Here is a 115,343-nt window from a genome sequence, read left to right on the forward strand (position 1 = left end):
TTGCTTTGACCCAGCCGCTGGAAATGAAAAACCGCAAACTGGGTGCAGTTATTTTCGGTCTGGAAGGTGTCCTGATTCCAATGCCAGAGCTAGAGCAGCATTATGAGATGCCAGCCGAGGAACAACGCGAACCAGCATTGGTCGGTGCCGGGGCAGAACATCGTGATTATGAAGCGGAAGATGAGAGCAAGAATCCGAATACAGGACCAACCGGCAAATGGTTTGATCAGGCAGTCAAACGCAACAAGCAAGCGGCACAGGATGCCTCTGACAAAGCGGACAAGGAAGAGGAGCAGCATCAACAGCAAGTCGCCGCCGCCGCGCAAAAGCAAGCAGCGCTTGCAGATGACCAAAACAAAAAGTCATCGGCGAAAGCCCAAGAGGAAGTGGTCGCTCAGCCGAATGCTGATAGCGATTCATCTGATACAGCCGATCAGCAACATACCAATAACCAGTCCGCAGCAGACAGCAAGCCAGCCGATACAAACCGTTCTGGCAATAAACGCAGCAAAGGCAAAGCTGCGGATAAAACGACCGCAGCTCGTCCAGCAGCGAATGGCGATCAGGAAGACCAAGACAAACAACGTCTGAAAAAAGCGACAGCCGACGATCCATCCGAAAGCAGCGATACAACCACAGCATCCTCTGCTTCATCGGATGATGGCAAAACACCTAGCACCGCAGCCGCGTCTGCATTAGGCGATGGGGAAGATACCGTGCTGGATACCGGTCATGCACCAGCGACTCAAACCGAGCCTGCACTACCTATCGACGAGATGAGCGAACAGGAGCTACATCGCGAATTCCTGCTGCCGGGTGTGGAAAGTCTGCTGGCTCAGCTACGTGAGCAAAATGTCAAAGTGCTGCTTGCCACTGACCGCCCGGATGCGCGTCAGATTATGGAGCGCCTCGGCATGGATCACTATTTTGCCTCAATCATTCAAGCACAGGATATTACACATCCGAAGCCAGATCCAGAGAGCTTCGTACTTGCCGCAGAATCGGTAGACGTACATCCGTATCACTGTATGGTTGTCGAGGACTCCCCAGATTGCCTGCAATCTGTTCGTCAAGCGGGAATGAAGACTATCGGCGTCAGCTTGCACCATATTATGGATCACGCTCACTTTACCGTTGCCAGTCTGGAGCATTTGAATGCTGAAACGATGGAACGGTGGATGGAGATTCCTTAATACTTCTCGGCTTACACAAGACAAGACGAAGCGATCAAGCCAGCTACAATGAACATGGATATGGATAGACTGCATATAACTTTATCGTCTATCTCAACATCCATACAAATGGATAAATGAACAAAGCACCTCCGGCTTCCTGCTTGATACAGGAAACCAGAGGTGCTTTTTGTCTATGTCAATTTGTTTAGGTCTACCACATATAAAAAGCGCCTATGTCACAATACACAGTGAACATAGACGCTTTACATGATACAACTTACATGAACAATCCGCGTGGTGCCAGCTAACGAAGCCGTATGAATGACTTCCTTTCAGATCCAATCGCGTTTGCGGAAGGTGAAGAACATGGTCAGACCGAGCACGATCATAATACCGATGACCATCGGATAACCGAACGGCCATTTCAGCTCTGGCATATTTTCAAAGTTCATTCCGTAAATGCCCGTAATGACCGTGAGCGGCATGAATATCGTCGTAATGGCGGTAAATACGCGCATGATTTCGTTCGCACGGTTGGCGATACTCGATTGGTATGCCTCACGTAAGTTGCCCATCAGATCGCGGAATGTATCAAACATCTCGGATACTTTCACGGCATTCTCGTACACGTCGCTAAAATATTTTTGCAGCTGATCGTCGATCAGACGCAAATCTTTTTTGTTGAGCGTGTTGATTACTTCACGCTGCGGACCCAGTACGCGTTTGAGCCATAGGATCTCGCCGCGCAGACCGATGATTTCATTCAGATGCGACTTTTTCGTATTCATCAGAATGCTTTCTTCCAGCCGTTCAATCTGGTCTTCAATCCGATCACCGACGGTGAAGTAGTTGTCCACCACCAGATCGACCAGCAGATACATGAACTTATCTGGACGACTAACTTCCTCTTCCCACAAAATTGGTTTGAGGGTGCGCAGCTCGCTGATTTTCTGCTTGGTCACAGTAATGATAAAATGCCGTCCCAAGAAAATGTTTAGTGCGCGCAGGAAAATCTCTTCATCGTCAAACCGAATACTGTTCACGACGATAAAGTAGTGATTTTCGTAGATTTCGATTTTTGGACGCTGCTCCTCATCGCCCATCATGTCCTCAACCGCTAGATCATGCAGCATAAAGAGCGGCTGAAGCAGGATCAGATCATCAAGACCAGCGTCTATCCAGTAGAAGCCTTCCTCCGGTGCAACCAGTGTTTCATTAATATCATCAACCAGCGTGAAATTGCCGGCGTTTACGTGCCGAATTTTCATAGTATGCTCTACTCCTTTTTCATATAAATGAGCAGGAAAGAGACGGCAATTGTACACACTTATTTAAAGCTTCGCTATAATCTGAAAATTACATTTTCAACATGGCGCGCTCCTCCGGTATCCTATTGTCGTTTTCTTCCTGCGATTGAGTGGACTCCTCTTGCCAGCTACTCCTCGGGTCGCCTTCCATCTTGAAATTCACCTCTTTGAAATAAATTGAATAACGCCATGTTTTGCGAAAAACATGAAAATGCGCCAAATACTTGTTAAGTATACCGTGGTGACAGCAGGCTTTCAAGCTTAAATCATTCAGCCACCGTATAAGTTGTATATCGGCAGAACTTACCCTTGACGATAGGTATAACGATGGTATACGATATCGTATATCCAATCCGGTGATGGTTCATAACGAACATCCCATATTGGACCTATTAACAGCACATCTTTTGTTTTTACCCCATAATCAAATACAGCGAATCTTATCAAGAGCAGGCGGAGGGACTAGCCCTATGAAGCCCGGCAACCGGCAGTCATATACTGTACGGTGCTAATTCTAGCAGAGATACAGGTACATCCTACGATGAAGTATCTGGTATCTGCTGACAGATGAGAGAGGCGCTATATAGACGCATCTTTTGCGGATATGACCTTTCTCAGTATGTTTTTGGAGAAAGGTCTTTTTGCGTTACACATCGCAACTCTCCTTCCATCATGCGGGCAGCTGCTCGGCTGTATTATCCACACATTTCAAGGAGTGAATCAATATGCCAATCAAAATCCCAGACAGTTTACCGGCGAAAGAGATCCTTTCCGGGGAAAATATTTTCGTGATGGATGAATCGCGCGCGTACCAGCAGGACATTCGTCCGCTGCGTATCGCTTTGCTGAATCTCATGCCAACGAAGGAGACGACCGAGACGCAACTGCTACGATTGCTGAGTAACAGTCCGCTGCAAGTGGACATTTATCTGCTGCATACGCGTTCCCATATCTCCAAGAACACATCGGCTGAATATCTGAATACCTTTTACAAAACGTTTCCTGAAGTCAAGCATTTGCGCTTTGACGGTCTGATCGTAACAGGTGCGCCTGTAGAGACGATGGATTTTGAAGATGTGAATTATTGGGAAGAGATTCAGGAGATTTTTGAATGGAGCAAATCGAACGTCACCTCGACCATGCACATTTGTTGGGCATCACAGGCGGGCTTGTACCATCACTTCGGCGTACCAAAAGTCGATCTGCCGGAGAAATGCTTTGGCGTATTCCCGCATACGCTCAACAAAAACAATGTGCCGCTGCTGAGAGGGTTTGACGAATTATATTTTGCCCCGCATTCTCGTCATACCGAAGTGCGGCGTGAAGATATTGAAAACGTACCAGAGCTAGAAATTCTGTCCGAGTCGGAAGAAGCTGGTATCTATATCGTAGCGACCAAAGACGGCAAGCAAATCTTCGTCACCGGTCATTCCGAATACGATCCGCTTTCCTTGAAATGGGAATACGATCGCGACATCGCACGCGGTATGGACATCGCCGTTCCGAAGAATTACTATCCCAACGACGATCCAACTCGTACACCGCCGTCCATCTGGCGCGCACATGCGAACTTGCTATTTTCTAACTGGCTCAACTATTACGTATACCAAGAGACACCATACGATCTGGAAGCGGAAAAAGCCGAAATTGGTCTATATTCCATTTAATATGGAGACAAACGGAAACCATTCATCCAATCGGAGTTTGCATCAGGAACTGGAAGAAGCATGCTCAATAGGGCATATCCGCAACTATAAGGTGGATGCTGCAGAAGATGTTATTCGAGCCATTGAGAGTATCTATGTGGACGGCGCACCTCGCGCATGGTGGCTCAGACTACAACATGTGGTGCATAAACAGCATTCAGACAATGATCAGTGGTATGTGGATATTAAGCGTATTGTTCGTCAATACTGTGCTTCTGACATATTGGCAAATCAGAAACTGTTGTTTGTTGTTGATGAAGATAATGAGAGACATCATGTTTATGCTTTGACATTGGATGAAATCATACATGTTATCGCGGAATGCCGCTTTTTTGAATATTATATTTGTCCTAACGATTACGCATGGTTGCTATGCGAGAACGAACATGGAGAGTTTCTTATCTGCAAGTGTTCATGATGAGGTACTGCATGATTTGAAGAACTTATCAAATTTGAATTGGATATCTGAGGAGGAAGTAATGTATGACGGAACACAAAAAGAATGAATCTTCGCTTAGTATTGAAAGCCGGTTGGCACAGATCGGGTCGATCAACGAGCCGGTAACAGGAGCTGTGAATTTCCCTATCTACCATTCCACTGCATTCCGTCATCCAGCACTTGGACAAAGCACAGGCTTTGACTACATTCGTACGACCAACCCAACGCGTGCCGTACTGGAAGAAGCCGCAGCTGGACTGGAATCTGGCGATGCAGGCTTTGCCTGTAGCTCCGGCATGGCGGCGCTGCAAACGATCTTCGCACTGTTCGGTCAAGGTGATCATCTGATCGTCTCGCTTGATCTGTACGGCGGAACATACCGTTTGCTAGAGCGCATCCTGTCCAAATTCGGCGTGACCGCATCGTATGTAGATACAAATGATCTAGAAGCGATGGACAAAATCGTACAGGATAATACGCGTGCCGTATTTATCGAAACACCGACCAATCCGCTGATGATGATTACCGATATTGAGGCGGTAGCAACATGGGCAAAACAATATAATCTACTGACCATCGTGGATAACACACTGCTGTCGCCGTTTTTCCAGCGTCCGATTGAGCTAGGTGCTGATATTGTCGTACACAGTGCGACCAAATATCTGGGCGGACACAACGACGTTCTTGCCGGATTGATCATCACCAAAGGCAAGGAATTGTCCGATGAGATGGCATTTTTGCATAATTCCATCGGTGCAGTATTGTCCCCTAACGATTCGTATCAGCTGATGAAAGGCATGAAGACATTGGCGCTGCGCATGGAACGTCATGAATACAATGCAACAACGATTGCGAATCATCTGTTGAAGCACCCACAAATTGCCGAAGTGTTCTACCCAGCATTGCCAGATCATCCGGGGCATGAGGTGCAAAATCGTCAATCCAGCGGAAACACAGGCATTTTCTCCTTCAAAGTGAAGGATGCGCGTTATATCGAGCCGATCTTGCGTAGCATTAAGCTGATTGCATTTGCCGAAAGTCTAGGCGGTGTAGAATCACTGATGACCTATCCAGCCATTCAGACCCATGCGGACATTCCACTGGAAATCCGCGATGCGATTGGTGTAGACGATCGTCTGCTACGTTTCTCCGTTGGTATTGAACATGTAGATGATCTGATCGCTGATCTGGATCAAGCGCTGGAAGCCGCACGACTTGAAGTAGAAGGAGCGTGATTCGATATGACCCATTCCGGTAACGAACAGAACAAGAGCGGTGTTAGTCAGTTGGAGCCTAGACATGGCAGCAGTCATGCCGGGCGCGGTACAGGAAGCAAGTCATACAGAGAACGCAGTTTTGAAACGAAATTGATTCATTTTGGCGCTGAGATCGATCCGGTAACGGGTGCATCCAGTGTGCCGATTTATCAGGCATCCACCTTTCATCAGGAGGATATTCTGAATCCGCCGCAGCATGATTATAGCCGTTCCGGCAATCCAACGCGGCAGGCATTGGAAGATTATATTGCACTGCTGGAAGGCGGAGCAAGTGGATTTGCCTTTGCTTCCGGTATGGCTGCCATTTCGACCGCATTTCTGATCTTGTCCGCAGGCGATCATGTAATTGTAACCGAGGATGTGTATGGTGGTACGTATCGGTTTCTGACCACAGTGCTGAATCGGATGAATGTGGAGATTAGCTTTGTCGATATGACCAATTTGGAGCAGGTAAAAGGCGCATTGCGTCCCAATACACGTGCTGTGTATATGGAAACACCGTCCAACCCCACGCTAAAAATCACCGATATTGGTGCGGTAACCAAGTGGGCACAGGACAATCATCTGCTGACGATGCTGGATAATACGTTTATGACCCCGTATTACCAGCGTCCGATTGAGTTAGGTGTCGATATTATTCTGCATAGCGCGACTAAGTTTCTATGCGGTCACAGCGATGTGCTGGCAGGGCTTGCCGTAGCGCGTACGCCAGAGCTGGGCAAACAGCTCAAGCATCTGCAAAATGGACTTGGCACCGTACTTGGTCCACAGGATTCATGGCTGTTAATGCGCGGAATGAAGACGCTCGGCGCACGGATGGCACATACTGAAAAAAGCACTGCCATTATCGCTGATTGGCTGAACAACCGTGATGATATTCATGCCTTATATTATCCGGGGTTGAGCAGTCATCCGGGGCATACTATTCAAGCCGCGCAATCGAGCGGATTTGGCTCGGTATTATCGTTCGACGTCGGGTCTGGTGAACGTGCCAAGCAGGTACTGGATCGTGTGCAGCTTCCATTGGTAGCAGTGAGTCTGGGAGCGGTAGAAAGTATTCTGTCGTATCCGCCAACCATGTCGCACGCGGCGATGGGCGCAACGGTTCGTGCAGAGCGTGGCATTACCGACGGTCTGCTGCGTTTGTCGGTTGGACTAGAGGATGTCAACGATCTGATCGCCGATCTGGAGCAAGCACTGGCAGATTGATGGATGTATTGGCTACTGGAAGATTGTTACTCGAATAGTATGAATACAGGGCAAGATTATACAAGATTATAAATGTAGGGAAGATTATGAATGTAGAGCAGTATATAGTAGAAAGCCGGTATTCCTGTATCATACGGGAGCCGGCTTTTTAATATTTTGATATTTCATTAATAGGAATGATACGGTTTAAGCATCGCCTTTATCCCTAATCATCAGTAATAATTGCAAGCGTTATCAATATCATCTACCGTTTACATCCTCTTTCAACGGGTAATGACCATACGTAAGAAGTATCCGTGAAGCATGATGACATGTAGCCATTTTGTTTCTCAAAAAACCATCACACGGAGGACCTGACTATGACTCATAACACGTACCCTTTTGAAGATTCTGTTGTATTGATCACTGGCGCTAGCACAGGCATTGGACGTGCGGTTGCTGCTGCTTTTTTAGAAAATGGCGCGAAAGTCGTACTGGCTGCCCGCAGTGAAGATAAGCTATATGAAGTGGTCGATCGTTACAACGATGACCGCTATCTGATCGTGCCGACTGATGTGCGTGTACGCGCTCAAGTCGACACTCTGGTCGAAAAGGCAGTAGAGCGATTCGGCAAGCTGGATGTCGTGATCAGCAATGCCGGTGTCAACGTATCTGGACCGATTGAAGAGATTACAGATGAAGACTGGGAAAATATGCGCGCAACCAACATTGACGCTCAGATCTATCTAGCACGTGCAGCTACGCCGCATCTGGTCAAATCGCAAGGCTCGCTAATCGCCACCTCATCCGTATCCGGTCTTGCTGGCGATTGGCCGCACCCGGGCTACAACGCTACCAAAGGTGCAGTTAGCCTGTTCGTCCAATCACTGGCATTGCAGCTCGGTGAGAAGGGCGTGCGCGTGAACGCGATTGCTCCGGCATTTACGGTTACCGAAATGACCAAGCCGATGATCGAAGAGGGCGGGCAGGAAGTGGTCGAGAAATTCAAATCTCGCGTTACGTTGCAGCGGATCGCTGAAGCGGAAGATGTTGCACCAGCGTATCTGTTCCTTGCTAGCCCGGATGCCAAATATATTACAGGCGTGATTCTGCCAGTCGATGGCGGTACAAGCGCATCCAACGGTCAAGGCAACTCGCCACGTGAATTTGGCAATTGACGGTATCTGGTCTGCATATGTCCCAATCGCTATAGGCGAATACGATGGACAAATATGCGGAGTGCGACGTGATATAGCTACACTTAACGATTGCTTCTGAATCCATAGCTATGCAACCGCATATTCCTGAATGTTATATTTGGTCATCAATCGAATGCTACCAAGCATTTTGCGAAGCGGGTACTCCAATTTGGAGCCCGCTTCGCATTTTATATATGATGTACTATTTGAGGAACAGTATTTCCTTGCAATATTCTTATCAAAAAAACATACTACTGCCACTTCCATCCCTATTTTTAAAATGTGAAATATGTTACGATAGTACATGTCGTCATTGATATTTTAATTTTTAGATATAGGTTTGCAGACACATTGCACCACGCAGCCCTATCATCAACCTATACTCAAATTGACTTTTCGACATCAACCCCTGATGCCTGAATACACTAGGAGGCTATCATATGAATACAGTAGATCGTATTCTGGAAAAAGCACTGCAAGGCGGTCGTCTGGATGTGGAAGATACGATTGCATTATATGAATCGGATCAGATTGAAAAAATGGGTCATGTTGCGAATCAGATCATGATGCGCCACAATCCCGATCCAATTACGACGTTTGTGATCGGTCGTAACGTCAACTACACCAACGTATGTGACGTGTATTGCCGTTTCTGTGCTTTTTACCGTCGTCCGGGTTCGCCGGAAGGCTACGTACTGCCGGATGAAACGATCCTGCAAAAAATTCAGGAAACCGAGGATGTAGGCGGTACTGAGATTCTAATGCAGGGCGGGGTCAATCCTGATCTGCCATTCGAGTACTACCTGAATATTCTGCGTAAAATTAAACAGCATTTCCCGAATATCACCATGCACTCTTTCTCCCCAGCGGAGATTATGAAAATGCAAAAACTGTCTGGGCTGTCGATGGAAGATACGATTCGTGCGATTCACGAAGCGGGTCTGGATTCGCTACCGGGTGGTGGCGGTGAGATTCTGGATGACCGTACCCGCCGTAAAATTAGCCGTCTCAAAGGCTCATGGCGCGACTGGATGGACGTGATGCAAACCGCACACAAAGTCGGTATGAATACCACTGCAACGATGGTAATCGGTTTTGGTGAATCGTTTGAAGAACGTGCACTGCATATGTTGCGTGTGCGTGAAGCGCAAGATGAATGTATCCGTAACGGCTATGATTCGGAAGGCTTCTTGGCATTTATCTCTTGGACATTCCAGCCAGATAACACCAACATGAAAGCCGAAAAACAAACGCCAGAACAATACCTGAAAAATGTAGCGATCAGCCGCATTTTCTTGGATAATATCAAGCATTTCCAATCGTCTTGGGTAACAATGGGACCAGAAGTCGGCAAAATGTCGCTGCAATATGGCTGTGATGACTTCGGCAGTACGATGATGGAAGAAAACGTCGTATCTGCTGCTGGTACGACTCACAAGGTCAACATTGAGCAAACACTGGATATTATCCGTGCTGCTGGTAAAATCCCAGCTCAACGCGATACCAAGTACAATATCCTGCAAGTGTTTGATGACGAGAACCAAAAAGTCCAACGTGACTTCATTATGCAAAACTAAGACGCGTATCTGCGGAATAGAATCGTATTAGTAATCAGCAAAAAGCTCTATCGTTTCTCTATATGAGGGACGATAGAGCTTTTTTTGATGAAGGATTCCCTTTAATACGTGAATCTTGTTGCTTCCAACTCGCTTGCAATTCATGCTTCAAATGAATATTCACGCTCTACTTTGCATATTTTCAGCGAATAACCGGCGTACCATTGTTCTTTCCCTTTATGCTGGGCGACTTGATGCGTAGGGTTATCCTTCCAGTGACGAATGGATTCCAGATCGCGCCAGTATGAGATTGTGAGACCAGCGCCGTCGGCATCGCGATAGCTTTCCACACCAAGAAAACCGGGCTGACGGGCAGCTAGATCCACCATCACATCGGACATTTGCCCGTACCCGCGATCTCCTTCTGTGCGCTGGCTAGTGAAGATCACAGCGTAATAGGGTGTTGGTTGCTCTTCCAGTGGTACATACATAGATGATACTCCTTTCGATTTTGCGGGGTTGCCTGCATATGATACATTAGATTATAACGATGAATATGGGATGAGAAAAATGAATGTTTGGATAAGAAAAGTGAATTTTTTTCATGTAAGATAGGAGGGTGATTATGAGTCTCCAACGATATCGAATCTTGCAAAAAGTAGTACATACCGGAAGTCTTGCAATTGCGGCGAGCGAACTGCAATTGACACCTTCCGCTGTCAGTCATGCGTTGACGTCGTTGGAGCAGGAGATGGGATTCAGATTACTGCTTCGCAAACGCGATCAGGTGCAACTGACTGCCGAAGGCGAACTGGCATGGCAGCATATCCGCACCATTTTGCACGAACAGCAGCTATTGATGCAAAAGGTAGACAGCTTGCACAAACTGGAAACGGGGGTGCTGCGCCTAGGTACTTTTTCCAGCGTGTCGATGCGTTGGCTGCCACATCTGTTGGATGAGTATCACCGACTGTATCCGCAGGTAACCATTCAGCTACGAGACGGTGCGTATAATGAGATCACCGACTGGATTGCCGCAGGAGAGATTGAACTAGGATTTATCAGCGAGACGCATACAGCAGGCTTGCCGTTTCAATTGCTGCATGAAGACGAGCTATTTTGTCTGCTACCTGATGGGCATCCACTGGCGAAGGAGTCAGAGCTTCATCCAGAACAGCTTCGTCAGGAGCGCTGGATTTTGCCTGTGTCGGGTTGTGATACTGGTGTGCGCAGCTTTATAGCGGAATGTGATTGGAAACCGTATATTGCATATGAACTGGAAGATGATCATAGTATGATGGCGATGGTGCGACAAGGGCATGGCATTACCATTTTGCCGGAATTGATTATGAAAGAGTCCGACCGACAAGGCATGCAGCTGGTCAGATTATCCGGTCGTCCTTGTCGTCGCATAGGCTTGACTGCTCTAAATCTCCATGACCTATCGCCCGCCGCTCGTCGTTTTGCACAATGTGTTACAGAGATTCTCGGTCATCATGCACCAAGCATGAATGAGAAACTGACTGACTATACCAGATTTGATGAAGGAGCTGACGATGATGAAACTGATGTTTATTTCTGATATTCACGGTTCACTGCACTGGCTGAATAAAGTGCTGGACAAAGTCCAAGAGGAGCAGCCAGATCAATTGATTTTGCTAGGGGATTATATGTATCATGGACCACGTAATCCGCTGCCGGATGGTTATGATCCCGCTGGTGTCGCTGAAGCGCTCAACCAGTATAAAAGTCAAATTATCGGTATTCGTGGCAACTGTGATTCTGAAGTGGATCAGATGCTACTGCAATTCCCAATGATGGGCGATGATGTTCAATTGTATGGAAACGGTCGACGTATCTATGTAACACATGGTCACGGCTATAGCATCGACAAGCTGCCACAGCTGAATGTAGGCGATGTATTTATGCAAGGGCATACGCATGTACCAGTTGCTGATGTAAAAGAGGGCATTTACGTTCTCAACCCCGGCTCCATATCATTGCCCAAAGAAAACTACGCCAATTCCTATGGCATTCTGCAAAACGACATCTTTACCGTCAAAGACTTTGACAATCAAACTATCAAATCCATCGCATTGACATAATATGTAGTCTGATGATGTCGTCATGGGATACTATCCATCTATGTATCCCAAATGTCAGCAGGTAGCATTACGACAGAAGCGAAATGTAAATCAGATCGGCTACAAATGCTTGACGCCGCCAGTGCACACTTTTATAATGATTGAAGCAACGATTTGATCGCAGTAGCGTATCAATCGAGAGCATAATGCAACCCTATATCCATGCAATGACAAAGACAACAGCACCATGACGGTCCCGTTCAGAGAGGGGAAAATTCTTCACGCTGCAATTTCCTCCGGTTGACGATGGCTGCTTACCCCTTTCGAGCAATGATGTTGAACCCGGCACGTCTATGTTAGACGCATACAGCCGTCAGTAAGCATGATCGGTTCATCCCCGTTAATAGATGTTCAATGAAGGATTCTGTCCAGCCTGCAATGTTACCCATTGCTCTACATGCCGGTGCAGAATTGAATCAGGGTGGAACCACGTGTGTACATAACGCTCGTCCCTTTACCGGGACGGGCGTTTTTTGCTGTTTATAAATCAGGCTGAATCACGATAGCCCGAACGGTGTACCACTATGCAATGCTGTCATTCATGAGCGGCATTCAGTAGCATCCCATTTTGTATCCAGAGAGGAAGATTGACTATGGCAATCGAAATTAAACTGCCTGACGGTTCGGTCCGTCAGTACGAAGAAGGCAATAACATCGGCGATGTCGCCAATTCCATCAGCAAAAGTCTGTTCAAAAACGCCGTAGCTGGCAAACTGGACGGCATCGTAGTCGATCTGAACACACCACTGCATAACGGCGCACTGGTTGAGATCGTAACCGCAGATAGCGCAGACGGTTTGGAAGTCATCCGTCACAGTACCGCTCACTTGACTGCACAAGCAGTCAAACGCCTGTTTGGCGCCAAAGAAGTGAAGCTGGGCGTCGGTCCTGTGATCGAAGACGGTTTCTACTACGATATGGATCTGGAGCATTCACTGAACCCGGAAGATCTGCAAAAGATCGAAAAGGAAATGGAACGCATCGTGAACGAAAATCTGCCAATTACACGCCGAGAAGTAAGTCGCGCCGAAGCGCTGAACATTTTCGGTGAATTGGAAGATCCTTACAAAATCGAGCTGATCGAAGCGCTGCCGGAAGACAGCATCATTACGATCTATGATCAAGGCGAATTTTTCGATCTGTGCCGTGGACCGCACGTACCATCCACAGGCAAACTGAAAATTTTCAAATTGCTGAGCGTAGCTGGTGCATACTGGCGCGGCGACAGCAAAAACAAAATGCTGCAACGCATCTACGGTACAGCATTTAACAAAAAAGCCGAGCTGGAACAGCATCTGCATTTCCTCGAAGAAGCGAAGAAACGCGATCATCGTAAGCTGGGTAAAGAGCTGGGCATGTTCACCTTCTCCAATCTGGTTGGTCAAGGTCTGCCGATCTGGCTGCCAAACGGTGCAAAGCTGCGCCGTACATTGGAGCGTTATATCGTCGATCTGGAAGAAAGATTGGGCTACAGCCACGTCTACACACCAGTACTTGGTAACGTAGAACTGTACAAAACATCCGGTCACTGGGAGCACTACCAAGAAGATATGTTCCCAGTTATGAGCATGGACAACGAAGAACTCGTCCTGCGTCCAATGAACTGTCCGCACCATATGATGGTGTATAAGAGTGATCTGCGAAGCTATCGTGATCTGCCGATCCGTATCGCTGAGCTAGGCATGATGCACCGTTACGAAATGTCCGGCGCATTGACTGGTCTGCACCGTGTACGCGCAATGACCTTGAACGACGCGCATCTGTTCGTTCGTCCAGATCAGATCAAGGATGAGTTTGCTCGTGTGATTCAATTGGTACAACAAGTATACAAAGACTTCGGCATTAGTGATTACCGCTTCCGTCTGTCGTACCGCGATCCACAGGATACTGAGAAATATTTCCCGAACGACGAAATGTGGGAAATGTCCCAGCGTATGCTGCGTGAAGTTGTTGAAGATCTGGACCTGCCATTCTTCGAAGCTGAAGGCGAAGCAGCATTCTACGGTCCGAAGCTGGACGTACAAATCCGTACCGCACTGGGCAAAGAAGAAACACTGTCCACTGTACAGCTGGACTTCCTGCTGCCAGAGCGCTTTGAACTGGAATACATCGGTGACGATGGTCAGAAGCACCGTCCGGTCGTTATTCACCGCGGCGTTATTAGTACGATGGAACGCTTCACTGCCTTCCTGCTGGAAAACTTTGCGGGCTCCCTGCCACTGTGGCTGTCCCCAGTTCAAGCAAAAGTTATTCCGGTATCGACTGCATTTGAAGAGTATGCACGTAAAGTCGAAGACCAGCTGCGCCTGAGCGGTGTAACCGTGGAAGCCGATCTGCGCAACGAAAAATTGGGCTACAAAATCCGTGAAGCCCAACTGGAGAAAATTCCGTACATGTTCGTTGTCGGTGAAAATGAAATGAACGCAAACAGCGTTTCCGTACGTAAGCGTGGCGAAGGCGACATCGGTGCTATGCCGCTCGATGAAGTAGCCAAGCTGCTGAGCCAACAAATCGCAGACCGTACCATTTTCTAAATCGTTACGTTATTGCTGTTCATTTCTTCTATAATAAAAGCATCGATCATTGTGATCGGTGCTTTTTGCTTTCCATACATAATCTATGCACCATACTATGTCTGTACGCTACATGCTATACATGGAACTCGGTCTGTAGACCGAGATGAGGTTCCGCCTATTGCCGCTATGCAGAGAGTCATTATTTTTTTACACTTGGAGTATGAATACAGCGTTAAGCGCACCGGTATGAATACAAACGAAAGTAATAGGCAACAAGAAAGCGAGGGTTTCATATGAATCGTCATATGTTCCGCAAAACGTTCTGGGGATTGACGCTGATTGGATTAGGTTTGGTCTTTCTGCTGGATCGACTGGATATTATCAATTGGGGCGTACGAGATGCACTGTTCCTGCTCTGGCCACTCTTTTTGCTAGAGATCGGCTTGAATGAGCTACTGTTTAAATGTAAAAAGGATGTCGGTGGCTGGATTATGACGATACTGGGGATTTATTTCCTCGGTCGCAATCTGGATTGGTTTGACTATTCGTTTGGCGATCTGATTCGCTTGATGATTCCGCTGGGATTTGTGTTTTTCGGCTTCCGTATGCTGACAGGCAAAGGTCGTTCCGATCATAAGCGCAGAAAGCATGACGGAGAGCAAGGAAATCTCTATACCGATCAGCCAGCACAACCTTTCCATGCCAGCCCACCACCGCCACCAGCACCTTCCTCATTAGATGATCTGTTTAACGAAAAGCTGGGACGCCAAGAAGGTACATCCACCTCGCAATCATCTGCTAATCATCATGAAGCGGCAGATGCACCATCTCAGCAAGGCTTTGCTGAGAAAAAAGGTCCTAATCTGCGCAAGGATGAACCGTCTTTTGAGCGAGGTTTTCATGAGCCGCTGCATCATGAAAACGTGCATAATCAACAATCGCAGCAAGAACATCCGCCTGGCTGGGGACATGTGAATCCGCAGGATTGGAGACAGCATAAGCAGGATTTCAAAGATCATATGCGTCGTATGAAGCAAGAGAAGCAATGGCATGCAGAGCAATGGAAGCAGCAGCACAAGCATGGGCATCATGCGGGAGATCGTTTTCACCATCGCTATCAGCAACAGGCATATGGTGGCGATGTCGAGAATCGCTCCAATTTTATCGGTGATGTGCATATCGGCAAAGATTATTTTGAACTGAAGCCGCTTAACATTTCCCATTTTATTGGCGACACGATGCTTGATCTGACCAAAGCACAAATTCCGTACGGTGTGACCAAGATCAATGTGTCTGCTTTTATCGGTGATGTCAAAGTATTTATTCCGAGCGGTGTAGAAGTCAGTTTCAAGGCGCAGGGCAATTCGTTTATCGGTAATATGGATATTATGAATCGCAGCATTGATGGCATGATGAATCAATTGAGCGGTGAGACAGGTGAAGACGAATCGACAGGTAAGAGGGTTGAAATCGCGGTAAGTGTATTTATCGGCGATATCCGAATTAACCGGGTGGGATAAAATGACGATGCGGACAAAATGGTTTAAAAATATCAAATGGGAGCTTATTGGCTTCTTCGGTACAGTAGGTGTCTTGACCACACTTACTATCTATATTGCGCTAAGCCGAGATTATCATCTGCTCGTTATGCCAGACAATTGGTATCTGTATTTTATCGGTCTGATCGCGATCTCGCTGATTGCCGGCTATGTTGCCGGTCAGCGGGTACAGCGGCGGATTGATAATGTGCATTTACAGATGACCCAAGTGGCAAAAGGCAATTTTGGTGCTCGACTGGGGCATATCGAGGATGAATCGTTTAACCGTGTGCATGAGGAATTTAACGAAATGATGAGCACGGTAGAACGCAAAATGCGCATCCTACAGCAGCTTGGCGAGCGCGAGGTTATGGAGCGTACGCGTGAAACCGAGCAGGCGGTGCTCGAAGAACGTCGCCGCATGGCGCGCGATCTACACGATTCAGTCAGCCAGCAGCTATTTGCGATTCATATGTCCGCATCGTCGCTGCCTAAGGTGCTGGAGCGCAATGAGCAGCAGGCAAAACTGGTGATGGATCAGCTGATCCAAATGTCGCAGTTAGCACAAAAGCAAATGCGTGCGCTGATTACCCAGCTGCGTCCGATGGAGCTGGAAGATCGCTCGTTGACCGAGGCGCTAGAGACATGGTTTCCCGATTATTGCCGTCACAACGGCTTGAAGGGGATTCAGGATATTGAGCTTATGGGAGAATTGACTGAGGCCAAAGAGCGTCAGCTTTTTCTCATTATTCAAGAGGCACTGGCGAATATCGTCAAACATGCGGACGCTTCGATTGTGAGCCTATCCTTACAGGAGGAGCGTCATCATGTATCATTACATATTAGCGATGATGGTCGCGGCTTTGAAATGGGACTGCATAAGCAGGGTTCCTATGGTTTGACAATTATGGCGGAACGGGCGGAGAAGCTGGGCGGACAAGCCGAGATTATCAGCAAGCCGGGAGCGGGAACGACGATCCGTATTCACATCCCGACATTTGAACATAAGAACAGGGGAGCGGATGAGCGTGGACAAGATCAAAATATTGCTGGCGGATGACCATGATATGGTACGTATGGGATTGAAGACGTATCTCATGCTGGATGATCGGTTTGAGGTAATTGCCGAAGCGTCGGATGGACAACAGGTTATTCAGCTGTTAGAGCAAGGAATGGACGGAGTCATGCCCGATTTGATTTTGATGGATATGATGATGCCAGTCATGAACGGAGTCGAGGCAACCCGTCATTTGATACGCCAATATCCCTATTTGAAAATAGTGATTCTGACCAGCTTTCTAGAAGACGAAATGGTCGTCGAGGCGATTGAGGCGGGAGCAGTCAGTTATATTTTAAAAACGGTTTCTGCGGAAGAATTGATCTATGCCCTACAAGGAGCCAGTCGCGGTATGCCTGTTATGACGGGCGATATTTCGCAAGCCTTGACGCGTGGGCTTCGTCAGCGCAGCACCAATCAGGAGGAATCATCCGATCTGACCGCACGTGAGCGCGAAGTATTGATGCTGATTGCTGAGGGGCTGAGCAACAAGGAGATCGCTGAAGAACTGCATATTAGTATCAAAACGGTCAAAACGCATGTTAGCAATCTGCTTATGAAATGCGAGCTGGAAGATCGTACACAGCTGGCGATTTTTGCGCATCGCAAAGGTTGGGTTACGCAATATTAAGCTATATTTCATACGAAAATGGCTTGTACATCTCATTCATATGACGTTCATAATCCATCAAACCGCTGATACTGGCGGTTTTTTGCTGTTTTTGCATACTTATTTTGGCAAGCTGGCGAGGATTTATTTTCTTTTTAATTGATTTTAATGTGAAGTTAAGGTTAATAAGCGAATATAACAATGTACCAAATGAGACGTAACCCGATACACAGGCATTGCACTCATATCATGGGAATCTGGGAGGTTTTCTTCATGGAAGATAAGAACAAAAATCAGTTTAATAACGGCCAGAACGATGCAGGCCAAAACAATCATACAGCAAACCCTGCTTCAAACGAACCGACTAGCGAGCAATCGCACTACTATTCATACGGTCCTTTTCAATCGCTCAACAAAGACAACAACAATGAGCAATCGTCAACCTCATCCGATCATCAGGTAGAAGTGACGCCTCCTGCTCCAGTTCGTCCCATTTACAGCGCGGACTCCAACAATGCGATGCAAAGCAACTCGCAGAATGATCATCTCAACAATCTGCAAAATACCGGCAACGGCAATGGCGGATACAACGGATATAACGGTAATGGATATGGTGGCAATGACGGAAACAACCGCAAACCTCAATTCCAGTACAACAAACCAAAAAGCCCTGTCAAAACAGTGATCGCTTCCGTACTTGCCGGCATGATCCTAATGACTGGTGGGATGTATGGTGCAGATCGTGCGAACCTGTTTACAGGCGGTGAAGCTGCTGCAACCACAACAGGCACAGCATCTACAACGAACGCGACACCAACAGAAAGCAACACCGTAACACAGGCAGCATTACCTGCTGGATCAGCGGATGTGGCGGACGTAGTAAAAACAGCAAGTCCAGCTGTTGTCAAAATCGAAACGTACACCAATTCCAGCTCCGGTGGCGGAAGCAGCAGCAACCCGAATTATAGCGATCCGATGTACCGATTCTTCTTCGGTGATCAGTTCGGTGGCGGTGACAGCGGCTCTGGTGGTTCAGGTTCCGGCAATGGCGGCGGTAGCGGCAGTGGTTCATCCGGCGGCTTGACTCCGCTCGGCATTGGCTCCGGTTTTATTTTCGATAAAAGCGGCTATATTCTGACCAATGCTCACGTAGTGGGCGATGCCAGTACCATTCAAGTCACACTGGAAGATAACAAAACACCGTATGAAGCCAAACTGATGGGCAAAAGCACAGATCTTGACCTGGCTGTACTGAAAATTGAGCCAACCGAAGGTCAAACCGATTTCCCTTACATTTCTTTGGGCAACTCGGATAATGTAGCCATCGGTAGCTGGTTGGTAGCTATTGGTAACCCACAGGGCTTTGACCACACAGTCACAGCAGGTGTACTGAGTGCGAAAGAGCGTAGTATTACCGCTTCTGACGCTTCCAACGGCGAATCGACCAAATATCAGCATCTGCTGCAAACTGATGCTTCGATTAACCCAGGTAACTCTGGTGGTCCGCTGCTGAATATGCAAGGACAAGTGATCGGGATCAATACTGCGGTAAGTGAAGATGCCCAAGGTATCGGCTTTGCGATTCCGTCCAACGAGGTTGCGAAAGTCGTAGATAACCTGAAAAATGGGAAAGAAATTCCGGCAACTCCGGTTCCATTTATCGGCGCATCTCTGATGACGCTGACACCGGAAATTTCCAAACAGCTGGGTATCGATACAACGAGCGGTTCGGTTGTAACCGAAGTGCTGTACAGATCTCCTGCTTACCAGGCTGACCTGCGCTCGTACGATGTCATTACTGGTATCAATGGTACTACCTATACCAATAGCCAAGATTTGATCGCCGCAATTCAAAAACTAAAAGTCGGCGATAATGCAACACTGAACATCATCCGTGATGGCAAGAAAATGGACCTGAAAGTAGCAATCGGTGATCGCAATCAATACGAGAAAACCGTAGGCACTTCCGGTACAGAGAGCAATCAATAATCGCAAGCGCGATTTTATATAGCAAACAGGCGGAAGGGGTATCCTTTCCGCCTTTTGTATGGGCAGCACATATAGTGTATTTTTGAATTCATTGTTACAATAAGACTAATAATCACATTACAGAACGACGATCAAAGGAGAAGCTGCCATGAGACCTACCATTCTAATTATTGATGACGATGAAAAAATTATTTCCATGCTCCGCCGAGGGCTGGCATTTGAAGGATATGAAGTATTGACCGCTTCGAATGGAGCGGAAGGATTAAGTAAAATGCTTGAAAATGATCCTGCGCTAATGGTGCTGGATGTGATGATGCCACAAGTGGATGGCTTTGAAGTATGCCGCCGTGTGCGCGAAGCAGGCATTTCTGTGCCGATTTTGATGTTGACCGCTAAGGATGAGGTGGAGAATCGGGTCAAAGGGCTTGATGCTGGCGCAGACGATTATCTGGTGAAGCCGTTTGCCTTGGAGGAGCTGCTAGCACGCGTACGGGCGCTTCTGCGCCGTAAACCGGATGCAGATAGCTCTAACAGTAACCGATTGAGCTTTGAGGATCTGACGCTGGATGCGGATGCGCGCGAAGTGACACGCGACGGCAACCGACTAGAACTGACTGCCAAGGAATTTGAACTGCTGCATCTGTTTATGCAAAATCCGAAGCGTGTGCTTTCGCGTGACCTGATCATGGACAAAATCTGGGGCTATGATTATAGCGGCGAATCCAATGTGCTTGAAGTGTATATTGCGATGCTGCGCCAAAAAACGGAAGAACATGGCGGCAAACGCCTGATTCAAACGATCCGTGGTGCCGGTTACATTCTGCGAAACAACACCTAAGGAAAGGACGGACAGTATGTCAATACGCTTGCGACTGACAGTATGGTATTCCGGCATATTAGCGGTAACATTGATGCTGTTCAGTGTAGCCATTTACGCCTTTGTCTATTTTAATACGTATCAAGACCTGCGTGACCGTTTGCTCGATCAGGCGACTCATACGGAGATCTTGCCTGTACCTGTCGATAGTACGCGTGTACAATTGTGGATTTCGCAGGAAGATCACAATCGTTTAACGGAAGCAGGGTTTCGTGTCAAGCTAGGCAATTATACAGATTCGTCTTTGGAACTTAGCGATACGGGTTCTTTTTTTAAATCGCCGCCTGTGAATAAAATTCCTATTGAGCCTCAACAAGTTCAATATAAAAGCCGTACTTATCTCGTATACTATTCGCCTATTCTGAATCTGGATCAAGCGATTAGCGGACCCAAAAATCAAATATTGGGTGTGCGTATTGTTGCGACTGATATGACCGATTCTCAGCAACTCTTTGGCGATTTGCGTGTCACGTTGATTGTCGGCTCGCTGGCGACGCTCTTTATTGCGTTTACGCTCGGCTTATTCTTGGCGCGCAAATCCATGGCACCGATTGGTAAAGTCATCAAGGCTGCCAACCAGATTCAGGACGGAAAAGACCTTAGCGTGCGTATTGATTACGACGGCCCTGCGGATGAGATCGGTCAACTGATCAGTACAGTGAACGGGATGTTTGGACGGACGGAAGTCTTTTACAAAGAACTTGCCGAAGCCTACACCGCTCAGCGTCGTTTTGTATCGGACGCGTCTCATGAGCTGCGGACACCGCTAACAACGATTCGTGGGAATGTGGATCTGCTGCAAAAAGCATGGAACAAAAAGCCAGACGAAGCTCCGCATCTGGATGAAGCGATGCTAAAAGAGCTGTCAATGGAAGCGATCAATGACATTTCTGACGAAGCCAAACGGATGAGTCGTCTCGTGAATGATATGCTGTCGCTTGCACGCGCTGATGCTGGACAAACGATCATGAAGGATGCATTGCCTGCAGGTGAATTGCTGGAGGAAGTGGTACGCCGAGCACAGTTTATTCCACACCGCGCCGACTGGCAGCCAGACGTTTCGCCACAGCTGCATGAGTACTTTGTGTATGGCAACAAAGATTATTTACAGCAAATGCTGTTTATCTTTATTGAAAATGCGTTTAAATATACGCCGGAAGGTATCGTTACGTTGGATACCGTTTTGTATCCAGATCAGATCGGTATTCGGATTAGCGATAGCGGAATTGGTATGGATCAGGAAGAAGTGCCGCATATCTTTGAACGCTTCTATCGGGCGGATGAATCGCGTGGTGTAACGCCGGGTACAGGATTGGGGCTGTCTATCGCCAAATGGATTATCGATGCTCATGAAGGCTCTGTAGAGGTAGTTACCGCCAAAGGCAAAGGAACGACCTTTGTCATCTGGCTACCGCTAGCTGCGGTACCGGTAGAGAGCGAGATTCTGGCGGAGAAATTACCAGATGGTGAAGAAATATTGGAAATGAAGCCAGATCGCGATACGCGTAAACCAAGCCGTCGTGATGCGAAAAAGAAATCGGAAAAACAAGCGGAAAAGAACGGAAAAGGCGACAATAAGTCTGATTATCCTTTTTCTCTTTAAATTCCCTTGTATGGCATGACGAACCATCTAGGAACAGATAAGAAGGCATCTACATCATGGCACAGCTGACATTCGGATAATCGTACGTTCCGAAACGTCGGCTGTGCCTTTCCTGTCACCGCCTCAATAAGGTATAATGAAATTGTTGTTGCTCTATTGCGAGCAAACCCCAGAAAGCAGGTGTTAAGCCCATCATGGAAATCGTAAAAATTGCGCCACGCGGATACTGTTACGGTGTCGTTGACGCTATGGTGATTGCACAGCAGGCCGCACAGAACCCGGATCTGCCGCGACCGATTTATATACTTGGCATGATTGTCCACAATAGTCATGTGACCAAAGCTTTTGAAGATCAAGGTATCGTAACACTGGATGGACCGAATCGTCTGGATATTCTCGATCAGGTAGATAGCGGAACGATCATTTTCACCGCTCACGGCGTATCGCCAGAAGTTCGCCGAGTGGCACGGGAAAAAGGGCTCACTACAGTAGACGCAACCTGCCCTGATGTAACCCGCACTCATGACCTAATTCGTGAGAAAACAGCGGAAGGCTATCATGTTATCTATATCGGTAAAAGGAATCACCCTGAGCCGGAAGGTGCCATCGGCGTTGCACCAGACTATGTGCATCTGATCGAAAAGGAAGAGGAAATCGACGGACTGGAAGTGGATGCACAGCGCATTCTGATTACCAACCAGACGACGATGAGTCAGTGGGACATCCGTAAGATTATGGAGCGTTTGCAGGAGAAGTTCCCGCATGCTGAAGTGCATAACGAGATTTGCTTGGCTACTCAGGTTCGTCAGGAAGCGGTCGCTGAGCAAGCTGGACAGGCTGAGCTAGTTATTGTAGTTGGTGATCCACGCAGTAATAACTCGAACCGTCTGGCTCAAGTATCGGAGCAAATCGCTGGTGTTACGGCTTATCGAATCTCTGATATTACAGAGCTGAAACGGGAATGGTTAATCGGTAAATCCAGAGTTGCCGTTACAGCAGGTGCATCCACCCCAACACCAATTACCAAAGAAGTGATCGGGTATCTGGAAAAGTATGATAACGACGATGCTTCCACTTGGGAGATCGTTCGTACTGTGAACCCAAACCGTCTGCTGCCGCCAGCACGCGAGAAAAAAGGCAGAACAACCAATCAGCCGGTTCGCCGTTAAACAGCGCTCACAGGCAGTTGAACACAAGCGTATAGACGATTGAACACGAATGGAAAGATGGATCATAGATCATAAGTCCAAATTCCCTCAATCGTATATAGTCCAAGAACCGTGCTCTTCCCTATTGGGTGAGACACGGTTCTTTTTGTTGTATGTCTATATGTTACGTTGGATGATCTACCTATGGTGTTGCATTTTCGTCACAACTAGAATCATTGACATGAACAAGTAAAAGCTGTATATTTACTTTAGTGATTAAAAGCTTAAAAGCGTGTAAGCTAAAAAGCACAAAATCGTTAAAGTGAATGCGAACGATTCATTTGCATGAATGCTATAGTACGAAGCGTAATCCATGATCTGTATTAACAATCGTAATGTTCAAAACTATACAATCCCACAGGAGAGGAAGATTTATTATGATTATCCATGTATCTAAACAAACATCGCAGGAGCAATTGAACCAGATTGTAGAACTGATACAACAAGAAGGCGTGCAGGCGAATGTGTCACATGCGGCGGATCGTATCGTTGTTGGTATGATCGGCTCGGTGAAACCAGCGCTGGTTGAACGTTTGCAACAGATGAGTGGTGTACAGTCAGTGAACAAAGTGTCCAAATCCTACAAGCTTGCTAGCCGTGAATTTCATCCTGAAAATACAGTCATTCGTATCGGCGATGTGACTATCGGTGGTGGAGAGTTGGTCGTGATGGGTGGTCCTTGTGCAGTAGAATCGCCACAGCAAATTGACGAAATCGCTCGTCTGGTTAAAGCCGCAGGCGGTCAGGTGCTGCGCGGTGGTGCATTTAAACCACGTACTGGGCCATACAGCTTCCAAGGCGTAGGTGTGGAAGGTCTCATTATGATGGCAGAAGCAGGCAAAAAGCATGGTCTACTGACTATCACCGAGGTGATGACACCAGAGTATGTTGATATTTGTGCGGAATACGCAGATATTTTACAGGTGGGTACGCGCAATATGCAGAACTTTGATCTGCTGCGTAAGCTAGGTGAGATTCGTAAGCCAGTCTTGCTGAAACGCGGATTTAGCGCAACCTATGACGAGCTGCTGAATGCTGCGGAATACATTCTGGCAGGCGGTAATCCCGATGTAATGCTGTGCGAGCGCGGTATTCGTACATTTGAATCGTACACCCGTAATACGCTCGATCTGTCAGCCATTCCCGTGCTACAACAGCTGAGTCATCTACCGGTCATTTCCGATCCAAGTCATGGTACAGGTCGCCGTGAGCTGGTAGAACCGATGACGCGTGCCTCGGTAGCAGCAGGTGCAGACGGTCTGATTATCGAAATGCACACAGATCCAGACAACTCTATGACCGGCGATGGCGTTCAATCGCTGTTCCCAGATCAATTTGCCAATTTGCTGCGTCAGCTGGAACAACTGTCTCCAATCATTGGCAAAAGCTTCAATACGCCAAAAGCACCAGCAGCAGCTTTTGCAACTTCTGTGCAGTCTTAACATCAGGATGCTAAATAAGCATACTCATCGTTTCTAGAACGATAACTAACACGCATATTGATTAGGAAAAGGGCATGGCATTGGATAGGGGCTATCCTTGCGGGTAGGCATGTTATTCTTGCCCATGAGTGTAGTAGACGTGCCATGCTTGCAGGTATATAGGCTGCTCTTGTAGATATGTAAGCAATCAATATAAATAGCCAAAGCCGAAGAGAGTGCATCATTTTCGGCTTTTTGGTGTGCATTGGAATCTTATGATTGGGGGGGAGCTTCACATATCGAATTCTTGTAAAAAAGGCGGATGTGAATAGAAAGCCAGATGTCTATAAGTGGATGGACAATGAGCATATAAAAGAGGAATGTAAGAGCGATTTCTGCTCCCATTACGCCCTTTTACAACAAGTGCAAAAAAATAGACATTAATCACAAATCGTGAGAACAAAAAGACCGCCAGATCAAGGGATGGCGGTCTTTTTGTTGTGTCCATCGATGTCTCAAAATAGCAATGTAAGCTGTTTCATAATGAGTGTATATAGATGCTCGACTTGTAGTTTGCGCATGAAAGGAGTAATATGCCTTTTAAATATATTGCTGGTTTGACGCTTTAAAGCGGTTGATACATACCATCAGTAGTCAGGATATTGTAATCGCCGATTGACGAGTATAATTCTTTTTTGGTAAGCTAAGAAGTGTAAGCATATCTTACATTTCAGCCAGAAATATATTACATGGCTATTGACGATGTTAGGTTTAAGGTTTTATAATGACGACAGAAAAAAAACGAGAAAATGAACATTGAACCTTAGAAAAAGTTGTAATGTTCGGAAATTTGGGGAGGAAAGTACAAATGCCGGTAGAAAATGTATTGAAGCTCGCACAGGAAAACAATATTGAGTGGTTCGATTTCCGTTTCGTAGATTTGTCGGGACGTGCACACCATATTTCACTGCCATCTAGCGAAGTTGATGAGGATACTTTTGTGAATGGTGTAGCGTTTGACGGTTCTTCTATTCCAGGCTTCCGCGGTATTGAAGAGTCCGATATGGTTATGATGCCGGATCCTGAATCTGTATTTATCGATCCGTTTACCGCTCATCCGACAATCAACGTAATGTGCAACATCTACACACCAGATGGCGAGCGCTATGAGCGTGACCCACGCGGTATCGCCGAGAAAGCAGAAGAATTCCTGCAATCCAGCGGTGTAGGTACAGCGGCATTTTTCGCTCCTGAATCCGAATTTTTCATCTTTGACGATGTTCGTTACCAAAGCGATATCAACGTATCCGCTTATTCCGTAGATTCCAACGAAGGTTTCTGGAATACGAACCGTAAAGAAGAAGGCGGCAACCTTGGTTTCAAAATCCGCAAAAAAGGCGGTTATGTACCAGTTGCTCCTGTTGACTCTCAGCAAGATATCCGCAGCGAAATGTGTCGCCTGCTGGAAGAAGCTGGTCTGAAAATCGAGCGCCATCACCACGAAGTAGCAACAGCTGGCCAAGCGGAAATCAACTTCCGTTTCGATACACTGAAATTCACAGCAGATAACCTGCTGAAATACAAATACATCGTGCACAACACAGCACAACAATACGGCAAGACAGCAACATTCATGCCGAAACCACTGTTTGGTGATAACGGTAGCGGTATGCACGTTCACCAATCCATCTTCAATGGCGACGAGCCGTTGTTCTATGAAAAAGGTGGCTATGCTAACCTGAGCGAAATGGCACTGCATTACATCGGCGGTATCCTGTACCATGCACCTGCTCTGATCGCACTGACAAACCCAAGCACCAACTCGTTCAAACGTCTGGTTCCTGGTTACGAAGCACCGGTTAACCTCGTATTCTCCAAAGGTAACCGTTCTGCTGCGGTACGTATCCCAGTAGCTGCTGTAACACCTAAAGGCTGTCGTATCGAGTTCCGCACACCGGACTCCACTGCTAACCCTTACCTGGCGTTCTCCGCTATGCTGATGGCTGGTCTGGACGGCATCAAAAACAAACGTGATCCTCGCGAACTGGGCTATGGTCCTTTCGACAAAAACATCTACGAGCTGTCCGATGCGGACAAAGAAGGTATCCGCAGCGTACCAGCTTCCCTGGAGGAAGCGCTGGATGAGCTGGAGAAAAACCATGAGTTCCTGACCGAAGGCGACGTATTTACTAAAGACTTTATCGCTAACTACATCGCGTTCAAACGTGCTGAAGCCAAAGACGTAGCGATCCGTGTACATCCGCACGAATTCAGCCTGTACTACGATTGCTAATAGGCATCCAGCCTAAGTATGAAGATGTACATGGCATATGCGCCGACCCAATCCTCCGGAATATCTCTTCCGGGGGATTTTTTAAATGATATGAACAAACGGAGCGGAGCCTGTTATCAACAGAGGTATTGTGTCAAAGCGTTTATTGATAAGGTATAAATACAGCGGAATAGCAATTGGAGCTGTATTAGGGTTTGTTCGGAAATAGGCACGATTTTAAAAAAATGTGTTATACGCTGTTCGGACAAGCTTCACAGAATACAATGACAAAAGACACTTGCCCGGTTTGGCAATTGCTGATATTATAGCGATAATTACCATAAACCTGACATCACTACATTACAGGGTTAAAGATGGCAGGCGTTATCTGAAAGGGTGGAGAAAGAGATGACCAAGAGAGCATACAATTTCAATGCAGGTCCTGCAGCGTTGCCGCTGGAGGTACTGGAACGCGCCCAGAAACAGTTTGTAGACTATGAAGGTACAGGAATGTCCATTATGGAAATGTCGCACCGTGGAGCTGTCTACGAGGGCGTACATAACGAAGCAGAGCAGCGTCTGTTGTCTCTGTTTGGCAACCCGAAGGGTTACAAAGTATTATTCCTGCAAGGTGGAGCAAGCACGCAATTTGCAATGCTGCCGATGAACCTTTTGACGGAAGGGAAAGTAGGTAGCTATGTAGATACTGGTAGCTGGGCAAGCAAAGCGATCAGTGAAGCCAAGTTGATCGGTGAAACGCAAGTTGCTGCTTCCAGCAAAGCGGACAACTATATGAAAATACCTGCTTTTGATACCTTTGATATTCCAGAGAATGCTGCTTACGTGCATATTACCTCCAACGAAACGATTGGTGGGGTGCAGTTTTATGAGTTTCCAGATACGGGCGATGTGCCATTGATTGTAGATATGTCTAGTGATATTCTGAGTCGTCCGCTAGATATTAGTCAGTTTGGTATGATCTATGCAGGTGCTCAGAAGAATCTGGGTCCATCCGGCGTAACGGTTGTCATTGCTCGTGAGGAGCTGATTAACGAGTCGCCATCGCATATTCCGACCATTTTCCGTTATAGCACGCATGCGAGCAACGGCTCTCTGTACAATACGCCGCCATCGTTTGCGATCTATATGGTCAATGAAGTATTGAAATGGATTGAAGAGAAGGGCGGTCTGGAAGGCATCGCTACTCTGAATGAGCAAAAGGCTACGCTGATTTACGATGCGATCGATAACAGCAATGGCTTCTACAAAGGAGCTGCTGATTTTTCGAGTCGCTCCCTGATGAATGTTACTTTTAGGCTGCAAACGGAAGAACTGGAAAAAGCCTTTGTTAAGGCATCCGAGGCTGCCGGTATGATCGGTTTGAAAGGTCATCGTAGCGTGGGCGGTCTGCGTGCTTCCATTTATAATGCTGTTCCTTACGAAAGCTGTCAGGCATTGGTCGATTTTATGAAAGAATTCCAGAAAAATCACGGTTAAGTGAGCAACTTTCGCAACTAAATTGCGTTAAAAAGGTAAAGCCTTCCCCGTTGGGAAGGCTTTTTTTAAAAATATTCAACTATTTTTTGTCAGAAGCTGTCGCAATTTACCGAAATCGGTTATAATCAAAAAGTACTATATAAAAGGTGGATACAGAACTATGGCACTACACATCGTACTCGTGGAACCAGAGATACCAGGAAATACCGGCAATATTGCTAGAACATGCGCAGCTACGGGAATTCACCTGCATCTTGTACACCCGTTGGGCTTCAAAACAGATGATGCAACGCTGAAAAGAGCAGGATTGGATTACTGGCATGCAGTCAATATTGAGCACCACGATTCATTTGAAGAGGTTCAAAAGTCCTACTCAGGTCATCGTTTCTTTTATGCCACGACAAAGGCTAAAAACAGATACTCTGATTTTACATTTCAGGATGGCGATTTTTTCGTGTTTGGTAAAGAAACCAAAGGCTTACCGCCCGAGCTGATTGCGGCGAATCCCGATACAGCCATAAGAATGCCAATGACTGGTGATGTGCGTTCGCTAAACTTATCGAACTCCGCAGCCGTTATTGTTTATGAGGCGCTTCGGCAGCTGGATTTTCCCGGTCTCGATTAAAGGGTAGTCGGTGAGAAAAACTTGGTTTCTAAAAGAAGGAAGCGAAATTAGTAAAAGTTAGCAGGATTCAACAAGTAAGCGGAGAATATATGTGGAGAGTGGAATAGAGAATATATAGCTGATATTCCAAATTTTATGATCCTATATTCTTCCTTCACTTGGGTGAGCACATATATCGTGCTCCAGTATCAATAATTAGAGAGGTGTTAATTGTATGAAACCGGCAGGCGTTGTACGTAAAGTTGATCAATTGGGAAGAATCGTGTTACCTAAGTCTCTGCGTAAAAGATACCAAATGAACGAGGGTGACCCGGTCGAAATTCTGGTACAGGGCGATCATATTATTTTGGAAAGATATCGTCCGAAATGTGTATTTTGTGGCTCAATGGAAGAAGTAAGTGAATTCAAAGATCGCTACATTTGTGCTCAATGTGTAACAGAAATGAACCTGATTCCTAAAAATGCCTAATTCATTTAATGAGTAACATGTTTTGAATGTTTGAACCAAGTCGGCATATGCAAACCATGATCCATATACAAAGACGATGAGCAGATTATATGCTCATCGTCTTTTTTTACAGCCAACTATTGAATGGGCAGTGATCAAAGGAATAGATTTCCATGCTTCTCTGTGTCATGCTTATTTGAAGAACAGGAAATTAGTTGCCACCGGACGCAGATTGCCGTCGGAGGGATGATTGACGACGCGTCCGTTCAAGATCAGCGAGGTGGAGCCGCCGCCGTCTAGGTTATACGCATCGACAACGCCCATTTTGTACAGCTTATCCTGTAATTCCTTGAGCGTAGCGCCAGAGCTGCCATTTTCGTTGTAGCCGTCGGCAGCGATGATGATCAGTTGGTCGTCTTTGTATTTGCCGATCACGGTACGAGGAGCGCGTAACGGCGTTTTTTGCCATTTGTCAGGGATCGCGACCTTTTTCCCGTTTTTGATCAATACAGGGACAAAGGAAGCGCCAAACGACGGGCTGAGCGCATCCAGATTTGCTTGACTGTTGAATTTGCCACCGATCAGCTGACCAGAGCGATTCAGACCTACGAAAAACAGGTCCTTGAATGTCGCCTGAAAGCCGTTAAGATATTTGCCATCCAGCACGGTTGTACTGAGCGGATAGCGTTTACCACCGGAATCGGCAAATCCGCCTGCATTAATACCAGCGATAGCGCCATAGCGCTGCACCGCAGTCATCGTGGTTTCTGCACCGCCGAAAGTGTCTTTGCCTAGGGTCATTTTCATCGCACCCGGGTCCAGTAGCTTGATCTTCATCGCGTACGCCTTGTAGGAGCCGGGATTCAGTCGGAACAGCTCAATATGAATCCGGTCGCTGTTCACACGCTCAGCAGCGGCGCCCAGCTTGGATGTAATGCGCTTGTTGTAGATTTGCTCTGGCTTGGCAGCTTGTGTGGATGCAGACTGTACGATGGACGACATGGTGGCGGTTGTCTGATTATACAGACGCGTTGTTTTTTCAATCGACGCCGATGTTTGCGCCGCTACCTGTTCCGCTTGATCCAATCCATTCATAATAGAGGTAGATTGATTCGTCAGTGTGGTTTGCGGCTTATACGTATCCAAATCTAGCGATACAGTCAGCTGCTTCGGTTGCAGCAGCATGACGATCAACAGCCCGATAAAAGGAGCGAGTGCCAGCAGGAAGAAACGATTAACAGTTTTGACACGCATCGTCATTTGAGCAACTCCATTTTCTTTTGCAAAGTATTCAATTGCTTTTGTACTTCATTTAACTGAGTGTACAGCTTGTTGCTGTTGTCGGTTTTGCTGCTGGCATTATCTTTGGTAAAGGTCAGCAGTTCATTGAACGAGTCGACTTTGCTTTGCAGCTCGTTCATTTCTTTGGACATACCATTCAGTCGAGTTTCGTAATCGGTTTGCAGCGCCGCAATCTGGCGTTCCGTATCCGCCTTGATGGCTGTAATCATCTGCTGTTTTACATGATTGCTATATAGGTAGGCAGCGGCAGCGCCGATGGCTATAATCAATATCCAGAACAACAAAAACCATTTGGCAGAGGACCCTTTGGAGGTCTGTATACGTGATGTCACACGCTGGCTAGACTCTGCTTTTGAATCCATAAGTATCACCTCGGTACATACAATAGTTTGAAGAATATCGTCCATTTTAACATGGCGAACAGGGAGCGTCCATTTCCGCGAATGGGCTGAGTAGGTTCTGAAAATGTACTAGTGTTGTCCTTGCAAAATAGCACATATGATTTTGCCAAGGAATGCACGTTGGCAGTGGAGCGGCATAGTGTTGGAGCGTCAAAGGCGAGCAGACGCGAATAGTTTCGCATCTATTTTACCCATTTTGGCAACCTATATCTAGAAGGGCATAAACGATGATAGGAGAGGAAGCGATGCTGCGGCTATAACGTCCGTATCGTCGGAAGGTAGGATGGTAGCAGACAATGGGAAGGCATGTTTTGACCGTTTTAAATGAAGAAAAGAAAAAGATAGGATTAAAAATAGTCTTCACGTAGCCGATAGTAACTATACAGTCCCAACGAGGATCAATGCTTGAAGCAGGGAGGAAGTGCTCCGATGAATAGTACCTGGAAGGTTATCATTATTGATAATCATCCCGCATTAATGCTGGGAACCAAATTGATACTGGAAGAGACCAACAATCTGAGTGTTGTCGGTACGGCAAGCTCAGTCAAAGAAGGGCTCAAATTGGCTACGCGTGTCAAACCGCATTTGATTTTGCTGGATGATTCGCTGCCGGAAGGTAATGCAGAATTATATTTGCGTCAGATCAAGCGTAGTAATGAGCAGAGCCATGTGATTGTATTGACCGGAGATAACAATCTATCGCTGTTTGCCGGATTGATGAGTATGGGCGCAAGCGGTGTATTGTCCAAAGAATCGTCGCCTGCCCAATTGCTGCATCTGATCAGCGGTTTGCGTCAAGGGTTAACAGTAATTCCGTTGTCATGGCTCAGTCAGGGCGTTGTGCCTGTACCTGCCCAAATACCGACCGATGGTTATTTTGAATTGTCTCCACTGGAACATAACATCATGACACAGATTACACAGGGGTTTACCTACGACAAGATCGCTGAGACGATCCGTGTAAGTCGGCGATCTGTGGATAATTATTTACGCAAAATTTATGACAAGCTTGGCGTTGGCAGCCGTGCGCAGGCGATTGAAAAATATACGCTGTACTCGCATACTGCTTCATTCAAAGGAGCGCTGGAGAGTCATCCCAGTGTCGCAACCGTGGAATCGGGCGTAACGCTTGATAATGTAACTCCACTTTCACCCGCCGCTGCCGCAAAAAAGGTTGCCCTCGATTCAAGTTCAGGTGTATGATCTTGAAAAAGCATCGTACAGGAGGCTGGAACGGTGAAGTTTTCATTTGCATCCAGGGTTGGCAAAATGCCGCCATTTTCAGTCAGACCGGCTGCGGACAATCAGCGTCGCGAATCTTGGATTTCGCTTGCGGAAGAGCTGCCGGCTGAAGAGTTGTTCCCGCTTTCCCAACTAGGTGAAGCGGCAGGGGCGGTATTTTCGGCAGGTCCGCTTGATTTGCAGTACGGAGATGTAGCCGGTTCGCCTGAATTGCGGGAATGGCTGCACACCCGCTGGCAAAAGGATCAAAAGCTGGTTGTCGATCCTTCTCATATTTTGCTTACGTCCGGTAGCCAGCAGACGATTGATTTGCTGGTGCGTATTTATGTAAATAGTGGTGATGTGGTGCTGATTGAATCACCTGCGCCACCGGGTTGTTTGCAGGTGCTACATTTGCAAGGGGCAAAGGTAGTGCACGTGAATTGTGATGCCGACGGTATGCTGCCGGAGCATCTGGAGCAATTGATTGCTACCCATCAACCTAAGCTGCTGTTTGTATCGCCCAACTTCGGCAATCCGACCGGACGTGCATGGAGTCTAGAGCGTCGTCGTCAGGTGCTGGAGCTTTGCCGCCAGCATGAGCTGCTGGTTGCAGAGGATGATGCGTATGGTGATCTGCATTTTGGATCGGAGCAGGTGCGTTCGTTCCGTCGTCGCTATCCCAGTTTATTTCAGCTGGATCGCGAGCAGGATGGGAATCATGTGCTGTATATCGGTTCATTCAGCAAAACGATTGTACCGGCGCTACGCATCGGCTGGGCAGCCGGTGATCCACAGCTGATTGAGGTGCTGTCGGCAGCCAAGCAGACGGCAGACTGGCAATCCAGTACGATGAACCAAGCGATTCTGCTGCGGTTGCTGCAATCACAGCGTTTTGACTGGGACAGCCATATTACGATGCTGAATCGGGAGTATGAGATTCGGCTCAAGCTGATGCTGGAATTGCTAAAACGTCCGAACTGGCGCGGTACGGAAGTCGAGATGCCGGTTGGTGGGATGTTTTTGTGGGCGCGTTTGCCGGATGGACTGGATGGAGAGGAATTGCTAAGTCGTGCATTGGCAAGAGGGGTATCCTTTTTGCCGGGTCAACGCTGTTATGCGGATGGACAGGGCAGCAGCAATATCCGCTTGAACTTTAGCCATCCGGGGCGTGAGGAATTGCTGCTAGGCATGAATCTGATCTCAGAAGAGATTGCTGAACTGCGAAGCCGCTGATCCGTTACAATGGATGCGAATAAGCCCTGTTTTGTATGGAGCAGGGCTGACAGCAGGCGGGTTATACATAGACATACAACGAAGAAGAAACAGGAATGACGTGGATGAAGAACTGTTCACGTCATTCCTGTTTCTCTTTTGCCGGATGTTATATTGGTTGGGATGATACTAGGAGGAATATGGCTGGTACAGCACAGGCTTGTATATTACAGCTGCCCAAAGCGCTGAATAATGTGCTCATAATCGCGCAACGCTTGCTTACCGGATGCAGTGAGGCGGTATTGTCCGCGTGCGATACGTTCAAACCAACCATAGTAATTTTGCTGCATAATGGATGCCGCCAGCGGTACGCCGCTCGATTGACGCAAGGTGGCGGGGGAGATGGCTTCCTGATCGCCGAGTGCATGAGCGACGCGCAGCGCCTTTTCACGGTACGCGGTAATGAGTGGAACACCGGTGCTGCCGCCGAGGTTGTAGTCACCACTGCGCTCTGCGAGTTCTTTGGCAAGGCGCGCGCGTTTGCTGCCTTTGCGTGGAGATGATATGGGTGCATTACTCCGCACAGGCGTGCACAGAACCTCGACGAGTGGGCTTTTTGTTTGGTAAAAGGTAACGGTGATCAGACCGAGCTGTAGACGCTGACAGAGCTGAATCAGCTCGCTCCAGCGCTGGTTGTGTGCTCCCTTTTTGGCGCGATTGCGTTCGACGGCGACGTATACATTGCTGCTGAGCGTTTGCCGCTCCAATCCTTGCAGGATTAAGGCGAGATTGAAGGTCTTTTTGATCTCGATAATGAGCGGTTCGGGATCGCTCTGATGCGTGCCGACCAGATCGCAATGCCGGACTTCGCTTTTAATATCGTAGCCCTGAAGGGCGAAAAAGTGCTTGATGGGAAGATACAATTCGCTTTCTTTTTGAACAGCCATAATGGAACAATCCCCTTTTGCCGTATGAATACATATGCCGATCGTAGCGGTGCTTACAATCCGCTCCATGAGGTGTGTGAACCATGGGATTTTATTATAAGACAAGTACAACAAAGAACCCAAATTTTTTTTGATAAAAAAAACAGAACTTCTTTGACATTTCCATACAACGGTGTATAATGGGAATAGTGCGAATAATTTTATGGAATAAGGTGATTACTCATGAAAAAAGAAGGACATCCTAAATTTCAACAGGCTATTTTCCTGGATCCAAGCTGTGGATATAAATTCCTGAGCGGAACAACTAAACATTCCAGCGAAACAATGGAATGGGAAGATGGCAACACTTACCCTGTAATTCGTGTGGATACTAGCTCTGCTTCCCACCCGTTCTACACTGGTAAACAAAGAAACGCAGACGTGGGTGGCCGCGTAGACAAGTTCAACAAAAAATACGGCTTGAAATAAGACCGATTTCTTGTGAACCTCTCTTCACAACCACGCTGGTTGTGAACCGTCATAAAAAGCGTACCGTGATATCTTCGGATAGAAGCGGTACGCTTTTTTTGTTGTGGATCAGTAAATATAGTGGGATAGTGCAATTTCTGCACTGAACTGTATATGGCAGTATGCTCCGTTTCCCTTGTCTGTTTACCCATATGGCGCGCGTCATGATGGTCTTTCCACGTTTTCGTTCGTAAACAGCATGTACATAACCATCTGCGTATCATTAAAAATAGTAGGCTCTTTTTGCAAAAGTTTATACTGCGTTTACATTAACCACACACTGCATACAAACATGGCAGATATACTGTTCAGGAAACGGTTGAACCTATATTGCATGTAAAGCAGAATGACCGATATTATGTTGATTCTGCGGAGCATGGTGAAAACAGGTGGAGTTGAATATCATGATGGAACTTACGATTCTTGGCGGCGCGGGCGAGCATGGACGATCCAGTTATCTGCTGAGGCGGGAAGACCGTTATTTGCTGCTTGATTGCGGGATGGAACTGCAACAGGAGCATGATGTTCCTGCCCAAATGACGTATATGTTATCACGAACACAGGCTGTCTTTTTGTCACACGCGCATGAGGATCACAGTTCCGGTTTGCCGCTATTGGAGCAGTATGGATATACGGGCGATATTTGGACAACACGGGCTACGCTCAAGCAATTGCCTGTTTGCCTTCGTATCCATGAGGAGCATCGGAATCAGCAGCAATATGCAATTGCTGATCAGGTGTCAGAGGAGTGGTCATATCCTACTGTTAACGAAATGGCAGGTGCAGTAGCGTATGGGAATGACGATCAGCGATTGGTCTACGGCGATGGTGAGCGAAAGCCGCTATCCTCTTTACAATTCCGCTATCTGGAAGATGTCGCAACACCGGGAGAATGGACGTGGTTACGCCCCGAATTGCAAGTGTGCTGGGGGCGTGCGGGTCATTTGCCGGGTTCAATCTGGGTTGCGGTCAACTGGTATGGCAAAACGATCTTTTATACCGGTGATTATAGTGCCGAATCGCGGCTGCTGGAAGTGGATCGTCCGCTGCATCATTCGCGTATCATCTCGCGTGCGCATCCATCGCCCGGGCAAATTCCAGATCTGGATCTGGCGATTGTGGATGCGGCATATGGAGTAGATACAGATCGGCAGGGAAACAAGTTGTCTCAGCTAAGCCGGTATATGAAGGAAACGCTGAAGCGCGGTGGGACGGTTCTGCTACCCGTGCCATTGTATGGACGCGGACAGGAATTGATACTATGGGCGCGTGAGCAGTTTGCCCAGATTCCGATTCTGGTCGAGCAGGATTTGCTGGAAGCGCTAGAGCTATTCGCAGCCGAGCCACGCTGGTTGCGTAGCGATGGGGCAGAGCGAATACGGCAGCTATTGAATCATCCACTGCTATATCGGCTGACGGATGAGCATTCACGCGAGGAACTGTTTCGTCAGCATCCAAGCTCGATTTTGTTTACCGATGACGGGATGCTACAATCGCTTAAGGCACAGCAGCATTATACTCGTATTGCGACGAGTGCGGATAATCGGGTGATTTTTACCGGTGATCTGGCGCATGGCTCATTCGGACGATTGCTGCTGATGGATATGGAGCATCGTGGCTGTCAGATTCATCATGTGCGCTATAAGGTGCATCAGGGACTGCCAGATGTTAGGCAAATGCTACTCGACCTGAAAAGCCCCCGTACTTTGCTTGTACATGCGACTCGTCCGCGTACCGATGGACTGGCACTACGGCTAGAGCAGGAAGGCTTTCAGCAGGTGCATTCGCTGCAACCAGAAGATCAGTTATATTTTTAGACAAATGAAATAGTAGATGAATCGAGAGTAGACAGTGGAGAGAAACACGAGATACCTTGAAGCGTACAGCATGGCATGAGATGCAGCTGTACGCTTTTTGGCATGGGGTTGAATAGAAAATGGGAATGAGAATGAGGCAATGCTTACGGAAGGGGAACACAAGCTGAATGAATGGAAGTAGTAGATGTGGAGCAAGAGCGAGCAGATTATTTATACATGTTCTGTTGATTCATGATAGTGGTTCAGACATTCGGCAAAGCGGTGGATAAGACCGGAATAGTGGCGCTCCTTGTTATAGGCGTAGTACAAATATCGGCGCAGCTTCTGGTCAGGCAGTGTACGCATATGTAATCGTCCAGCGCGGACTTCTTCTTCGACTGCCATGCGCGATAGGAATGCAGCATAGCCACCTAGCATGACAGCGCGCTTGATCGCTTCGGCGGAATCAAGCTCTACATAATGATGTGGCTGCAGTCCGGTATCCTGCATCCAGCGGTCGCTCATTTGGCGTGTGCTGGAATCGCTACTGTGTAGGACTAGACGGCTGCTTTGCAGCTTGTCGATATGTAAGGTTGGTTCGAATGCTAGCGGATGATCTGGAGCGAAGATAACGACTAGCTGATCCTCACCGATCAGCCCTTTTACAAGTGCAGGATGCTCAAAGGGCTCAGTTAACATAATACCGAGATCGATCTCATGATTGATCAGCATATCACGGGTGACGGGCGATGTTTTGACGGCGATGGATACCTGCACACCGGGATGGCTGCTGCTAAAGCGATGGATGATGTCGGGCAGCAGATATGTTGCGGGGACATAGCTGGCACCAATGCGCAGCTGACCGCGCTCCAATGCGCCGAATTCCTGCACGATACGCTTGGATTCGGCGGCGAGTGCGTTGATTTTGACCGCATAGTGAAGCAGGGCTTTGCCCGGTTCACGCAGCATAATTTTACCACCGCGCGATTCAAACAAGGTAACGCCCATTTCTTTTTCTAGACTTTTCATATGGAAAGTGACGGTGGGCTGTTTCAGTCCCAATTCGTCGGCGACGGCAGTGATTTTCTGGTGACGGTTGAGTAGCTCCACAATTTGTAGCTTGATTAGATTCATCGGTGTACTCCTTTTCTCGGTACGAATTTCGTTAACCATTTCGATGTGGATATTGGTACAGCTGGATCAGGCAAGGGGCAAGCCCAGTAGACGAAACATCTACAGGATGGTAATCGAGATGAAACTAGTAGACGCATCATCTACAGGATAGTAGAAAAGATGAAGCTGGTAGCCGCATCATCTATGGGCTAGTAAACAAGATCAAGCTCAGTAGATCAAACACCTGTATAGAAAGATGCTTACTCTTGCGACAAGTGGTTCTTTTTTCAATCTAGCATAGATTTATTCGATGACTGTCAAAATGCAGCATAGTAAAAATTGATATTTCGTTTACATTCCCCGCATACGATGCACAAATTCACCTTTTATACTAAGGTCAGTTCTAGAAAGGCAATGGCTTGTATTGTTGAACGTTGCGAAGAAATAACATCCAATACGCCGAATCCAGCGTACCATCTGATCTGCATAAGGTGGTAGCGATACATACACGAGGGATGCACGATAGACGGAAAGGAGCACAACCCATGACTGAAATTACATTGCGCGGCGTCAGTAAAAGCTATGACGGCGTGCAGGCGTTGAATCCGGTGGATATGATCATCCCCGCTGGGAAATTTACTACATTGCTGGGGCCATCGGGCTGCGGCAAAACAACACTGCTACGATTGATCGCGGGACTGGAAACGCCAGATGGAGGTGAGATTCTGGTGGATGGACAGCCGGTATTCTCAGCTGCTGGTAAAGTGAATCTACCTCCTCATCGCCGTCAATTTGGTATGGTGTTTCAGGAATTTGCACTGTGGCCGCATCTGACGGTGTATGAAAATGTCGCCTTCAGTCTGAAAGCAAGCGGGCAAAAACGCAATATCCGCGAAAAGGTACAGCATGCACTGGAGCAGGTACGATTGACTGGTATGGAGCAGCGGCATCCGCATCAGCTGTCTGGCGGTCAGCAGCAGCGGGTCGCTTTTGCAAGGGCAATTGTGATGCAGCCGGGATTGATCTTATTTGATGAGCCGCTTAGTGCGCTGGATGCGTTGCTGCGTGACGATATGCGCAATGAGCTAATGAATCTGGTGCGAGAGCTGGGAATGACGGCGCTGTATGTGACGCATGACCAGACGGAGGCAATGTACATGTCGGACGAGATCATGGTGATGCAGTCAGGTCGTGTGCTGCAACATGGAACAGCGGAGCACATTTACCAAAAACCGCAGCATCCTTTTGTAGCGCGATTCATCGGTCGTTCCAACTGGCTAGAGCCGGAGCAAACGCTATTTCGCCCTGAGCATGGACGCTGGGCGCCGACAGGCGATAGTCATGAACAGGTCTATACGGTGATGGTGCAACGGGTCAGCTATATGGGTGACCGTTATGAGATTGAGGTAGATGCCGGTGAAGGAAGAATATGGACGGCGTATCATCAGGAGCGGATGATGGTCGGTGAATTGGCGCAGCTGCATATTGCAGAACAGCATATTCATCGGATACAGGATACGGCGGATGCTTCGTCCGCAATCTCGTCCATGAAAGACGTGCGCTTGTCTAGTAAGCAGCATATTTCCTAAACCATCCTATGGCAGTAACACAGCGAACCGATATTGAACAATCCAATGACAAGAAAGTGGAGCAATCTTCAAACAACCAAACGGCTTCATAACCAATCATTCAGTAATCGAGCAACCTATCTTATCAGTAACAATCAGCATAACTGGAATACCAAGTCTATCTATCCCAATGGGATCAACTCAGGAGGAATCAACGTATGAACTGGAATACCATGTGGAAAACAACAAGTATGCTCGCCATCACAACGATGCTCGGAACTGCATTGGCAGGCTGTGGTAATACGGCCAATACAACTACCAATGCGGCAGGTGGAGCAGCCAGCAGCAGTAACAATACGCTCGTCGTGTATAGTGCTGGACCAGAAGGGTTAGCGAAAAAGATCGAAGCAGGCTTTGAAGCGAAAACAGGCATTCAGGTTGAAATGTTCCAAGGCACAACCGGTAAAATTCTATCTCGCATGGAAGCGGAAAAATCCAAGCCTGTCGTCGACGTCGTTGTTCTCGCGTCCTTGCCTTCGATGCAGTCTATGAGCAAAGACGGGCTGACGCTGCCGTATCCAGAAGCCGCCAATCATGACAAGCTGGTCAAAGACTGGTCGGATGCGGACGGTAATTACTTCGGCTATAGCGCTTCTGCGCTCGGCATCGTTTACAACACCAAGCAGGTACAAACACCGCCCAAATCGTGGCAAGAGCTAGCAACTTCGCAATGGAAAGATAAAGTGAACATTCCTGATCCATCCCTGTCCGGTTCGGCGCTAGACTTCATTACTGGTTATCTGAGCGCTAACGGCGACAGCGGCTGGTCGCTGTTTGAGCAATACAAGCAAAATGGCGTCGCGATGGCTGGTGCCAATCAGGAAGCGCTTGATCCGGTCATTACAGGTGCCAAGGATGTAGTAGCGGCAGGCGTCGATTATATGGCATACAAAGCCAAAGCAGACGGCGAACCAGTCGATATTGTGTATCCGTCTGAAGGAACCGTCATCAGCCCGCGTCCAGCGGCGATTATCAAGACGACGCAGCATGAGCAGCAGGCGAAACAGTTTATTGATTACCTGCTGTCGGATGAAGCGCAGAAGATGGTTGCCGATGCATATCTGCTACCGGGACGTACCGATGTGAAGGCGGAGAATCGCGCCAATCTGTCCGAGATTCCGACGTATCCAGTGAAATGGGATTGGATGGACGAGCATGATGCTGAGGTGACGACACGTTTTACAGAGTTGTATAAATAAACAGGCTTTTGCTTAACAATAAAGGAGATAGCTCCATGACACATACTTCAGGGTATTGGTTTCAACGATGGAGTACGGTGGCAGCCTTTGTGCTGCTATCCGTGCTGATTGTTTGTCCGTTGCTGCTTATTTTCCGTACGGCAGTGGATCAGGATGGACAGTTGGATTGGCTGGCACCGTGGCGGATCATTACGAGCAGCAGTCTGGGCACGGTGATGTTCAACTCGCTATGGCTAGGTGTGCTGGTTATTGTATTAACGACGTTGTTGGCATTGCCGTTAGCATGGATTATGGCGCGCTCTGCACTGGGACGGATGCGCTGGCTGGATGTGGTGCTGCTGATTCCATTTATGACACCGCCGTATATCGGCTCAATGGGCTGGATGCTGTTTATGCAGAAAAATGGCTATATGGAGCAGCTGTTGCCGAATTCGGGTGCATGGACGCCTGCCTTTTTCAGTCTGGGTGGAATGGTGCTGATTATGAGTCTGCATCTGTTTCCCTTTTTATATTTGATTCTGCGTAATACGCTGCTACAAATTAGCGGTAGTACAGAGGAAGCGGCTGCCATTCATGGTGGTTCACCGGGGTATCGGTTTCGCCGGATTATTTTGCCGCTGCTGGTATCCAGCTATGTGATGGGGGCACTGTTGATCTTTGTCAAAACGATTGCTGAGTTCGGTACGCCTGCTACATTCGGACGACGGATTGGGTATTATGTGATGACCTCCGAAATTCATACCTACATATCTAGCTGGCCCATTGATTTTGGCAAAGCAACGGCGCTGGCATCGCTGCTGCTGAGTGCATGTCTGGTCATGTGGTATATCCAGAGCCTGCTCAGCAGTCGGTATTCGTATCGGTTGACCGGAGGCAAAGGCAGTCGCCGCAGCGGTTATCGTCTGAGCGGCTGGAAAGGTATAATAAGCTGGATGTATATTATCATGCTGCTCGTGCTGTCGATTGGGATTCCATATTTCTCGGTAATCACTGCCTCGCTACTAAAGCTACGCGGTGTCGGCATCGCAGCAGGCAACTGGACATTGTCGCATTATGCAGAGCTGCTACAGCCGGGTTCGGATAGCTTGCAGGCGCTGGTCAACAGCTTTACGCTATCGCTGGCAGCGTCTACGATTGCAGTGGTGATCGGTACATTCCTTGCACTCAAGGTGGATCGTAGCCGCCGTATCTCACAAAAGTGGATCGATCTGTTCAGCCTGATGCCGAATACGGTTCCCGGCATTGTGATTGTGGTCGGTTTGATTCTATTTTGGAACTCATCATGGATGCCGATTCCGCTGTACAATACATACGGGATGGTCGTGCTGACGTATGTGATTTTGTTTTTACCGTATACAGTGCAGTATGTCAAAGCGAATTATGGACAGATTGATTCGATTCTGCTGCAAGCCGGAGCGATGTCCGGTGGTCGTCCGATGTATGTATTCCGTCGTATCCTGCTGCCACTACTCGTACCGGGTATTATCGCTGGGTGGATGATGACATTTACTATTTCCAATCGTGAGCTGGTCGCGTCTTTGCTTATTCTCCCGCCGTCGATGCAGACGTCCGCCACGTATATTTTTGCCCAATTTGAACAGGGAGCGGTGTCGATGGGGATGGCAATGGCTGTTGTGTCGGTTGGCATCACGACGATCCTGCTCTTAATCTTGAATGCACTGCCTGTCGCTGGTGGCAAACAGCCTTGACGCTGGTATGCAGCTAACGATACTGGGCGGTGCGGGAGAACACGGTCGATCCAGCTATCTGCTCACTGCGGGGCAGGAGCATATCTTACTCGATTACGGTGTGAAAAAAGAAGACGGCGGACATTATCCGCTAGTGGATAATATGGAGCAAATGATCGCTGGATTACAGACGGTATTTCTATCACATGCTCATGAGGATCACTGTATCGCATTGCCGATTCTGTATCGACATGGGTATACCGGCGACGTATGGACGACGCGCGCGACGGTGCAGCAGTTGCCGTCTTATTTTCAAGCATGGAAACAGTATACCGATCAGCGACATGTGCAGCGACCATATGACGACGAGGATGAGCAAGCGATTCGGTATCGTTATATAGAGGATACGATGGAGCCCGGACAGTGGGGAGAATTGATGCCGGGAATGCAGGTGTGCTGGGGGCGTTCTGGTCATTTGCCCGGTTCGATCTGGCTGACGATTGGGTGGAAGGGGAAATATATATTCTTTTCCGGCGATTATACAGCAGAGTCACAGCTACTCCGTGCAGATCGCCCGATGTGTGTACCATATCCATCCCCTGTAGCGATCAGCTCTGTATCTACGTTAGCCATACAGTCCAAGCCGGCGATACAGTCTAAGGATAGTTATCTGATGCCTGATCTAGATTTGGCGATTATGGATGCGGCGTATGGCGATGATCCCGAGCGTCAGAGTGAGAAGCTGCATCTTTTGAAATCCCATATCGATGCAACGCTGAATCAAGGCGGTTCGGTATTGTTGCCTGTTCCTCTCTATGGTCGTGGACAAGAGCTGATGCTGTGGGTATATGAGCAATATCCACATGTAGCATTGCTGGTGGAAGCAACGCTACTACAAGGATTGAAGCAGCTACAATATAATTATGACTGGCTACATGATGGAGCGGTACAGCGTGTGCAGCAGATGCTACATAGTCGGCATCTTATGCTCATGTACGATGAACCATCCGCAGATATGTTGTATGCAGAGTATAGCGATCAGGGCAAAATCATTTTCACCCCAGATGGCATGCTGCAATCACCTATCGCGCGTCAGCATTATGAGCGGCTGTGTAGAGATGGACGGAACAAGGTTATTTTTACCGGGCATCTGGCAAAAGGATCATATGGGCAAAAGCTGCTAAACGAGGCGCATTTAGGTTCAAGTAATGTCCAGATGGAGCGAATCGGCTACAAGGTGCATCAGGGGTTGCCAGATGTGGAGCAAATGCTGCATGATCTACATGCTCCGCCGACTGTACTGGTTCATGCGCCGCAGCACCTAACGGATCGGCTGGCATTATATTTGCGACAACAGGGATTTGAGCAGGTGCATTCGCTATCGCCAGCGGATCAGTTGGAGTTTTAGTGAGTAATGAGACAATGTTCGGCGAATGTAAATATAATATATGAGCAGCATCCGTTATGCCTTGATGGCAAGCGGGTGTTTTTTTGTGCATTCATGGTTCTTCATCGAATAATTCATGATCGCCATATAGAGATTCTGTATAAAATTGACCGTCTGCCATAGAAAGGTTGATTCCCCGCTAATGCCCGTTTTATACACTAAACAGGTCAACAGCAATACCATTTCAACCAATAAGGGGAGATTGAACAGATGAACCTAGGAACGGGAAGCTGGAAAAAAGCAGTGGCAGTATGGATGAGTGGAACGATGCTGGCAGGAGCGTTTATCATGGTGCAGCCAGAGCATACGTATGCTGCTGCCAATCTGACACCAACGTATGAAGTGAAGTTTGTACTCGATCAGGATGTACTGAATGGGGATTACACACCGACAGCTGCATTGACTAGCGCATTTGCCCTGCCGTCCAAGCCACAAAAGATCGCGGTCGAGTATTTTGATACCAATGATCAGAAACTGAACGGCGAAGGTTGGAATGTTCGTTTGCGCAAAAAAGAAGACAAATCCAAATACGAAATCACCTACAAAAAGCGCTATGCTATCACCAACGGCGATATTGACGCTGCCTTGACTCAAGCAAACAAAGAAGGCTTTGACGCCAATGATACCAATTATGAGGCAGAAGTAGATTGGGGCTACGGTAAACAAACACTGAGTCTGTCCAACGACAAAGACAGCAAAACAACCGATACGGGCGCTGTATTGCCTTCGCAGAGCAAAGCGCTGGAACTGGTGCTGGATAAGCTGCCCGGTAAATTACAAAATTGGAAATCCTCCAATTGGGGCAAGGATCAGCTGAAAAACTCTCGCGCCTACGGCCCGGTTATTGCCAGCAAATATGAAGGCAGCTGGAACGGTGTAGATATTGATGTGGAAGTATGGCCCGTACGCAATGCCAGCGGTACAGGTACGGAGCCAGTAACCGAAATTTCGTTCAAAGCAGATTCGTATAGCGAAGCTAGCGTTAATCGTCAGCAATTGCTGAATGATTTGCAAGCGAAGGGCTGGTTGTTGCCGCAGGATTCCCTGAAAACACAGCTTGTACTGGATCGTTATTGAGAAAGGGATCCTATAACCAAATAAAATGATCAAAAAAGAAGTGCGCCGCAGAGACGCACTTCTTTTTGTGATGAATATAGTCAAGGGTAGTCTGTCTAACATGTTACCGACATTCCAGTTCATTCCAACTCTCCTGCCGGTAAGCTTGGTATACTTGCTTCTGTCGAATCTTGTTGCTACAGTGTTGCTACAAAATCAATACCCGCCGCGCTGCATATTGCTCATCGATGCAAAGAATGCTGCGCCAAAAATCGCGAAGAAAATGATGTACAGCACGATCCAGATCGCTGCCCACAGCAATGCTGCTTTGGCATAGTTCGATTTGGAGAGCGGTGTGCTGCTGCCGAATGCCCATACGAACAGCATAACGAGGTTGACGATCGGAATCGCCAGCAGTAGCAAGGTGATCATCCAATCCTTGACACTCAGTACACCAGCACGCGGATTGTAGCCGCCCGGTGGATAGTTGGAATCTGGAGGATAGTTCGGATTTTGTCCGGGTGTGAAGTCCGGATTTGGTTTGTTAAAATCCAATGTGTTGTTCCCCTTTCAAATATATGTAATTGGTGTGAAGCCTGTAAAAGCCCACGCTATCTTATACCCAGACACCAAGCTAACAACGCATGTATATGTAAAATGTTAAATTGGAACTATATTGTATACCAGATTTTCGTAAACACGCACGTTATACATACCACTAATACCACGTTAATAACAATGGAAGAGGAAATAAAAAGGGATGTTTAGCAAGCAGAAGACATTCCTGCTCAATTTCATTCTTGGGGTGAAATGATGCTTCTATGATAAAGGGAAACGCAAAACGGGGTGATTTATCATCCTGTCTTGAAATGGATAAAGAAATACGATACGCTATACATATAGATAAAACCGAGTTAAACGATCAGAATTAAATAAAATGCTATCATTTTTATGTACAAAGCTATTGCAAGTTACTAAAAGTATCTTTATAATGAGATTTATTCAAAGGTTAGCTTGCGAAACTTTCAAAAACATCTTTCATGGTTAATGAAATAGAATCATGATGATATTCACTAGCTATCGTAATGAACAATCGAATAGAGATCTTCGGGGTAAGGTGAAATTCCTAACCGGCGGTAAATGTTGACGATGTCGACAGCAGCCCGCGACTCACTGTTCCATTTGGAGCAGTTGACTGATCTGGTGCAATTCCAGAGCCGACGGTAAAGTCCGGATGGGAGAAGATCAACACATAAACCTGTACGGGTGTGTTTGTCGATGCGTTGCATGGGCATACCATATCCACATGTTTATTTGATCAGCCCCTGAATGTCGGTTCCCGATGCTCAGGGGCTTTCCGTATTAGATCGCCTATTCAAATTCTAATCATACTAAGGAGTTTGAATCATGGAAAATGTCAACTATCGGTTTCAATCGGCTACTGAAACGAAGCAGCGTCATGTCAAAAGCGGCTTCTGGCTCGTCTTTATCGGGGCAGCACTATGGGGTGTCGATCCGCTGTTCCGCATTATTTTGCTGGAGTCATTCACATCTACTCAGATCGTTCTGTTGGAGCATCTGGTAGCATTCCTCGCCGCCGCTCCGATTTTGTGGATTAACCGTCACGAGCTGCGCGGTCTAAAATGGCAGCATGTCGGCGCTCTGCTGTTCCTGTCATGGGGTGGCTCGGCGATTGCCACTGTCCTGTTCACAATGGGCTTATCGCATGGTGATCTGAACGCCGTCTTATTATTGCAAAAGCTGCAACCATTATTCGCTATCATTCTGGCGCGTCTACTGCTCAAAGAAACATTGCCACGCGGCTTCGGCTGGCTATTCATTCTGGCACTGGGCGGTACGTACCTGCTGACATTTGGCTTTGCCATTCCAATCGGTCATTTCAATGATTTTGCACAAGTTGGTTCCCTGCTCGCACTCGGCGCTGCTGCATTATGGGGCGGCTCTACTGTGATGGGTCGTCTCATGGTCGGCAAAATGAAATACGAAACCGTCACATCGCTGCGCTTCATCTTAGCAATTCCATTGCTGCTGGTCCTGACCCTGAACGAAAATGCAGCTTGGAGCCTGCCCGCAGGTGCGATTCCCGTCCTGCTCGTGATTGTAAACTTGGTCGGTCAAGCCCTATTACCGGGACTGCTCAGCCTGCTCATGTATTACAAAGGTCTGTCTACAACCAAAGCATCCGTAGCAACTTTGGCAGAACTCAGCTTCCCAATGGTCGGCGTCCTCATCAACTGGATCGTCTACCACCAAGTCGTCACATGGTCCCAACTGCTAGGCTTCATCCTAATCTGGGGCGTCCTATTCGCCATCTCCAAACAACAACAACCAACCCAAGCCAAAGACCCCGTTCCCGCAACATCATAAAGCAATCCCATAACCATAACCATCCTTTCCACACAAAAAGCTGCACACCCCCAACCGGGTTCGTGCAGCTTTTTTACTATATTCACATACATTTAAGATCTTGAACTTAATAGATTAAAGCTTAGTAATGATACACTGTAACCCCTAAGAGTTAAATTTTAGTTTCAATACTTTAGGCTAACGAAATTTGGCTTTTTGATGATTAGTAGGAATAGATTGTTGTTACAGGGGAAGTATATCTAGAATAGGTCAAGACCTCAAGATCTCGACCCACCCCTGCTACCCCAACCCAACGATTTTAATTCCGTGCCGCTCCAACCTCCATATTAAATTGCAAGCACGGAACGGAGGAAAGGAAATAAGGGAAAAGGACGACTTTGGAGGGGCGGGAATCTGCATTCCTTCCAATTCCAAAGATTCCCGCGGCTCCACCGGAGTCCGTTCCCTTATTCCTTTCCGCAGTGGTCTAAGCTTCAAAGCAATAGTCAAAAAAGCCCCCTCGCAGGAATTAAAACTCACCCCAAAAATTAAAATCGACTCACATCAAAAAAATCAATTTCCCCATATCCATTCCCTTTGCTAAACCGAACGGTATGATTCCCCGCACTCAACTGTAACAGCTGCGTGGATAATCCCCAGTTTTCCCAACCTTTATTCGTAATGAAGAAGTCCGTTGCCGCACCGCCATCCACGGACAAACGCAGGGTTGACCAGTCCAGCCCACTTGTACCGTTAGCTGTGCGTGCAGAGAGCAGATATGTGCCACTGGTTGGTACTGTAATCGTGTACTGTGCGTAGCTGTCCGCAAGGTCAATATGTCCAGCTTTGGAGCCGCCAGAGCCAGTAGGGCTGGCTGAAGCATACGCACCGCCGCCAAAGGTAGCACTTTCGCCTTCATACCGTGTGCGCTGTGGTTCGCCGCTCGGTAAAGCGATCGGTTGATTAGGGGCGACCGGCTTGCCAAAGGATGGCGTTCCATCGGCTAGCCATTGAAAAGGCTGCGCCCGTACTTCGCGATTCCAGCCCGCTCCGTCATATTTAGCAGAATGGTAAATGATCCAGCTTTCCTTGCCATCTGGCGAAGTCGTAAATGAAGCATGACCCGGACCAAAGATTCCATTGCCAGAAGAGAAGACCGGCTGATTGCGTTTGCTCCACGAAGCGGTATTGAGCAGATCGGCGGTAGTGTTGGCAGTGATCAGACCGAGTGAATAGTCATTGGTCCAACTGCCGCTAGCGGAGTAGAGCAGATTGATCGTATTGCCGCGAATAACCACTTGTGGACCCTCGTTGACGGTCGGCTGATGATTCGTTTCCCATGCGTATTGCGGATGACTGATTTCTACACGCTGGGAGCTGATTGTCCACGGATTGCTCAGCTTGGCGATATACAGTCGTTGGCTAACATTGTCACTGCCCTCCCAGCCGGACCAGATTGTGTACAGCTGACTACCCACTTGAAAGACAGTGCCGTCGATTGCCCAGCGATTGGTGGAATCGGTTAGCTGTCCCCGGTTGATCCAGTTGCCCTGCATCGGATCGGCAGATGTGTTTTGCAGCACATACATACGGTGATTGGCATTGTCGCCATCATCCTGTGCGTAGTAGATGTACCATGCTCCATTTAGATAATGAATTTCCGGTGCCCAGACGCCCTGACCTGTAACTGGAATTTCGCGTTTTTGTCCAGCATCGACGCCAGTGATGGTTGGCGATTTCCAGATGGTCACGTTATTGCCCGTCGTTTTGGTAAAATAATAAAACCCATCGGTATGCCGGTACATCCACGGGTCCGCGCCATCCTGTACAATAACGGGGTAAAACTGATTCGTCACGCTTGCTGCATGGGCATCGCTATTCAACTGTGGCAAACCCATACTGCCTATTAACAGAAATCCGCACAGCAACATCAGCAAACCTCCTTTTCTTATCCGTCGGTATGATTTACGATAAAATGCGTGCATAGATCAGACTCCCTTCGCGATTTTGTAAAACGCTTACATGTAGACTGTACAGCAGCGGAGAGGGCGGAAACAGGACATAATTTTGGAACGATGGACAATCTCTTGGACATTTGCAAAGAACGGGCGTCAACGCGTTTGGATGTCTATACTTTGCGGCTATGATTCGTATATGGTAGGGGATAAGAAGAGTGCTTTTTGGAAAGGCGAATTGAACAGTCAAGGCTACAGCTGTGTAGCTGGATCATATGTGTCTAATAATGGATGCTTGTGCACAATAGTTTGATCACAGGGGTGAAGCAGGATGGAATCGCCGAAAATGAATACACAGGAACACAGTGTCAACGATCTGCATCGGGATCATCCTAAAATCAAATGGATTCGCGCCGCGGTTGTACTCCTGCTGCTAGCGCTGATTGCTGGTGGGATTAGTCTCCTGCAATCGGTGCGCCGAGATGCTGTGCCGATTGGCGGGGATGTACAGCAGCCAGCGATCGGTGATGCGGCGGAGCCAATACAGATCACCTTTTGGACGCCGTTTAGCGGCGGAGATATTTCGTTTATGAATGAGCTGGTTCGTCAATATAACGAGCAGAATACCGATCATATTATCGTCAATATGAAAAACAACAAGCTAGACGATTATTATACGAAGCTGTCCACCTCGATTGTAACGGAGGAAGCACCGGATGTGGCGATCCTACACGCGTCGATGTATGCGCAGTATATCAATGCAGGTTTTATTAGCAACATCGACGGATGGATGGCAGCACAGCAGGTGGATTGGTCTACTTTTAACCAAGGTGTGCTATCCAAAACGATGAAAAACGGTCGTCATTATGGATTGCCGCTGGATACGCATTTTAGCGTGTTATATTACAACAAAAAATGGCTTGCAGAAGCCGGATTGTACCGGGATGGTAAGGTGCTGCTGCAACCGGGCGAACAGGGCTTTATGGATTTTCTGCAAACGCTACAGCGTCATGTGCCGAAGGATGTCGCGCCACTCGCCGTACCGAATGTACGCATTGATTCGCTCTGGTTATGGTGGTCGCTATACGCCCAGATGAAGGACGGGGGCAAGCTGTATACGGCGGACGGACATGCTGCCGGTGTCAATATGCCAGCGGCGCGGCGCTCATTGGAGTTGGTTGCTTCCATGTATGATCGTCGTCTGATTCCACCGGATATTAACAATGCGACCAGTCAATTTGCCAATGGGCATGCGGCGCTGCTGTTTCTCGGTGTGTGGTCGGTCGGTTCGTTGGAGGAAGTGAAAGGGTTGGATTTTGGAGTGATGCCCTTTCCGCAAATTTATGATCATCCGGGTTCGTGGGGAGACGGGCATACGCTCGCTTTTCCTGCACATGCGACGGCTGATCCGCGCAAGCAGGAGGCGGCAGTGAAGTTCGCTGACTGGCTCACGTCGCATGGAGCAGGTTGGGGTAAGGCAGGGCATGTACCTGCGGTCAAGTCACAAGCGCAGTCGGATGCGTATCTATCGCTGCCTTATCGGCGTGAATATGTACAGGGTGCGGAGGAAGTGGAATTTTTCCCAGAGCATCGCCGACAGAGTGAGGTTAGTGATGCACTGGTGAACGAACTGGAAAAGATCTGGTACGGCAGACAGACGGTGGATCAGATGCTGAATCGGCTGGAGCCGCTGATCAACCAGATCGTGAGGGAATAGATGATGAAATTATGGATAACAGGTGTTGTAGCACGCTGGAAAAATATGCGGCTGGTGCATCGGCTCATTTTGATGAATACGGCGCTCATCTCAATTCCGCTTATCATTTCGTCATGGATTAGTAGTGTTGGCTATTCCAATTCGATGCAGGATAATGTGGGACGGTATCAGGCAGATGTGGTGCGTGAATTTAGCGCTAATCTGGATGCGTTCACAAATGAGATGGTGCTGCTATCGGTGATGCCGTATCAATCGCCGGACTTGCTGGATTATTTGGAAAAGGGAGCTGCCAATGGTGGTACTGGGGATCGCTATGCAGATCGGCAACTGCTGGAAAGCTTCGTGCGTCGTATCCTCGTAAATGGTCGAGTCGATGTGATTGGCGTCTCGCTGCTGGCAGATCATGCGGCATCGTATGTGGAGCTGCCGGACAGCCCGGGACGTTTTGGTGAAGCAACGGATGTAGATCGGGTGCTGCCGCAAGGAGCCGAGATTTCGGGTAAAGGGTATTTTGCCGCTCCGCATGAATTGGTATCGGACAATGGCTCGTCGTACGAGGTGTTTTCGATGATTCGGCAGCTACGCAGTCTGGACAATGGCAGTGTGCTAGGGACGTTGGTCATCGACGTACCTGCTGATTCACTTGTACAGCGTATTCGTAAGCTGGAAAGCTCGCGCTCGTCATCTTTTGCCTTGCTTGATCAGAATGGCGGATTTGTATATCGCAGCGGCTCCTTTGCTCTATCGCATGATACGGTGTCCGCCTATCGCGGAGAAGGAACCTTTACATTGGACAATCACGGCAGCCCGGTGCTGCTGACGTATCAGACGTCACCGATTACGGGCTGGACGGTGTTGCAGGCAGTGCCATTGTCGGTCTTGCTGCATGATGCGAATCAGATCAATCGGCAGATTCTATTGCTGGGTGGGGTTGGTCTGTTGTTGTCGGTGCTGCTGTCGATCATCCATTCCATGCGGATTACCCGCCCATTAAGTCGATTACAGCAAACGATGAAGCTGGTAGAGCGCGGGCAATTCAATGTATCGCTGCCTGTACAGCAGCTGGATGAGATTGGGCATGTGAGCCGAGCGTTCAATATGATGGTATCGCGGCTTGGTCGCTTAACCTCAAGACTGGTGGAAACGGAAATTCGGGAAAAGAATGCTCGTATTGCTTCTCTACAAAGTCAGATCAATCCGCATTTTCTGTACAATACGCTTGGTTCCATCAGTATGCACGCCGAGTTGGCGGATCATCGGGAAATTGTTCATATGACTGGTCATTTGAGTGCGCTGCTGCGATATAGTATCGGCGGCGATCAGACCGAGGTGACGGTGAAGCAGGAGCTGGAGCATGTGTGTGGTTATTTAGCGATTCAGCATATCCGATATGACGAGCGACTGAGTTATAGCATCCAAGCGGAGGATGCGTTGCTGGATTGTCCCATTATTCGGCTGACGCTACAGCCGCTAGTAGAGAATGCGATTGTACATGGCTTAGAGCGCGGGCGAGGTGAGGTACAGATAGCTATTACCGTGCAGCCTGATCCACAGGGCGTATGTATTGCCGTTTGTGATAATGGACCGGGAATGGAGCCGGAGCAAATGGAAGCCCAATTGCAGCGTATGAATGAAGGGCAGCTGCCAGAGGGACCGGGGGGTCATGGGCTGGTCAATGTACATCGGCGTATTGTGCTAAAGTATGGCTCTGCCTACGGTATTCGACTTCGTCATCGGGAAAGTGGGGGACTGGAGGTGCGGGTGCTTTTACCAGAAGCTGCATCGTCTGACAACACAGCATCAGTCGGAGCGTTATCGGATGGTACCACATTCGTATCAACCAAAGCATCATCTACGTCATGTGTTACGTCGGCATCCTCTTAGCCATTGGCTGTGATAGCTGTAACAGCTGTGTATCAACTCTATCTAATCGTTTTCTAACATGCCTGCCCTAATACTAGATGTCGATCTACAATGTACTACACCATAGCGGGATGAATATAGATGCAGATTGCATGAGGATAAGAAAGAAAGATGGGACTATACGAGAGCAATAGGACGAAGGGAGAGAGTGGAGAATATGTCCAAGCATCAAGTGCTGGTTGTGGATGATGAATTGATTTTTCGCAAAGGATTGACACATGTGATTAACGGCTTCGATCTGGACTGGGAAGTATGCGGCGAAGCGAAGGATGGCTTGGAGGCGCTGGAAATGATTCGTCATCTACAGCCTCAGCTGATCATTACCGATATTCGTATGCCGCAAATGGACGGTGTACAGCTACAGGCGGCGGTGGCAGATCAATATCCGGGTATTAGCTGTATCGTGCTGAGCGGATATGATGATTTTGAATATGCGCGTAGTTCGATTCGCAGTGGTGCGCGGGATTATTTACTCAAGCCCGTGCAAAAGGATGAGCTACAAGCGGCGCTGTTGCGGGTGAGTGAGGAATTGGCAGATCGTGCTGCGGAGCAGGCTGCTGAGGATATGAGTGAGCAGCATTTGCGTGTACAGCTGTTGTCTGGGCTGGTGCATGGACATATGGCGTATGATGCGGCAGAGCTGCTGGAGGATGCGGGCTTGTCGTTTACAGCAGGAAAAGGCATATATTGTTTAATTGCCCAGCTGGATCGCGGCTCGATTGCGGAGCAGCGGTATCATCAAAATGATCCTGAGCTGTTTTTGCTGTATATTCAGCAGTTTATGCGAGAGGTTGTATTAGAGGAGCTGCATGGATACACCTTTATGGAGCAGGGCAAGGTGGTTGCGCTTGTGCAGATGGATATGGGAGCAGTAAGTGAAGCTCAATTGACGACGCTGTGTGATCGACTGGTTCGTACGATCCGGCGTGTATCCAAATTGACGATTACGATCGGCATCGGTCGCGGTGCTGCTGAGCTAGAAGGGGTTCCTCGTTCCTATCGGGAAGCCGAGGTGGCATTGTTGTATCGACTGACTGCAGGCGGGGATCGGGTGCTATCGTATCAGTCGCAGGCTACGGCAGACGAGCAGGAGCATCCGGTGCGTTTGCCCTCTGCTGACCGACATACATTGGAGCAATTGCTCGGACGTACGCATGAACATGAGCTGCATGAGCAGGTACAGCAGCTAGTCGAGCGTCTTTGTCATCAGCTACGCCGACCAGAAATGATCCAGCAGCAGGTATGTAGAATCATTATGGAGAGCTATGAGATTGCGCTGGATTATGGAGTGGCAGAGTCTTGGTTGAATGATAGCGATATTGGCATTGTATTGCAGCAGGTGCTGACGATCAATGACCGTCGCGAGCTGGCGGATTATTGCAGCCGTCGTCTGCATGAGCTGTATATGCTGCTGCGTGGGCGCGAGAATCAGGCAACTCATGCGGTAGATCGAGCCGTACAGTATATGGAGCAGCATTATGCTGAGCATATTACATTGGGACTGATGGCAGAGCAGGTGTACCTAAATGCCTCGTATCTGAGCAGCCTATTCAAAAGCCGATTGGGACAATCCTTTGTCGAGGTGCTGACAGGAATTCGTATCCGTGAAGCTGCACGCCGATTGGCACAGAGCGATGAGAAGGTCGTCAGTATCGCCGTCGCAACGGGCTTCGTCAACATCCGGCATTTTAACCGTGTATTCAAGACGGAGATGGAAGTAACGCCGAAGCAGTACCGTGACCGAATGCGCAGCTTCGCCAGCCCGCATGAAGAAAAAGGGGGAAGTCGAAGTGTATAACGATACCGTGCTGTAGCGCGGTTCCAAATATATGTCCATACAATCGAAAGAAGCGTCATGGTGGGCAGCCTGCCTGTCGGATAAGATGTGAAATGTAAGCGTTATCTCAAGAGCGCCAGACGCCTACCTAGGCAAGCGCGATAACGAACTGTATTCACATTAACGACAGGGAGGCTTTTTGTATGAATAGTAAACTAACGATTCGCACGGCGTTCTTACTGCTTGCGGCTATGCTGGTATTATCTGCGTGTGCAGGCGGTACACAGCCGTCAGGCAGCACTGAAGGCGGACAGAGCGGTGGCAAAACATCGATTACCTTCTGGACTCCATTTAGCGGTGGTGATGGTGAATTTATGACCGCTATGATTGAGAAATTCAATGCCGAGAATCAAAATATTCATGTGGAGCAATTGAGTAACCGGGCAGAGGATTATTACACCAAGCTGCAAACCTCACTTGCATCGGATCAGGCACCGGATTTGGCAGTTCTGCACTCCTCGCGTATGCCGCAATTTGTACCTGCTGGATATGTGAATGAACTGGACGGATTGGCTTCAGCAGCAGGGGTGAAATGGGACGATTTTAATCCAACGATTCTAGATTCCACCATTTACGACAGCAAGCATTATTCGATTCCGCTGGATACGCACGCGATCGTCATGTACTACAACAAAAAGTACTTAGAGCAGGCAGGCGTATTGAAGGATGGACAGCCGGACTTCGATAAGTCGCCAGAAGGCTTCACCGAATTTCTAACCAAAATTAAGGATGCCGTGCCATCCGATGTAGCACCACTGGCTCAGCCGAACACGAAGATTGACTCGTACTGGATGTTCTGGGGCTTTTACAATCAGTTGAACGATGGCGGCAAATTCTATAATGCGGATGGCAAAGCTGAGCTGAACAATCCGCAGGCACTGGAAGCGCTGAATTATGTGAATAGTCTCTATACATCCAAGCTGATTCCGCCGAATATCAACGATGCGGTCAAGCTATTCCAAGATCAGAAGGCAGCGGTTGTCATTACTGGCGTATGGAGTACGGGTGCATTTGAGAATATTAAGGATCTAGACTTTGGCGTGGTGCCATTCCCGCAAATCTATGATCAACCGGCAACATGGGGCGATTCTCACACCCTTGTACTGCCGAAGCATAGCAAAGAAGACAGCGCTAAGCAGCAAGCGGCACTCACCTTCGCCAACTGGCTTGCCGAGCATGGGGACATGTGGGCAAAAGCAGGTCATATCCCAAGTGTTACGCGTGTCGTAGATTCTCAGGAATTCAAGGATATGCCGTATCGCAGTGACTATGCCGCTTCTGCCGATTTCGTCAAATACTGGCCACGCAATGCCAAACAGGGTCAAGTCAACGACAATGTGGTCAAGGAATTCGAGAAAATGATGGCTGGACAGCAGGATGCTGCAACCACGCTAGAAAAATCCGATATCTCCACCGACAAAATCGTTGGCAAATAACCGAGAAGTCTTGGATTCAACGAAAGGAGCATACTCATGGACGTCAAACCGTTAACCAGCAAGCGCAATATCAGTCTAGGCACACGCGGGTTATCACGCCAAGGCTGGGTCACCGGTATCCTGATGGTGCTGCCGTATACGATCTTTTTCCTGCTATTCTCCTTGTTTCCGATTCTATACGGATTGCGGGTTAGCTTTTACGATTGGTCGCTGCTGGGTGACCGTACCTTTATCGGCTTGAGCAATTACGTGACGATTCTACAGGATGAGGAATTTCTAGGGAATCTGCGCAATACCGTCTTGTTTACACTGGTCAGCGTGCCGCTCGTGAGCGGCATCGGCTTGCTGCTGGCTGTACTGGTGCATCAGATTCGGCGCGGGCAGGCATTCTTTCGATCAGCGGTATTTATGCCCTATGTGCTGTCCGTATCGGTTATCTCTAGCATCTGGGTGATCTTTTTGCAGCCGTATAGCGGATTGTTCAATCGCATGCTGCATGCGCTCGGATTGATCAATAGTGAGATTTTCTGGTTATCTGATCCGCTGCTAGCGTGGGCGTCGATTGTAATGTCGACCGTATGGTGGACGGTAGGCTTTGTGTTTGTATTATTTCTGGCAGGCTTGCAGGATATTCCGGCGGCGTATTATGAAGCTGGCGAGATTGAGGGCGCGAATCGTTGGCAGGCATTTTGGTATATTACCTTTCCATCGCTATCACGCATTACGATTCTGGTCATTGTGCTGCAAACAATCGCCTCGTTCAAAATCTTCGGTCAATCCAAGCTCATTACCGGCGGTGGTCCGGCAGGTGCGACGAAGACAGTCGTCTTTTCCATTTATGAGAATGGATTTCAGACATTTCAAATGGGCTACGCATCAGCGATTGCATTCGTACTCATGATTGTCATTATGGTGATCTCACTGCTGCAGACATTGATTCTGCGCAGATACCAGTAAAGGGGGGCATGAGATGACAACGATGGATCGTGCATATGTCGTGGTGAGTCGGATTGTGGCGGTACTGCTGGCGCTATTCTTCCTACTGCCAATTGTCTGGATGCTAGTGCTGTCGCTTACACCGGAGGGACAGGATCTATTCTCTGGCAATGTCCAGTTTTCCTTTGCCAATTATGAAAAGGTACTGAGTCAAGCGCCGATCTTTGGCTGGATGGGCAACAGTCTGATCGTATCGGTGATTACGACCACGCTCGTGCTGCTGTTCTCATCGCTAGCGGCGTATGCGTTCTCGCGGATTTCGTTTCCCGGCAGCAAATGGCTGTTTCTTCTGTTTCTGTCCGGTATGATGATTCCGGGCGAAGCGACGCTGATTCCGCTATATCTGTTTATGCGTGATCTGGGACTGCTCGGTACGCGCACCTCGCTGATCTTGCCAGCGATTGCAGGGCCGATGGGGATCTTTATTATGAAGCAATTTTTCGACGGATTGCCGAAGGATTTGGAAGAAGCAGCACGGATGGATGGCGCAGGCTTTTTCAAAATTTGGTATCGTATCTTCCTGCCGCTGTCGCGTCCGGCACTGGCAGCGCTAGGTATCTTTACCTTTATCGGCTCGTGGAATGATTATGTCTGGCCGCTAATCTCCATTTCGGATAAAGCATTTATGACGATTACACTTGGTCTGCCGATGTTCCAAAGCTCGTATGTGCAGCAGTATGCGCTGCCGATGACAGCCAACGCACTTGCCGCCATTCCGGTACTAATCGTGTTCCTGCTGTTCCAAAAGCAGATTATTAAAGGGATTGCGTTTACCGGCGGCAAGGAAGGCTGAAGCAGAGGAATATGTGAAATGTTCGCAGGTGGAGCCGACAAAGATGCAAAATCTCCATATACCGTTGGGCATCATGCAGCTTGAACTACATTTCAACAGATACTATCAACCATCGCTTTATATCGCTCAGACATATGGAATGATTCTGTTATTCATATTGCTTAGATGGGAAACGTATATCGTATTCGAAGGAGGAACTTCATCCAATGAAATATTTACAACATCCAACCGCACACAATGACCGCGACCAACGTCTGCCACGACCGGAATATCCGCGTCCGCAGCTGGTGCGGGAGGATTGGATCAATTTGAACGGAACATGGGCATTTGCTTTTGACGATGAACGACGAGGGGATGCCGAGGGCTGGCATACGGGCGGGCAAGATGCCTTTGACCGTAGCATCGAAGTGCCGTTTGCCTTTCAAAGTGAATTGAGCGGTATTGGGGAGACTGGGTTTCACGATCTGGTTTGGTATCGTCGTACCTTGGAACTGCCGACGAACTGGACGGACAAGCATGTCATTATTCATTTTGGGGCAGTTGATTATGCAGCTACCGTTTGGATTAACGGTCAATGGGCGGCAGCGCATGAAGGCGGACATACGCCGTTTCAGGCGGATATTACAGCGCTACTGCAAAAGGAAGGCACGAACGAAATCGTGGTGCGTTGTGAGGATTTTAGCCGTGATGTGACGCTGCCGCGCGGCAAGCAGTATTGGCTGGAAGACTCAGCAAGCATCTTTTACACTCGGACGACCGGCATCTGGCAAAGTGTATGGCTGGAAGCGGTAGAGCCATACCATTTGCAGCGACTGCGCCTGACCCCGGATATTGATCGCAACGAGATTCGGATCGGGCTGACCTATACGTCGGAAACGGGACGCGCGCTACATAACGGTTCCTTTCAGGTGCGATTAACGGTAGATTTTGATGGCAAAAATATGACGACCGACGAGTTTGCCTTGCATGGTGTGGAGCAGTTCCGCGCTATCGGGCTGAATGATTTTAATGATCATACGCAAGGACGTTGGTGGAGCGCTGATCGACCGAATCTGTATGATTTGCGTGTGGAGCTGTTGCACGATGGTAAAGTCGTGGATACAGTGGACAGCTACTTCGGCATGCGCAAAGTATCGATTGATAACAGTCGGTTTTATCTGAATAATCGCTCTGAATTTTTGCGACTGGTACTGGATCAGGGATATTTTCCAGATGGGATTTTGACCCCGCCATCGGATGAAGCTATATTGCGAGATATTGAGTTGACGCAGCAGATGGGCTTCAACGGCGTACGCAAGCATCAGAAGACCGAGGACCCGCGCTTCCTATATTGGTGTGATGTAAAAGGATTAATGGTATGGGGCGAAGCTGCGAATGCGTACGATTATTCCGAGCAGTATGTGAATCGCTTTACCCGCGAGTGGCAGGAGATCGTCGAGCGCGATTATAATCATCCATCTGTGATCGTTTGGGTTCCACTCAATGAGAGTTGGGGCATTCCGAATGCGTTGGTGGATCAGCGGCAGCAGCAGCATGGGCTGGCGATGTATCATTTGACCCGTTCACTAGATGAGATGCGTCCGGTCATTTACAACGATGGCTGGGAAATGATGAAAACTGACATCGTGGCGATTCATGATTATGCGTGGGAAGAACAGGTGCTGGAAGAACGGTACGCTGATGTGGAAACTGCTGTCAACGCAACGCCGGGCAACCGCCATATCTTCGTCGGTGGTGCCGAATACGAAGGTCAGCCGATTATGATTACCGAATTTGGCGGCATCGCTTATCAGAAAGGCGAGCAGGAAGGCTGGGGATATTCCGGTGCAGAGACTGATGACGATTATCTGAAACGGCTGCAAGCTGTCATTCGTCCGCTGTACGGCTCGCCGATTGTGCGCGGATTCTGTTATACCCAGTTGACGGATGTGGAGCAGGAGATTAACGGCTTGTTGACCTACGATCGTCAGCCCAAAGTTCCGCTGGAGCAGATTCGGCGGATTGTACTGAATCAAGGATAGAATGTGTAATGATGCGAGAATGATTATGCAAACTTAGACTGAATGAATACCAATTGATTGATTTTGTACCTAACAAAGAACCTGAATGTGTATAGAGGAATGTATATCTTTTGCCATGAATACACGCATAAACAAGTGATGGTTATGCAGTGATTCTGATGGGGAGAAGTATGCAATCTGTATACCATTTCAGGTTCTTTTTGCATGTACAAAGCTATACAATAAAATAATACCTGTCTATTTTACATAAAAAAGGGAACCGTTTGGCGTTGTGCTCAGTCTACATAGAGAAGGCTCAAAGAGAGAAAGAAGGAAGGGGATATTGTGAACGATAGGGAGCTGTTTGAAACGTACCGAGAATCGGTCTATCGGTATTGTTTGTATATGACCGGCAATGCTGCTGATGCTGAGGATATGTGTCAGGAGGTATTTATCAAGGCATTGCTGGCGAAGCGAGATCATATTGCGCATGAAAAGGCATGGTTACTGCGCATTGCCGCTAACGAATGCCATACTCAATTTACTCGGCGCAATAACAGGAAGCGGCGGGAGCAAAAAGCCTTTACGTTGCATCTGCCACTGCTGTCCGGCAAATCGGTGGAAAAGCAGATTGAGCAGGGGGAGACGGTAGACGAATTTACAGCACTGCTTAATCGCTTGGCGGTACCGCTGCGTGAAGTGCTGCTGCTGTATTATATGGGCGAATGCAGTACGACCGAGACGGCGGAGATTTTGAATGTTCCAGTAGGTACGGTCAAATCCAGACTCCATCGTGCGCTGAAAAAGCTGCGCAAATATTCGACCCATTTCACCGACGATCCTCAGAAAGGAAGTGACATTCATGCCAAAATGGGATGAGCAGACGATCAAACGGCATCTCGATAAGGAGCCGGAGCATACGCCAGATTATGAAGCGATGTGGAGCCGTATCCAATGGGAAGCGGACAATCGTCGCTCTGGTTGGAGTCGAGATGATGAGCCGGAGATGAAGCTTGTGGAATCGCGCAAACGTAGTAAGAGAATAGCTATTGTCGCTCTGAGTGCAGTCGCGGCGGTCAGTATTGGTGTATGGAACTGGCAGTATCCGGGGCAATCTGTAGGAATCCCTGCTTCGATCCCAGTGCAGGCATCCACTAGTTCTCCTATTTCATTAAAAGCGATCCCGGATATTGCCCAACCTATTCACACGCAGGTATTGCAACAAGGGGTAGGTCTCTCTATTCAGCAAGCTCAATTGCATTTCGATAGTGACATTGGTAATCGTGCAACGTTTCAGTTGCAGTTAGCTGGGGTCGATCCGCTCGACTTTACATTTGCCACGTTTGCCAAAGCATCGATCATTGATATGCAAACGAACAAAGCCACGTATAGTAGCCTAATGGGATTTCAAAAGGATCAAGATGTAACGACAGACGAACAATTTCAATTAAGTCGCTCAGTCACACAAGCAGATCAGCAAAGTTATGTGATCAAGCTTCAAGACCTATATTTGATTCAACGTAAGCATACAGCGCTTCCGGCGAACATTCAATTGAACAAGAAATATGATGTGCAAGCAGGTCAATTATGGTCGCTCTCTTTTCAGAAGTATGAATGGTCCAACGATAATAAAAAGCTAACTGTTCGATATACCTCAGATAAAGATATGACTCATATCCCAGAGGTTACCATCGCATTGCAAGGATATACTAACATCGGTAACTATCTGAGACTCCAAGATAGCCTAGAGAATCAATCGATTTCGAAATCAATGCAGATGGGCAACAATGGTAAACGCATCGTACAGGAGTTTGAGTTCAAGCAACCATTAACCCAGAAGGAACGCGATAGTGTTCGTTTGTATTTTGATTATGGCTTGCTGACTCAACAAATAAAAGGAACATGGCGCATTCCATTTACCGTCCATTCAGAGTGACTGAACAAGGGACGCTGAGCATGCTTCAGCGACAATATGCAACTTTTTCCACATTAGCGAAGTCTAATCCTATGGACTTCAAAAATATGGAAAGGAAGATGGATATTGAAAAAGATAAACATGCTCTGGATCATTCCTGCATTGGCGATGGTGATTGGATTTCTACCTGCCTTGCCTGCACAAGCACAAGCAGCAACCACATTAACCATCATTACACCAACTGGAGAAAAGCTGGACGGCGGTACCTTACTCATCACCAAAGGAAAGCTCATGCTTCCGCTGCGTCAGCTTGCTAAAGCTACCAACTCTCAATTTCACGTAGCTTCTAATGGCAAAGTCACACTAGCACCATGGGCAGGCGAGGTGTATACCTTCAAGCTTGGTCAAGGAGAATACAAGTTTAATCAGCAACAGGGAACTTCACAGATGTCTGCCCCTGTACAGAAGATGAATGGGCAAGTCTATATTCCCGCAGCTTTTATTCAATATTTAGGCTACAACTATACTTATAACAAGCCAACATTGACGATTCAATTGCCATTGAGTGCGAAGCAACGACAGATTTTGTACAAGGGTGATTTGGCAGCGGCACGCGAACTGATCACGAGTGGGGGGCTACCGATCCCTATCCCGGGGAATCATAGTTTGCGACAGCCATTACAAGTCAAATCTGACGGGGAAAGTCTGGATCGTGAATATTTATTCCCAGAGGGGGAAGCGCTGCGTTTTTATTATGTGTATGGAGATACGATTTCCTTTGTCGAATTTAAAAATGACTTCCCCGTTATTACATGGCAGGCGCATGGATTAAGTGCCGCTACAGGCGACTTTCACACGATGAATGATCTGCTTACATTTCAATTAAAGGATAAATGGGGCAATATTCCACTAAAGAATCAGAACTTTTTATATTATATAAACGGTGGTTGGGGAGATAGCAATTTGAGGGAATCGGGTATTCTTCATGCCGATAATAGCTTTCATCGAACAGGCAGAGTATATATCGTAGGCGGCGGAATTTCCGATCAATCAGGTACGATTTCGTATACGTTACCAAATGAAAAACGAACGGATGCCCGCTCCTACTAAGCAATCCCATTAGAAACAACGATAAGTATGGCCACAAATATCATAGCGTGAAACCAAACCAACCGCCCTTCGCAATACATTGCCGAAGGGCGGTTGGTTTCAGTTGAGCGCTTTTTTATCACATCGGATTGTTCTCAGAGGTATCGTGTTTCCATCGACCGAAAAAGGCTTGTAGCTGTTCTGCCAATAGCGCTGGTTGCTCCAACGAAGCAAAGTGCCCGCCACGAGCCGCATGTTCCCAATACACAATAGGCTACACACGCTCTGCCCACTCTCTTGGCGGCATAGGCAGTTCTTTCGGGAATAATGTCACACCCGTAGGCACAGTAACACCCTCACCCTCAGCAAAACGCAATGGATAAAATGAATATCCAATTCATCAATAGTAGTCGTAAACTGCGGAAAGCTATTTAGCCACTGTTCTTGCTTACGCCAGTCATATTCGTTCACCCAATACTCCACTAAACGCTGCATAAAATGAAGATCAGCACCTAAGGACCACGGGTCACCATGAAACGTAGACGGCCATTTGGTACGTAGTAATCTGTCCTTCAGATCATCGATTTGGTGCTGAGCAATATCAATAGTAAAAGGCTGCCTTCCCAAACACGTCCTTCAATAGAATTGAAATACTTTGCTGAGACGTACACTGCACATGTTTCCAAGGTGTTATGACAGCATAAACATATTTACCATCGTATGATATGCCCAAATAAGAAGCGCATCAAATCACGATCAGGAAAGATACGCAAGGAAGGGAACAAGGAATGCTAGTTATCCATTCACTCTGACAAAAATGGAACCGGTTCTAAATGAAGTTGTCTTGCGTGGCGATGTGCCGTATACTGTCAAAGTTATACGTTATCTAGCATGAAGAATCTGCACAAGTACGTGCATAGTGAACCATTGGCAAAGGAGGGATGTGTATGCGGCAGGAGGATCGTCATTCCCCAGCTGCCAAGCGGCGCGAACGGAGCCGACATATGCAGGAGTTGGCGACCCAATTGATTGAACAGTCCGGCGGCTTGCCTAATGTGCAGGAAGTACTGCACTGCACGACCCGTATTCGTCTGCGACTACATCGTCCTGAATTGGCGAATCATTCCGCTCTTGCCGAGATTCCAGAGGTACACAATGTATGTCAGGTCGGCACACAGTTGCAAATGATTGTAGGACCAGAGCTGACGTTTCGACTGCATCGGCAGATTGAGCGCCAAATGCAGCATATGTCTGATCCGTTGCTGGCTGGTGGCACTCAGACGAATATACAGAACGAACAGAATGAAGCCCAACAAACGATACAGCAACCGAACATGCTGGAGCAAACAGAGCAGATGGGACAGACGCCACTGCGTCATCCACAACGTATGGCAGAGCAATTACTGTCTGCATCCGATGAACCGTTTGTAACTGAACAGTCGCCCTTTGCGTCAATCGCTACTTCTGATCAAACAATCGAGAAGTCGCCTTCTGCCAGACGTTCGCTGACTACGCGTATAGTGGATGCGGTATCGTTCTTTTCCGACATTATCGTACCAATGATTCCTATCTTTGTGGCAGCAGGTATATTGCTTGGACTGGTTAGTCTGCTGCAATTCCTCGGCTGGGCGTCAGTGGATACACTTTGGTTCCGGCTGCTGCAATTGCTGACCGGCTCGATTTTTCAGATTATTAGCGTGATGTTTGGCTATTATGCTGCCAAACGCTTTGGCGGTACGCCTGTATTGGGAGCCGTATTGGGCATGTTGATGTCTAGACCTGAGATTGTTGGCAGTAACGGTATGCCGCCATCGGTTATTTCGTCATTTGGTCTAGTAGCACTGCCGCAGTTCAGTTATCAGGGGACTGCGATTCCAGTTATCGTGGCTGCCATGTTGATGGCGATGCTGGAAATTCGCTTGCGCCGCGTCATTCCCAATTCTGTGCATGTACTAGTCATTCCGGTATTATCGCTGCTTGGCGGAAGCATTCTGGCACTGTTCGTGATCGGTCCGCTCTCTGGCTGGCTCGGTCATTGGTGTGCTGCATTGCTGAAGCATCTATACGCATACGGTGGCACTTGGTTTGGACTGGTGCTGGGCGGGGCGTATAGCAGTATTGTGCTGACAGGGCTGCATCAGAGCTTGCAGGCGATTGAAGCAGGCTTAATCTCCAATCCAGATATTGCAGTAAATTTTCTGCTACCGATCTGGTCAATGGCAAATGTGGCGCAGGGTGGTGCTGGACTAGCGGTATATTTGCGCACTCGCGACTCTATGCTGCGTAAGGCGGCACTGCCTGGTGCATTGATTGCCTTTCTCGGCATTACGGAACCGGTAGCGCTTGGCGTCAATCTAAAGCTGGTGCGTCCGTTTATTGCAGCGGCGGCTGGCGGTGCGGTCGGTGGTGCTTATATCGGCTGGCATCATGTCGTTGCCAGCTCCTTCGGCTTGACGGGGATTCCGATGCTGGCATTTATTATTCCGTTTGGCTGGTCCAATTTTATTCATTATATGACCGGTTTTGTGCTGGCGACAGGTACGGCATTTGTGCTGACCTTGCTGCTGGGCAGAAGCGGGCATTCATCATAAGGTATTGTGGAGGTGGATGACATGAAAATCAAAAAGATTCTGAACAACAACGCTGTCATCGTCGACGATCAAGGACAGGAGAAAATTGTAATGGGCGGCGGCATATCGTTTGAAAAAGGTAAAAACGATGTCGTTGATCCTAGTCGCATTGAGAAAGTATTCATTTTGGAGGATCAGGAGCGGTACGGCTATTTGCAGGAAATGCTGCAAAAGCTGCCGGAAGAGGAAATCGCCGTGTCGGAGCATATTATTTCCTATGCCGAGCGAGAGCTGCATGTATCCTTTAATGAGCATATTCATATTGCGCTGACTGATCATCTGTCGCATGCGCTGGAGCGGTTGCGCAGTGGCATGATCATTCATAATACCCTGCTGGAGGAAATACGGATTCTGTATCCAGCAGAATTCCGTATTGGCTTATATGCTCGCGAGCTCATCGCTACTCGGCTACAGGTTGATATTCCAGAGGATGAAGTCGGTTATATCGCTATGCACATTCATACGGCTGTGATGAATGCAGGCTCTGGTGCCACTTCCTCTGGTCTGGCATCGCTCATTCGCGATATGGTGGAAGATATTGAATACGTGCTGAATCAACCGTTAGATCGCAAATCAGCAGCTTATGAGCGCTTGATCAGCCAATTGAAAAGTATACTGCAATCCTCGGTCGACGGTCATCCTGCTGCGGAGTTGGATGAGGAGATCATCGTCATCGCCCGCGACAAGTATGCGAATTGGTATGAGCATGTGCAGGAGATGACAGATCATGCAGAGGATGAATATGGATATACTTGCACCGATAGTCAGCGTGTGTTGATCGCCATTGAGCTGCAACGTTTACAGGAGAGGTTAGGTCATCCAGCCCGTTGACACCCTCTAAGAATAAAGATGCTGACGATAAAAATGGACGAATTTGGCTCAAATCAAGTGTGATCAACAACATATATTACTGGCGACACAGTTCTATATACCTGTCATATGGTCTAAGTAGAACTATCCATTTTCCAATCTACTCTGGATAAAAAGTAGCAAAATTGTAACTTTTAAAAACAATTTGTAACCTTTGAAACTGTGAAAATATAACTAAAAATAATGAATATATATGAAAATTTGCAAGAAAAGTCGTTTGTATCTTATTGCTAAATTGGTTCATTTTCTCTATAGTCCTCTCATGAATAAGCGGTATAGAATAGGTGTCAGCAACAGCATATCCGGGTGTGTTACTGGTAAAGCAGGCAAGACCTAAAAAACTCCGACTGGGGGATTTCTACGTCGTATGACGTGGTATCCAGTTAGGGATTTTTAGGTCTTTTTGTGTTTTCTGGTCCTCCGGCATTCCATATTTCGAAAGGGAGTTAGAATAATGAACATGAATCAATGGTACAAAAAGGCGGCAGCCGTTACTGTGGCGGCAGCGCTGCTGGCAGGCGGCACAACGACATTTGCCAGTGGCAATGGGCAGGATTACAAAGGCGGTTCGCATACACGTCCGACACATCCTGTGCCGGAAAACCCAACTCTTCCATCGGTGATTGACGATACATATGGCTTCTCGCATATCACCCGTTTTGATGCACTGAAAATTCCTAAGCAGCAACAGCAATCGCAATTCCAAGTCCCTGCATTCAATAAGGACGAGATTCGCAATATCCCATCCGCAGTGGGTAAGGATGCTAACGGCAATACGATTAATCTGGACGTATGGGATACATGGCCGCTGCAAAATGCAGATGGTACGGTTGCCAACTACAATGGCTATGAGATCGTATTCGGTCTAGCTGGCGATCCGAAAGTATCGTCCGACACATTCATCTATCTATTTTATAAAAAAGCAGATGACCAATCGCTGGATGCTTGGAAAAATGCAGGTCGTGTCTTCAAAGACACGGACAAGCTCGTGCCAAATGACTGGATTCTTAATCATCAATCCGAAGAATGGTCTGGATCGGCAACGATGACTAAGGATGGCAAGGTACGCCTGTTCTACACGAACCGTCATCCGTGGGATGCAGATCAAGGTTTCTACGGCAAACAGACGCTTACAACCGCACAGGTGAATGTATCCCAGCCGAGCGACGGTACACTGAAAGTGGACGGCGTAGAGGATTTCAAATCGATCTTCGATGGCGATGGCAAGATGTACCAGACAGTCAATCAGGCATTCAGCGCTGGTGATTACTCCGATAACCATACGCTGCGTGACCCGCACTATGTCGAGGACAACGGTCACAAGTATCTTGTATTTGAAGCCAATACTGGTTCCGAGACAGGCTATCAGGGCGACGAGATGTTTTACAATAAAGCGTACTATGGCGGCAGTGACGCGTTCTTCAATAGTGAACGTGAGAAGCTGTTGAACAGCCCCAACAAAGATTATATGGCTATCGCCAACGGAGCGCTCGGCATTATCGAACTGAATGATGATTATTCGCTGAAAAGAGTGATGAAGCCGCTCATCGCATCTAACACTGTAACGGATGAGATCGAACGCGCCAACATTTTCAAAATGAATGGTAAATGGTATCTGTTCACCGATACACGCGGTGCCAAAATGTTCCTTGACGGTGTCGATGCAGAAGACATTTACATGCTCGGCTATGTGTCCAATTCGATCGATGGTCCGTACAAGCCGCTAAATGACAGTGGACTGGTGCTGCATCAGGATCTGAATCCGCGTGATGTGACATGGACCTATGCACACTTCGCGATTCCGCAGGTGAAAGGCAATAAAGTCGTTATTACAAGTTATATGACCAACCGTGGCTATTTTGCTAATCAGCAGTCTACCTTTGCTCCAAGTTTTGAAGTAGCTATTCATGGGAACAATACATCGGTTGTGCCGAACAGTACGTTGAATCAAGGTCAAGTAACAGCGAAATAACGACCATACATTTTAAATGAAGTGGATCGAATGAACATGGGAGGATCAGTATCCCGTGGGCAAGATCAGGAATACAGGGGGAGAAAGTCGGTGCAGTAGCGCCACTTTCTGTTCCCTTGTTCCATTTGTATCGCATATATGATCAAACCAATACAGGATAGCAGAGAGGAGATCGTACCTATGAAGCATCCAGATAACCGTCAAACATCGAGATCGAACACCCTGCGCAGGTGGATATGGCCGCTGGGCTTGACCGGAGTAATCGCTGTTGGCACAGCAGCGTGCTACGAATTACAGCCTGATACACCATCGACACCAGCACAAGCAGAAGCCAGCAGCCAGAACGGTGAAGCGGGTATAAATAATCAACAAAGTACAGGAAGTTCCGCTTATCCGCAAAGCCCATCCAATGGAACAAACCAGCAGAGTGCAGAAGCCCAATTATCCACTAACGGACAGCAAATCAACGGCTATCGTTCGAACTACCATTTCACTGTACCGGATAAATGGAAAAATGATCCCCAGCGTCCGGTCTATGCTAATGGCAAATATCATTACTATTATTTGTATAACAAGGACTATCCGAACGGTAATGGCACCGAATGGCGTCATGCTACTTCTACCGATCTCGTACACTGGCAGGATCACGGCGTAGCGATTCCGAAGTATACGAGCGCCAACGGTGATCCATGGTCAGGCTCGGTTGTAGTGGATACGAATAATACTGCTGGTCTGGGTAAGAATACGATGGTCGCGATCGTGACCCAGCCTTCCGCCAATGGTGGCGCCCAGGAGCAGTATCTATGGTATAGCAAGGATGGGGGCAATACGTTTAAGGCATACGGCAATAAGCCCATTTTGTCCAATCCCGGCAATGCCGATTTTCGTGATCCGAAGCTAGTCTGGGATCGGCAGTCGAAACGCTGGATTATGCTGATGGCAGAGGGCAATCGTATCGGCTTTTATACGTCCAAGAACTTGAAAAGCTGGCGCTATGTCAGCGACTTTGTAGCCGACAATATCGGTACACTGGAATGCCCTGATCTATACCGCATGCGGGCATCGAATGGCACATATAAATGGGTGCTTGGCGTCAGTGCCAACGGTCGCGCATCCGGTCAACCGAATACGTATGCGTATTGGATCGGTACCTTTAACGGACTGGGTTTCAAAGCGGATGATACAAAACCGCAATGGCTTGATTACGGCTTTGACTGGTATGCGGCAGTGACCTTTGAAGATGGCACCAGCAGCAAGCCGTACGATCATCGCTATGCGCTTGCATGGATGAATAACTGGGACTACGCGAACAATACGCCGACTCTGCAAGATGGATATAACGGCACCGACTCCATGGTACGTCAGATTCAATTGAAACAGTCGTCCAACGGCTATACATTGTTATCCCAGCCGATTCGCGGATTGTCCCAATTCGTCACTGCTACCCAGCAGATTCCCCGAATAGAAGTAGACGGAAAATACAAGCTAGATGTCAAAGGCTCATCTTATCAGCTGGACGCCGACATCTCATGGTCCGATTTGAAAAATGCAGGTTTTCAGCTGCGACGTTCTCCAGATGGATCGCGGCATGTAGATGCGGGTGTGTTCGTGGAAGGCGGTTATACGTATGTCAATCGCTCCTATACAGGGCATCCTGACGATAACAACAATCTACTGGAAAGTCGCGCTCCTTTTGATTCGTCCAACAAAAAGGTACATCTGAAACTATTGGTTGATAAAACAAGTGTGGAAATGTTCGTGGATGGTGGGCAGGTGACGCTTTCTAATCTGGTATTCCCGAAGCCGGGCGATCAAGGCATTGCGCTGTATAGCGAAGGTGGTAAAGCGGTGTTTGATCATGTTGTCATCAAATATCTCGGCAAATAGAGCGGCTACATCGTCAGCCGCTCTGCTCCACACACCTAATAAATTGTTCAAAATCAGGCAGCTGCTCCTCAATCATCTCTTCCAAAATCTCTACCTGCACTGCCTGATAATCGTGCATAGCGATATTGCGAAAACCAACCATCGCCTTCAGACTGCGATTGAGCGCAGTGTCGATGATGCCGCTACGCTGCAACAGATCAAACGCATCCCGACTGCTTTGCGGAACACCAAGTTTATTCTCAGAAATGAGATGCATCGCCAGATCAAGACAACCTTCACAGGCACGCTGTAAATTCAGAATAATCGAATCCTGCCGTGTAAAATTGTACAGATTGTCGACATTTCCTTCATATTCTTCATGAATCCGCTGCACACATCGACGAATGGTAGCGGATTTGTTCAATATAATATCTCGATTCACGGTAAAAGCTCCTCCTGTAGAAACTGCTGAATATCCATCAGCAGCTACTTGTCTATCATTTTTAGGATGCTCGACTACTGCATCCTTATGGGATTCTACTGGCAAAATAAAGCTAGACTTCTTCGCAATATCCGTCATCATCGACTGTGACTGTGACTGTGACTGTGACTGTGACTGTGACTGTGACTGTGACTGTGACTGTGACTGTGACTGTGACTGTGGTGGCAACAGGGTGTCGATCACCAGTTGTCTGCGCTCACCTAGCAGCGCATAATCGCGATAAGCTGTGATCCATGCCAGCGGTCGAACAAGCATATTCTGCTCATATAACACGACTGCCGTTGTAGCAATTTGCAATTGAAAGACCGTACTGGCACTAGCAAAATCGATCAAATCCACATCTCGCCCCAGCCAATCCGCTAACTCCTGTGCAAGCATATACCGCCGATACGTCGATAAAGGTCGATGATGCGGTGATGCCATATACACCAGATCGATATCGCTATCCGCTCGCAACTCCCCGCGTGCCGCAGACCCAATCAGCAAGATCAGCTCCGCATCGCACTGTTCACGCAGCCGTTGAATGATCGGCTGTATCATCTCAGAAGACAGGTGCATGAACAACACCTCCTAACTGTACCATGTCCAATTTTTACAACTATACCATACTTTCATAATCATCCCCTATGGAGTGCTTTGTAGCAAATCAGCATGAATATGAAGGTGCGACCGATGATCAACTCCTGTGAATCGTCCAAAATAACAACGTCAAATTTGACTTGCGCCGCATCATCACGTTAAATATAAGCGTCACCCCTGTGCAGCGTACGAATATCCATCGCATAAAATCAGACATCATTTGGTATACCACCAAGCCAATGTATACCCATGCTGCCCATTCAGAATGATCCATGCCATGTGTACACACCAAGAAAAAAGATCATCTATAGCCATCCACTGTATCAACCTAGCCATCAATCTATCAGCCCAACATTAACCATATCAGCCTATACATACAAACGTAAATACAAACGTAAATACAAACGGAATACATATAGATCACACAGGCGTTCTTGCGACAAGCACAATGAAATGGAGGGGCAACTTTGGGAATGCTTTATGCGGATAAACGCAGTACAACGTCATGGATGATGTACGATTGGGCAAATTCGGCGTATGCGACAACAATACTGGCAGCGGTGATGCCAGTATTTTACAGCTCGGTCGCTGCTTCGACACTGGATAAAACAACAGCCGCATCGTATCTCGGCTATACGCATGCGATTGGCATGCTATGTGTGGCTTTACTATCGCCACTGCTGGGTGCAGTATCAGATGTAGCAGGCAATAAAGGACGGTTTTTGTTTGTCTTTTCGCTGATCGGCATTGGGGCAACGATTGTTTTTAGTACGATTGGTACAGGAGATTGGCTGTTGGCTTCGATTTTGTTGATTATATCGACGATTGGGTTTGCGGGCAGCAATGCTTTTTACGATGCGTTATTGCCAGATATGGTGCCGCGTGGGCAGCGTGAATCGGTATCGGCGCGTGGATATGCGTATGGTTATATTGGCGGTGGGCTGATGCTAGCAATCAATCTGCTGATGATTCAGCAGCCGCAATGGTTCGGTTTGCCAGATACATTGGCAGGAACACGTCTTTCCTTTATCACGGTAGGCATTTGGTGGTTGGTATTTGCCATTCCATTGTTCCGAGTAAGCGGTGCATGGTCGAAGCGCCGGGAAACGGCTCCGGTGATGAGTACGGCAGGTTATTTGCGCGAAGGTATGCGTAATATCAAGACTAGTTTGCGTGGGATTCGCCGTTACCCAGAGCTGGTCAAGCTACTGGCGGCGTTCTGGTTTTTCAATGATGGCATCAATACAATTATTCTGATGGCAACAGTATATGGGGCGACGATTGGAATTGGTACGACTGACTTGATGCTGGCGTTGCTGATGACACAGTTTATCGGGTTTCCGAGTACGTTGCTGTTTGGCAGACTGGGTACTGTGTATGGAGCCAAGCAGTTGTTGATGGTATCGCTATCGGTATATTTGGTGATTGTGATCTTGGGATACTTTATGACCACCTCTTGGCATTTTTATATGTTGGCAGCGTTAGTAGGATTAGTGCAGGGAGGCAGTCAGGCGTTGGCTCGCTCGTTATTTAGTGATCTTATTCCACCGCAGCGCACAGGCGAGTATTTTGGCTTGATCAATGTTACTGGCAAATTCGCTTCGATCTTTGGACCTTTTCTGTTTGGATTGGTAGGGCAGCTGACTGGCTCGGCTCGATACGGTATTTTGTCGTTGTTGTTCTTTTTCATCATAGGAATGGGACTGCTGTTATTCGTACGGGTAGAGCAGGGACGGGAGCAGGCTTTGCAAAAGATGGAAAAAAATTGAAACGGTCGTGCCAAGGTTTACGTATTGGTATATAACTGGAAATGATCTTGCTTATTTCAAGTAATCGTAATTATGGTAGGAATGTAGAAGAATTACGTTTTCATTCGAGCAGGGAGGCGAAGAAGAATGAATGATCGCGATATGAACAATAACAATATGCACCCCGGATTAAACTCTGAAGAATATGTGAATCAATTACACAAGGATCATCGTCGACGCTTGTTGCATCCCCATGGATTTTTGCATGAATTGAGTAATTACGGGCTGGCGGTATTGCTCATTGCTGCTGTACTGGCTGCTATTGTATGGCTGCGTTAACTGGATTACGAATAAGCTGTCGTATTGTATAGTAAATACGGCTGTATCTCATCGGAAGTAAATAAGAAGAAGCCCGATTCCTTAGAATCGGGCTTTTTGGTGTTCAGGGAGTAGGAGACAGCAATGAGGGATATTTGAAGCTTTCTAGCAGGTTTAAGCGCCATAAAGGAATGTGAAATGCTATAATAAAATCATTTTTAACATATATCATGTATGGAGGGAATACGATGCAGCTTCAAACCGAACGATTGATCATTCGCGATCTTGTACCTAGCGATTGGAAAGCGATACATACCTATACAGCAATGCCAGAGGTAACGACGTATACCGCATGGGGACCGAATACGGAAGCTGATACGCAGCAATATATCCAGCAGGTGATAGACTGGCAGAAGGAGCAGCCGCGGCAGCATTATGAGCTGGGTATCTGTTTGCAAAGCGATGGAACATTGATTGGAGGGGTGGGCATTCATATCCAATCCACCAATGCAGAGATTGGTTATGTGCTGCATCCAGACTATCAGGGAAGCGGATATGTAACGGAAGCAGCACAAGCGCTAGTAGGCTATGCCTTTGACACGCTGTCTATCCATCGCGTCTATGCCACCTGTCGTCCATCCAATATCGCGTCCGAAAAGGTTATGCAAAAGCTAGGTATGACCCGTGAAGGCATGCTACGCCAGCATTGGTACTATAAAGGTGAGTTTCACGATTCGTATCTCTATTCCATTTTGGCAAGCGAGTATGCTGCGCGATCAATCGGTAGAACATAAGAAGTGTACATATTGGAAGACATCCGGTTATTCGTAGTATAGTGGTATGGGAAACGATGATTTTCGGTATGGAAACTATGGAAGTAGAAGGAGCTGGAATCGCGATGGAATTTACGCTACAGGAAGCAAGCATTACACAGCTGCAACAGCTGATGGAGCAAGGACAGGAAACGGCGGTATCCATCGCCTCTCAATATATGCGTCGCATCGCTCAAATGGATCAGCAGGGTCCGCAGCTGCGCTCGGTCATCGAATGTAACCCAGATGCGATTGCGATTGCGATGCAGCTAGACAGCGAACGAGCAGCAGGGCATATCCGTGGTCCATTGCACGGCATTCCGGTATTGATTAAGGATAATATCAGTACATCCGATGCGATGCACACCAGCGCGGGATCGCTCGCATTGGCAGATTCCTTTGCACCGACGGATGCCTTTCTCGTACAACAATTGCGAGCGGCAGGTGCAGTGATTTTGGGCAAAACCAATCTGACGGAGATGGCAAACTTTATGTCGTTTCAGATGAAAAATGGGTATAGCGCGCGTGGTGGACAAACGCTGAATCCATACGGTCCCGGTCAACTGGATACCGGTGGCTCTAGTTCCGGTTCGGGTGTAGCAGTTGCAGCCAATCTATGTGCGGTTGCCGTAGGAACGGAAACATCCGGTTCGATTTTGAATCCAGCTGCCAGTAACAGTCTGGTTGGAATCAAGCCGACACTAGGGCTGATCAGCCGTAGCGGCATTATTCCGATTACTTATACACAGGATACGGCGGGACCGATGGCGCGGACGGTAGAGGATGCAGCGATTCTACTCGGAGTGCTCGCAGGACGTGATGAACAGGATGTTACCACCCTGTCCGCGCCTGTCGATATACCGGATTATACAGCCGATCTGCATACTGCTAGCCTGCATGGGGTACGTATCGGTATCAACCGCGCGCATCTGAATCGGTTAACAGAAGAGGAGATTGCCATTACCGAAGCATCCATTGAGGCGATGCGTCATGCTGGAGCGGTAATTATCGAAGGTGCCGATTTGGCAGATACGGTAGCTGAAGGCGATATGACGGTGCTGCTGTATGAATTCAAGTCTGCACTGAATCGTTATTTGGCAAGTCTTGGTCCGCAAGCGACTGTGCGTACACTGAAGGAAATGATCGACTTTAACCATCTGCATCACCGGGAAGCACTGCGATATGGACAGGATATTTTGCTCAAAGCCGAATATGAAACGTCTGGTACATTGACCGAGCCATCCTATATAAACGCTCGTCTGGATCAGTGGTATGCTGCGCGTGCAAATGGTATTGACCGCGTATTGCAGCAGCATCGACTGGATGTGATTTTTACACCGGAATTTACCGATACACCAGCGGTTGGCGGCTATCCGGCGATTATGGTGCCTGCCGGTTATCGACGCGATGGTATGCCGTTCGGGGTGAGTTTTATGGGTACAGCGTATAGTGAAGTACAGCTGATCCGCATTGCGTATGCGTTTGAACAGGTTGTGCCTGCTCGTCGTAGCCCACTGTTATAATGAAGATACATGAGGTTATGGATGATGCTCTATATCCGCCCGGTCATTGCCGTTTACGGCAGTTGCCGGGTTTTTGCGTTATGCTGTGGTGTTAGCTAAGCAAATGCCTATTGTGACACAAATGGCATAACCCTAGAATATGATAAGGATCATGTACAATAAATAGACAATAATAAATGGAAGATCGCAAGCAGCTTTTGCCAATGTGTAGAAGCTGCTGTTTGATATATCCGGGCACAAAGACATGGTTACAGACTAGAGACCATCCGAAAACAATGGCATAAAGACAAAGGAATTGTCGTAATCCGTAGAATACCCACATGATAAGTTACAGAGTTAATCGGTTGCTGAAATATGCCGAAAAAAGTTCTAATCTCTGGAACTCATTTTGACGAAATAATACATAGAGCTATTAACTTAGAAGCTTAATTTAGAACATTGGGGAGGCATCATGAGCAACTATCCATCTTCCGCTGCCGCTATTGCAGCCGATCCTTACGAAAAACTGGCATCCAAATTATTATTGTATACTTTGCTAGGGATTTTAATTTCGTGTATTCCTATTTTCTTGGGGATTTATTTTTCAGGTCTTTCGTCACTGACGATTTTGCTGTTTTTATTATTAATTGTGGTGGTCATGTGTCCGTCGCTGATTATGATTTATCGCAAATGTCATATGTTCAAAAACGGTAAGTACTGGATTTCAGGCTTTTCGTTCTTGATTATCTTTTGTATTTTATGGGTCATTCCTTCACAGGTTGGCTGGTGTGCCCTGTTTATTTATATGGCGTTAACGCTGTTATATCTTGATCGTCGTGCTACATTGCTCAGTATCGGCTATGCGCTGGTCATTGAGATTGTACATGTAATCTTCAACCCGTTTTTGAATCAATTGCCTGTTATCGATCTGGTGGTTATGTTTGCTGTTACCTTGATGGTGGGAGCTGTTGCCGTATCGGTTTGTATTGTCGGCGAAAAGATGACCTCACACTTGCAGGAACAGCGTGGTCAACTGGATCAGCTGTTAGAGGAGGTAGAGCATTCGGCAGAGGAGCTGACTGCCTTTGGACAGCAATTGAAGGAGAATGTTGCTGATACCGACCGCATTGGACGTGAATTGACCGGGGGATTTCAAGAAATCGGCAACGGTATTGATTCGCAGGCAACCAGCATTGCCGAGATCAATACGTCCATTCAGCAATCGGAAGTGTTTATTGGCAATATCGATCAAACCGCATCGGATATGTCTCAATTGGCGGAACGTGCGGCAGATTTGACTCGTTCGGGTAATGAAAAGGTAGAGCAGCTGCGCGGAAGCGTCGATGCTGTCGGTCATGTGATTGATGAAACGTATACCGCAATGGATACACTACGCCAATATGCGGAAGAGATCTCACATGTATTGCAGTCGATTGAAGGTATTGCTGCGCAGACCAATATGCTGTCATTCAACGCTGGTATTGAAGCAGCGAGAGCAGGCGAGCATGGACGTGGTTTTGCTGTAGTCGCCGCAGAAATTCGCAATCTGGCTAATGATTCACAGCAGGCAACCATCAATATCACAGATATTTTGACACGAGTGCATCAACAGACAGAAGTAGTCTCTAGCGGTATTTACCAAGGACGTGAAGCAGTAGGCAGCATACGCACAGCCGCAGGCGAAACGGAATCTCTGTTTGGTCGCATTCAGGAAGAAACAGTCGTCGTTTCTGGTCGTTCACATGATATCAGTCGCGAGATCAAAGAATTGACGGAAGCGATCAAGCATACGGTCATTGAGATGAGCAGCATTTCGGCAGTAACGGAACAATCCAGTTCGTCTGCGAAACAAGTGGTGCATAGTCTGCAAAGCCAAACCGAGCGCGTAACGGTCATTGCTGACAGCTTCAACCGTTTGCAACAGCTGATTGAAACGCTGAATCGTTCACTCGATCAGACTTCACAGTGAGAGCAATCATCCTTTTTCGTATCCATGTAACACATGCTAAATATGGCAATCGTCTTTCCATTCGACACGTATAATAGAAGAAAAAAATGGTTTTATATCGTTTTTTATTTCAATTCATGATTATCATTTGGGAAAAAGACACGTTTTGTTGGTAATCCACTGACAAGACGTGTCTTTTTGTTTGTCTTTTTCATATAAATCACCTTGCTAGGTCTTTCGCCCGGTTTCTTAAGGAGAGGATTGACTAAAAAGGTATACTGCAACAATATGGAATATAGATCCATGCAAGTTCCAGTATATGTATTTTTATGTCATTATTATTCATCCAAACCAACATATACTGAAACTTCTCCAGTCATGGACTGTACACTGAATTTGCGGAAATAATCACGTTGATCTTTGCTTGAACTTTTTCTCTCGTTATTGATTTACCACATTCAAAGGAGGAATTGGAATGCAACAATCTAGTGTTTCTGTTGAGCAAATGATTCAGATGATCAGTGAAGTGAAAGACGATCCCGCTTGTTTGACCACTCTCGGTCCTGACTCGGACATTATCCATGATGCCGGTCTGGATTCCCTCCAGCTTATCCATTTTATTTTGCGTATCGAAGACGAGTTTGATGTAGAGATTGATTTTGAGGAATTTGATATGGATCACCTAGGCTCGGTTGCGAAATTTTGCGATTTTGTCAATCATTCGCATGCCGGGGCAAGCGTAGAATCACTAGAAGCCTGATCTTTTACATAACGATGTAAAGATGGGGCTTGGCAAGGTACAAATGACAGGGTCCGCATGACGCTCAGGATCACAGTATGTCGTATAACATGCTGTTTGGTACTGGTTTCCGTCTGCTGTCTTTTGCGACGACACAACAGGAAAATCATCTTCGCCATTCTGATGAAAGAGGTGTTCTGTGTGCAGCCAAGAAGTGAAGTAACGATAGATCGTGAAGCCTTTAAATTAATCAAACGCACCGTTCGCAATGCCACCGTATCCTACCGTAACAAAATCAAAGATCCTACGTATCGGACAGAGTTGCCGCAATCGCTCGGCATCAAGCTGACCAATCGCTGTAATCTACGATGTACCCACTGTTTCCAGTGGAATGAAGACGGCTACCATCACAATATGGAAAAAGCCGAGCAAAATATGGATCTTGATCCTGCTATTTTCAAGCAGCTGCTGGATGATACGCGTGAGGTCAAATCGCGCCTGTATCTGTGGGGCGGCGAGCCGATGTTTCACCGTCAGTTCAGTGAGATTATGGGGCATATCCAGAATGACCGCCGTGAGATGACGATCTGTACGAATGGGCTGCTGATCAACAAGCATCTGGATCAAATTCTCGATCTGTCGGAAAATCTAGAACTGCTGATCGCGGTAGAAGGATTTGAAGCCGAGCATGATCTGATTCGCGGCAAAGGCACATTCAAAAAGACGATGGCTGAAATTGATCGTCTCGTAGAGCTGCGCGAGCAAGGCTTGTATAAAGGGCGTATTTCGGTGCATGCGGTTATCAATGACAATATGATCGGTCGCATGAGCGAGCTGTTGGAATTTTTTGAATCCAAAAAGCTTGATCTCGTGATGCTGTGCTTCCCTTGGTATATTTCCCGGGAAACATCGCTCAAAATGGATCGTTATTTTGCCGACCGCTTTAGCTGGCTGCGTCAGCTGGATGAGCGTCATATTAGTAGCTGGCATGCGTTCAAATACAAAATCAATCCGAATAAAATGGAAGCGCTTATGGATGATCTGAACCAGATCAATGATCGTGTCTGGAAAATCCGTGTCCGCTATCAACCGGGTCTCGATTATGATGAGATCGATAAATTCATCCACGGTGACGAAATGACAAGTCGTTGTTCCAATAACTGTCTGGCGCTGACATCCCGCACGGATATTATTCCTGACGGCAGTGTAATGCCATGCAAATTCTTTGCTGAATTTACCGTAGGCAATCTGAAAAATAAAAGTCTCAAGGAAATCTGGGATTCCGAGGAATATGCCCAGATACGCCAGACAATTAACGAAGGCGGGTTAACGCCAGCTTGCTCCAAATGCAGTGTATTGTATCTGCACGGAGCCAGTGGATTGCAGTCGCTCAACTATATTTGATCCGTAGAGGAGGAATGAGGATGAGTACAGACGACAAAACGCTGGTGCCGCTTCAGATCGATGTGCTAGGCGTCGATAATGACGAGATCAGTCAGCTGATTCGTACGATGCGGGTACAGGAGGACGGCTTTGTGGTTGCCGCTGATCTGGTCAAAGCGGTGGATGAGAATTTTGTGATCAACCACTGCTTTTACGGAGCATTGCAAGCGGTTATGAAGCAGCAGCAGATTCAGCTGGAGGAGACGGATATTTATTATCTGTGCAATGGTCCTTCCATCGCCTATGCAGGCGGTAATCAGTACGATACATTCGGATTGGACCCGATGATTCGTATGCTACAGGAATGGAATGATCACACAGGCGTTGATATTTCGTATACGCGTGTGGACCAAGACAACCGTGATCATGCTGCGATTGTGCAGGAATGGTACGAGGTGCTTTCTTCTGGCAAGACGCTATTGCTACATGCCGATACAGGTAGCCTGAACTATAACGAGCTGCTCTCTGCCAGCCCCGGAGGCGGGCATGTAGTACAGCTGTACGGGCTTCAGCCTAGCGAGGATATCGCTTATATTATCGATCATTTCCTGCTGGATAAGGCTGGCAAGGTACTCGGTTATAACGGCACAGTTCGCATCAGTGACCTATTGGAAGGGCTTGTCGAATATGGCAGCATCCAGAGTACGCCGGGTACGAAAATCCCACCAGAACAAATCTTGTCTGCCGCGATTACCCACCTTGAAGAATTTCTGAGCGGTGGGATAGATGAGCATGGACAAGCCCACGGCATTGCCGCGTATCGTCTACTGAATACGGAAATGATGAACTTGTCCGAGTTGGACGATGAGGCATTTGAAGAGGCGTGTGGCATTATCTATTATCATCTGCGCGTTGAAAGTCTGGTGCATTTACTGCGTTATTCCACTCAGCTGGCAGTGCAGCATGAAGCACTGCTAGGTGCAGAAGCGCCAAAACTGATTCGTCAGATTGAGCAGCTTCAGGATCATGCGCAGCGTCTGATGATGAAGCTGTACAAAATCGGTGTACGCCATAATCGCAGCAAGTTGCAAGCTTGGACTGACAGCAACCGAGAGTTGCTGGAACATATGGAGCTGCATTTGGGAACGTTGGTCAAAAAGCTGGCTGCCGCCAGCAAAGCTGCTTCCGTTTCTTGATTCGGCAAGACATCTAACAAGAACACATATCCAATCCCGCAGCTCGTCATTGTGCCTTGCCGCGGGATTACGAAGAAAATGCAGCCTGTTTGGTGCATAGGATACCCGGCGGCAAACGCTCCGAGTGCTCTATGAACGAGCAGGCTGCATGATTCGTTTTATCCTCTGTCGGAAACGGCAGACCATTCGCAAGGAGATCACCATCACCCGAAAGGAAGGGATAGGTATGCGCGAATTTACGCCTGAAGCTGAAACATCTCCTGTTTTACATATGGGCACCTTTGAAGCGGAATTGCACTGGCGGGAAAACAATCTGGCGATTTTGCCAGCACTGCCAGACAAGGAAGCGGAGAAGATTGTGACCGCGATGGATGAATTGTTATTTTGCTTTTGTAAGCCTGGCGATCTGCTGTTAACTCGGTATGCGTCCTCACCAGCACAGCTGGACTATACATCGGCGCTTGGATTTGAATATACCGCGAATACATTCAATCTAGAGCAGAACATAGCTACACCGCTTGCAGCTGTGACAGCGGGACAAGCGCCTTCGCGTGCGCGTGCTGCTGATCAGCATCCGGTATCGGTATTCCGATTATTGTATGAGCATGGACAGCCGATTGAACAGCAGCTACCGCTAGCAGGTACCGTGTTATCACCATTTGCATGGGTGCCGTATATCGGTGAGATTAGCCGCAAATTTGGCATTTATAGCAATCATCCATCACTGGACATTGTACGTCGGGTGAATACGAAGCGCTATTCGGCGTGGATGAAGCAGCATCTGGAGCTGAAGCATCCGGGCTTCTTTGTCGAGAGTTCAGCAGAGCTGGAAGTGATCGGCAATGAGCTGCTGCGAGACGGTACCTTTTTGATTAAAGATAATTATGGTGTATCCGGTAAAGGTAATCTGCATATTGAGACACCATCCATGCTGACGCGCATTCTGTCCAGTATTCGCAAGCAGGAGGAGAAGGGGCGCAATGTGCAATTTGTGCTGGAACGGTTTCAGCACAAGGAACGCGATTTCTCGTGCCAGTTCCATATTACGGAGCAGGGCGATATTGATATTTTATCGGTGCAATGGCTGGCAAATTCGCAATTTGCTTATCGCGAATCGCTGTCACCGGATATTCAGTTTATGGATCGGCTGGAGCAGGCGGCATATTTTGACATTATGATGGATATTGGGCGTCAGCTATATCGGGACGGTTATTTTGGACATGTGTGCATCGACTCGATGACCTTGCAGGATGGCACTATTGAGCCGCTGGTGGAGATCAATGCGCGCAAATCGATGAGCCTAATCAAGAATAGTATTGACCGTTATCTACGCAAATACAATCTGCTCGGCAATATGACCAACTACACGGTATCGCATGATGGCAGCTTTGATCATGAACGCTTGCTGCTAGAGCTAGAGCGCGAAGGTCTGTTATTCCTACCGCATCGTGAAACTGGTATTATGCCACTGACTTCCGCAGCCTTGTCCGTCAATCACAGCGATATTCCGCCCAGCAAAAAGCGCAAAGGACGCTTGTATCTATCCGCTGTTGCCGCGGACGAAGCGAGCAAGCATGAGCTGTTGTCAAGGCTGGAGCATCTGCTGGAACGCAGTGGTCTGCATATTTTGAATTGACCTACGTTGCAATGAACACGCATGGTGTGATTGGATATTTGCCTCTGTATACCTGAAACGGAAAGGGAGGATATCAGATGACTGTAACCATATTATGTTCGGGATTTGGATTGGGCTTCTATACACCGGGGTTGCTGGTGGAGGCTGGCTTGAGACGACTGGGTATCCCAGCGGAAGTGCTTGTATTTGAAAATGTAATGAACCCGGAGCATCGTGGCAAGGTGGATCATAGTCGGCGTGCATATCATGAAGACTTTTCAGTAGCGCTTATGTCACAGCGTATTCCACAGGATATTCGCAAAAGCATGGACGAGCAGCAGGTAAACACATTGCTGAATCAATGGAAGGCAGAGGGACGGCGGCATTTTGTCTGCTTGTCTGGTCACTGGGTCTATTTACTGGAATTGTACCGGGAGCAGATGGGCAATGAGCTGGAAGTGGATTTGCTATATCTAGATGTGTCGGATTCTCCTTCTTGGAAAAACGTCAAAAAACGTCTAGGTTCGCTAACCGATCATTATCGCGAGGTATGGCTGTTCGGACGAGAAGATGAGCCAATGTCTACGTACATCAACATCGTTGGTTCTGATCCTGTGATTCCGTATGAGCAAAGGGAACGTCGTTTGCTTGTTCATGGCGGGGGCTGGGGAATGGGGACGTATCGCGAGCATTTGCAGGCATTGCAGCATGCGGGATACGGACTGGACATTGTACTGTATGAAGGTGACGAACCGGGCGCAATCGATAGCGGTCAACGATACTATCGCATGGATCCATCATGGCGCACATGGCAGCAAAATGAGCAGGGCAAGCATACCTTCCCACCATTTGCCGAAGTGCAGGAGGGTATACAGGAAACCTACCAGTCACATCATGATTATCATCTGCTATGCGAGATTGAACGACGCGTATGTGCCATTGTAAGCAAGCCCGGAGGTGGTACGCTGGCGGATTCATTTGCTTCTGGTACGCCGATTATTTTCCTCGATCCGTTTGGTGAGCATGAGCAGAATAATGCAGCATTGTGGCAGCGCTATGGATATGGGCTAAACTATGATACTTGGATGAGCGAGTATGGCGGCGGCACCGATATACTGGAGCAGATGCACAACCGTTTGCTTCTGGGTCGTCAGTCGCTGTCCTCGTATACGGAGCAACTGTCCACGCGCTGGGCTTCCGCGCTGCAAACGGCAGCAGAAGCAGATGCTGACCTTTTGCTATCCCTGTCAGAGGAGGAACGCCGTTGAAGGAGCATGGAATACCTGACAATGTGATTCCGCTGCCGGTACGCGATACTCAACCGGTAGGACAGACAGCAGAGGTGAAGCGTCATATCGAAACGGTCAGGCTGGGGATTCTGGGCTGCTCCGGTATTGTACCGCGCGCTGTATTAGAGCCTGCGGTCTATGTCCCAAATCTAGAAGTGACCGCCGCTGCTAATCGCACACTCTCCAAGGCGCAGCATATGGGGGAGCAATACGGTATCCCGATCATCCATGACACGCTGGACGAGCTGCTGAATAACTCGGAGCTGGATGCGATCTATATCGGTCTTAGCAATCAGCTGCATGCTGGATGGATAGAAAAGGCGCTGCGTGCTCGCAAGCATGTGCTGGTAGAGAAGCCGATTGCGCTGGATGCTGCCGAGCTACCTATATTGAGTGCAGCAGCAGAGCAATACGGTGTGCATTTGGCGGAAGCGATGATGGTCGCTCATCATCCGTGGCAGCAGGCGCTGCGGCAATTGATCTTTTCCGGCGAATTCGGAGCATTGCTGCGTACGGAAACACGGCTATCGATTCCGGCGCGGGATGGTCATCAGGATAATTACCGTAGTGATCCGCAGCAGGGTGGAGGCTGCTTGTGGGATTTGGGCTGCTACTGGCTCCAATTTTTGCAGCTGTTCACCCGTTTGGATCAGGCAGAGCTGGAAGGGCGTTCCCAATTTGACGGTCCGAACGGCTGCGATTGGACCTTCCATGCTCAGGCGACATTGCGAGACGGAGTACAGGCGGAAGCGTTTCTCTCATTTGAACAGCCGTATGCGTGCCGTCATGTGCTGCATTTTGAACAGGCGACCTTGACGATTAACGATTTCTTCCGCTGCAATTTGGGCTTTTACAAGATGAAGTTCAAAATTGTCCCTGTGCGCCGAAGTGGTGTCGAAAACGAAGTACAACAGCGCATATTTGAGCCAGCCAACTACTATGTCAATCAGCTGCATACCTTTGTACGTGATGTGCAGCAGCATCAGCCGGGGCAGCCGAATGAGCCATTGGCGGAAGCGATTGACCGTATTCAGGCGCTCAACACATTGTATCGAAGTGCGAAGACGCATATGGCATTTTTTTAAAAGAGTCTTCGCAGCATATAGCAAAACCGCCAGCCGGTCGCGAAACCAGCAGGCGGTTTTTTATATGAATATACGTATTTATTTTATGCTAGAGGATATGTTTTCTACCATATACTCAAATAACAATACTCAAATAAAATGCTCCGGCGGTAGCAGCTCGCTCCAATCCAGCATCAATAACGGACGCGGACCGATAGGACGTGTCGCGCATACGGCAAGCTGGTACTGCCCGTCTACATTGATCTTACGGAAAAAGCAGTTCTGACCGCGGTGATCGTCCCAGCCACCGGAGGAATCCTCCTTCGGGTTCGGTGCAATAAGCCGAGCGGTATGTTCATCGATTAGTTGAACGGCAAAGGAATCTAATGGAATAGATAACCCTTTTCCGACAAATTTGATATAACTTTCCTTCAATGTCCAGAGCGTGTAAAATAATTGAAGCCGCTTTTGTTCTGGTGCATCTAACAGCAGCTTGTATTCGGACGAGGTGAAGAAGCGTTCTGCAATCGCAAAATCGATCGGACGCACCTTTTCAATATCAACACCGACCGGAGCGGAATCGTCTGCACAGATGATCCAATCTCCAGCATGGGACAGATTAAAATGAATATGCGGATGCTGAATCAAAAAGGGCTTTCCATAGCTATTCTTGCCCATGTCCAGCGTATCCGCAGACAATTGATAACGCTCCTGCAAAATATGCCGCAGCAGCAATTCGCCAACAAGACTGCGCTGCGCATCCTGCTGACGTTGAAATCGTAGCGATGTTTCCCGTCGTTCTGCGGATACCACATCGCGCATACGCGTCATGACATCGTCCGGTAATAGCTCCGGTAGATGTACACCAGTAATAGTAACCAAGCCTTTATCCTCACTTTTCGTCTGGCTTGTCCATGGGACAGCCTTGGAATGTATACCCATATATTGACCAATAATTCCAAACACGTCAATATGACAAAATAGGAAGTTTGTATGCGATTCATTATTTGTTATTTTGAATCAATAGGTGTATGCAAAAGAATCAAAAGAGCAAGCAACATCTTATGATGATGCTTTTGATAGAACGTGATATGTAGTATGATGAGCAGTAAAACGAATATATTCGCAGCAAAAGCTTTCCTTATAAAGAAGGGGCAGCATAGATTGAACTACAGGAGGAAGAACGTTGTCAGAGATCAAACATTTGCCTTATCAAAGTGAAGATACGTACTTTGTACAGATGATTCCCGATATTCAATTTGCTCGTTTTTCGAACGGAACAACCTTAAAAATGAATATTTTGCGTCCAGAATCGCATATTCCACTGCCATTGATCGTCTGGATCGTCGGCGGTTCATGGTTAGACGCTGATCATTATAAACATGTGCCAGTGATGTCTGAACTCGCACGTCAAGGGTATGTAATTGCTTGCATTCAGTATCGTACGGTGAACCGCGCGCCGTTCCCTGCTCAGCTAGAAGATGTGAAGACAGCCATCCGTTTCCTAAAAGCACATGCGGACGAATATGGCATTGATGCAGAGCATGTCGGCGTATGGGGACACTCTGCGGGAGCGCATTTGGCTTCGCTTGCTGCCGTTACGGGTCATCAGCCAGAGTGGGACGAGCGTGGTCAATGGACCGGGCATTCTAGCAAAGTGACCGCTGTTGTCGACTTTTGCGGACCGATTGATGTACAGGTTGATTTTGATCATGAATATGCCTTACCAGTCATTTCGCTGCTGGTCGGTGGACCGATGCGGGAGAAGGTTGCCAATGCGGCATTGTCCAATCCGGTTACCCATATTCGCACCGCTGCCGAGCAGGGTATAGTCTTGCCGCCGTTTCTGATTATGCACGGCGATGCGGATGAAATGGTGCCGCTGCGCCAAAGCCAGTTATTGTACGATGCACTGCATGAAGCGGGAAGCCGCGTCGATATGTATGTGCTGGAAGGTGTAAAGCATTCCTCGTCGGGTCTGATGACACGGATGGATGTGCTGGAAGCGGTTAGTCGCTTTTTTGCCCGTCATCTGAAAGGCTCCTGAGGTATTGCCTATGCGGAAGCTTGCATATACCGCAAGGAACGGTCGAAGCAACAAGAGGCACACGGGATTATGGATGGCACGCCCCGGATTTCGATGCTCAAGCACCATGTAAGGGGGATGGGGACATTGGATAAGCAAGAGAAGGATATTCTCCATAGCTTGATTGCCGGGGAAGGTGGAATTTATCGTCCGCTTTTTGAGCATCATCCCGACGCGATCTATGTGATGGATATGGAAGGCAATTATATATACACAAATCCAGCTGTACTACGGATGACCGGATACTCGCCCGAAGATCTGCTGACGATTGACAAGCGTAAGATTTTTGGCGAACAGCGTTTGCATTTCCGCTCGCCTTATTTTCAGCAGGTGATCAATGGGGAATCGGTACAGTTCGAGACGAATATTTTTCATAAAGAAGGATATATCATTGATCTGGATGTGACCTATGCACCGGTGGTCAAGGACGACCGTATCGTTGGTATCTTCGGTGCAGCTAAGGATATTACATCGCGCAAGCAGGCGGCGGAGCAGCTGCGCCAGAGCGAGCAACGATTGAATTTGGCACAGGATATTGGTGGATTTGGCTGCTGGGACTGGAATGTAGAGACGCAAGAGCTGGTATGTACGCCGCGATTTTTTGACATTATGCACATGGAGCAGGACGCACCAATCTTGCTGTACCGCCGCTTTTTGTCACGTATTCATCCCGATGATCGCGATGCGGTAAGAGATGCGTTCCGACAAGTGCTGGCAAAAGAGACGATTCATCTGGAATGTCGACTGAGCGAACCGACCTACAATGTCAAAACCATTTCCATTCGTGGACGATTGATCCGAACGAATGAGAGCGGCGAGAAACACATGATCGGTACGATTCAGGATATTACCGAGCAGCGATTGATGGAGGATTTGATTCGTGAGAGTGAGCGGCAGTACCGGATGTTGTCCGAGCATACGATGGATCTGATCTCCACCCATACCGCGGATGATCAATTGAACTTTCTGTATGCGTCGCCGTCGCTGACTCGTCTGCTTGGCTATGAGCCGGATGAGATGGTAGGGCAAAGTGCAGTAGCCTATTATCACCCCGAAGATCGGGCGGTCGTGCAGGTGTATGTACAGTCGATTCTGTATGCACAGGAGCAGCATACGGTCTGTTATCGTTTTCGTCATAAGCAGGGGCATTATGTGTGGCTGGAATCCAGTGGAACCTTTGCTGCGGACCGTATGTCACCGGCAGGTGGTACGGTGGTTGCGGTATCGCGCGACGTATCAGATCGCAAATTTGCGGAACAGCAGCTGTTGGAGAGTGAACAGCGATATAAGTCGCTTGTAGAGTATAATCCATCTGGTGTCTATTCCTTTGATATAGAAGGACGGCTGTTTAATCTGAACCCTGTTGCGGAAATTCAGAGCGGCTACGTAACGGGCAAGGTGGAAGGCGTATATTTCACCGATTTGATCGAGGACGATGATGTACATGAAGCGCAGGAGCATTTTAATAAGGCGCGCATGGGGCTGCCGCAAAATTACGAAACAACGCTGATTCAGTCTGGCGGTAATCGCATGGAAGTGAATATTACGAATGTGCCGATTATTGTCGGCGGTCAGATTACCGGCGTGTTCGGCATTGCGACTGATATTACAGAGAGCAAGCGGTATGTCGAACGTATCCAGTCGATCAGTGAGGAATACAATCTGATTCTAAGCTCGGTATCAGAGGGCATTTTCGGTATTGATATTGCAGGTAGAGGCATGTTCATCAATGAAGCGGCGGCACGCATGCTACAATTGCCGCGTGAAGAATTTATCGGCTTTCCGCTACAGGAGACGGTGATCAATGCACGCGCCGATGGAGAAACGTATCCGCCGGAGCAGAATCCGGTCAAATTAACGCTGTCGGATGGGCAGTCCCGACATGCGGCAGAGGAAGTGTTTTTCCGGCGTGATGGATCAAGCTTCTTCGTCTCATACCGGATCAATCCTTTGTTTGACCGAGAGCGTATTGTCGGAGTGGTCGTTGTCTTCAGTGACCGTACGAATGAGCGGGCGATCATGGAGGCAAAGGAAATGGCAGAGCGTGCCGCTTATGCCAAATCGCAATTCATTTCTATGATCAGTCATGAGCTGCGTACGCCGATGAATGCGATTATCGGTATGACCGAGCTGATGCATGAAGCATCACCCGATGATGAGCAGCGCTGGTATGCGGATATTGTACTGCAAAATAGCCATGAACTTATGCGCATCATGGACGATATAACCGATGTGCATCGACTGGAAAATGGTCATCTGATGCTGGATGAGCAAATCTTCGATCTGCACGAACTGATGGACAATGTATATCAGCTGTTTTTGCCATTGGCAGACGATAAACAGATCAAGCTGCATATCTCCATTGGGCAGGAAGTACCGCGCCTAGCAAGAGGCGATATTGTTCGTCTGCGTCAGGTGCTGGTGAATATCGTCGGCAATGCCGTCAAATTCACCGATCAGGGTAGTGTACAGATTATGGTCGAGCTGTCGCATCTGTCACGCGAACATGGGATGCTGGTTGATTTTCGTATTACCGATACCGGTATCGGTATTCCAGCGAATCGGCTGAATGAACTGTTCCATTCCTTCTCACAGGTGCATCAGGTGATGAATCGTCATTACGGTGGAACAGGTCTAGGATTGTTTATTAGTAAAAATCTGATTGAGCTGATGAATGGAACGATTGGAGTGGAGAGTCGAGAGCATAGCGGATCGACATTCTACTTTACCATCCCGCTGCAATTGGCAGAGTAAGGAAGATACAACACAACTGCTGAATAGCGGCAATCGCGAACAATGATTATCCTAGAGGTATAATATCTCAAATTTGATATTCATTCGTCTGGTTGTTTTTCGCTCTGTTACCTCTATATCATCAAAAAAGCCGTACTCCACAGGATGGGAATACGGCTTTTTCTTTTGGGTGGCTTTAGCCCGTTAGCATAGCTTTACTGCGTCGTATACATCAGTGCAATCGTCTGCGGTCCACAATGACTGGAAATCACGCAGCCTGCTTCGGTAATGATCACGTGCTTGGCATCCGTCTGCTCACGCAATACCGCCTGCATATGCAGCGCTTCTTCCTCAGCAAACGAATGTACGACGAAAATCACGTCTCGATCCAGTCGATGCTTATTATCCAGTGCATTGCGCAGCAATTGCTCCATTGCTTTGTCACGTTTACCGCGTACTTTATATGCTGGTGCAAGCGAGCCTTCTGGTGTGACTTTGATGACCGGACGGATTTTGAGTAGACTACCGATCAGATTCTGCATACCGGAGCAACGCCCGCCTTTATAAAGATACTCTAGTGAATCGATGGCAAATTCCGTCTCGATCTTGCCGCGCACCGTCTCCAGCAACGAGACGATAGTAGGTACATTGTCACCAGCTGCTGCTGCATGTACCGCCTTCATCACCAGCAAGCCGATAGAGCTGGATAGATTGAGCGAATCAATCACCGTTACCCGCCCAGCAGGTAATTCTTCAGCAGCGATAAGGGCATTGGCATATGTAGAAGACAGCGCCGAGGAAAGGCTAATATAAATAATAGAATGTCCGGCTTCTACGACTGGGGTAAAAGCATTCAGAAAATCGGATGGGGAAGGGGCAGACGTTTTGGGCAGCTGACCATCGCGGCTGACGCGATCATACAACTGACGCGGTGTAATATCCACGCCATCCCGATATACATCCTGACCGAAGGTCACATACAGTGGCACAATGCCAACCTGATGTTCCTGCAGCCAAGCAGAAGGCAGATCACACGTACTATCTGCAAAAATGCGAATCGAAGTCATAAAGGTCTCCTATCTGTTGTTTCTCGTACATGAATATATAAAGTAACACGAATGGCGTTATTATACCACGACTTGCTGTTCACCAACATAGACAGTACTTACGAATCACGTATACAAAACCAAATGAGCCAGTCAGCCAACCTGTACAGCCCATCAGCACATCTCATCATTACAGCCAATTGGCCTTCAAGAATTGCTCACAATTGTTTAGAACAGAAAGGCGAGAGGATACGTTATAATACAATAGATGAAACCATAAAGGAATTTGCGGCTACAGGAGGCATACCATGCAACGTACTTACATTATCGTCGCTTCGATTCTAGGCATGATTGGAGTTATAATCGGCGCATTCGGTTCGCATATCCTTGAACCGATTATCGGTCAACGAATCGAAACATTCAAAACAGGGGTAGAATATCATTTTGTACACACCCTTGCTATTCTGCTAGTAGCAGTATTGGCAGGACAAATCGGTGAAACGCGATTGCTGCGCTGGTCGGCGCTGCTGTTCGTAATCGGGATTGTCTTTTTCTCCGGCAGTCTGTATGTACTGTGCATTAGCGGAGTCAAAATACTGGGCGCCATTACGCCAATCGGAGGCGTCTGCTTCATCGCTGGCTGGATTCTGCTAGCTATCGCCGCAGCACGTTCCGCCAAACGAGTCTGATGAAACGAATACACAACATGCAAAAACGCCGACTGATCAACCTCAGTCGGCGTTTTGTTCACTTATCCCTAGTGAACCATGCTGTATGCTTCATTCTCAGGCGTGCTGAAAATCATCAATTTCATTAAGCTTGAACGTGTATACCTGCTTCTCATCTACATGATATACACTGATGGTTTGATCCTCATTATCGTATTTCAGAATACGACACGGAATGGAAACACGCTCTCCGCGACGATTCAGTGTGAGGCGGATCAGCTGGTTGCCCTGAATATAGAGGGATAACCAGTTCCCCATATCATTCTCAATCTTCTCATGTAGCTGGGCAGCCGCCTGCGTTTTCTCAGTTTCTGCGGCTTGCTTTGGCTTCGATGCTGTCGTTTTGCTTGTAGGCTGCGATTTTAGTTCTACAGGCGTCTGATTCGTACCTGCGGCGGCAACCGCTTTTTCGATCTTCGCACCAAGCTTAATACCGTTTACAATACGAAAATCTGCAAGTTCTGCCTGATTGTTCAGGATATCCAGCAGCTTTTGAAGGGCGACCGCATTGCTTGTTCCGGTAATCATGAGGTCTACGTTAAATAAAAATTCGGTAGCATCATTAGTCTGCTGTTTGTTCATCATTTCCCCATCTCGCTTACTTTATCGGATTGGTCTAACCTTGTAACAACTTGTAATAAACTATACCATTTTTTCGTATAATTTCATAGGTCTTAGGATATAGTCTATAGGTACATTTTAACAGTATACCTTAAAATTAAACATTCTTGTACACATAATACGGTTTTTTACTATTATCGGATCATATGCATTAAATATTAACGTTATTACCCAGTAATACGTATAAAATATATACACAGAAGCCAAAAAGCCGAAACGATACACGCTTCGACTTTCTTGGTTCTTTGGCACTACATGTAAAATGACAAAAAACGGCAAAATCCATTTGTTCAAATTACCTTAATTGTTAAACAGTTTCGGCAATTCTTCCTGATACGATGGGTAAACAATACCCTTTTCCGTAATGATCGCAGTCACATATTCATGCGGTGTAACATCAAATGCCGGATTGAATACTTTAATATCTTGCGGTGCAGTACGTTTACCAAAGCTTTCTGTCACTTCAGCGGCAGAGCGTTCCTCAATCGGAATCTCGGCTCCAGTCGTTGTCGCCAGATCAATCGTAGAGAGTGGGCAGGCAACGTAGAACGGAATATTATGCGCTTTTGCCAGCACAGCTACGCTATACGTACCGATTTTGTTGGCAACATCGCCGTTGGCAGCTACGCGATCTGCACCGACGATGACTGCCTGAATCCAGCCTCTGGACATGACCATGCCCGCCATATTGTCACATAGCAGCGTAACGTCGATACCCGCTTGCTGCAATTCAAAAGCAGTCAGGCGCGCGCCCTGCAAGACGGGACGCGTCTCATCTGCATATACTTTTAATTGAATGCCCTGCTCCTGTGCCAAATACATCGGCGCGAGTGCTGTGCCGTATTTGGCTGTTGCCAAACCGCCTGCATTACAGTGTGTCAGTACACCCATTCCATCTTTGAACAATGGCAGTGCGTGTACACCGATCATACGGCATACTTCTTCATCCTCAGCATGGATAGCAATTGCTTCATTTTCGAGCTCGCGATTCCGTGTGTCTGTGTCGATGCTCTGCTCAGCGAGCTGGTGAGCGCGTTTATTCATTCGATCCAATGCCCAGAACAGATTCACAGCGGTTGGACGAGATTCAGCTAGATGGGCGGATGTTTTTAATACTTGCTTCAGCCAGACTGCCGCATCCTGCCCTTCATATTCACGTGTACCCAGTACAACACCATATGCAGCGGAGATACCGATTGCTGGTGCACCGCGAACCTTCATGGATTGAATGCCTTCAAATACTTGATCTGCGGTAAACAGCTCTAGCATGACAATCTCGTCAGGCAGCAGACGCTGATCCAGCATCAGCAGCTTATCACTTTCCCAGCGCAGCGATAATAATGGTTCAAACGGAGCCTTCGCAGCTCCCTCGTTCGTCGTATTGATTTCACTCATACTATAGACTCACTCCCTTGCATAATGGACACTGACATGGACCTCGATAAAATGGATAAATCATTAGACTATACAATATCGGAAAAGCGGCAATTTGCACAGTTCTTTTTACTATAAAAAGTGGAGAATTGTTGCTATCCACATTTGGCTTGCACCTGTGAATGATCGTAAAGGTTGTTTCGTCAAACGGCGTGCAGGGTAAGTTCTATGCAGACAAGCATGACATGTTGATGGCATACACCACATGCCAAAGCATTGACAAAACTCTACTAAAAGCGAGGGATTTTCATTATGTCTAACGTAACAAATCAAAACTCCACTCAAACCAAACGCATCGAAGAATTGCTGAATCTGCAGGTGGCAAACCTGAATGTATTATATGTAAAAATTCACAACTTCCACTGGTATGTAAAAGGTGAGAACTTCTACACACTGCATATCAAATTCGAAGAACTCTACAACGAAGTAACACTGAAAATGGACGAAATCGCTGAGCGTCTGCTGACGCTGAAAGGTTCTCCAGCAGCAACAATGAAAGAATATCTGGAGCTGGCAAACGTACAGGAAGCAAACGGTAGCGAAGATGCACGTACGATGGTACAAACTATCATCGAAGACTTCGCAACAGTAACCGAGCAATTCCAAGAAACAATCGAGCTGGCTGATGAGTCCGGTGACCAACCGACAGCAGATATGCTGATCGCGTTCAAAGCCGATCTGGAAAAACACATGTGGATGCTGCGCTCTTATCTGGGCTAAGCTAGAGACGATTGTATATTCCGCAATATATTCACGTATACGTTCACATGTTGAACAAGTAGTATGCGATATTAACCGCCATTTGCCATGTGCAGATGGCGGTTTTTTACATATAAATCCGTTATAATAAAAAGAATACAACGCACATTAAACAGACAATGTACATCAAACAGACAATATGAAAAATGTATACGACTTTGTTGTACATACATGTATCATAGTTACATTTTTCCTATGTGATTTTATAGATAAGCCATTCCGCAATCGTTACACACGGGAGATGCTGGACTATATTTGAGTAAATGGAGGCGATGGGATGAAACTGGAGGATGATGGTACCTTTGTGGTGGAAGAGGATGATTTTAGCTTCATCTACTGTTGTTATTGCAAGGATATGTGGTATCAGATGGAGGTACCGCCCTTTGAGGAAGGGTTTTTATATTTGATGAGATCGCAAGACATTGTTGTTTTTCCGGGTAGCATACGAGCGATACAGTTGCCAGAGGACGCTGTGGTGCGAGAGACGGACGATGACGCTGACGAAGAGACGAAGGAACAAGCCCGCCTTGAAAATGAAGCTTGGATACAGCAATTTCTGAACGGCTTATACGATGCCATTGGCTATGTAGAGGAGGAACGGATATGAGTGAACAGGAGTCACGCACCATTGCACTGAAAGAATGGGCATCTGCCATTCAAGCGCTAGCGGAAGGCAAGCAAATCCTATTGATGCGCAAAGGTGGCATTACCGAGGAAACGCGCAGTTTTGAATTGAAAGAGAGAGCCTTTTGTCTGTATCCAACCTATGAGCATCAGCGTAGCGAGCTGTTGAAGCCAGATCATCGTCATCTGGTAGAGGAGTCGTTGCAGGGCTGGTCGCCAGAGCAGCAGACGGCTAGTATTCGATTGTACGCCGAAGTGACAGACGATCTCGAAATTCTTGATCAGGAGCAACTGAATCTGCTACAGGAGCATCATATCTGGACGGATACATTTGCCGAAGAACGTTTGCGCTGGAAAAAGAAGAATCCGCTTCATATTCTGTTGCTGCGGGTATATATACTTGAACGACCGGTGGACATTCACATCGAGGAGCAGTATATCGGCTGCAAATCGTGGATCTCCATACCAAGTGGTCCGGTGACGAGCGAAATGACGCCGGTGCTGGACGCTGCGGAGTTTGAGGCAATGAGAACCGCTGCACTGCAATCGCTGCAGAAGCGAGATATTCCTGCCATAAAGCTTGACTGATACGAATCGGTCAGGCTTTTTCTTATTTGGGTGCGAAATAGACAAAACTATGGTATCATCATGGCTTTCACATTAATATGCAATGAAGTATAGATCAATTCATTGCAGCTACATTGAAATTATTATAAAATAGCTTGAGAATCGGTGAGAATCAGTTTAGAATAGGTCTAAGGAAGATTTATTCTTAGACTTTATCTAAATCTACCGAACGTTGAGGAATTTTCCTTTTCATTTGAATAGATGATGCAGCAGGGAACAACGCTCTGTTTGCGGGAAAAGGCAGTCATGTGCCGCATTCCGGGATCATGTCTGAAACGGGCTTCCTATATCGCATATCCATGTCGGCAATATTCTGTAAACATTGCCGCTATTTTTTTGCGAAAGACCCCGTTTTCTTGTTATGATTTAAGAAGCAAAATCATGTTGTGATTAATCCTGAAGCTGTACTGAATAATACATCAAAATTGTTCTATTCAGCAGCTTACTTACTTATTTTGGAGGGACGTCTACTATGGCAACAAATTTCGTCATTGAAGGTCTGAAAGCAACAATCGAGAACAAAGAAATCCTTAAAGGTGTGAACCTGTCGATGAAAGGTGGAGAAATCCACGCAATCATGGGTCCGAACGGTACTGGTAAAAGTACACTGGCTTCCGCACTGATGGGTCATCCGAAATATGAAGTAACTGACGGCGTTGTTACATTGGACGGCGAAGATGTATTGGAAATGGAAGTGGACGAGCGCGCTCGCGCAGGTCTGTTCCTGGCGATGCAATACCCAAGCGAAATCAGCGGTGTAACCAACTCCGACTTCCTGCGCAGTGCGATCAATGCACGCCGTGAAGAAGGACAGGAAATCTCCCTGATCAAGTTTATCCGTCAAATGGAAGGCAGCATGAAAGAGCTGGACATGAACCCTGAGTTCGCTCACCGTTACCTGAACGAAGGTTTCTCCGGTGGTGAGAAAAAACGTAACGAAATTCTGCAAATGCTGATGCTGGACCCGAAAATCGTTATTCTTGACGAAATCGACTCCGGTCTCGACATCGATGCCCTGAAAATCGTTGCTGCAGGCGTAAACAAAATGCGCAGCGAAGATCGCGGCTTCCTGATCATCACTCACTATCAACGTCTCCTGAACTACATTACGCCTGACTACGTACACGTTATGATGCAGGGTCGTATCGTAAAATCCGGTGGTCCTGAACTGGCTGCTCGTCTGGAAGCAGAAGGCTACGACTGGGTAAAAGAAGAACTCGGTATCACCGACGAAACCGTAGGTCAAGAACAAGAAGCGTAAATAACGGTACGGAAGGAGCAAGAGCACAATGACATTGCAGACGATACTTCCGCTGAGCGCGGAAGCACTGAAATCTCTATCCCAGCAAAAAAACGAACCGGCTTGGCTGACAGAAAGCCGTCTGAGCGCGTTGGAACTGGCTTCCCGCCTCGAACTGCCAAAACCGGAAAAAACGAAAATTGATAAATGGAATCTGTCCGAGTATGGTACACACCAACCGGCAACTGTTGTATCCTCTGTACAGGAGCTGCCGGAAGCGGTAAGCGCTCTGGTAAACGAGGACGAAGCAGCCAACCTGCTTGTACAAAAAGATTCCGGTGTTGTATATAGCACGCTGTCCGACGAACTGAAATCCCAGGGTGTCATTTTCACCGATCTGGAAACGGCAGCACGCGAGCATAGCGATCTGGTACAGAAGCATCTGTCCACTGCTGTGAAGAACGATGAGAACCAACTGACCGCTCTGAGTGCAGCACTGTGGAACGGCGGCGCATTCCTCTACGTTCCCAAAAACGTAGAAGTATCCGTACCGCTGCAAGCAGTATTCCTGACTGAGAACGCGTCAGCTACCTTTGCACCACGCGTACTCGTTATCGCTGATGTGAACAGCTCCGTAACGTATGTAGATAACTATATTTCTGCTGGCGACGACAGCCGTCTGCATAACGGTATTGTAGAAGTCATCGCGAAACCAGGCGCGAAAGTGCGCTTTGCAACGGTTCACCAATTCGGTCTGAACACAACCGATATGAGCTTCCGTCGTGCGATTACCGAGAATGATGCTTCAATCGAATGGATTATCGGCGAAATGAACGACGGCAATACCGTAACCGATACTTCTACCATTTTGAAAGGTAATGGTTCGACTTCTGATGCAAAAATCATCGCTGTCGGCTCCGGCTCTCAGCGCCTGAACTACACTACACGCGCGATTCACTTTGGTAAAGATTCTACTAGCCAAATGACAACTCGTGCGGTTATGCGTGAAGAAGCGAATGCGATCATCAACGGTATCACCAAAATCGAACACGGCGCAACCCGTTCCAACGGTGAGCAAGCAGAGAAAGTACTGATGCTCAGCCCGAAAGCACGCGGCGACGCAAACCCAATCCTGCTGATCGACGAGGATGATGTTATGGCAGGTCACGCAGCTTCCGTTGGACAGGTGAATCCTGAACAGGTACATTATCTGATGTCCCGTGGTATCACCCGTGCACAGGCAGAGCGACTGATCATTTACGGTTTCCTGGCTCCGGTCGTTTCTGACATTCCGCTGGAACAGCTCCAGATCCGCTTGCAACAGCTGGTCGAAAGAAAAGTCGGTCAGTGAACGATCTGATCCGCGAGCAGTTTCCGATTTTACACCAGGAAGTAAACGGACATCCGCTTGTATATCTGGATAATGCAGCAACATCGCAAAAGCCGCGCGTCGTGCTTGATGCGCTGCGTCACTATTACGAATACGATAACTCTAACGTTCACCGTGGCGTGCATACGCTCGGTACACGCGCAACCGATGCCTACGAAGGCGCACGCGAGAAAATCGCGCGCTTCATCAACGCATCGCGTAACGAGGAGATTGTATTCACTCGCGGTACCACCACGGCGCTGAATCTGGTTGCTTCGGCATATGGCGGTCCACGCCTACAGCCGGGTGACGAGATCGTCATCACACCGATGGAGCATCACAGTAATCTCATTCCGTGGCAGCAGCTGGCTCTGCGCACTGGTGCCACGCTGAAATACATTCCACTGCAACCAGATGGCAATATCGATCTGGCAGATGTGGAAGAAGTCATTAACGAAAATACCAAAATCGTCTCGGTCGTCTACGTATCCAATGTGCTGGGCGTGGTCAATCCGGTGAAGCAAATCGCCGAGATTGCCCACCGTCACGGTGCTATCATGGTCGTAGACGGCGCACAGAGCACACCGCATATGAAAGTGGATGTGCAGGATCTGGATTGTGATTTCTACGCGCTATCCAGTCACAAAATGTGCGGACCGACTGGATTCGGTGCTCTGTATGGCAAGCGTCAGCTGCTATCGCAGATGGAACCGATCGAATTCGGCGGCGAGATGATCAACGATGTCGGTCTGTACGAATCGGATTGGAAGGATGCACCTTGGCGGTTTGAAGGCGGTACGCCGATTATCTCCGGTGCTGTCGGTCTTGCGGCTGCCATCGACTTCCTAACCGAAATCGGTATGGATAAGATCGAAGAGCATGAAGCCCACCTCGCGAACTACGCGATGGAGCGCATGTCAGAAATCGAAGGCATCAAGATTTACGGACCGGCGAAACGCAAAGTCGGGATTGTAACGTTCAATCTGGACGGCGTGCATCCGCACGATCTGGCGACTGTGCTGGATACGTACGGGATTGCCATCCGTGCCGGACATCATTGCTGTCAGCCACTTATGAGATGGTTGGAGGCAAGCTCGACTGCACGCGCCAGCTTTTACCTGTATAATAATGAACAAGACGTGGATCGTTTTATCGACGCGTTGGTTCAGACAAAGGAGTATTTTGGCGATGCAATTGGATGATCTATACCGTCGCGTCATTATGGACCATTACAAAAATCCGCGTAACCGCGGAACATTTGGCGACGATGCGGTGACAGTGAATCTGAACAACCCGACTTGTGGGGATCGAATTTCACTGCAACTGCTTGTCGAGGATGGCAAAGTAACAGACGCGAAATACACTGGCGAAGGCTGCTCCATCAGCATGTCCTCCGCTTCCATGATGACTGAAGCTGTCAAAGGCAGAACGTACGAAGAAGCACTTGATATTGCAGACCGTTTCTCCGCCCTGATGAAAGGCGAAGAGGTGCAATTTGATGAATACGAAGAGATCGAAGCCCTATCCGGAGTAAACAAATTCCCCGCCCGCATCAAATGCGCCACACTGGCATGGAATGCACTGCGTAAAGGAATCGGCGAAGACAGCAACAACAATTAAGATGGGGAGGCTACAACCATGGCTAAAAAAGCACCAGAAATGGAAGAGTACAAATATGGTTTCCGCGACGAGCACAAGGCGATTTTCCAGTCCGGTAAAGGTCTGAGCAAAGAAATCGTTATGGCAATCTCCAAGATGAAAGACGAGCCACAATGGATGCTCGATTTCCGCCTGAAATCGCTGGAGCAGTTCGAGAAAATGCCAATGCCTGAATGGGGCGGCGACCTGAGCGAGCTGGATTTCAACGACATCCAGTACTATGTAAAACCGTCCGAAGGACAAGGGAAAACATGGGAAGAAGTACCGACTGAGATCAAGGAAACATTTGACAAGCTGGGTATTCCAGAAGCAGAGCAAAAGTTCCTTGCAGGTGTATCGGCTCAGTACGAATCTGAGGTTGTATACCACAACATGCAGAAGGAACTGGAAGATCAAGGTGTTATCTTCACCGACACTGATACTGCGCTGCGCGAGCATCCAGAAATCTTCAAAGAATACTTCTCTACCATCATTCCACCAGCGGATAACAAATTCGCAGCACTGAACAGTGCCGTATGGTCCGGCGGTAGCTTTATCTATGTGCCACCAGGTGTACAATGCGAAATCCCGCTGCAAGCGTATTTCCGCATTAACTCCGAGAACATGGGTCAATTCGAGCGCACGCTGATCATCGCGGATGAAGGCAGCTTCGTGCACTATGTTGAGGGCTGTACAGCACCAATCTACAGCACCAACTCCCTGCACAGTGCAGTTGTTGAAATCCTGTGTAAAAAAGATGCGCGTGTACGTTATACAACGATCCAAAACTGGGCGCCAAACATCTACAACCTCGTTACCAAACGTGCGGTTGCAGAAGAAAATGCGAACATGGAATGGGTTGACGGTAACATCGGTTCCAAACTGACTATGAAATACCCTGCGGTTGTTCTGAAAGGACGCGGCGCCAAAGGTTCCGTACTGTCCATCGCTGTAGCTGGTAAAGGTCAGCTGCAAGATGCAGGTGCGAAAATGATCCACTTGGCACCGGATACTACATCTACAATCGTATCCAAATCCATCAGTAAACATGGCGGTAAAGTAACGTATCGTGGTCTGGCATCGTTCGGACGCAACTCCGACGGCGCGAAGTCCAACATCAAGTGCGATACACTGATTCTGGACAACGAGTCCACTTCCGATACTATTCCGTACAACGAGATCAAGAACGATAATATCACTCTTGAGCACGAAGCAACGGTATCCAAAGTATCCGAAGATCAGCTGTTCTACCTGATGAGCCGTGGTCTGAGCGAAGACGAAGCAACGCAAATGATCGTTATGGGCTTCATCGAGCCATTTACAAAAGAACTGCCGATGGAATATGCGGTAGAGATGAACCGTCTGATCAAGTTCGAGATGGAAGGTTCTATCGGTTAATTCTTGCTGCATAAGGAACTTCAAGGTGGCGACAGTCTCTAAATGGGCTGTCGCTCCACTTTTGCCCCATTATATATCAAGGGACATTTTCTATATAAACGGAAAGCGAATCATATTCATATGTCTAGCTTGACGGAGAAGATGTATCTCTAGAAGCAAATAAAATGCGTGTCCGTTATGGCGGACACGCATTTTATGTATATAACAGATTGAATATAGATTAATGCTACTGTCTAACATCGGATGGTATTACATACTGCTAAAATACTCATTGATATTTCTAACGTACGTATACTTATCAATCATTCCATATCGCAAAGGATACCTTGGCACGCTCAATTAATGATCTTTCAACAACCACCTCGGAAACACACGAATATAGACAAGTTCACCGATCAACTCCACAACCGTCTGCGTGACAATAATCGCGGCAACCAGCGTGTTCCAATCCTCTGGTAACGCTAGTGCAAGTGGCAGGACGACCAATGAATTACGCGTTCCTGAACTGAACAGCACGGCACGTCCAGCAGATGGCTCCAACCGCAACCAAGTAACAATCATTTTGGCAATCCAAGGCATAATCATCATAAACAAGATGTACACCGGAATAACCTGAATGAGTACATGCCAGTACGTTGCCAGCTTGCCCATCTGCGATGCAATCACAACAAACAGTGTCAGCGCCATCAACGGCACCGGAATCCAGCCTGATCCATTCCATAGCATCTGCCCATAACGAGAGGTACGGGACAATAACTGCACCATAACAGCGATCACCAGCGGTAGAACAATAATGATCAGAAAGGATTCAATAAACGGCTTTGGATTCACAATATTCGCAGCCGCTTGTCCCATAAACAGCCATAAGTACATAGGTAGTAGCATCATTTGTGTAATAAATAAAATCGGTGTCGCCAGCAGCATCAACTTCTCATTACTGCGACCCAAATGTGTAAACATGATCACATAATCCACACACGGCGTCAACAGCACCAAATAAACGCCAAGCAGGATTGGCGACTGTTGCGGCAATAACCACGATAAGCACCAGACGACGATTGGAACAGCGATATAATTGGCAAGCAAAATAGCTATCATGAAACGCCGATCACGTAACGACTCCCGCATGGAGCCAAACGGAATCTGTGTAAACATGCCATACATTAGCACTGCAATGACACTGGATAATAGTGCCGAATGCTCCAGCACTGCCATTGCATTTGGATACAGCAGCCCTAAGCCGATGGCTATAATCAATATAATGATATAGATACCAATTTGTTGTTGTTCCAGTTTTTCACGTGTGATCATACAAGCCTCTTTTCGTACATTCTATGTGTGTTTTCTCATGATAAGTATACATATGTTGAATTGCTTTGTATTTCTAATCTGCCCGCAGAATAATGGTTTTCTTCTGAGTCGTTTATTATTTTCAAAAATAAGTATAATAAATGTAATCATAAATATCGCAATCTATTCCATTCATTACTTAAAAGAAGGATACTACCATGCCTATTAATTCATTTGAACATTACCATATGAGCTGGAAGCCAGTCATCGACAAAACGCAAAAGCCGATCTATCAGGCGCTAGCATCTCAACTGGAACGGGATATTATCAGCGGTCATCTGCTGCCCGGAACTCAATTGCCGCCGCAACGCGAGCTGGCAGACTATCTCGATCTGAATCTTAGTACGATCTCCAAAGCATTCAAAGTATGCGAGCTGAAAGGGCTTCTTAGTGCAGTTGTCGGCAGCGGCACGTTTGTATCGTATGATGCACTGTCCAATGCTTACCTGCTGGAAGACCAGAAGCCGCAGCATGTCATCGAGATGGGTGCGACGTTTCCAGATAACGATTCGTACGAACCGCTGATGCTACAATTAAAAAGTATGCTGCATGACGGCGGCGATTATGCACGTTGGTTTGGATACGGTCGTCCGGGCGAGAATCTCTGGCAAAAGGATGCGGCAGTTCAATTGATGCGGCGTGGAGGGCTGGAGACGACGGTGGAGCATATTTTGTTCGCTAATGGAGGGCAAAATGCCATCGCCGCTACACTAGCGGGTCTGTGCAAACCGGGCGACCGTATTGCTGTAGATCAGCATACGTATCCGGGATTGAAAACTGCGGCAGCAATGCTCAGTGTGCAGTTGGTGCCGATCAAAGCAGAACATGGTGTGATGAGTCCATCTGCACTGGAATACGCTTGTAAAAATGAAAATATTAAAGGTGTCTATCTGATTCCAGATTGTCATAATCCTACGGCATCTGTCATGCCGCTAGACATTCGGCAAAAGATTGCTTCGATCGCTGTGCAATACCAGCCTTTTATTATGGAGGATGCGTCGTATCATTTGTTGGCATCTGATCCGTTACCGGCACTAGCTTCATTTGCGCCAGAGCAGGTAATTCATATCGCGAGTTTGTCCAAATCGTTAGCACCCGGTTTGCGTATGGCATACCTATCGGTGCCAACGTCTTTTCGCGAAGCCATCTCCAAAGCGCTATACAATCTTAATGTCACGGTATCGCCGCTGCTGTCTGAGCTGACAGCACGGGTTATCGTATCGCATCAGTTTGAAGATTTGATTACGGGTCATCGTCAACAGACGATACAGCGTAATGAGGCAGTGAATACATTGCTAGCTGGGTACACTTGTCTGGGTGAGAATAGTAGCATTTTCCGCTGGCTATTGTTGCCCCAAGAGTACAGTGGAGCACAATTTGAGTCGTTAGCTGCGCAGCAGGGGGTTCAGGTATATGCAGCAGAACGCTTTGTCGTGGGCAATAGCTCGCCGGAAAGGGCAGTACGATTGTCAGTTTGTGCACCTGAATCGTTGGTGGAGCTGGAGCAGGGGCTACATGTGTTGAAGCGATTATTGGATCATGTAGCAGGTAAGATATGATCCATTCAGTAGTTAGAAATAGCTGTGTCTTCCAATCGTACCCATTCTTTGGATAAGCATGAGCAGCATATTTTCTATTGGCTCATTACATAGTAGATAGAAGCGATCTATAGTCATAAATATGTGCGCAAAACGATTAGCCGACTTATCACACATGCAATCAATATTGTATGCCATACAATGTTATTATTGTATGGCTTTTTCATATCATGCTATGATGATCCCATTCTGGAAGAAAGTAATGAGAATAGGACTTTGAATGAAAGCGGGTTGCACATAATGAGTAGAAACAACAGCAATACATCCCAGCAGTCATTGGATTGGCTCCAACATTATAGTGAGTCACCAGAGCAGCAGCAGGCATTATATCGGCGTACCCTCAGTGTGGTGAGTGTGTCGCAAGTATTTGGCGGTGCTGGGCTGGCAGCTGGCGTTACAGTTGGAGCATTACTTGCGCAGCAAATGCTCGGTACAGATGCTTACGCTGGTTTGCCCTCCGCGCTGTTAACGTTAGGCTCGGCAGGGGCAGCGCTGATGGTTGGGCGTTTATCACAGCAATATGGTCGTCGGACCGGGCTGACTATTGGTTTTATGCTGGGTGGAATCGGAGCGATCGGAGTGATTTTGGCAGCGATTTGGAGCAGTATTTGGCTATTGTTTGCGGCGCTGCTCATTTATGGATCAGGTACGGCGACGAATTTGCAGGCGAGGTATGCAGGAACCGATCTGGCTAGCAGCAAGCAGCGTGCAACGGCGGTTAGTATGACGATGGTATTTACAACCTTTGGGGCGGTGGCTGGACCGAATCTAGTCAATGTGATGGGCAATGTTGCATTGTCCTTTGGAATTCCGGCGCTGGCAGGTCCTTTTATGCTGGCTGCGTTGGCGTATCTGTTGGCAGGAGTGGTATTGTTTGTTATGCTGCGTCCTGACCCGTTACTGATTGCAGAGATGGTAAGAACACAGGGAATGGGGCAGGCTGTTGATTCTTCACCGACCAATAGCGCACCATCGGAAAATAAAAAAGGCATCATCGCCGGTGCAACGATTATGGTTGTTACGCAGGTCATAATGGTTGCGATTATGACGATGACACCTGTACATATGCGGCATCATGGTCATGGTCTAGGAGAAGTGGGATTGGTGATCGGATTTCATATCGGAGCGATGTATTTGCCTTCGCTTGTTACAGGCATATTGGTTGATAAGCTAGGACGGGCAGTGATGGCGGTCGCTTCCGGGATCACATTGCTGCTCGCAGGGATGGTGGCAGCATTTGCTCCTGCTGATTCGATGATCCTATTGATTGTGGCGCTTTGCTTACTCGGTCTGGGCTGGAATCTAGGGTTGATTAGTGGAACAGCATTACTCGTCGATTCAACAGAAGCTTCTACAAGGGCAAAGGTACAGGGTGCGGTTGATGTGCTCATTGCGCTATCAGGTGCGGCTAGCGGTGCATTGTCCGGTATGGTGGTTGCGGGTTCCAGTTATCCGGTACTGTCGATAGCTGGCGGTGTTCTGTCTCTGCTGCTTATTCCGGTTGTGATTTGGTCTCGTGCTCAAAGACAAGCCGTATAAGAGTGAATATCATCATTCCATGATCAGCTTTGTTTTGGTAGTTCTAGCTGTATATAGAAGCTAAACAGAGCGGTTGTTCAATAGAACAGCCGCTTTTTGCTATGGGATCTGTTCCTTTGGCATAGTATACATTTCTTTTTATGGGGCTATCATTTTTGTCATAACGTATGTTGTTCCGGTTGAGAACGATACGGTTCTCCCCAAAGCTTCTCAATCCGTTTCATAAACCAATGCAGAATCACGCCACCCAGACAAACGGTCAGTATAGTCCCAATGCCGATGGGACCGTCCAGACTCCAAGCGAGCAGCAGAAACACAGCATATACGATGGTGCGAGCGACGAGGATATTCGTTTTCCCTAACTCACGCAAAATCAGAGTCAGCTTATCAATCGGCATCGGGGCAAAATGAGTATGTAAATACATCGCGGTTCCGAGTCCCATCACCAGCATACCGATCACAAAACCAGTCATCTGCCCATACCAGATCTGCGGGGTTAGCCAGCTACGTAGGACAAACAGCCATAGATCAATGCCTATCCCCGTTATACAGGCGGTGAGCAGTCCAATCATCTGTGGTCGCTGACGCTGTAATAGCGCATTACAGCCGATCAGCAGCAGAGCGATAATGATCTCCCAGCTGCCCACTGTCAGCCCCACCCGATGGGATAAACCGACCAGCAAAGCGTCGAAGGGCGAGGTGCCAAGCCTTGCCTGAATCGTGCAGGCGATACCTAAGGTTAATAAGAGCAAACCTAGCGTATAGACAACATATCTCATGTGGTATCCACCTTTCTATGTATCTTTTTGTTGCAAATGCAATATAAATACGATAGATTAAATGTATCTTATTTTTATTGTATTTGCAATAAAATGAATGTTGGAGGCTGTAACAATGAGAGAGATTTTGCGTGAGGTTGGTATGATTGCCAGAGCGCTTGATTCGATTAGCAATATCGAATTTAAGGAGTACGATCTGACAAAGGGGCAGTATCTATATCTAGTACGCGTGTGTGAGCATCCAGGCATTATTCAGGAAAAGCTTGCCGAGATGATCAAGGTCGACCGCACAACAGCTGCGCGTGCTGTACAAAAGCTAGAGCTGAACGGTTTTGTGGAGAAGCGTGAGGATGAGCATAACTTGAAGATTAAGAAGCTATTTCCCACTGCCAAAGCTGAGCAGGTGTATCCAATGATTAAGCGGGAGCATGATCATTCCGATCAGGTGGCATTGAACGGATTGACAGAGGAAGAGAGTGATACACTGCTGCGATTGCTGCAACAGGTGCGTAGCAATGTAGAGAAGGATTGGGAGTACGTCAAAAAAGGCAATAAGCGCGAATATTGATAGGAGTGAGAATAGATATGAATATCGAGCTTACCAGATGCACATTAGAACAGATTGATTGTTTGCAGACAATTAGTCGCGAGACGTTTGAAGATACGTTTGCTGATCAGAATACACCGGAAAATATGGCTGCTTATATGCAAAAGGCATTTCGGTTGGAGCAGTTAAGCGCAGAGCTGAATAACCCGGAATCGCGCTTCTTTTTCGCTCATATAGACGGTTTGCTTGCTGGCTATTTAAAAGTGAATAGAGGAGCTGCACAGACGGAACCGATGGGGAAAGATGCTTTGGAGATAGAGCGGATCTATGTACGGCATACCTTTCAAGGGCAGGGCATCGGCAAATATCTGCTGGAGCACGCACGTTATCTTGCTGCGACAGAGCAATGTCAGTCGATATGGCTCGGTGTATGGGAGCATAACCGCAACGCTATTGATTTTTATAAAAAAATGGGTTTTGTACAGACAGCGGTGCATTCGTTCTATATGGGCGATGAGGAACAGTTTGATTGGATTATGAGCAAGCCACTGTAAAGAAATGAACCAACAAAGCGATAGGGAACTGTGCACGTATGCAATACACAGATACTAGCTACGTAATGAATGAAAGCCGATGCTCTGCATCGGCTATTTGCCCAATGCATCTAACAACTGACACCTATAAATAATAAACTTATTTATACAAAATATATAGTATACTTAACATGACTGGTTTCAGGATTGTACGTTGTCTATACCTGTAAACTTCATGATCCGGTACATTGTCCAATTGGGGGAATAGAATGAAAGGATATTCGCAGAAAAATAAAATGCTTCAGCGCTGCTGTCTAAGTATACTGTGTATTCTGCTTAGTTTCGGTTTGGTACATCCAGCGTATGCTGCGCCGCCTGCGGCACCTACCGTAACGACAGGAGAAGAAATAATTACGATCAGCAATTATGTATCTGGCGCTACGTTAAAGGTATATAAAGCAGATGGTGGTAGCCCGGTATGGCAGGAAGCGAATGTCACGACGGCGACGAAAACGATCGATTTGTTGCCGTATGCCAATTCGTATTATGTGACGCAAACTGTAAGTAGTGAAGAAAGCACGAATACGCCGTTCTTTAATACCAGTCTTCGCACACCTGTAGTGGCTGCTGGTATTCGTTATATCGACGTTACCAATGTATCGGGCAATACCATATTAGAGCTGCATCGTGTTTCGAACGGCGCGCTTGTCTCTACGACAGTGTCCAACCAAGGTGGCGGTGTTTACCGTTTTCAGAACGTCATCCCTGATAGTAGCCTTTACTATATCGTACAAACCTATGGCGGTCAGACTAGTAACAATACGCCATTTTTGACTTCCAGGCTGAATACGCCGGTTTCCACAGGTGGAGCAGGATATGTGGATGTGACCAATGTAGATACCGATATTGGTGTTGCGCTCACTTTGTACAACAGCGATGGTACGCTGGCATCCAATTCATCCACCAATCAAGGAAACGGAACGTATCGTTTCTCAAATGTTGCCGCCGGGTCGGGTTACTATGTGACCCAGACGTTAAATGGTGTACAGGCAACCTCTAACATGGTCAATGTGACAGTGGATCAGCCGGTTGCGCCTATTATCGTAGCGGCAAAAGAGGCATTACATGTGAGTCAAATTGTTGCCGGTGCAACCCTTAAGCTGTACACAACAACCGGTACACTGGTACAGACGTATCCGACCGTATCTAGCACTACCTACACGATGGATAATGTACTACCGAATACGATCGGCTATTATGTCACACAAACGGTAAATGGTAAGGAAAGCGTCAATTCTAACTTTGCGAATCCAAGCTTGCATATCCCTACAGCTACCGCAGGCATTGGCTACATCGATGTGAGTAATGTAACGAATGGAGCTACTTTGAATTTGTATGATGCTTCCAATGGTCAACCCGTATCTGCAACCGCAGTTGATCAAGGGAACGGCGTGTATCGTTTTGACAATGTAGTGCCTCGCAGTGGCTACTACTATGTGACGCAATCGCTCGGAGGACGCGAAAGTCTGAATACGCCATTCATTAATAGTATGCTGCCTACGCCTGTCCTTGCTGGGGGTGTAGGTTATGTAGAAGTGAGCAATACGTATGCAGGTGCAACGATTACGTTATATCACGGAACGAATCCGGTATCTAGCACTCCGCAATCGCTTGGTAATGGACTGTATCGTTTTAACAATCTGGATACAGGCATACCTTATTATGTCGTGCTATCGATCAATGGTGTGCTAAGCCCAGCTTCCAACATTGCACTCGTACAAAAGGACATTCCACCTGCGCCTATTGTGGCAGGTATGGGCGAATCCATTCAAGTAAGCAATTATATTTCGGGAGCAACGCTGACACTATATCGTGCGAACGGCACAGCGATCCAGACGTTTCCCAATGTAACCGGTTCGGTATATACAATGGAAAATGTATTGCCAGATCAAGACTATTACTATGTCACCCAGACGGTAAATGGCAATGAAAGCTTGAATTCCGTGTTCGTCAATTCTATTCTGCGCACACCGATTGTGGTCGCTGGTATTGAATCGATTGACGTGAGTAATGTATCACCGAAAGCACAGCTGAAGCTGTACGATGCAGCCAGCAACACGGTGACGTCGGCAACGTACACGATGCTGGATAATGGAACGTACCGTTTTAGCAATATTGCACCGCGAGTTGGATTCTATTATGTTACCCAGTCGGTGTATGGAACGGAGAGTGTGAATTCGGTTTTCGTTAATCCCATTTTGCGTACACCGACAGCTATAGGTGGACGTGAATTGCTGGATGTGGGCAATGTGTATCCAGGGGCAACCTTGAAGCTGTTCCGTAGTGGAGACGTCCAACCATTAGCATTGGAGCCAACTAGCATCGGCAATGGACAATATCGCTTTAGCGGCATTTCGTCCAAAGGTAGCTATTATGTAGTTCAATATGTGAATGATGTAGCTAGTCCTCGCTCGAATACCGTTGCTGTGACGGTAAAAGACAAGGATAAAGACAACTCATCCGGCAACAATAACGGTAATGGTACGACTCCAACCCAGCCTACAACTCCAGTACAACCAGGCTCAGGTACGGAGCCTGTGAATGTGGATGTACTGATCAATGGACAGATACAGAAGGCGGGAGCGCTAACGGAAAGCTTGCAGGGAGATCGCAAAGTACAAACGATCGTTGTGAACCCGCAACTCGTTCGCAATGTGCTTGCTTCTGCAGGTCAGGGCGCAACAGTCACTGTACCGTTTACCAGCACAGGCGATGCTGATGTACTAATCAGTCAATGGAGCGGCGAGCTTGTTCAAGAGCTGAAGGCGCAGCAAGCGAAGCTCGTGATCGATACACCACTTGGTATGTACACACTGCCAGCAGCACAGCTTCCGCTAACTGGATCAGGAGGGAATCTGTCTGCGACGGAGCTTGCAAATACACAATTTGAGATTTCAATCGGGAAGGCATCCGCAGCAGATATCGCTACAATTACGAATATAGCTGCACAAAACAATCTAACGGTACTGCAGACTCCGGTCAGCTTTGAGATCAGCAAAGTGACTACTGGTACTCGTACAGCTGTGAATCGCTTCAGTCAATATGTGGAGCGTCTGATCCCACTACAATCTAGTACGGATAGCAGCGGCATCATCACTGGTGTGGTATGGAGTGGGAATGAATTGATTCAAGTACCTACTCGTATGACACAAACAAATAATCAAACGTATGCGGCAATCTCTAGCTTGACCAATAGTACGTATGCGCTGGTGAAGCATACGACACAGTTACAAGATAGTAACGGTAGCTGGGCAGCATCTGCCATTCAAAATATGGCTGCACGCTTTGTCATTGAGGGTACAGGCAATGGTCGATTCGAGCCGTCTCGTTCGATTACACGTGCTGAATTTGCTTCGATTTTGACAAAAGGTCTGGGCTTGAAGCCTGAGAATACCAGTTCATCGTTCAGCGATGTATCGTCATCTGCATGGTATGGTGGTGCGGTATCGACAGCAGTAGAGTATCAATTGATTACGGGCTTCGCAGATGGCACATTCCGTCCACAGCAGCAGATCACACGTGCTGAGGCAATGGTAATGCTGTCGCGCGCTATGCAGTTAACAGACCTACAGAAGTCCAATAGCAGTAGTTCAGAGTCGGTGCTGCAATCCTTTACAGATGCGAATACAGTACCTGCATGGGCACGTAGCGCTGCATCGGCAACGATTGAAGCTGGATTGTTCAATGGGCAAAATGAAAAGCAGCTGGCACCGCAGAAGTCTGTCACGCGTGCTGAAGTGGCAACACTGATAGAGCGCTTGCTGCACCAATCGGGTCTGATTTGAGTATAGCAATGGAATGATGATGGACTGCCAATAACCATTTCCTTGTTCATAGATGGGACGAAACGCAGGAAGTTATAGCAATGAGTTCAAATGTACTCGTGTGGCTTGTTTTTGCTGGATGAAGGATGGAATATAGCATTAGCGAATGGTACACGTAAAATCTGGATAAGCGTATGCTCTAACATATGTAAAAAAACAAAGAGGTCTTTCTCATAAAAGACCTCTTTGTTCTGTCGTTCAGCTCTTCAGTGAAGACTCACAGAAATGGATTGTTGGATGCTGTCGATGATTTGCGCATATATGATTTTTTCTTCCAACCGCCCGCCTTTTTCTCTTTGGACGCTGATAGGGAAAAGGGAGTATACCCGCCTGCATACATCGTCCCCGGCTTATAGCCAACCGCAGACGACAGCTCGGCAGGTGTCGCATGCTGCTTATGTTCCAGCAGCTTGAGCAGCACCAGTGCCGCCGCACGTGCATCTTCCAGCGCATCGTGATGCTGAAGCTCAATCCCATAATAGGCAGCTAGCTGGTTGAGTCGGTGGGCAGGAAGCTCGTTCAGTACTTTTTTGCTAAGCAGATACGTACAGTAATATTGAAAAGAGGGATACCCCGTTGCTGCCGCATCCAGACTATGACGCAGCACACTCATATCGAAGGCGGCATTATGTGCCACCACATGCTTATGTTCAAAATAAGGCAGCAGCTCTGACCATAATTCGCCAAAGGTTGGCTCATGCTCTACCATGGACGGCGTAATCCGGTGAATGCTAATATTCATAGGGTCAAAATGCTGCTGTGGATTGATCAGCCGCGAATATTCCGACACAATCTGTCCGTCCGCTACCTCAACGATCCCGATGGAGCAGGCGCTGCTACGGCTAGAATTGGCAGTTTCAAAGTCAATCGTTACAAAGTTCATTTCATTCATCCTTTCCCGGCTAGATCCGGGTGCTTGTGTTGGATTCCAATCCTACTTGAGAGTATGATCAGACCAAAACGTTACAAAACCGTTGTTGACGAACCGGCATTCCACCTGTACCCTTTGAAAGGAAGCCGATGACAAATAACGGTATATTCATCTGTACAGGCACATAATGATACATATGCCCAGATCTCTTATTGTAGTACATATGTACGTCGTATACCAGTGAGTTACATACAATAGGCAGCAGACAACCGATAATTTTACCTACAAGGTGGTTAACAGAACATTGAAGAGTAGACAGAGTAAACGACAGCACAGACGCAAACAAAATACGATCCGCATATGGCTCCTCACCTTGCTTGTTATAGTGATCATTGGAGTGGGCGGACGCGTATGGTACATGCACCAGCAAGTATCCAATGCCGAAACGAGCACGACCGTCGATGATGGACAAAACGGCGATACAATCACTCAAGGGCAAGATTCAAACAAAGCAACCGACGCTTCCAATCCCGCCAATGATAAAGGGACAGCTGCTCAGCAATCCGCCCCAACAGTCGATGAGAACTACGATCTCGTTCTGATCGGCAGCGAGATTGAAGGGATTTTGATGGCGAAGGCGGCGCATGACGAAGGGCTCAATGTACTCATTCTTGACCCTCGTGATGAGCCGGGCGGGCAGCTGCTGCAAGGACAGATGCTTGTGCTCGATGAGCCGAACAACAACAAAAAAGTCAGCCTCGTTCAAGGCGAGATGAAAAAGCTCTACAACGCCTATAACAGCGGCGAGATCCGTAAAGAATCTGATTTTGTAACGTATTATAACGGTCTGATCCAAGGTATAACGCTCAAAAGTGGCATCACACTCGGACATATTCAGCAGGATGAAGTAAACGCTATGCACTCCATTTCCAGCATCACTTATACGCAAAAGGATGGGACAGAGCATACGGTAGCCGCACGTTATTTTGTGGAAAATACCGACTATGCCGCCCTCAGCTCTAAGCTGGATGTGACACGCATTCCGGGCGTAGAATCCATTTTCAGTGATACCGACAAGCCAGAGTATATGGCGGCAACGTATATGCTCAAATTTAAAAACGTCGACTGGCTCGCTCTCCACAGCGCGACGCTGCTGGATTATCCACTCAGTAATCTAGAAGCCAAATACGGAACCAATACGTATGTGGATTACGATTTTGGTACCGGATTTAACAAGATAACAGATAAGCTCAAGCTGGCGGATTCACAACTCAAGCTACGCGGCATCAATTCAACATACCAGAAGCATGGCGATGTGATCATTAATGCACTGCTGATCTATGATGTGGACCCTTCCAATCCAGAATCGGTCCGCAACGCGATTGCGAAAGGCAAGGCTGCCGCACCTGATGTACTGACATTTTTGCGTGAAAATATTCCCGGCTACAAACATGCCGAGCTGAATGGGTTTCCCGATTATCTGTATATCCGCGACTACAATCGGTATCAAACGGATTATGTGCTAACGTACAACGATGTACAAAACAGCAAGATGTTCTGGGACAACGTCAGTGTAGGCGGCTATCCGATGGACATTCAGGGCACACGTGAGGTGCCAACAGGCAAAGGATACGGCAAACCGGACTTTTATGGTATTCCGATGCGTTCCTTTGAATTAAAGGATTACGATAATGTGCTGGTCGCTGGTAAAAATATCGGTGCAGAGATTCAAGCATATGGCAGTGCGCGCATCACACCGACAACTGCGCTGGCAGCTGAGACGATGGGGATTATTCTCGGACATGAAGGCAAAGAAAAGCGTCTGCGTGAGCTGACACAGTCCGATTTTGAACAGATTCACGAGTACTTGCGTAAGGATTACCATATCTCACTGGAATAGAAAAGCATGGTCGGACACACAGCACATGTTGCAACGATCATAGTTGCATCCAAACTTAGTCGCATCCAAATCAAACAGGCACTCGGTCATACAGCCGCTAGCATGCACCCTATCCTAATCAAGAAGGGTGCATTCCAGTTGCTTGTAGACCAAGTGCCTGTTTTTTGATCAAAGGGATAGCTGTTTAATACAGTGACTTAGAGGAAAATGTCTTCAATTTCCAGATTCGATTGCATGGACAAGTCTTTGAAGCCTTTATCCGTTTCGATCAGTGGACGGAAATAGTCCGACGGATTGGTCATCACGATTTTGCCCGTTTCGCCTGAATTGAGACGTACCTTTTTGCCAATCATATTCGGCAGCATGTTGCGGATGAAGGTTTGAGCCGCATCCGGGTACAGCTGACCAAAGCTCATGCGATGCAATTCTTTTAACACCTTGAGCAGCTCTTGCTTGGACTGATAGACACGATTCGTGGTCATCGCACTGTAAATATCTGCTACCGAAACGATTCGAGAATACGGATGAATATCCTCCAGCTTGAGACCATGCGGGTATCCTTTGCCATCGGTTCGTTCATGATGCTGGAGTGCGACGATCGCACTGATCTCATCTCCTGTAGACTCCATGATCAGATCATGCCCGAAGGTGGTATGCTGCTTCATGATCTCGAATTCTTGAGAGGTCAATCTGCCGGGCTTGTTTAGAATCTCAGGCGGAACCTTCGATTTGCCGACATCATGCAGATAACCGGCGCGTCCAACCACATACGCTTCGCGTTCCGTATAGCCCATCCATGTTGCGAG

The 115,343-nt window shown here is 47.6% G+C and carries 93 protein-coding genes and 2 riboswitches (2 of these 95 running past the window's edge); of the genes, 74 read left to right on the plus strand and 19 right to left on the minus strand.

Features of this window, described 5'->3' with window-relative positions; translation table 11 throughout:
- Positions 1-1,193, plus strand: partial view of an HAD-IA family hydrolase gene (locus tag ABXR35_RS03115; protein ID WP_367055282.1) — the 3' end only. 2,281 nt of this gene lie to the left of the window's left edge; 1,193 of the gene's 3,474 nt are visible here — the last part of the coding sequence; its start codon lies off the left edge, out of view; it ends in the stop codon at positions 1,191-1,193.
- A 314-nt stretch (positions 1,194-1,507) separates the two neighbouring features.
- Here ABXR35_RS03115 and corA read toward each other — a convergent pair whose 3' ends face one another.
- Positions 1,508-2,443, minus strand: a complete 936-nt coding sequence (gene corA, locus ABXR35_RS03120) for a magnesium/cobalt transporter CorA (protein ID WP_367055285.1) — start codon at positions 2,441-2,443, stop codon at positions 1,508-1,510.
- A 476-nt stretch (positions 2,444-2,919) separates the two neighbouring features.
- Positions 2,920-3,056: riboswitch (SAM riboswitch) on the plus strand.
- A gap of 151 nt (positions 3,057-3,207) precedes the next feature.
- Here corA and metA point away from each other — a divergent pair.
- From metA to mqnC, 6 genes are all read left to right on the plus strand, one after another.
- Positions 3,208-4,149: a homoserine O-acetyltransferase MetA gene (metA, locus tag ABXR35_RS03125; RefSeq protein ID WP_367055288.1), complete on the plus strand. Its 942-nt coding sequence runs from the start codon at positions 3,208-3,210 to the stop codon at positions 4,147-4,149.
- A 37-nt stretch (positions 4,150-4,186) separates the two neighbouring features.
- Positions 4,187-4,606, plus strand: coding sequence for a DUF6756 family protein (locus ABXR35_RS03130; RefSeq protein WP_367055291.1), 420 nt, complete (start codon positions 4,187-4,189; stop codon positions 4,604-4,606).
- 65 nt (positions 4,607-4,671) lie between these two features.
- Positions 4,672-5,862: a PLP-dependent transferase gene (locus ABXR35_RS03135; RefSeq protein ID WP_367055294.1), complete on the plus strand. Its 1,191-nt coding sequence runs from the start codon at positions 4,672-4,674 to the stop codon at positions 5,860-5,862.
- A gap of 6 nt (positions 5,863-5,868) precedes the next feature.
- A complete protein-coding gene (locus tag ABXR35_RS03140) occupies positions 5,869-7,113 on the plus strand; it encodes a trans-sulfuration enzyme family protein (protein ID WP_367055297.1) in 1,245 nt (414 codons plus the stop codon).
- Positions 7,114-7,472: 359 nt separating this feature from the next.
- On the plus strand, positions 7,473-8,270 hold the full coding sequence (gene budC, locus ABXR35_RS03145; protein ID WP_367055300.1) for a meso-2,3-butanediol dehydrogenase: 798 nt from the start codon (positions 7,473-7,475) through the stop codon (positions 8,268-8,270).
- Between the two features lie 461 nt (positions 8,271-8,731).
- Positions 8,732-9,868: a cyclic dehypoxanthinyl futalosine synthase gene (mqnC, locus tag ABXR35_RS03150; protein ID WP_367055303.1), complete on the plus strand. Its 1,137-nt coding sequence runs from the start codon at positions 8,732-8,734 to the stop codon at positions 9,866-9,868.
- Between the two features lie 140 nt (positions 9,869-10,008).
- Here mqnC and ABXR35_RS03155 read toward each other — a convergent pair whose 3' ends face one another.
- Positions 10,009-10,338 (minus strand): antibiotic biosynthesis monooxygenase family protein, encoded by a 330-nt coding sequence (locus tag ABXR35_RS03155; RefSeq protein WP_367055306.1) that lies wholly within the window; start codon positions 10,336-10,338, stop codon positions 10,009-10,011.
- A 134-nt stretch (positions 10,339-10,472) separates the two neighbouring features.
- Here ABXR35_RS03155 and ABXR35_RS03160 point away from each other — a divergent pair, with 134 nt between their 5' ends.
- The 15 genes from ABXR35_RS03160 to ABXR35_RS03230 all read left to right on the plus strand — a co-directional run bounded on the left by ABXR35_RS03160 (position 10,473) and on the right by ABXR35_RS03230 (position 29,673).
- A complete protein-coding gene (locus ABXR35_RS03160) occupies positions 10,473-11,429 on the plus strand; it encodes a LysR family transcriptional regulator (RefSeq protein ID WP_367055309.1) in 957 nt (318 codons plus the stop codon).
- Positions 11,407-11,952, plus strand: coding sequence for a phosphodiesterase (gene yfcE / locus ABXR35_RS03165; RefSeq protein WP_367061133.1), 546 nt, complete (start codon positions 11,407-11,409; stop codon positions 11,950-11,952). The genes ABXR35_RS03160 and yfcE overlap by 23 nt, the downstream gene beginning before the upstream one ends.
- Before the next feature lie 632 nt (positions 11,953-12,584).
- Positions 12,585-14,525 carry a threonine--tRNA ligase gene (thrS, locus tag ABXR35_RS03170; protein ID WP_367055312.1) on the plus strand — a complete coding sequence of 647 codons (1,941 nt, stop codon included), beginning with the start codon at positions 12,585-12,587 and terminating at the stop codon, positions 14,523-14,525.
- Between the two features lie 275 nt (positions 14,526-14,800).
- Positions 14,801-16,027 (plus strand): cell wall-active antibiotics response protein LiaF, encoded by a 1,227-nt coding sequence (gene liaF / locus ABXR35_RS03175; protein WP_367055315.1) that lies wholly within the window; start codon positions 14,801-14,803, stop codon positions 16,025-16,027.
- 7 nt (positions 16,028-16,034) lie between these two features.
- Complete coding sequence (locus ABXR35_RS03180) at positions 16,035-17,105, plus strand: sensor histidine kinase (protein ID WP_367061136.1); 1,071 nt, start codon at positions 16,035-16,037, stop codon at positions 17,103-17,105.
- The gene (locus tag ABXR35_RS03185) at positions 17,068-17,733 is read left to right on the plus strand and encodes a response regulator (protein WP_367055318.1); all 666 of its coding nucleotides are present in this window, start codon (positions 17,068-17,070) and stop codon (positions 17,731-17,733) included. Before ABXR35_RS03180 ends, ABXR35_RS03185 begins: the two co-directional genes overlap by 38 nt.
- A 252-nt stretch (positions 17,734-17,985) precedes the next feature.
- Positions 17,986-19,701 carry a S1C family serine protease gene (locus ABXR35_RS03190; RefSeq protein ID WP_367055321.1) on the plus strand — a complete coding sequence of 572 codons (1,716 nt, stop codon included), beginning with the start codon at positions 17,986-17,988 and terminating at the stop codon, positions 19,699-19,701.
- Between the two features lie 148 nt (positions 19,702-19,849).
- Positions 19,850-20,539 carry a response regulator transcription factor gene (locus tag ABXR35_RS03195; protein WP_367055324.1) on the plus strand — a complete coding sequence of 230 codons (690 nt, stop codon included), beginning with the start codon at positions 19,850-19,852 and terminating at the stop codon, positions 20,537-20,539.
- Between the two features lie 16 nt (positions 20,540-20,555).
- Positions 20,556-22,181, plus strand: coding sequence for a sensor histidine kinase (locus ABXR35_RS03200; protein ID WP_367055327.1), 1,626 nt, complete (start codon positions 20,556-20,558; stop codon positions 22,179-22,181).
- 194 nt (positions 22,182-22,375) lie between these two features.
- Entirely contained in the window at positions 22,376-23,350 is a 975-nt protein-coding gene (locus ABXR35_RS03205) for a 4-hydroxy-3-methylbut-2-enyl diphosphate reductase (RefSeq protein ID WP_367055330.1), read from the plus strand.
- Positions 23,351-23,766: 416 nt separating this feature from the next.
- The gene (gene aroF / locus ABXR35_RS03210) at positions 23,767-24,831 is read left to right on the plus strand and encodes a 3-deoxy-7-phosphoheptulonate synthase (protein ID WP_367055333.1); all 1,065 of its coding nucleotides are present in this window, start codon (positions 23,767-23,769) and stop codon (positions 24,829-24,831) included.
- 847 nt (positions 24,832-25,678) lie between these two features.
- Positions 25,679-27,103: a type I glutamate--ammonia ligase gene (gene glnA, locus ABXR35_RS03215; RefSeq protein ID WP_367055335.1), complete on the plus strand. Its 1,425-nt coding sequence runs from the start codon at positions 25,679-25,681 to the stop codon at positions 27,101-27,103.
- 387 nt (positions 27,104-27,490) lie between these two features.
- A complete protein-coding gene (gene serC / locus ABXR35_RS03220; RefSeq protein WP_367055338.1) occupies positions 27,491-28,579 on the plus strand; it encodes a 3-phosphoserine/phosphohydroxythreonine transaminase in 1,089 nt (362 codons plus the stop codon).
- A 160-nt stretch (positions 28,580-28,739) separates the two neighbouring features.
- Entirely contained in the window at positions 28,740-29,204 is a 465-nt protein-coding gene (gene trmL, locus ABXR35_RS03225) for a tRNA (uridine(34)/cytosine(34)/5-carboxymethylaminomethyluridine(34)-2'-O)-methyltransferase TrmL (protein WP_367055341.1), read from the plus strand.
- A 214-nt stretch (positions 29,205-29,418) separates the two neighbouring features.
- Complete coding sequence (locus ABXR35_RS03230) at positions 29,419-29,673, plus strand: AbrB/MazE/SpoVT family DNA-binding domain-containing protein (protein ID WP_188773877.1); 255 nt, start codon at positions 29,419-29,421, stop codon at positions 29,671-29,673.
- A gap of 171 nt (positions 29,674-29,844) precedes the next feature.
- Here the strand turns inward: ABXR35_RS03230 and ABXR35_RS03235 are convergent, their stop codons facing one another.
- Together ABXR35_RS03235 and ABXR35_RS03240 are read right to left on the minus strand one after the other, a co-directional pair.
- Entirely contained in the window at positions 29,845-30,912 is a 1,068-nt protein-coding gene (locus tag ABXR35_RS03235) for a phosphodiester glycosidase family protein (protein ID WP_367055344.1), read from the minus strand.
- Positions 30,909-31,316, minus strand: coding sequence for a hypothetical protein (locus ABXR35_RS03240; RefSeq protein WP_367055347.1), 408 nt, complete (start codon positions 31,314-31,316; stop codon positions 30,909-30,911). The genes ABXR35_RS03235 and ABXR35_RS03240 overlap by 4 nt, the downstream gene beginning before the upstream one ends.
- Positions 31,317-31,784: 468 nt before the next feature.
- Between ABXR35_RS03240 and ABXR35_RS03245 the strand changes: the two genes are divergently transcribed.
- Positions 31,785-32,558 carry a response regulator gene (locus ABXR35_RS03245; RefSeq protein WP_367055350.1) on the plus strand — a complete coding sequence of 258 codons (774 nt, stop codon included), beginning with the start codon at positions 31,785-31,787 and terminating at the stop codon, positions 32,556-32,558.
- Positions 32,559-32,591: 33 nt separating this feature from the next.
- Positions 32,592-33,812, plus strand: coding sequence for an aminotransferase-like domain-containing protein (locus ABXR35_RS03250; protein ID WP_367055353.1), 1,221 nt, complete (start codon positions 32,592-32,594; stop codon positions 33,810-33,812).
- 206 nt (positions 33,813-34,018) lie between these two features.
- Here ABXR35_RS03250 and ABXR35_RS03255 read toward each other — a convergent pair whose 3' ends face one another.
- Positions 34,019-34,738 carry a DUF2161 family putative PD-(D/E)XK-type phosphodiesterase gene (locus ABXR35_RS03255; RefSeq protein WP_367055356.1) on the minus strand — a complete coding sequence of 240 codons (720 nt, stop codon included), beginning with the start codon at positions 34,736-34,738 and terminating at the stop codon, positions 34,019-34,021.
- A 222-nt stretch (positions 34,739-34,960) separates the two neighbouring features.
- Between ABXR35_RS03255 and ABXR35_RS03260 the strand changes: the two genes are divergently transcribed.
- Positions 34,961-35,206: a type B 50S ribosomal protein L31 gene (locus ABXR35_RS03260; RefSeq protein ID WP_367055359.1), complete on the plus strand. Its 246-nt coding sequence runs from the start codon at positions 34,961-34,963 to the stop codon at positions 35,204-35,206.
- Positions 35,207-35,649: 443 nt separating this feature from the next.
- Positions 35,650-37,062, plus strand: coding sequence for an MBL fold metallo-hydrolase (locus ABXR35_RS03265; protein WP_367055362.1), 1,413 nt, complete (start codon positions 35,650-35,652; stop codon positions 37,060-37,062).
- A gap of 210 nt (positions 37,063-37,272) precedes the next feature.
- On the opposite strand, the gene ABXR35_RS03270 is transcribed toward ABXR35_RS03265, so the two are convergent.
- The gene (locus ABXR35_RS03270; RefSeq protein WP_367055365.1) at positions 37,273-38,175 is read right to left on the minus strand and encodes a LysR family transcriptional regulator; all 903 of its coding nucleotides are present in this window, start codon (positions 38,173-38,175) and stop codon (positions 37,273-37,275) included.
- A 524-nt stretch (positions 38,176-38,699) separates the two neighbouring features.
- Between ABXR35_RS03270 and ABXR35_RS03275 the strand changes: the two genes are divergently transcribed.
- From ABXR35_RS03275 to ABXR35_RS03295, 5 genes are all read left to right on the plus strand, one after another.
- On the plus strand, positions 38,700-39,743 hold the full coding sequence (locus ABXR35_RS03275; protein ID WP_367055368.1) for an ABC transporter ATP-binding protein: 1,044 nt from the start codon (positions 38,700-38,702) through the stop codon (positions 39,741-39,743).
- Positions 39,744-39,940: 197 nt separating this feature from the next.
- On the plus strand, positions 39,941-40,981 hold the full coding sequence (locus tag ABXR35_RS03280) for an ABC transporter substrate-binding protein (protein ID WP_367055371.1): 1,041 nt from the start codon (positions 39,941-39,943) through the stop codon (positions 40,979-40,981).
- A 35-nt stretch (positions 40,982-41,016) separates the two neighbouring features.
- Positions 41,017-42,690 (plus strand): ABC transporter permease, encoded by a 1,674-nt coding sequence (locus ABXR35_RS03285; protein WP_367055374.1) that lies wholly within the window; start codon positions 41,017-41,019, stop codon positions 42,688-42,690.
- A gap of 7 nt (positions 42,691-42,697) precedes the next feature.
- The gene (locus ABXR35_RS03290) at positions 42,698-44,077 is read left to right on the plus strand and encodes an MBL fold metallo-hydrolase (protein WP_367055377.1); all 1,380 of its coding nucleotides are present in this window, start codon (positions 42,698-42,700) and stop codon (positions 44,075-44,077) included.
- 249 nt (positions 44,078-44,326) lie between these two features.
- A complete protein-coding gene (locus ABXR35_RS03295; protein WP_367055380.1) occupies positions 44,327-45,193 on the plus strand; it encodes a CYTH domain-containing protein in 867 nt (288 codons plus the stop codon).
- 195 nt (positions 45,194-45,388) lie between these two features.
- On the opposite strand, the gene ABXR35_RS03300 is transcribed toward ABXR35_RS03295, so the two are convergent.
- On the minus strand, positions 45,389-45,727 hold the full coding sequence (locus ABXR35_RS03300; RefSeq protein WP_436669318.1) for a hypothetical protein: 339 nt from the start codon (positions 45,725-45,727) through the stop codon (positions 45,389-45,391).
- Positions 45,728-46,271: 544 nt separating this feature from the next.
- Positions 46,272-46,422, plus strand: a riboswitch (FMN riboswitch).
- 157 nt (positions 46,423-46,579) lie between these two features.
- Here ABXR35_RS03300 and ABXR35_RS03305 point away from each other — a divergent pair.
- Positions 46,580-47,560, plus strand: coding sequence for a DMT family transporter (locus tag ABXR35_RS03305; RefSeq protein ID WP_367055383.1), 981 nt, complete (start codon positions 46,580-46,582; stop codon positions 47,558-47,560).
- 527 nt (positions 47,561-48,087) lie between these two features.
- Here ABXR35_RS03305 and ABXR35_RS03310 read toward each other — a convergent pair.
- The gene (locus ABXR35_RS03310) at positions 48,088-49,470 is read right to left on the minus strand and encodes a family 43 glycosylhydrolase (RefSeq protein WP_367055386.1); all 1,383 of its coding nucleotides are present in this window, start codon (positions 49,468-49,470) and stop codon (positions 48,088-48,090) included.
- Positions 49,471-49,825: 355 nt separating this feature from the next.
- Between ABXR35_RS03310 and ABXR35_RS03315 the strand changes: the two genes are divergently transcribed.
- The 10 genes from ABXR35_RS03315 (at position 49,826) to ABXR35_RS03360 (ending at position 63,221) form a co-directional block, all read left to right on the plus strand.
- Entirely contained in the window at positions 49,826-51,211 is a 1,386-nt protein-coding gene (locus tag ABXR35_RS03315) for an extracellular solute-binding protein (RefSeq protein ID WP_367055389.1), read from the plus strand.
- A complete protein-coding gene (locus ABXR35_RS03320) occupies positions 51,212-53,095 on the plus strand; it encodes a cache domain-containing sensor histidine kinase (RefSeq protein WP_367055392.1) in 1,884 nt (627 codons plus the stop codon). It abuts the gene before it with no gap.
- Between the two features lie 196 nt (positions 53,096-53,291).
- Positions 53,292-54,932 carry a response regulator gene (locus tag ABXR35_RS03325; RefSeq protein WP_367055395.1) on the plus strand — a complete coding sequence of 547 codons (1,641 nt, stop codon included), beginning with the start codon at positions 53,292-53,294 and terminating at the stop codon, positions 54,930-54,932.
- Between the two features lie 182 nt (positions 54,933-55,114).
- Positions 55,115-56,407: an ABC transporter substrate-binding protein gene (locus tag ABXR35_RS03330; protein ID WP_367055398.1), complete on the plus strand. Its 1,293-nt coding sequence runs from the start codon at positions 55,115-55,117 to the stop codon at positions 56,405-56,407.
- Positions 56,408-56,443: 36 nt separating this feature from the next.
- Positions 56,444-57,364, plus strand: a complete 921-nt coding sequence (locus tag ABXR35_RS03335; RefSeq protein WP_367055401.1) for a carbohydrate ABC transporter permease — start codon at positions 56,444-56,446, stop codon at positions 57,362-57,364.
- Positions 57,365-57,377: 13 nt separating this feature from the next.
- Positions 57,378-58,196, plus strand: coding sequence for a carbohydrate ABC transporter permease (locus tag ABXR35_RS03340; RefSeq protein WP_367055404.1), 819 nt, complete (start codon positions 57,378-57,380; stop codon positions 58,194-58,196).
- A gap of 206 nt (positions 58,197-58,402) precedes the next feature.
- On the plus strand, positions 58,403-60,217 hold the full coding sequence (locus ABXR35_RS03345) for a glycoside hydrolase family 2 protein (protein ID WP_367055407.1): 1,815 nt from the start codon (positions 58,403-58,405) through the stop codon (positions 60,215-60,217).
- 324 nt (positions 60,218-60,541) lie between these two features.
- The gene (locus ABXR35_RS03350; protein WP_367055409.1) at positions 60,542-61,075 is read left to right on the plus strand and encodes an RNA polymerase sigma factor; all 534 of its coding nucleotides are present in this window, start codon (positions 60,542-60,544) and stop codon (positions 61,073-61,075) included.
- Positions 61,059-62,132 carry a hypothetical protein gene (locus tag ABXR35_RS03355; protein WP_367055412.1) on the plus strand — a complete coding sequence of 358 codons (1,074 nt, stop codon included), beginning with the start codon at positions 61,059-61,061 and terminating at the stop codon, positions 62,130-62,132. Before ABXR35_RS03350 ends, ABXR35_RS03355 begins: the two co-directional genes overlap by 17 nt.
- A gap of 105 nt (positions 62,133-62,237) precedes the next feature.
- Complete coding sequence (locus tag ABXR35_RS03360) at positions 62,238-63,221, plus strand: stalk domain-containing protein (RefSeq protein WP_367055415.1); 984 nt, start codon at positions 62,238-62,240, stop codon at positions 63,219-63,221.
- Positions 63,222-63,339: 118 nt separating this feature from the next.
- Here the strand turns inward: ABXR35_RS03360 and ABXR35_RS03365 are convergent, their stop codons facing one another.
- Together ABXR35_RS03365 and ABXR35_RS03370 are read right to left on the minus strand one after the other, a co-directional pair.
- Entirely contained in the window at positions 63,340-63,468 is a 129-nt protein-coding gene (locus tag ABXR35_RS03365) for a hypothetical protein (RefSeq protein ID WP_367055418.1), read from the minus strand.
- Between the two features lie 62 nt (positions 63,469-63,530).
- Positions 63,531-63,827 (minus strand): epoxide hydrolase N-terminal domain-containing protein, encoded by a 297-nt coding sequence (locus ABXR35_RS03370; protein WP_367055421.1) that lies wholly within the window; start codon positions 63,825-63,827, stop codon positions 63,531-63,533.
- Between the two features lie 320 nt (positions 63,828-64,147).
- On the opposite strand from ABXR35_RS03370, the gene ABXR35_RS03375 reads away from it, so the two are divergent.
- From ABXR35_RS03375 to ABXR35_RS03390, 4 genes are all read left to right on the plus strand, one after another.
- A complete protein-coding gene (locus ABXR35_RS03375) occupies positions 64,148-65,791 on the plus strand; it encodes a PTS transporter subunit EIIC (protein ID WP_367055423.1) in 1,644 nt (547 codons plus the stop codon).
- A 21-nt stretch (positions 65,792-65,812) separates the two neighbouring features.
- The gene (locus ABXR35_RS03380) at positions 65,813-66,661 is read left to right on the plus strand and encodes a PRD domain-containing protein (protein WP_367055426.1); all 849 of its coding nucleotides are present in this window, start codon (positions 65,813-65,815) and stop codon (positions 66,659-66,661) included.
- A gap of 493 nt (positions 66,662-67,154) precedes the next feature.
- A complete protein-coding gene (locus ABXR35_RS03385; RefSeq protein ID WP_367055429.1) occupies positions 67,155-68,672 on the plus strand; it encodes a levansucrase in 1,518 nt (505 codons plus the stop codon).
- A 180-nt stretch (positions 68,673-68,852) separates the two neighbouring features.
- Positions 68,853-70,559, plus strand: a complete 1,707-nt coding sequence (locus tag ABXR35_RS03390) for a glycoside hydrolase family 32 protein (RefSeq protein WP_367055432.1) — start codon at positions 68,853-68,855, stop codon at positions 70,557-70,559.
- A gap of 13 nt (positions 70,560-70,572) precedes the next feature.
- Here ABXR35_RS03390 and hepT read toward each other — a convergent pair whose 3' ends face one another.
- Positions 70,573-71,598, minus strand: coding sequence for a type VII toxin-antitoxin system HepT family RNase toxin (hepT, locus tag ABXR35_RS03395; RefSeq protein WP_367055435.1), 1,026 nt, complete (start codon positions 71,596-71,598; stop codon positions 70,573-70,575).
- A 494-nt stretch (positions 71,599-72,092) separates the two neighbouring features.
- Between hepT and ABXR35_RS03400 the strand changes: the two genes are divergently transcribed.
- The 11 genes from ABXR35_RS03400 to ABXR35_RS03450 all read left to right on the plus strand — a co-directional run bounded on the left by ABXR35_RS03400 (position 72,093) and on the right by ABXR35_RS03450 (position 85,254).
- Entirely contained in the window at positions 72,093-73,388 is a 1,296-nt protein-coding gene (locus ABXR35_RS03400) for an MFS transporter (RefSeq protein ID WP_367061142.1), read from the plus strand.
- Positions 73,389-73,514: 126 nt separating this feature from the next.
- Entirely contained in the window at positions 73,515-73,706 is a 192-nt protein-coding gene (locus ABXR35_RS03405) for a hypothetical protein (RefSeq protein WP_367055438.1), read from the plus strand.
- Positions 73,707-73,933: 227 nt separating this feature from the next.
- Positions 73,934-74,479 (plus strand): GNAT family N-acetyltransferase, encoded by a 546-nt coding sequence (locus ABXR35_RS03410; RefSeq protein WP_367055441.1) that lies wholly within the window; start codon positions 73,934-73,936, stop codon positions 74,477-74,479.
- Between the two features lie 68 nt (positions 74,480-74,547).
- A complete protein-coding gene (locus ABXR35_RS03415; protein ID WP_367055444.1) occupies positions 74,548-76,020 on the plus strand; it encodes an amidase in 1,473 nt (490 codons plus the stop codon).
- A gap of 451 nt (positions 76,021-76,471) precedes the next feature.
- The gene (locus tag ABXR35_RS03420) at positions 76,472-77,968 is read left to right on the plus strand and encodes a methyl-accepting chemotaxis protein (protein ID WP_367055447.1); all 1,497 of its coding nucleotides are present in this window, start codon (positions 76,472-76,474) and stop codon (positions 77,966-77,968) included.
- A 454-nt stretch (positions 77,969-78,422) separates the two neighbouring features.
- Entirely contained in the window at positions 78,423-78,707 is a 285-nt protein-coding gene (locus ABXR35_RS03425) for an acyl carrier protein (RefSeq protein WP_367055450.1), read from the plus strand.
- A 180-nt stretch (positions 78,708-78,887) separates the two neighbouring features.
- Positions 78,888-80,090 carry a radical SAM/SPASM domain-containing protein gene (locus tag ABXR35_RS03430; protein ID WP_367055453.1) on the plus strand — a complete coding sequence of 401 codons (1,203 nt, stop codon included), beginning with the start codon at positions 78,888-78,890 and terminating at the stop codon, positions 80,088-80,090.
- A gap of 20 nt (positions 80,091-80,110) precedes the next feature.
- Positions 80,111-81,265 (plus strand): BtrH N-terminal domain-containing protein, encoded by a 1,155-nt coding sequence (locus ABXR35_RS03435; RefSeq protein ID WP_367055456.1) that lies wholly within the window; start codon positions 80,111-80,113, stop codon positions 81,263-81,265.
- A 226-nt stretch (positions 81,266-81,491) separates the two neighbouring features.
- Positions 81,492-82,901 carry an ATP-grasp domain-containing protein gene (locus ABXR35_RS03440; RefSeq protein ID WP_367055459.1) on the plus strand — a complete coding sequence of 470 codons (1,410 nt, stop codon included), beginning with the start codon at positions 81,492-81,494 and terminating at the stop codon, positions 82,899-82,901.
- A 77-nt stretch (positions 82,902-82,978) separates the two neighbouring features.
- Positions 82,979-84,148, plus strand: coding sequence for a UDP-glucuronosyltransferase (locus ABXR35_RS03445; protein WP_367055462.1), 1,170 nt, complete (start codon positions 82,979-82,981; stop codon positions 84,146-84,148).
- A complete protein-coding gene (locus ABXR35_RS03450) occupies positions 84,145-85,254 on the plus strand; it encodes a Gfo/Idh/MocA family protein (protein WP_367055465.1) in 1,110 nt (369 codons plus the stop codon). Before ABXR35_RS03445 ends, ABXR35_RS03450 begins: the two co-directional genes overlap by 4 nt.
- Before the next feature lie 129 nt (positions 85,255-85,383).
- Here ABXR35_RS03450 and ABXR35_RS03455 read toward each other — a convergent pair whose 3' ends face one another.
- Positions 85,384-86,115, minus strand: a complete 732-nt coding sequence (locus ABXR35_RS03455; protein WP_367055467.1) for a 4'-phosphopantetheinyl transferase superfamily protein — start codon at positions 86,113-86,115, stop codon at positions 85,384-85,386.
- Positions 86,116-86,419: 304 nt separating this feature from the next.
- On the opposite strand from ABXR35_RS03455, the gene ABXR35_RS03460 reads away from it, so the two are divergent.
- Both ABXR35_RS03460 and ABXR35_RS03465 read left to right on the plus strand, forming a co-directional pair.
- Positions 86,420-87,280, plus strand: a complete 861-nt coding sequence (locus tag ABXR35_RS03460; protein WP_367055469.1) for an alpha/beta hydrolase fold domain-containing protein — start codon at positions 86,420-86,422, stop codon at positions 87,278-87,280.
- Positions 87,281-87,406: 126 nt separating this feature from the next.
- Positions 87,407-90,073, plus strand: a complete 2,667-nt coding sequence (locus tag ABXR35_RS03465) for a PAS domain-containing protein (RefSeq protein ID WP_367055471.1) — start codon at positions 87,407-87,409, stop codon at positions 90,071-90,073.
- Between the two features lie 194 nt (positions 90,074-90,267).
- Here the strand turns inward: ABXR35_RS03465 and ABXR35_RS03470 are convergent, their stop codons facing one another.
- Entirely contained in the window at positions 90,268-91,119 is an 852-nt protein-coding gene (locus tag ABXR35_RS03470; protein ID WP_367055474.1) for a DegV family protein, read from the minus strand.
- 263 nt (positions 91,120-91,382) lie between these two features.
- Here ABXR35_RS03470 and ABXR35_RS03475 point away from each other — a divergent pair, with 263 nt between their 5' ends.
- Positions 91,383-91,787 (plus strand): DUF423 domain-containing protein, encoded by a 405-nt coding sequence (locus ABXR35_RS03475; RefSeq protein WP_367061145.1) that lies wholly within the window; start codon positions 91,383-91,385, stop codon positions 91,785-91,787.
- Between the two features lie 96 nt (positions 91,788-91,883).
- Here ABXR35_RS03475 and ABXR35_RS03480 read toward each other — a convergent pair whose 3' ends face one another.
- Entirely contained in the window at positions 91,884-92,411 is a 528-nt protein-coding gene (locus ABXR35_RS03480) for a hypothetical protein (protein ID WP_367055476.1), read from the minus strand.
- A gap of 336 nt (positions 92,412-92,747) precedes the next feature.
- The gene (gene mtnA, locus ABXR35_RS03485; RefSeq protein ID WP_367055478.1) at positions 92,748-93,842 is read right to left on the minus strand and encodes an S-methyl-5-thioribose-1-phosphate isomerase; all 1,095 of its coding nucleotides are present in this window, start codon (positions 93,840-93,842) and stop codon (positions 92,748-92,750) included.
- 291 nt (positions 93,843-94,133) lie between these two features.
- Between mtnA and ABXR35_RS03490 the strand changes: the two genes are divergently transcribed.
- The 8 genes from ABXR35_RS03490 (at position 94,134) to sufB (ending at position 101,536) form a co-directional block, all read left to right on the plus strand.
- The gene (locus ABXR35_RS03490; RefSeq protein ID WP_367055481.1) at positions 94,134-94,601 is read left to right on the plus strand and encodes a Dps family protein; all 468 of its coding nucleotides are present in this window, start codon (positions 94,134-94,136) and stop codon (positions 94,599-94,601) included.
- A gap of 316 nt (positions 94,602-94,917) precedes the next feature.
- A complete protein-coding gene (locus ABXR35_RS03495) occupies positions 94,918-95,247 on the plus strand; it encodes a hypothetical protein (RefSeq protein WP_367055484.1) in 330 nt (109 codons plus the stop codon).
- Positions 95,244-95,852, plus strand: coding sequence for a DUF1802 family protein (locus ABXR35_RS03500; protein ID WP_367055487.1), 609 nt, complete (start codon positions 95,244-95,246; stop codon positions 95,850-95,852). Before ABXR35_RS03495 ends, ABXR35_RS03500 begins: the two co-directional genes overlap by 4 nt.
- Before the next feature lie 511 nt (positions 95,853-96,363).
- A complete protein-coding gene (gene sufC, locus ABXR35_RS03505) occupies positions 96,364-97,152 on the plus strand; it encodes a Fe-S cluster assembly ATPase SufC (protein WP_367055490.1) in 789 nt (262 codons plus the stop codon).
- Positions 97,153-97,180: 28 nt separating this feature from the next.
- Positions 97,181-98,482: a Fe-S cluster assembly protein SufD gene (gene sufD / locus ABXR35_RS03510; protein WP_367055493.1), complete on the plus strand. Its 1,302-nt coding sequence runs from the start codon at positions 97,181-97,183 to the stop codon at positions 98,480-98,482.
- On the plus strand, positions 98,479-99,702 hold the full coding sequence (locus tag ABXR35_RS03515) for a cysteine desulfurase (protein ID WP_367055496.1): 1,224 nt from the start codon (positions 98,479-98,481) through the stop codon (positions 99,700-99,702). Before sufD ends, ABXR35_RS03515 begins: the two co-directional genes overlap by 4 nt.
- Positions 99,689-100,120: a Fe-S cluster assembly sulfur transfer protein SufU gene (gene sufU / locus ABXR35_RS03520; RefSeq protein WP_367055499.1), complete on the plus strand. Its 432-nt coding sequence runs from the start codon at positions 99,689-99,691 to the stop codon at positions 100,118-100,120. The genes ABXR35_RS03515 and sufU overlap by 14 nt, the downstream gene beginning before the upstream one ends.
- Positions 100,121-100,138: 18 nt before the next feature.
- Positions 100,139-101,536: a Fe-S cluster assembly protein SufB gene (gene sufB, locus ABXR35_RS03525; RefSeq protein WP_367055502.1), complete on the plus strand. Its 1,398-nt coding sequence runs from the start codon at positions 100,139-100,141 to the stop codon at positions 101,534-101,536.
- Positions 101,537-101,875: 339 nt separating this feature from the next.
- On the opposite strand, the gene ABXR35_RS03530 is transcribed toward sufB, so the two are convergent.
- Positions 101,876-102,847 (minus strand): arsenic resistance protein, encoded by a 972-nt coding sequence (locus ABXR35_RS03530; RefSeq protein WP_367055505.1) that lies wholly within the window; start codon positions 102,845-102,847, stop codon positions 101,876-101,878.
- Between the two features lie 197 nt (positions 102,848-103,044).
- Here ABXR35_RS03530 and ABXR35_RS03535 point away from each other — a divergent pair, with 197 nt between their 5' ends.
- Positions 103,045-104,445, plus strand: coding sequence for an aminotransferase-like domain-containing protein (locus ABXR35_RS03535; protein WP_367055508.1), 1,401 nt, complete (start codon positions 103,045-103,047; stop codon positions 104,443-104,445).
- Between the two features lie 279 nt (positions 104,446-104,724).
- Positions 104,725-106,023 carry an MFS transporter gene (locus ABXR35_RS03540; RefSeq protein WP_367055511.1) on the plus strand — a complete coding sequence of 433 codons (1,299 nt, stop codon included), beginning with the start codon at positions 104,725-104,727 and terminating at the stop codon, positions 106,021-106,023.
- Positions 106,024-106,181: 158 nt separating this feature from the next.
- Here ABXR35_RS03540 and ABXR35_RS03545 read toward each other — a convergent pair whose 3' ends face one another.
- Positions 106,182-106,802: a YczE/YyaS/YitT family protein gene (locus ABXR35_RS03545; RefSeq protein ID WP_367055514.1), complete on the minus strand. Its 621-nt coding sequence runs from the start codon at positions 106,800-106,802 to the stop codon at positions 106,182-106,184.
- A gap of 115 nt (positions 106,803-106,917) precedes the next feature.
- Here ABXR35_RS03545 and ABXR35_RS03550 point away from each other — a divergent pair, with 115 nt between their 5' ends.
- The 3 genes from ABXR35_RS03550 to ABXR35_RS03560 all read left to right on the plus strand — a co-directional run bounded on the left by ABXR35_RS03550 (position 106,918) and on the right by ABXR35_RS03560 (position 111,727).
- Positions 106,918-107,370: a MarR family winged helix-turn-helix transcriptional regulator gene (locus ABXR35_RS03550; RefSeq protein ID WP_367055517.1), complete on the plus strand. Its 453-nt coding sequence runs from the start codon at positions 106,918-106,920 to the stop codon at positions 107,368-107,370.
- A gap of 17 nt (positions 107,371-107,387) precedes the next feature.
- Positions 107,388-107,903 (plus strand): spermidine/spermine N(1)-acetyltransferase, encoded by a 516-nt coding sequence (paiA, locus tag ABXR35_RS03555; RefSeq protein WP_367055520.1) that lies wholly within the window; start codon positions 107,388-107,390, stop codon positions 107,901-107,903.
- 248 nt (positions 107,904-108,151) lie between these two features.
- The gene (locus tag ABXR35_RS03560; RefSeq protein ID WP_367055523.1) at positions 108,152-111,727 is read left to right on the plus strand and encodes an S-layer homology domain-containing protein; all 3,576 of its coding nucleotides are present in this window, start codon (positions 108,152-108,154) and stop codon (positions 111,725-111,727) included.
- Between the two features lie 256 nt (positions 111,728-111,983).
- Here ABXR35_RS03560 and ABXR35_RS03565 read toward each other — a convergent pair whose 3' ends face one another.
- On the minus strand, positions 111,984-112,649 hold the full coding sequence (locus ABXR35_RS03565) for a 3'-5' exonuclease (RefSeq protein ID WP_367055526.1): 666 nt from the start codon (positions 112,647-112,649) through the stop codon (positions 111,984-111,986).
- Positions 112,650-112,941: 292 nt separating this feature from the next.
- On the opposite strand from ABXR35_RS03565, the gene ABXR35_RS03570 reads away from it, so the two are divergent.
- Positions 112,942-114,537 carry an FAD-dependent oxidoreductase gene (locus ABXR35_RS03570; protein ID WP_367055529.1) on the plus strand — a complete coding sequence of 532 codons (1,596 nt, stop codon included), beginning with the start codon at positions 112,942-112,944 and terminating at the stop codon, positions 114,535-114,537.
- Between the two features lie 197 nt (positions 114,538-114,734).
- Here the strand turns inward: ABXR35_RS03570 and ABXR35_RS03575 are convergent, their stop codons facing one another.
- Positions 114,735-115,343, minus strand: partial view of an HD-GYP domain-containing protein gene (locus tag ABXR35_RS03575; protein WP_367055532.1) — the 3' portion only. 426 nt of this gene lie beyond the right edge of the window; only the last 609 of its 1,035 coding nucleotides appear in the window; its start codon lies beyond the right edge, outside the window — the gene reads right to left on this strand; it ends in the stop codon at positions 114,735-114,737.

Source organism: Paenibacillus sp. JQZ6Y-1, assembly GCF_040719145.1.
GTDB lineage: Bacteria > Bacillota > Bacilli > Paenibacillales > Paenibacillaceae > Saccharibacillus > Saccharibacillus kandeliae.

Excerpts from the sequence above, each read along its gene's own strand:
- corA (WP_367055285.1), bottom strand. The coding sequence starts at position 2,443 with ATGAAAATTCGGCACGTAAACGCCGGCAATTTCACGCTGGTTGATGAT.
- metA (WP_367055288.1), top strand. The coding sequence starts at position 3,208 with ATGCCAATCAAAATCCCAGACAGTTTACCGGCGAAAGAGATCCTTTCC.
- ABXR35_RS03135 (WP_367055294.1), top strand. The coding sequence starts at position 4,672 with ATGACGGAACACAAAAAGAATGAATCTTCGCTTAGTATTGAAAGCCGG.
- ABXR35_RS03140 (WP_367055297.1), top strand. The coding sequence starts at position 5,869 with ATGACCCATTCCGGTAACGAACAGAACAAGAGCGGTGTTAGTCAGTTG.
- budC (WP_367055300.1), top strand. The coding sequence starts at position 7,473 with ATGACTCATAACACGTACCCTTTTGAAGATTCTGTTGTATTGATCACT.
- mqnC (WP_367055303.1), top strand. The coding sequence starts at position 8,732 with ATGAATACAGTAGATCGTATTCTGGAAAAAGCACTGCAAGGCGGTCGT.
- ABXR35_RS03155 (WP_367055306.1), bottom strand. The coding sequence starts at position 10,338 with ATGTATGTACCACTGGAAGAGCAACCAACACCCTATTACGCTGTGATC.
- ABXR35_RS03160 (WP_367055309.1), top strand. The coding sequence starts at position 10,473 with ATGAGTCTCCAACGATATCGAATCTTGCAAAAAGTAGTACATACCGGA.
- yfcE (WP_367061133.1), top strand. The coding sequence starts at position 11,407 with ATGAAACTGATGTTTATTTCTGATATTCACGGTTCACTGCACTGGCTG.
- thrS (WP_367055312.1), top strand. The coding sequence starts at position 12,585 with ATGGCAATCGAAATTAAACTGCCTGACGGTTCGGTCCGTCAGTACGAA.
- liaF (WP_367055315.1), top strand. The coding sequence starts at position 14,801 with ATGAATCGTCATATGTTCCGCAAAACGTTCTGGGGATTGACGCTGATT.
- ABXR35_RS03180 (WP_367061136.1), top strand. The coding sequence starts at position 16,035 with ATGCGGACAAAATGGTTTAAAAATATCAAATGGGAGCTTATTGGCTTC.
- ABXR35_RS03185 (WP_367055318.1), top strand. The coding sequence starts at position 17,068 with ATGAGCGTGGACAAGATCAAAATATTGCTGGCGGATGACCATGATATG.
- ABXR35_RS03190 (WP_367055321.1), top strand. The coding sequence starts at position 17,986 with ATGGAAGATAAGAACAAAAATCAGTTTAATAACGGCCAGAACGATGCA.
- ABXR35_RS03195 (WP_367055324.1), top strand. The coding sequence starts at position 19,850 with ATGAGACCTACCATTCTAATTATTGATGACGATGAAAAAATTATTTCC.
- ABXR35_RS03200 (WP_367055327.1), top strand. The coding sequence starts at position 20,556 with ATGTCAATACGCTTGCGACTGACAGTATGGTATTCCGGCATATTAGCG.
- ABXR35_RS03205 (WP_367055330.1), top strand. The coding sequence starts at position 22,376 with ATGGAAATCGTAAAAATTGCGCCACGCGGATACTGTTACGGTGTCGTT.
- aroF (WP_367055333.1), top strand. The coding sequence starts at position 23,767 with ATGATTATCCATGTATCTAAACAAACATCGCAGGAGCAATTGAACCAG.
- glnA (WP_367055335.1), top strand. The coding sequence starts at position 25,679 with ATGCCGGTAGAAAATGTATTGAAGCTCGCACAGGAAAACAATATTGAG.
- serC (WP_367055338.1), top strand. The coding sequence starts at position 27,491 with ATGACCAAGAGAGCATACAATTTCAATGCAGGTCCTGCAGCGTTGCCG.
- trmL (WP_367055341.1), top strand. The coding sequence starts at position 28,740 with ATGGCACTACACATCGTACTCGTGGAACCAGAGATACCAGGAAATACC.
- ABXR35_RS03230 (WP_188773877.1), top strand. The coding sequence starts at position 29,419 with ATGAAACCGGCAGGCGTTGTACGTAAAGTTGATCAATTGGGAAGAATC.
- ABXR35_RS03235 (WP_367055344.1), bottom strand. The coding sequence starts at position 30,912 with ATGACGATGCGTGTCAAAACTGTTAATCGTTTCTTCCTGCTGGCACTC.
- ABXR35_RS03240 (WP_367055347.1), bottom strand. The coding sequence starts at position 31,316 with ATGGATTCAAAAGCAGAGTCTAGCCAGCGTGTGACATCACGTATACAG.
- ABXR35_RS03245 (WP_367055350.1), top strand. The coding sequence starts at position 31,785 with ATGAATAGTACCTGGAAGGTTATCATTATTGATAATCATCCCGCATTA.
- ABXR35_RS03255 (WP_367055356.1), bottom strand. The coding sequence starts at position 34,738 with ATGGCTGTTCAAAAAGAAAGCGAATTGTATCTTCCCATCAAGCACTTT.
- ABXR35_RS03260 (WP_367055359.1), top strand. The coding sequence starts at position 34,961 with ATGAAAAAAGAAGGACATCCTAAATTTCAACAGGCTATTTTCCTGGAT.
- ABXR35_RS03265 (WP_367055362.1), top strand. The coding sequence starts at position 35,650 with ATGATGGAACTTACGATTCTTGGCGGCGCGGGCGAGCATGGACGATCC.
- ABXR35_RS03270 (WP_367055365.1), bottom strand. The coding sequence starts at position 38,175 with ATGAATCTAATCAAGCTACAAATTGTGGAGCTACTCAACCGTCACCAG.
- ABXR35_RS03275 (WP_367055368.1), top strand. The coding sequence starts at position 38,700 with ATGACTGAAATTACATTGCGCGGCGTCAGTAAAAGCTATGACGGCGTG.
- ABXR35_RS03280 (WP_367055371.1), top strand. The coding sequence starts at position 39,941 with ATGAACTGGAATACCATGTGGAAAACAACAAGTATGCTCGCCATCACA.
- ABXR35_RS03285 (WP_367055374.1), top strand. The coding sequence starts at position 41,017 with ATGACACATACTTCAGGGTATTGGTTTCAACGATGGAGTACGGTGGCA.
- ABXR35_RS03290 (WP_367055377.1), top strand. The coding sequence starts at position 42,698 with ATGCAGCTAACGATACTGGGCGGTGCGGGAGAACACGGTCGATCCAGC.
- ABXR35_RS03295 (WP_367055380.1), top strand. The coding sequence starts at position 44,327 with ATGAACCTAGGAACGGGAAGCTGGAAAAAAGCAGTGGCAGTATGGATG.
- ABXR35_RS03305 (WP_367055383.1), top strand. The coding sequence starts at position 46,580 with ATGGAAAATGTCAACTATCGGTTTCAATCGGCTACTGAAACGAAGCAG.
- ABXR35_RS03310 (WP_367055386.1), bottom strand. The coding sequence starts at position 49,470 with ATGTTGCTGTGCGGATTTCTGTTAATAGGCAGTATGGGTTTGCCACAG.
- ABXR35_RS03315 (WP_367055389.1), top strand. The coding sequence starts at position 49,826 with ATGGAATCGCCGAAAATGAATACACAGGAACACAGTGTCAACGATCTG.
- ABXR35_RS03320 (WP_367055392.1), top strand. The coding sequence starts at position 51,212 with ATGATGAAATTATGGATAACAGGTGTTGTAGCACGCTGGAAAAATATG.
- ABXR35_RS03325 (WP_367055395.1), top strand. The coding sequence starts at position 53,292 with ATGTCCAAGCATCAAGTGCTGGTTGTGGATGATGAATTGATTTTTCGC.
- ABXR35_RS03330 (WP_367055398.1), top strand. The coding sequence starts at position 55,115 with ATGAATAGTAAACTAACGATTCGCACGGCGTTCTTACTGCTTGCGGCT.
- ABXR35_RS03335 (WP_367055401.1), top strand. The coding sequence starts at position 56,444 with ATGGACGTCAAACCGTTAACCAGCAAGCGCAATATCAGTCTAGGCACA.
- ABXR35_RS03340 (WP_367055404.1), top strand. The coding sequence starts at position 57,378 with ATGACAACGATGGATCGTGCATATGTCGTGGTGAGTCGGATTGTGGCG.
- ABXR35_RS03345 (WP_367055407.1), top strand. The coding sequence starts at position 58,403 with ATGAAATATTTACAACATCCAACCGCACACAATGACCGCGACCAACGT.
- ABXR35_RS03355 (WP_367055412.1), top strand. The coding sequence starts at position 61,059 with ATGCCAAAATGGGATGAGCAGACGATCAAACGGCATCTCGATAAGGAG.
- ABXR35_RS03375 (WP_367055423.1), top strand. The coding sequence starts at position 64,148 with ATGCGGCAGGAGGATCGTCATTCCCCAGCTGCCAAGCGGCGCGAACGG.
- ABXR35_RS03380 (WP_367055426.1), top strand. The coding sequence starts at position 65,813 with ATGAAAATCAAAAAGATTCTGAACAACAACGCTGTCATCGTCGACGAT.
- ABXR35_RS03385 (WP_367055429.1), top strand. The coding sequence starts at position 67,155 with ATGAACATGAATCAATGGTACAAAAAGGCGGCAGCCGTTACTGTGGCG.
- ABXR35_RS03390 (WP_367055432.1), top strand. The coding sequence starts at position 68,853 with ATGAAGCATCCAGATAACCGTCAAACATCGAGATCGAACACCCTGCGC.
- hepT (WP_367055435.1), bottom strand. The coding sequence starts at position 71,598 with ATGCACCTGTCTTCTGAGATGATACAGCCGATCATTCAACGGCTGCGT.
- ABXR35_RS03400 (WP_367061142.1), top strand. The coding sequence starts at position 72,093 with ATGCTTTATGCGGATAAACGCAGTACAACGTCATGGATGATGTACGAT.
- ABXR35_RS03405 (WP_367055438.1), top strand. The coding sequence starts at position 73,515 with ATGAATGATCGCGATATGAACAATAACAATATGCACCCCGGATTAAAC.
- ABXR35_RS03410 (WP_367055441.1), top strand. The coding sequence starts at position 73,934 with ATGCAGCTTCAAACCGAACGATTGATCATTCGCGATCTTGTACCTAGC.
- ABXR35_RS03415 (WP_367055444.1), top strand. The coding sequence starts at position 74,548 with ATGGAAACTATGGAAGTAGAAGGAGCTGGAATCGCGATGGAATTTACG.
- ABXR35_RS03420 (WP_367055447.1), top strand. The coding sequence starts at position 76,472 with ATGAGCAACTATCCATCTTCCGCTGCCGCTATTGCAGCCGATCCTTAC.
- ABXR35_RS03425 (WP_367055450.1), top strand. The coding sequence starts at position 78,423 with ATGCAACAATCTAGTGTTTCTGTTGAGCAAATGATTCAGATGATCAGT.
- ABXR35_RS03435 (WP_367055456.1), top strand. The coding sequence starts at position 80,111 with ATGAGTACAGACGACAAAACGCTGGTGCCGCTTCAGATCGATGTGCTA.
- ABXR35_RS03440 (WP_367055459.1), top strand. The coding sequence starts at position 81,492 with ATGCGCGAATTTACGCCTGAAGCTGAAACATCTCCTGTTTTACATATG.
- ABXR35_RS03445 (WP_367055462.1), top strand. The coding sequence starts at position 82,979 with ATGACTGTAACCATATTATGTTCGGGATTTGGATTGGGCTTCTATACA.
- ABXR35_RS03470 (WP_367055474.1), bottom strand. The coding sequence starts at position 91,119 with ATGACTTCGATTCGCATTTTTGCAGATAGTACGTGTGATCTGCCTTCT.
- ABXR35_RS03480 (WP_367055476.1), bottom strand. The coding sequence starts at position 92,411 with ATGATGAACAAACAGCAGACTAATGATGCTACCGAATTTTTATTTAAC.
- mtnA (WP_367055478.1), bottom strand. The coding sequence starts at position 93,842 with ATGAGTGAAATCAATACGACGAACGAGGGAGCTGCGAAGGCTCCGTTT.
- ABXR35_RS03490 (WP_367055481.1), top strand. The coding sequence starts at position 94,134 with ATGTCTAACGTAACAAATCAAAACTCCACTCAAACCAAACGCATCGAA.
- ABXR35_RS03495 (WP_367055484.1), top strand. The coding sequence starts at position 94,918 with ATGAAACTGGAGGATGATGGTACCTTTGTGGTGGAAGAGGATGATTTT.
- ABXR35_RS03500 (WP_367055487.1), top strand. The coding sequence starts at position 95,244 with ATGAGTGAACAGGAGTCACGCACCATTGCACTGAAAGAATGGGCATCT.
- sufC (WP_367055490.1), top strand. The coding sequence starts at position 96,364 with ATGGCAACAAATTTCGTCATTGAAGGTCTGAAAGCAACAATCGAGAAC.
- sufD (WP_367055493.1), top strand. The coding sequence starts at position 97,181 with ATGACATTGCAGACGATACTTCCGCTGAGCGCGGAAGCACTGAAATCT.
- sufU (WP_367055499.1), top strand. The coding sequence starts at position 99,689 with ATGCAATTGGATGATCTATACCGTCGCGTCATTATGGACCATTACAAA.
- sufB (WP_367055502.1), top strand. The coding sequence starts at position 100,139 with ATGGCTAAAAAAGCACCAGAAATGGAAGAGTACAAATATGGTTTCCGC.
- ABXR35_RS03530 (WP_367055505.1), bottom strand. The coding sequence starts at position 102,847 with ATGATCACACGTGAAAAACTGGAACAACAACAAATTGGTATCTATATC.
- ABXR35_RS03535 (WP_367055508.1), top strand. The coding sequence starts at position 103,045 with ATGCCTATTAATTCATTTGAACATTACCATATGAGCTGGAAGCCAGTC.
- ABXR35_RS03540 (WP_367055511.1), top strand. The coding sequence starts at position 104,725 with ATGAGTAGAAACAACAGCAATACATCCCAGCAGTCATTGGATTGGCTC.
- ABXR35_RS03545 (WP_367055514.1), bottom strand. The coding sequence starts at position 106,802 with ATGAGATATGTTGTCTATACGCTAGGTTTGCTCTTATTAACCTTAGGT.
- ABXR35_RS03550 (WP_367055517.1), top strand. The coding sequence starts at position 106,918 with ATGAGAGAGATTTTGCGTGAGGTTGGTATGATTGCCAGAGCGCTTGAT.
- paiA (WP_367055520.1), top strand. The coding sequence starts at position 107,388 with ATGAATATCGAGCTTACCAGATGCACATTAGAACAGATTGATTGTTTG.
- ABXR35_RS03560 (WP_367055523.1), top strand. The coding sequence starts at position 108,152 with ATGAAAGGATATTCGCAGAAAAATAAAATGCTTCAGCGCTGCTGTCTA.
- ABXR35_RS03565 (WP_367055526.1), bottom strand. The coding sequence starts at position 112,649 with ATGAACTTTGTAACGATTGACTTTGAAACTGCCAATTCTAGCCGTAGC.